Annotated in this window: 110 protein-coding genes, 1 tRNA gene and 1 pseudogene (2 of these 112 only partly in view); 52 read left to right on the top strand and 60 right to left on the bottom strand. The window is 62.5% G+C overall.

Features of this window, described 5'->3' with window-relative positions; genetic code table 11:
• Window positions 1-176: the 5' portion of a DUF4339 domain-containing protein gene (locus AC1RM7_RS14405; protein ID WP_024920173.1), read on the bottom strand. It extends 703 nt beyond the left edge of the window; only the first 176 of its 879 coding nucleotides appear in the window; its start codon is at window positions 174-176; its stop codon lies off the left edge, out of view.
• Window positions 177-430: 254 nt separating this feature from the next.
• On the opposite strand from AC1RM7_RS14405, the gene AC1RM7_RS14400 reads away from it, so the two are divergent.
• The 8 genes from AC1RM7_RS14400 (at window position 431) to AC1RM7_RS14365 (ending at window position 10,265) form a co-directional block, all read left to right on the top strand.
• Window positions 431-769 carry a P-II family nitrogen regulator gene (locus tag AC1RM7_RS14400; RefSeq protein ID WP_006023282.1) on the top strand — a complete coding sequence of 113 codons (339 nt, stop codon included), beginning with the start codon at window positions 431-433 and terminating at the stop codon, window positions 767-769.
• Between the two features lie 169 nt (window positions 770-938).
• The gene (locus AC1RM7_RS14395) at window positions 939-2,249 is read left to right on the top strand and encodes an ammonium transporter (protein ID WP_024920172.1); all 1,311 of its coding nucleotides are present in this window, start codon (window positions 939-941) and stop codon (window positions 2,247-2,249) included.
• Window positions 2,250-2,577: 328 nt separating this feature from the next.
• Window positions 2,578-2,916, top strand: coding sequence for a P-II family nitrogen regulator (locus tag AC1RM7_RS14390; protein ID WP_002713927.1), 339 nt, complete (start codon window positions 2,578-2,580; stop codon window positions 2,914-2,916).
• A gap of 37 nt (window positions 2,917-2,953) precedes the next feature.
• Window positions 2,954-4,396: an ammonium transporter gene (locus tag AC1RM7_RS14385; protein WP_024920171.1), complete on the top strand. Its 1,443-nt coding sequence runs from the start codon at window positions 2,954-2,956 to the stop codon at window positions 4,394-4,396.
• A 284-nt stretch (window positions 4,397-4,680) separates the two neighbouring features.
• Window positions 4,681-5,913 (top strand): aminotransferase class I/II-fold pyridoxal phosphate-dependent enzyme, encoded by a 1,233-nt coding sequence (locus AC1RM7_RS14380; RefSeq protein ID WP_024927795.1) that lies wholly within the window; start codon window positions 4,681-4,683, stop codon window positions 5,911-5,913.
• Between the two features lie 4 nt (window positions 5,914-5,917).
• Window positions 5,918-8,371: a DNA translocase FtsK gene (locus AC1RM7_RS14375; protein WP_024921032.1), complete on the top strand. Its 2,454-nt coding sequence runs from the start codon at window positions 5,918-5,920 to the stop codon at window positions 8,369-8,371.
• A gap of 85 nt (window positions 8,372-8,456) precedes the next feature.
• Entirely contained in the window at window positions 8,457-9,305 is an 849-nt protein-coding gene (locus tag AC1RM7_RS14370; protein ID WP_024921033.1) for an outer membrane lipoprotein carrier protein LolA, read from the top strand.
• Between the two features lie 144 nt (window positions 9,306-9,449).
• Window positions 9,450-10,265, top strand: a complete 816-nt coding sequence (locus AC1RM7_RS14365) for an exodeoxyribonuclease III (RefSeq protein WP_024921034.1) — start codon at window positions 9,450-9,452, stop codon at window positions 10,263-10,265.
• A 22-nt stretch (window positions 10,266-10,287) separates the two neighbouring features.
• On the opposite strand, the gene AC1RM7_RS14360 is transcribed toward AC1RM7_RS14365, so the two are convergent.
• Both AC1RM7_RS14360 and AC1RM7_RS14355 read right to left on the bottom strand, forming a co-directional pair.
• The gene (locus AC1RM7_RS14360; protein ID WP_006023289.1) at window positions 10,288-10,728 is read right to left on the bottom strand and encodes a Crp/Fnr family transcriptional regulator; all 441 of its coding nucleotides are present in this window, start codon (window positions 10,726-10,728) and stop codon (window positions 10,288-10,290) included.
• Window positions 10,729-10,761: 33 nt separating this feature from the next.
• The gene (locus AC1RM7_RS14355; RefSeq protein WP_006023290.1) at window positions 10,762-11,448 is read right to left on the bottom strand and encodes a response regulator transcription factor; all 687 of its coding nucleotides are present in this window, start codon (window positions 11,446-11,448) and stop codon (window positions 10,762-10,764) included.
• Between the two features lie 130 nt (window positions 11,449-11,578).
• Between AC1RM7_RS14355 and AC1RM7_RS14350 the strand changes: the two genes are divergently transcribed.
• Complete coding sequence (locus tag AC1RM7_RS14350) at window positions 11,579-12,196, top strand: L,D-transpeptidase family protein (protein ID WP_024921035.1); 618 nt, start codon at window positions 11,579-11,581, stop codon at window positions 12,194-12,196.
• A gap of 65 nt (window positions 12,197-12,261) precedes the next feature.
• On the opposite strand, the gene AC1RM7_RS14345 is transcribed toward AC1RM7_RS14350, so the two are convergent.
• Window positions 12,262-12,951, bottom strand: a complete 690-nt coding sequence (locus AC1RM7_RS14345) for a YggS family pyridoxal phosphate-dependent enzyme (RefSeq protein WP_024921036.1) — start codon at window positions 12,949-12,951, stop codon at window positions 12,262-12,264.
• 106 nt (window positions 12,952-13,057) lie between these two features.
• Between AC1RM7_RS14345 and AC1RM7_RS14340 the strand changes: the two genes are divergently transcribed.
• The 4 genes from AC1RM7_RS14340 to holA all read left to right on the top strand — a co-directional run bounded on the left by AC1RM7_RS14340 (window position 13,058) and on the right by holA (window position 19,076).
• The gene (locus tag AC1RM7_RS14340; protein ID WP_006023293.1) at window positions 13,058-14,749 is read left to right on the top strand and encodes a sensor domain-containing diguanylate cyclase; all 1,692 of its coding nucleotides are present in this window, start codon (window positions 13,058-13,060) and stop codon (window positions 14,747-14,749) included.
• A 102-nt stretch (window positions 14,750-14,851) separates the two neighbouring features.
• The gene (leuS, locus tag AC1RM7_RS14335) at window positions 14,852-17,482 is read left to right on the top strand and encodes a leucine--tRNA ligase (RefSeq protein WP_024921037.1); all 2,631 of its coding nucleotides are present in this window, start codon (window positions 14,852-14,854) and stop codon (window positions 17,480-17,482) included.
• Window positions 17,469-18,023, top strand: coding sequence for an LPS assembly lipoprotein LptE (locus AC1RM7_RS14330; RefSeq protein ID WP_024921038.1), 555 nt, complete (start codon window positions 17,469-17,471; stop codon window positions 18,021-18,023). Before leuS ends, AC1RM7_RS14330 begins: the two co-directional genes overlap by 14 nt.
• 24 nt (window positions 18,024-18,047) lie before the next feature.
• Entirely contained in the window at window positions 18,048-19,076 is a 1,029-nt protein-coding gene (holA, locus tag AC1RM7_RS14325) for a DNA polymerase III subunit delta (RefSeq protein WP_024921039.1), read from the top strand.
• 148 nt (window positions 19,077-19,224) lie between these two features.
• Here holA and AC1RM7_RS14320 read toward each other — a convergent pair whose 3' ends face one another.
• From AC1RM7_RS14320 to hemJ, 8 genes are all read right to left on the bottom strand, one after another.
• Window positions 19,225-20,112, bottom strand: coding sequence for a ParB/RepB/Spo0J family partition protein (locus tag AC1RM7_RS14320; protein WP_006023297.1), 888 nt, complete (start codon window positions 20,110-20,112; stop codon window positions 19,225-19,227).
• A gap of 92 nt (window positions 20,113-20,204) precedes the next feature.
• Complete coding sequence (locus AC1RM7_RS14315; RefSeq protein ID WP_006023298.1) at window positions 20,205-21,062, bottom strand: ParA family protein; 858 nt, start codon at window positions 21,060-21,062, stop codon at window positions 20,205-20,207.
• A gap of 36 nt (window positions 21,063-21,098) precedes the next feature.
• Window positions 21,099-21,755, bottom strand: coding sequence for a 16S rRNA (guanine(527)-N(7))-methyltransferase RsmG (rsmG, locus tag AC1RM7_RS14310; protein ID WP_024921040.1), 657 nt, complete (start codon window positions 21,753-21,755; stop codon window positions 21,099-21,101).
• Between the two features lie 8 nt (window positions 21,756-21,763).
• Entirely contained in the window at window positions 21,764-23,632 is a 1,869-nt protein-coding gene (gene mnmG, locus AC1RM7_RS14305) for a tRNA uridine-5-carboxymethylaminomethyl(34) synthesis enzyme MnmG (protein WP_034460584.1), read from the bottom strand.
• Window positions 23,633-23,775: 143 nt separating this feature from the next.
• Window positions 23,776-25,110: a tRNA uridine-5-carboxymethylaminomethyl(34) synthesis GTPase MnmE gene (gene mnmE / locus AC1RM7_RS14300; protein ID WP_024921042.1), complete on the bottom strand. Its 1,335-nt coding sequence runs from the start codon at window positions 25,108-25,110 to the stop codon at window positions 23,776-23,778.
• Window positions 25,111-25,241: 131 nt separating this feature from the next.
• Window positions 25,242-25,949 (bottom strand): GNAT family N-acetyltransferase, encoded by a 708-nt coding sequence (locus tag AC1RM7_RS14295; protein WP_024921043.1) that lies wholly within the window; start codon window positions 25,947-25,949, stop codon window positions 25,242-25,244.
• A gap of 168 nt (window positions 25,950-26,117) precedes the next feature.
• Window positions 26,118-27,383: a transcription termination factor Rho gene (gene rho, locus AC1RM7_RS14290; protein WP_006023303.1), complete on the bottom strand. Its 1,266-nt coding sequence runs from the start codon at window positions 27,381-27,383 to the stop codon at window positions 26,118-26,120.
• 276 nt (window positions 27,384-27,659) lie between these two features.
• The gene (gene hemJ / locus AC1RM7_RS14285) at window positions 27,660-28,082 is read right to left on the bottom strand and encodes a protoporphyrinogen oxidase HemJ (RefSeq protein WP_024921044.1); all 423 of its coding nucleotides are present in this window, start codon (window positions 28,080-28,082) and stop codon (window positions 27,660-27,662) included.
• A gap of 522 nt (window positions 28,083-28,604) precedes the next feature.
• Here hemJ and AC1RM7_RS14280 point away from each other — a divergent pair.
• The 4 genes from AC1RM7_RS14280 to dnaQ are packed head-to-tail and all read left to right on the top strand — an operon-like array spanning window position 28,605 to window position 31,392.
• A complete protein-coding gene (locus tag AC1RM7_RS14280; protein ID WP_006023305.1) occupies window positions 28,605-29,447 on the top strand; it encodes a pyruvate, water dikinase regulatory protein in 843 nt (280 codons plus the stop codon).
• A complete protein-coding gene (locus AC1RM7_RS14275; protein WP_006023306.1) occupies window positions 29,444-30,052 on the top strand; it encodes a Maf family protein in 609 nt (202 codons plus the stop codon). The genes AC1RM7_RS14280 and AC1RM7_RS14275 overlap by 4 nt, the downstream gene beginning before the upstream one ends.
• 14 nt (window positions 30,053-30,066) lie before the next feature.
• Window positions 30,067-30,666 carry a dephospho-CoA kinase gene (gene coaE / locus AC1RM7_RS14270; protein ID WP_024921045.1) on the top strand — a complete coding sequence of 200 codons (600 nt, stop codon included), beginning with the start codon at window positions 30,067-30,069 and terminating at the stop codon, window positions 30,664-30,666.
• Between the two features lie 30 nt (window positions 30,667-30,696).
• On the top strand, window positions 30,697-31,392 hold the full coding sequence (gene dnaQ, locus AC1RM7_RS14265; protein ID WP_024921046.1) for a DNA polymerase III subunit epsilon: 696 nt from the start codon (window positions 30,697-30,699) through the stop codon (window positions 31,390-31,392).
• 45 nt (window positions 31,393-31,437) lie between these two features.
• On the opposite strand, the gene secB is transcribed toward dnaQ, so the two are convergent.
• Window positions 31,438-31,923, bottom strand: coding sequence for a protein-export chaperone SecB (gene secB / locus AC1RM7_RS14260; protein WP_024921047.1), 486 nt, complete (start codon window positions 31,921-31,923; stop codon window positions 31,438-31,440).
• 399 nt (window positions 31,924-32,322) lie between these two features.
• Between secB and AC1RM7_RS14255 the strand changes: the two genes are divergently transcribed.
• The 3 genes from AC1RM7_RS14255 to AC1RM7_RS14245 are packed head-to-tail and all read left to right on the top strand — an operon-like array spanning window position 32,323 to window position 35,304.
• Window positions 32,323-33,021 (top strand): Tim44/TimA family putative adaptor protein, encoded by a 699-nt coding sequence (locus AC1RM7_RS14255; RefSeq protein ID WP_006023310.1) that lies wholly within the window; start codon window positions 32,323-32,325, stop codon window positions 33,019-33,021.
• On the top strand, window positions 32,999-34,723 hold the full coding sequence (gene mltA / locus AC1RM7_RS14250; protein WP_024921048.1) for a murein transglycosylase A: 1,725 nt from the start codon (window positions 32,999-33,001) through the stop codon (window positions 34,721-34,723). The genes AC1RM7_RS14255 and mltA overlap by 23 nt, the downstream gene beginning before the upstream one ends.
• The gene (locus AC1RM7_RS14245) at window positions 34,720-35,304 is read left to right on the top strand and encodes a Smr/MutS family protein (protein WP_024921049.1); all 585 of its coding nucleotides are present in this window, start codon (window positions 34,720-34,722) and stop codon (window positions 35,302-35,304) included. Before mltA ends, AC1RM7_RS14245 begins: the two co-directional genes overlap by 4 nt.
• A gap of 5 nt (window positions 35,305-35,309) precedes the next feature.
• Here AC1RM7_RS14245 and hslU read toward each other — a convergent pair whose 3' ends face one another.
• Genes hslU through hslV form a run of 3 tightly spaced genes read right to left on the bottom strand, consistent with a single transcriptional unit; the run spans window position 35,310 to window position 37,818 of the window.
• Window positions 35,310-36,611 (bottom strand): ATP-dependent protease ATPase subunit HslU, encoded by a 1,302-nt coding sequence (hslU, locus tag AC1RM7_RS14240; protein WP_006023313.1) that lies wholly within the window; start codon window positions 36,609-36,611, stop codon window positions 35,310-35,312.
• 47 nt (window positions 36,612-36,658) lie between these two features.
• Window positions 36,659-37,270 carry a DUF2585 domain-containing protein gene (locus AC1RM7_RS14235; RefSeq protein WP_024921050.1) on the bottom strand — a complete coding sequence of 204 codons (612 nt, stop codon included), beginning with the start codon at window positions 37,268-37,270 and terminating at the stop codon, window positions 36,659-36,661.
• Complete coding sequence (gene hslV, locus AC1RM7_RS14230; RefSeq protein WP_024921051.1) at window positions 37,267-37,818, bottom strand: ATP-dependent protease subunit HslV; 552 nt, start codon at window positions 37,816-37,818, stop codon at window positions 37,267-37,269. Before hslV ends, AC1RM7_RS14235 begins: the two co-directional genes overlap by 4 nt.
• A 182-nt stretch (window positions 37,819-38,000) precedes the next feature.
• Between hslV and hisB the strand changes: the two genes are divergently transcribed.
• From hisB to coaA, 7 genes are all read left to right on the top strand, one after another.
• Entirely contained in the window at window positions 38,001-38,594 is a 594-nt protein-coding gene (hisB, locus tag AC1RM7_RS14225; RefSeq protein WP_006023316.1) for an imidazoleglycerol-phosphate dehydratase HisB, read from the top strand.
• Window positions 38,595-38,700: 106 nt separating this feature from the next.
• Window positions 38,701-39,189 carry a DUF2628 domain-containing protein gene (locus AC1RM7_RS14220; RefSeq protein ID WP_006023317.1) on the top strand — a complete coding sequence of 163 codons (489 nt, stop codon included), beginning with the start codon at window positions 38,701-38,703 and terminating at the stop codon, window positions 39,187-39,189.
• Window positions 39,186-39,836, top strand: a complete 651-nt coding sequence (hisH, locus tag AC1RM7_RS14215) for an imidazole glycerol phosphate synthase subunit HisH (protein ID WP_006023318.1) — start codon at window positions 39,186-39,188, stop codon at window positions 39,834-39,836. Before AC1RM7_RS14220 ends, hisH begins: the two co-directional genes overlap by 4 nt.
• Window positions 39,833-40,573, top strand: coding sequence for a 1-(5-phosphoribosyl)-5-[(5-phosphoribosylamino)methylideneamino]imidazole-4-carboxamide isomerase (gene hisA, locus AC1RM7_RS14210; RefSeq protein ID WP_024921052.1), 741 nt, complete (start codon window positions 39,833-39,835; stop codon window positions 40,571-40,573). The genes hisH and hisA overlap by 4 nt, the downstream gene beginning before the upstream one ends.
• Window positions 40,574-40,586: 13 nt before the next feature.
• Entirely contained in the window at window positions 40,587-41,351 is a 765-nt protein-coding gene (gene hisF, locus AC1RM7_RS14205) for an imidazole glycerol phosphate synthase subunit HisF (protein WP_006023320.1), read from the top strand.
• Window positions 41,352-41,450: 99 nt separating this feature from the next.
• Window positions 41,451-41,774, top strand: coding sequence for a phosphoribosyl-ATP diphosphatase (locus tag AC1RM7_RS14200; protein ID WP_024921053.1), 324 nt, complete (start codon window positions 41,451-41,453; stop codon window positions 41,772-41,774).
• A 54-nt stretch (window positions 41,775-41,828) separates the two neighbouring features.
• Complete coding sequence (coaA, locus tag AC1RM7_RS14195) at window positions 41,829-42,785, top strand: type I pantothenate kinase (RefSeq protein WP_006023322.1); 957 nt, start codon at window positions 41,829-41,831, stop codon at window positions 42,783-42,785.
• A gap of 101 nt (window positions 42,786-42,886) precedes the next feature.
• Here coaA and olsB read toward each other — a convergent pair whose 3' ends face one another.
• The 9 genes and pseudogenes from olsB to rsmI form a co-directional block, all read right to left on the bottom strand.
• Window positions 42,887-43,915, bottom strand: coding sequence for a l-ornithine N(alpha)-acyltransferase (olsB, locus tag AC1RM7_RS14190; RefSeq protein ID WP_006023323.1), 1,029 nt, complete (start codon window positions 43,913-43,915; stop codon window positions 42,887-42,889).
• 110 nt (window positions 43,916-44,025) lie between these two features.
• Window positions 44,026-46,281, bottom strand: a complete 2,256-nt coding sequence (locus AC1RM7_RS14185) for an ATP-binding protein (protein ID WP_492837574.1) — start codon at window positions 46,279-46,281, stop codon at window positions 44,026-44,028.
• 134 nt (window positions 46,282-46,415) lie between these two features.
• Complete coding sequence (locus tag AC1RM7_RS14180; protein ID WP_024921055.1) at window positions 46,416-46,880, bottom strand: hypothetical protein; 465 nt, start codon at window positions 46,878-46,880, stop codon at window positions 46,416-46,418.
• A gap of 113 nt (window positions 46,881-46,993) precedes the next feature.
• Window positions 46,994-48,585, bottom strand: a pseudogene (locus AC1RM7_RS14175) (YifB family Mg chelatase-like AAA ATPase).
• A gap of 128 nt (window positions 48,586-48,713) precedes the next feature.
• Window positions 48,714-49,694, bottom strand: a complete 981-nt coding sequence (locus tag AC1RM7_RS14170) for an MBL fold metallo-hydrolase (protein ID WP_024921057.1) — start codon at window positions 49,692-49,694, stop codon at window positions 48,714-48,716.
• Window positions 49,695-49,847: 153 nt separating this feature from the next.
• Window positions 49,848-50,681 carry a hypothetical protein gene (locus AC1RM7_RS14165; protein ID WP_492837577.1) on the bottom strand — a complete coding sequence of 278 codons (834 nt, stop codon included), beginning with the start codon at window positions 50,679-50,681 and terminating at the stop codon, window positions 49,848-49,850.
• Window positions 50,682-50,791: 110 nt separating this feature from the next.
• Entirely contained in the window at window positions 50,792-51,733 is a 942-nt protein-coding gene (gene gshB / locus AC1RM7_RS14160) for a glutathione synthase (RefSeq protein ID WP_024921059.1), read from the bottom strand.
• A gap of 87 nt (window positions 51,734-51,820) precedes the next feature.
• Complete coding sequence (locus AC1RM7_RS14155; RefSeq protein ID WP_034460626.1) at window positions 51,821-52,282, bottom strand: YraN family protein; 462 nt, start codon at window positions 52,280-52,282, stop codon at window positions 51,821-51,823.
• A complete protein-coding gene (rsmI, locus tag AC1RM7_RS14150; RefSeq protein WP_024921061.1) occupies window positions 52,269-53,207 on the bottom strand; it encodes a 16S rRNA (cytidine(1402)-2'-O)-methyltransferase in 939 nt (312 codons plus the stop codon). The genes AC1RM7_RS14155 and rsmI overlap by 14 nt, the downstream gene beginning before the upstream one ends.
• A 172-nt stretch (window positions 53,208-53,379) precedes the next feature.
• Between rsmI and AC1RM7_RS14145 the strand changes: the two genes are divergently transcribed.
• Window positions 53,380-54,582 carry a penicillin-binding protein activator gene (locus AC1RM7_RS14145; protein ID WP_024921062.1) on the top strand — a complete coding sequence of 401 codons (1,203 nt, stop codon included), beginning with the start codon at window positions 53,380-53,382 and terminating at the stop codon, window positions 54,580-54,582.
• Between the two features lie 150 nt (window positions 54,583-54,732).
• On the opposite strand, the gene hemW is transcribed toward AC1RM7_RS14145, so the two are convergent.
• The 3 genes from hemW to rph are packed head-to-tail and all read right to left on the bottom strand — an operon-like array spanning window position 54,733 to window position 57,282.
• The gene (hemW, locus tag AC1RM7_RS14140; protein WP_024921063.1) at window positions 54,733-55,890 is read right to left on the bottom strand and encodes a radical SAM family heme chaperone HemW; all 1,158 of its coding nucleotides are present in this window, start codon (window positions 55,888-55,890) and stop codon (window positions 54,733-54,735) included.
• Window positions 55,887-56,522, bottom strand: coding sequence for an RdgB/HAM1 family non-canonical purine NTP pyrophosphatase (rdgB, locus tag AC1RM7_RS14135; RefSeq protein ID WP_024921064.1), 636 nt, complete (start codon window positions 56,520-56,522; stop codon window positions 55,887-55,889). The genes hemW and rdgB overlap by 4 nt, the downstream gene beginning before the upstream one ends.
• A 43-nt stretch (window positions 56,523-56,565) precedes the next feature.
• Window positions 56,566-57,282: a ribonuclease PH gene (gene rph / locus AC1RM7_RS14130; protein WP_006023335.1), complete on the bottom strand. Its 717-nt coding sequence runs from the start codon at window positions 57,280-57,282 to the stop codon at window positions 56,566-56,568.
• Window positions 57,283-57,442: 160 nt separating this feature from the next.
• On the opposite strand from rph, the gene hrcA reads away from it, so the two are divergent.
• Both hrcA and grpE read left to right on the top strand, forming a co-directional pair.
• Complete coding sequence (hrcA, locus tag AC1RM7_RS14125) at window positions 57,443-58,534, top strand: heat-inducible transcriptional repressor HrcA (protein ID WP_006023336.1); 1,092 nt, start codon at window positions 57,443-57,445, stop codon at window positions 58,532-58,534.
• A 90-nt stretch (window positions 58,535-58,624) separates the two neighbouring features.
• A complete protein-coding gene (gene grpE, locus AC1RM7_RS14120; protein WP_006023337.1) occupies window positions 58,625-59,218 on the top strand; it encodes a nucleotide exchange factor GrpE in 594 nt (197 codons plus the stop codon).
• 6 nt (window positions 59,219-59,224) lie between these two features.
• Here grpE and AC1RM7_RS14115 read toward each other — a convergent pair whose 3' ends face one another.
• The gene (locus AC1RM7_RS14115; RefSeq protein WP_024921065.1) at window positions 59,225-60,157 is read right to left on the bottom strand and encodes a hypothetical protein; all 933 of its coding nucleotides are present in this window, start codon (window positions 60,155-60,157) and stop codon (window positions 59,225-59,227) included.
• Between the two features lie 343 nt (window positions 60,158-60,500).
• Between AC1RM7_RS14115 and dnaK the strand changes: the two genes are divergently transcribed.
• The 6 genes from dnaK to AC1RM7_RS14085 all read left to right on the top strand — a co-directional run bounded on the left by dnaK (window position 60,501) and on the right by AC1RM7_RS14085 (window position 66,137).
• Window positions 60,501-62,402 carry a molecular chaperone DnaK gene (dnaK, locus tag AC1RM7_RS14110; RefSeq protein ID WP_024921066.1) on the top strand — a complete coding sequence of 634 codons (1,902 nt, stop codon included), beginning with the start codon at window positions 60,501-60,503 and terminating at the stop codon, window positions 62,400-62,402.
• Window positions 62,403-62,492: 90 nt separating this feature from the next.
• Window positions 62,493-63,629 carry a molecular chaperone DnaJ gene (gene dnaJ, locus AC1RM7_RS14105; protein WP_024921067.1) on the top strand — a complete coding sequence of 379 codons (1,137 nt, stop codon included), beginning with the start codon at window positions 62,493-62,495 and terminating at the stop codon, window positions 63,627-63,629.
• A gap of 100 nt (window positions 63,630-63,729) precedes the next feature.
• Entirely contained in the window at window positions 63,730-64,329 is a 600-nt protein-coding gene (locus tag AC1RM7_RS14100; protein ID WP_006023341.1) for a class I SAM-dependent methyltransferase, read from the top strand.
• A gap of 190 nt (window positions 64,330-64,519) precedes the next feature.
• On the top strand, window positions 64,520-65,101 hold the full coding sequence (locus AC1RM7_RS14095) for an NADPH-dependent FMN reductase (RefSeq protein ID WP_024921068.1): 582 nt from the start codon (window positions 64,520-64,522) through the stop codon (window positions 65,099-65,101).
• Window positions 65,102-65,107: 6 nt separating this feature from the next.
• Entirely contained in the window at window positions 65,108-65,815 is a 708-nt protein-coding gene (pyrF, locus tag AC1RM7_RS14090; RefSeq protein ID WP_024921069.1) for an orotidine-5'-phosphate decarboxylase, read from the top strand.
• A gap of 16 nt (window positions 65,816-65,831) precedes the next feature.
• A complete protein-coding gene (locus tag AC1RM7_RS14085) occupies window positions 65,832-66,137 on the top strand; it encodes a DUF1330 domain-containing protein (protein ID WP_024921070.1) in 306 nt (101 codons plus the stop codon).
• A gap of 154 nt (window positions 66,138-66,291) precedes the next feature.
• Here AC1RM7_RS14085 and AC1RM7_RS14080 read toward each other — a convergent pair whose 3' ends face one another.
• Window positions 66,292-67,284, bottom strand: coding sequence for a hypothetical protein (locus tag AC1RM7_RS14080; protein ID WP_492837584.1), 993 nt, complete (start codon window positions 67,282-67,284; stop codon window positions 66,292-66,294).
• 186 nt (window positions 67,285-67,470) lie between these two features.
• Here AC1RM7_RS14080 and dapB point away from each other — a divergent pair, with 186 nt between their 5' ends.
• Together dapB and AC1RM7_RS14070 are read left to right on the top strand one after the other, a co-directional pair.
• Complete coding sequence (gene dapB / locus AC1RM7_RS14075; protein ID WP_006023346.1) at window positions 67,471-68,286, top strand: 4-hydroxy-tetrahydrodipicolinate reductase; 816 nt, start codon at window positions 67,471-67,473, stop codon at window positions 68,284-68,286.
• 28 nt (window positions 68,287-68,314) lie between these two features.
• Window positions 68,315-68,938 carry a 2,3-bisphosphoglycerate-dependent phosphoglycerate mutase gene (locus AC1RM7_RS14070; protein WP_006023347.1) on the top strand — a complete coding sequence of 208 codons (624 nt, stop codon included), beginning with the start codon at window positions 68,315-68,317 and terminating at the stop codon, window positions 68,936-68,938.
• 179 nt (window positions 68,939-69,117) lie between these two features.
• On the opposite strand, the gene AC1RM7_RS14065 is transcribed toward AC1RM7_RS14070, so the two are convergent.
• Complete coding sequence (locus AC1RM7_RS14065; protein WP_006023348.1) at window positions 69,118-70,026, bottom strand: methylated-DNA--[protein]-cysteine S-methyltransferase; 909 nt, start codon at window positions 70,024-70,026, stop codon at window positions 69,118-69,120.
• Window positions 70,027-70,121: 95 nt separating this feature from the next.
• Complete coding sequence (locus AC1RM7_RS14060) at window positions 70,122-70,646, bottom strand: DUF2244 domain-containing protein (RefSeq protein ID WP_024921072.1); 525 nt, start codon at window positions 70,644-70,646, stop codon at window positions 70,122-70,124.
• Between the two features lie 22 nt (window positions 70,647-70,668).
• On the opposite strand from AC1RM7_RS14060, the gene nth reads away from it, so the two are divergent.
• Window positions 70,669-71,436: an endonuclease III gene (gene nth / locus AC1RM7_RS14055; RefSeq protein ID WP_492837587.1), complete on the top strand. Its 768-nt coding sequence runs from the start codon at window positions 70,669-70,671 to the stop codon at window positions 71,434-71,436.
• Between the two features lie 129 nt (window positions 71,437-71,565).
• Here nth and AC1RM7_RS14050 read toward each other — a convergent pair whose 3' ends face one another.
• Together AC1RM7_RS14050 and AC1RM7_RS14045 are read right to left on the bottom strand one after the other, a co-directional pair.
• On the bottom strand, window positions 71,566-72,318 hold the full coding sequence (locus tag AC1RM7_RS14050) for a sulfate transporter family protein (protein WP_024921074.1): 753 nt from the start codon (window positions 72,316-72,318) through the stop codon (window positions 71,566-71,568).
• 257 nt (window positions 72,319-72,575) lie between these two features.
• Window positions 72,576-73,460: a YiiX/YebB-like N1pC/P60 family cysteine hydrolase gene (locus tag AC1RM7_RS14045; RefSeq protein ID WP_024921075.1), complete on the bottom strand. Its 885-nt coding sequence runs from the start codon at window positions 73,458-73,460 to the stop codon at window positions 72,576-72,578.
• 352 nt (window positions 73,461-73,812) lie between these two features.
• Between AC1RM7_RS14045 and AC1RM7_RS14040 the strand changes: the two genes are divergently transcribed.
• Complete coding sequence (locus tag AC1RM7_RS14040; RefSeq protein WP_024921076.1) at window positions 73,813-75,255, top strand: flavin monoamine oxidase family protein; 1,443 nt, start codon at window positions 73,813-73,815, stop codon at window positions 75,253-75,255.
• 8 nt (window positions 75,256-75,263) lie between these two features.
• Here AC1RM7_RS14040 and pheT read toward each other — a convergent pair whose 3' ends face one another.
• From pheT to rpmI, 4 genes are all read right to left on the bottom strand, one after another.
• A complete protein-coding gene (pheT, locus tag AC1RM7_RS14035) occupies window positions 75,264-77,696 on the bottom strand; it encodes a phenylalanine--tRNA ligase subunit beta (RefSeq protein WP_024921077.1) in 2,433 nt (810 codons plus the stop codon).
• Window positions 77,693-78,775 (bottom strand): phenylalanine--tRNA ligase subunit alpha, encoded by a 1,083-nt coding sequence (pheS, locus tag AC1RM7_RS14030; protein WP_024921078.1) that lies wholly within the window; start codon window positions 78,773-78,775, stop codon window positions 77,693-77,695. The genes pheT and pheS overlap by 4 nt, the downstream gene beginning before the upstream one ends.
• Before the next feature lie 121 nt (window positions 78,776-78,896).
• Window positions 78,897-79,256 (bottom strand): 50S ribosomal protein L20, encoded by a 360-nt coding sequence (gene rplT, locus AC1RM7_RS14025; RefSeq protein WP_006023357.1) that lies wholly within the window; start codon window positions 79,254-79,256, stop codon window positions 78,897-78,899.
• Between the two features lie 66 nt (window positions 79,257-79,322).
• The gene (rpmI, locus tag AC1RM7_RS14020) at window positions 79,323-79,523 is read right to left on the bottom strand and encodes a 50S ribosomal protein L35 (RefSeq protein ID WP_002713838.1); all 201 of its coding nucleotides are present in this window, start codon (window positions 79,521-79,523) and stop codon (window positions 79,323-79,325) included.
• Between the two features lie 277 nt (window positions 79,524-79,800).
• Here rpmI and AC1RM7_RS14015 point away from each other — a divergent pair, with 277 nt between their 5' ends.
• The 3 genes from AC1RM7_RS14015 (at window position 79,801) to AC1RM7_RS14005 (ending at window position 80,707) form a co-directional block, all read left to right on the top strand.
• Window positions 79,801-80,166 (top strand): hypothetical protein, encoded by a 366-nt coding sequence (locus AC1RM7_RS14015; protein WP_152544185.1) that lies wholly within the window; start codon window positions 79,801-79,803, stop codon window positions 80,164-80,166.
• Between the two features lie 119 nt (window positions 80,167-80,285).
• A complete protein-coding gene (locus AC1RM7_RS14010) occupies window positions 80,286-80,489 on the top strand; it encodes a hypothetical protein (RefSeq protein WP_492837588.1) in 204 nt (67 codons plus the stop codon).
• Window positions 80,486-80,707, top strand: a complete 222-nt coding sequence (locus AC1RM7_RS14005; RefSeq protein ID WP_492837590.1) for a hypothetical protein — start codon at window positions 80,486-80,488, stop codon at window positions 80,705-80,707. The genes AC1RM7_RS14010 and AC1RM7_RS14005 overlap by 4 nt, the downstream gene beginning before the upstream one ends.
• Before the next feature lie 76 nt (window positions 80,708-80,783).
• Here the strand turns inward: AC1RM7_RS14005 and AC1RM7_RS14000 are convergent, their stop codons facing one another.
• The 4 genes from AC1RM7_RS14000 to trxA form a co-directional block, all read right to left on the bottom strand.
• Window positions 80,784-81,197 (bottom strand): DoxX family protein, encoded by a 414-nt coding sequence (locus AC1RM7_RS14000; protein WP_024921080.1) that lies wholly within the window; start codon window positions 81,195-81,197, stop codon window positions 80,784-80,786.
• A 97-nt stretch (window positions 81,198-81,294) separates the two neighbouring features.
• A complete protein-coding gene (locus tag AC1RM7_RS13995) occupies window positions 81,295-81,510 on the bottom strand; it encodes a hypothetical protein (protein WP_024921081.1) in 216 nt (71 codons plus the stop codon).
• A gap of 69 nt (window positions 81,511-81,579) precedes the next feature.
• On the bottom strand, window positions 81,580-82,254 hold the full coding sequence (locus AC1RM7_RS13990; RefSeq protein ID WP_024921082.1) for an LON peptidase substrate-binding domain-containing protein: 675 nt from the start codon (window positions 82,252-82,254) through the stop codon (window positions 81,580-81,582).
• Window positions 82,255-82,296: 42 nt separating this feature from the next.
• Window positions 82,297-83,217: a thioredoxin gene (gene trxA / locus AC1RM7_RS13985; RefSeq protein ID WP_024921083.1), complete on the bottom strand. Its 921-nt coding sequence runs from the start codon at window positions 83,215-83,217 to the stop codon at window positions 82,297-82,299.
• 351 nt (window positions 83,218-83,568) lie between these two features.
• On the opposite strand from trxA, the gene AC1RM7_RS13980 reads away from it, so the two are divergent.
• From AC1RM7_RS13980 to AC1RM7_RS13965, 4 genes are all read left to right on the top strand, one after another.
• A tRNA-Gly gene (locus tag AC1RM7_RS13980) sits at window positions 83,569-83,643 on the top strand.
• A gap of 204 nt (window positions 83,644-83,847) precedes the next feature.
• Window positions 83,848-84,618, top strand: coding sequence for a hypothetical protein (locus AC1RM7_RS13975; RefSeq protein ID WP_006023365.1), 771 nt, complete (start codon window positions 83,848-83,850; stop codon window positions 84,616-84,618).
• An 18-nt stretch (window positions 84,619-84,636) separates the two neighbouring features.
• Complete coding sequence (locus AC1RM7_RS13970; protein ID WP_006023366.1) at window positions 84,637-85,602, top strand: hypothetical protein; 966 nt, start codon at window positions 84,637-84,639, stop codon at window positions 85,600-85,602.
• 46 nt (window positions 85,603-85,648) lie between these two features.
• A complete protein-coding gene (locus AC1RM7_RS13965; protein WP_006023367.1) occupies window positions 85,649-86,704 on the top strand; it encodes an alpha/beta hydrolase in 1,056 nt (351 codons plus the stop codon).
• A 70-nt stretch (window positions 86,705-86,774) separates the two neighbouring features.
• Here the strand turns inward: AC1RM7_RS13965 and panE are convergent, their stop codons facing one another.
• From panE to AC1RM7_RS13950, 3 genes are all read right to left on the bottom strand, one after another.
• A complete protein-coding gene (gene panE, locus AC1RM7_RS13960; protein WP_006023368.1) occupies window positions 86,775-87,704 on the bottom strand; it encodes a 2-dehydropantoate 2-reductase in 930 nt (309 codons plus the stop codon).
• 159 nt (window positions 87,705-87,863) lie between these two features.
• Entirely contained in the window at window positions 87,864-88,601 is a 738-nt protein-coding gene (locus AC1RM7_RS13955) for an SDR family oxidoreductase (protein WP_006023369.1), read from the bottom strand.
• A gap of 71 nt (window positions 88,602-88,672) precedes the next feature.
• Window positions 88,673-89,884 carry an ABC transporter substrate-binding protein gene (locus AC1RM7_RS13950; protein ID WP_006023370.1) on the bottom strand — a complete coding sequence of 404 codons (1,212 nt, stop codon included), beginning with the start codon at window positions 89,882-89,884 and terminating at the stop codon, window positions 88,673-88,675.
• Window positions 89,885-90,112: 228 nt separating this feature from the next.
• Here AC1RM7_RS13950 and AC1RM7_RS13945 point away from each other — a divergent pair, with 228 nt between their 5' ends.
• Entirely contained in the window at window positions 90,113-90,610 is a 498-nt protein-coding gene (locus tag AC1RM7_RS13945; protein ID WP_006023371.1) for a winged helix-turn-helix transcriptional regulator, read from the top strand.
• A gap of 7 nt (window positions 90,611-90,617) precedes the next feature.
• On the opposite strand, the gene AC1RM7_RS13940 is transcribed toward AC1RM7_RS13945, so the two are convergent.
• Entirely contained in the window at window positions 90,618-91,217 is a 600-nt protein-coding gene (locus tag AC1RM7_RS13940) for a DUF2239 family protein (protein WP_024921084.1), read from the bottom strand.
• Between the two features lie 144 nt (window positions 91,218-91,361).
• On the opposite strand from AC1RM7_RS13940, the gene AC1RM7_RS13935 reads away from it, so the two are divergent.
• Complete coding sequence (locus AC1RM7_RS13935) at window positions 91,362-92,027, top strand: glutathione S-transferase family protein (RefSeq protein ID WP_006023373.1); 666 nt, start codon at window positions 91,362-91,364, stop codon at window positions 92,025-92,027.
• Between the two features lie 113 nt (window positions 92,028-92,140).
• Here AC1RM7_RS13935 and AC1RM7_RS13930 read toward each other — a convergent pair whose 3' ends face one another.
• The 3 genes from AC1RM7_RS13930 to ggt all read right to left on the bottom strand — a co-directional run bounded on the left by AC1RM7_RS13930 (window position 92,141) and on the right by ggt (window position 96,225).
• Complete coding sequence (locus tag AC1RM7_RS13930; protein WP_024921085.1) at window positions 92,141-93,043, bottom strand: amidohydrolase family protein; 903 nt, start codon at window positions 93,041-93,043, stop codon at window positions 92,141-92,143.
• Window positions 93,036-94,334, bottom strand: a complete 1,299-nt coding sequence (locus AC1RM7_RS13925; protein WP_024921086.1) for an MFS transporter — start codon at window positions 94,332-94,334, stop codon at window positions 93,036-93,038. Before AC1RM7_RS13925 ends, AC1RM7_RS13930 begins: the two co-directional genes overlap by 8 nt.
• 145 nt (window positions 94,335-94,479) lie before the next feature.
• Window positions 94,480-96,225 (bottom strand): gamma-glutamyltransferase, encoded by a 1,746-nt coding sequence (ggt, locus tag AC1RM7_RS13920; protein ID WP_024921087.1) that lies wholly within the window; start codon window positions 96,223-96,225, stop codon window positions 94,480-94,482.
• Between the two features lie 147 nt (window positions 96,226-96,372).
• On the opposite strand from ggt, the gene AC1RM7_RS13915 reads away from it, so the two are divergent.
• The gene (locus AC1RM7_RS13915) at window positions 96,373-97,788 is read left to right on the top strand and encodes an MFS transporter (RefSeq protein WP_024921088.1); all 1,416 of its coding nucleotides are present in this window, start codon (window positions 96,373-96,375) and stop codon (window positions 97,786-97,788) included.
• Here the strand turns inward: AC1RM7_RS13915 and purH are convergent.
• From purH to AC1RM7_RS13900, 3 genes are all read right to left on the bottom strand, one after another.
• A complete protein-coding gene (purH, locus tag AC1RM7_RS13910; protein WP_006023378.1) occupies window positions 97,785-99,377 on the bottom strand; it encodes a bifunctional phosphoribosylaminoimidazolecarboxamide formyltransferase/IMP cyclohydrolase in 1,593 nt (530 codons plus the stop codon). The genes AC1RM7_RS13915 and purH overlap by 4 nt on opposite strands.
• 151 nt (window positions 99,378-99,528) lie before the next feature.
• The gene (locus AC1RM7_RS13905) at window positions 99,529-101,283 is read right to left on the bottom strand and encodes a heparinase II/III family protein (protein ID WP_024921089.1); all 1,755 of its coding nucleotides are present in this window, start codon (window positions 101,281-101,283) and stop codon (window positions 99,529-99,531) included.
• A 266-nt stretch (window positions 101,284-101,549) separates the two neighbouring features.
• On the bottom strand, window positions 101,550-102,899 hold the full coding sequence (locus tag AC1RM7_RS13900; protein ID WP_024921090.1) for an RsmB/NOP family class I SAM-dependent RNA methyltransferase: 1,350 nt from the start codon (window positions 102,897-102,899) through the stop codon (window positions 101,550-101,552).
• Between the two features lie 252 nt (window positions 102,900-103,151).
• Here AC1RM7_RS13900 and AC1RM7_RS13895 point away from each other — a divergent pair, with 252 nt between their 5' ends.
• Window positions 103,152-103,376, top strand: a complete 225-nt coding sequence (locus tag AC1RM7_RS13895) for a DUF1674 domain-containing protein (RefSeq protein WP_024927741.1) — start codon at window positions 103,152-103,154, stop codon at window positions 103,374-103,376.
• 71 nt (window positions 103,377-103,447) lie between these two features.
• Window positions 103,448-104,044, top strand: a complete 597-nt coding sequence (locus AC1RM7_RS13890; protein WP_152544186.1) for a thermonuclease family protein — start codon at window positions 103,448-103,450, stop codon at window positions 104,042-104,044.
• 182 nt (window positions 104,045-104,226) lie between these two features.
• Here the strand turns inward: AC1RM7_RS13890 and AC1RM7_RS13885 are convergent, their stop codons facing one another.
• The 8 genes from AC1RM7_RS13885 to tsaD all read right to left on the bottom strand — a co-directional run.
• Window positions 104,227-104,739 (bottom strand): L,D-transpeptidase, encoded by a 513-nt coding sequence (locus AC1RM7_RS13885; RefSeq protein ID WP_006023383.1) that lies wholly within the window; start codon window positions 104,737-104,739, stop codon window positions 104,227-104,229.
• 238 nt (window positions 104,740-104,977) lie between these two features.
• Window positions 104,978-106,096: a Kelch repeat-containing protein gene (locus AC1RM7_RS13880; RefSeq protein ID WP_024921092.1), complete on the bottom strand. Its 1,119-nt coding sequence runs from the start codon at window positions 106,094-106,096 to the stop codon at window positions 104,978-104,980.
• 21 nt (window positions 106,097-106,117) lie between these two features.
• Window positions 106,118-106,513 carry a Kazal-type serine protease inhibitor family protein gene (locus AC1RM7_RS13875; protein ID WP_024921093.1) on the bottom strand — a complete coding sequence of 132 codons (396 nt, stop codon included), beginning with the start codon at window positions 106,511-106,513 and terminating at the stop codon, window positions 106,118-106,120.
• A 26-nt stretch (window positions 106,514-106,539) separates the two neighbouring features.
• Window positions 106,540-108,492, bottom strand: coding sequence for an acetate--CoA ligase (acs, locus tag AC1RM7_RS13870; RefSeq protein ID WP_024921094.1), 1,953 nt, complete (start codon window positions 108,490-108,492; stop codon window positions 106,540-106,542).
• A gap of 167 nt (window positions 108,493-108,659) precedes the next feature.
• Window positions 108,660-109,361, bottom strand: a complete 702-nt coding sequence (locus AC1RM7_RS13865; protein ID WP_051472526.1) for a class I SAM-dependent methyltransferase — start codon at window positions 109,359-109,361, stop codon at window positions 108,660-108,662.
• Window positions 109,328-109,741, bottom strand: coding sequence for an EVE domain-containing protein (locus AC1RM7_RS13860; protein ID WP_024921096.1), 414 nt, complete (start codon window positions 109,739-109,741; stop codon window positions 109,328-109,330). The genes AC1RM7_RS13865 and AC1RM7_RS13860 overlap by 34 nt, the downstream gene beginning before the upstream one ends.
• Before the next feature lie 11 nt (window positions 109,742-109,752).
• Window positions 109,753-110,733, bottom strand: coding sequence for an NAD(P)H-dependent glycerol-3-phosphate dehydrogenase (locus AC1RM7_RS13855; protein WP_024921097.1), 981 nt, complete (start codon window positions 110,731-110,733; stop codon window positions 109,753-109,755).
• Between the two features lies 1 nt (window position 110,734).
• Window positions 110,735-111,528, bottom strand: partial view of a tRNA (adenosine(37)-N6)-threonylcarbamoyltransferase complex transferase subunit TsaD gene (gene tsaD / locus AC1RM7_RS13850; RefSeq protein ID WP_034460594.1) — the 3' portion only. 289 nt of this gene lie beyond the right edge of the window; 794 of the gene's 1,083 nt are visible here — the last part of the coding sequence; the start codon falls outside the window, past its right edge; it ends in the stop codon at window positions 110,735-110,737.

Genomic DNA, 111,528 nt, shown 5'->3' with positions numbered 1-111,528 from the left:
CCGCCCGAAAGCAGCCCGGGAATATCGCCGGCGTATTTCCAGTCCTGCATACCGTCGGCCCAGACATAGGTGTCAGCCCTGACACTCCCCCGCGCGATCAGATCGCGAAATTCGTCTTCGGAATACGGGCCTTCCTGCTTATCTCCGGCGGCAACAAACCAAGATCGGCCCGGCATGGCATGTCCTTTGTTCTTGGGAAAATGAGGTGCCGGACCAGCCGCGAGAAAATCCTGCGGCATCAGATGAATGGCAGTCGGTCTCAGCCCCCGAGATTGCGAATGCTACAAACGGACCGCGCTTTGCCGCAACGGTTTTCAATCGGCCCTGCATATTTTTCTGCCCCGTTGCCCAAAAAGGTGGCGGATTGATACGGGCCCGAGTAAAGACTCGTGGCGCTGCCGCGCTGAACTTTAAGGGATGAAGAGCTGCCATGAAGCTTATCACCGCCATCATCAAACCCTTCAAGCTTGAAGAGGTCCGTCTGGCCCTGACCGCCATCGGCGTGCACGGCATGACCGTGACCGAGGTGAAAGGCTTCGGCCGCCAGAAGGGGCACACCGAAATCTACCGGGGCGCCGAATACATCGTGAATTTCCTGCCCAAGCTGCGCATCGAGATCGCGGTCGGGGCCGACCTTGCCGACAAGGCGGTGCAGGCGATCACCGCCGGTGCACGCACCGGACAGATCGGCGACGGCAAGGTTTTTGTCACGCCGATCGAAAACGCCGTCCGCATCCGCACCGGCGAGACCGACAACGACGCCCTTTAGTTTTAGTTTTCCAGAGTCTGCATCACCAAGCGACTGCAGCGGCGCGTGCAAGACGCCGCAAGGTCTTCCTAGTGTCCTGATCCGAAGTTCGCTTCATTTTTCGGCGCGCACCATGTGCTGCAGAAATGATGCGGACTTGCGAACCACCACACGAGCCGGGGGGATTACCATGTTGAGATTGCCGCGTGCGGTCGCACAGTTTGCGACCGCGGTTTCTGCTGTGAGCATCGCTGTCACGTCTGCGACGCCAGCCCTTGCTGAAACGGCCAGGATCGATGCCGCCGATACCGCGTGGATGATCACGGCGACCGCGCTCGTCCTGATGATGACGATCCCGGGTCTCGCGCTGTTCTATGCCGGCATGGTGCGCAAGAAGAACGTGCTGGCGACCATGGCGCAAAGCCTGATCGCCGTGGCGCTGATTTCCATTCTCTGGGTGATCTACGGTTACAGTCTGGTGTTTGTCGGCGACGGCGCATGGCTCGGCACGCTGGAGCGCTTTCTGCTGGCCGGCATGACGATGGACGGCGTGAGCAGTGCAGCGAAGACCATTCCCGAAGCGCTGTTCGTCATCTACCAGATGACCTTTGCGGTCATCACCGTCGCGCTGGTGGCGGGATCGGTCGCGGACCGCCTGCGCTTCTCATCCTACGTCCTGTTTTGCATCGGCTGGTTTACGGTCGTGTACATTCCGCTCGCACACTGGGTGTGGGGCGGCGGCTTTCTCGCGCAGGCCGGCGTTCTCGATTTCGCCGGCGGCCTTGTCGTTCATCTCAGCGCCGGCACCGCGGGCTTGGTCGCAGCCGTTGTGATGGGACGACGCCGCGGCTACGGCACCGAGAACCTTGCGCCCTACGATCTTTCGCTGGCGGTGATCGGCACCGGCCTGTTGTGGGTCGGCTGGTTCGGCTTCAACGGCGGCTCCGCCTTGCAGGCCAACTCGCGCGCCGTGATGGCGATCCTCGCGACGCATCTGGCCGCCTGCGCCGGCGCACTGACATGGACCGCGATCGAATGGCTGACGCGGCGCAAGCCCTCGGTGCTCGGCATGATCTCCGGCGCCGTGGCCGGACTCGGCACCATTACGCCCGCCTCGGGCTTCGTGGAGCCCTGGCATGGCATCGTGATCGGCGTGGTGGCCGGCGCGGTCTGCTTCTGGGCCTGCACCAACCTCAAGCACCGCTTCAACTATGACGACACGCTCGACGTGTTCGGCATTCACGGCATCGGCGGATTGCTGGGAACGCTGATGACCGGCGTGTTCGCCACCGCCGCCATCGGCGGGAGCGCCGGGCTGATCGAGGGCAATCCCAGGCTGCTGCTGATCCAGGCCTATGGCGTGGCGGCGGTGTTCGTCTGGACCGGCGCGATGACGTTCGTGCTGCTGAAGGTCGTCGACATGCTGGCCGGTCTGCGGGTTCCGCACGAGCACGAGGTGGAAGGCCTCGACATCACCCAGCACGGCGAAGCACTCCAATAAATCGCCCCATTTGGATTTGGCCTCGGCTGTCGGGGCTTAGATACCTTTTGCTTGTCTGATGGGCACGAATGTGTCGGCGGTCTGGTGTGCCTATGTTTTTGGCACCCCTGTCGCTCTTTTAGGCGCGACAAAATAGCCCAATTTCTCCGCACCCCCTCTAAAGCCAAAAACCCTTGGATTCATAAATCGTTAGGGAATTTGGCGGTGTTGGCACGGCATTTGATTCTATGGGACCCGGCTGGTGCCCGTGGAGTGATCTTTCTTCGCGCGGTGACCCTCAGTCGAGAACGCCCGGTCCGTACGACCGGGCCCAAGCGGGGAAGTATCCATGAAAATTGTTATGGCCATCATCAAGCCATTCAAGCTGGAAGAGGTCCGCGATGCCCTGACCGCCATCGGCGTTCACGGTCTCACGGTGACGGAAGTCAAGGGGTATGGCCGTCAGAAAGGCCACACGGAAATCTACCGCGGCGCTGAATACGCCGTCAGTTTCCTGCCCAAGATCAAGATCGAGGTCGCTGTCGCCTCATCCCAAGTCGACAAGACCATCGAAGCGATCACCGGCGCTGCAAAGACCGGCCAGATCGGCGACGGCAAAATCTTCGTCATCAATCTCGACCATGCGGTTCGCATCCGCACGGGCGAGGCCGATGACGCGGCGCTCTGATTTCGCGCAAACCTCATCTTATCAGGAGTACAAACAAATGACGTTCAAGCGTCCCACCAGCGCGGGATTGGCAGCTCTCGCCGTCGGCCTCTTCGCTACGACAGCCGCCTACGCCGCGCCAACCATCAACAAGGGCGATAATGCCTGGATGATGACCGCAACAGTTCTCGTGCTGTTGATGACCATCCCGGGCCTCGCGCTGTTCTACGGCGGCCTCGTCCGCTCCAAGAACATGCTGTCCGTGCTGATGCAGGTTTTCTACACCGTCTGCATCGTCTGCGTAATCTGGGCCCTCTACGGCTACAGCCTCGCATTCACCGGCGGTTCGGATTTCATCGGCGGCTTCTCCAAAGCCTTCATGGCCGGCATCACCACTGACTCGATGGCGGCGACGTTCTCGGTCGATGCCAACATCTCGGAAATGATCTATTTCTGCTTCCAGATGACCTTCGCCGCGATCACGCCGGCCCTCATCGTCGGCGCCTTTGCCGAGCGCATGAAGTTCGCAGCGATCGCGCTGTTCATCCCGCTCTGGGTGACGCTGATCTACTTCCCGATGGCCCACATGGTTTGGTACTGGGCCGGACCGGACGCGATCAGCGATGCAGCCAAGGCACTGGCCGCCGCGGCTGACGGCGCTGCAAAGACTGCAGCACAGGCGAAACTCGACGAGGTGATGGCTGACGGCGGCTTCCTGTTCAAGAAGGGCGCCCTCGACTTCGCAGGCGGCACGGTGGTGCACATCAACGCCGGCATCGCAGGTCTCGTCGGCGCTCTCCTGATCGGCAAGCGCACCGGCTACGGCAAGGAGCTGATGGCTCCGCACTCGCTGACCATGACCATGATCGGCGCTTCGCTGCTCTGGGTGGGCTGGTTCGGCTTCAACGCCGGATCGAACCTCGAAGCTTCGGGCGGCGCTGCTCTCGCGATGACCAACTCCTTCCTGGCAACCGCCGCTGCGGCGCTGTCCTGGATGTTCGCGGAGTGGATGATCAAGGGCCATCCGTCAGTGCTCGGCGCGTTGTCGGGTGCGGTCGCGGGTCTGGTTGCCGTCACTCCGGCTTGCGGCTTCGCAGGTCCGATGGGCGCGATCGTGCTCGGTCTCGTCGTCGGCGTCGTCTGCCTGTTCTTCTGTACAGTTGTGAAGAACGCGCTCGGCTATGACGACTCGCTCGACGTGTTCGGCGTCCACTGCATCGGCGGCATCGTCGGCGCTCTCGGCACCGGCATTCTGGTCAACCCGGCCCTCGGCGGCACCGGCGTCATGGACTACGTCACCGGCAAGGTCGGCGACTACGACATGGTCGCTCAGATGATCTCGCAGAGCTGGGGCGTGGGCACCACGCTGCTGTTCTCGGGCATCGGTTCGGCGATCATCTACAAGGTCGTTGACGTGATCGTCGGCCTGCGCGTTCCGGTCGAGCAGGAGCGCGAAGGTCTGGATCTCACCGACCACACCGAGCGCGCCTACAACATGTAAGCGAGCTCAGGAACAACGGTTGGGGCACAAACCCGGCAATGCCCCGTCCGTCGGAGGGCCCCAGCGCAAGCTGGGGCCCTTACTTTTTGTGCCGCTGCGTCCTGAAAAGGAGGCCGGTTTCGGGGGTAAGATCAGTGCCCGGAAAGGGCGGCAAACTAAGCCCGCGCCGCGATGGTTAATCGCGTCTTAACCTCGCCGCACCTATGGTGACGTGATCAAGTCCTGCGTGGCCCCCTGACCGACCCGCAGGATCGACGGACCTTAATAGTGCTGGCGTTTTTCGAATGGCCATGACCGCTTCTTCCCGCTCGGCTTCCGCCGCCGGCGCCCAAGACGGCGAGCGCTCGCCGTTTGCCCGGCTGACCGAGCTGCTGAGCCCTTACACGCCAGGCAAGCCATTGATAAATATGTCAATTGGAGAGCCGCAGCATCCGGTACCGGGCTTTGTCGGACCGGTTCTGGCCAGCCATATCAACGACTTCGGCCGCTACCCGATTGCCAAGGGCATCGAGCCGTTCCGCAAGACCGCCGCCGCCTGGGTTTCCCGGCGATTCGCCCTGGCCAAGGCCATCGATCCCGAAACCGAAATTCTGGTGCTCAACGGCAGCCGCGAGGGGCTGTTTTTCGCAGCGATCGCCGCCGCGCGCTATGTCAGCCCCCGCAAGGGCACGCCCGCGATCCTGATGCCCAATCCGTTCTATCCCGCCTATGCGGCCGGTGCGCGGGCCGCCGGGTGCGAAGCGGTGTTTATGCCGACCACGCGCGAGAACGGCTTTCTGCCCAATCTCGATTCCCTGAGCGCCGAAACCCTCGACCGCACCGTCGCCTTCTACCTGGCATCGCCTGCGAACCCGCAGGGCTCGGTGCCATCGCGCGCCTACTTCGACCGCGTGAAGCAACTCGCCGACCGTCACGGTTTCATCGTGCTCAGCGACGAATGCTATTCCGAAATCTACACCGGCGAAGCGCCGGGCAGCATGCTCGCCTCCGCCGGAAACGACTTCGCCAACGTGGTTGCGTTCCAGTCGCTGTCCAAGCGATCGAACCTGCCTGGCCTGCGCGTCGGCTTCGTTGCCGGCGACAGGAATTTTCTCGCGCGCTTCCATGAGCTGCGCAACGTCGCGGCGCCTCAGGTGCCGGTCCCGTTGCAGCATGTCGCCGTCGCCGCCTATGGCGACGAGACTCATGTCGATGCGAACCGCAGGCTCTACCGGATCAAGTTCGATCTCGCGGACCAGATTCTCGGCAACCGCTTCGGTTACCGGCGGCCCGCGGGCGGCTTCTGCATCTGGCTCGATGTCTCGGCGCATGGCGGCGACGAAGCGGCGACGGTGAAGCTTTTCAAGGAAGGCGGCGTGCGCGTCATTCCGGGAAGCTATCTGGCGAGGCCGCAGGCCGATGGCAGCAATCCAGGCAACGGATATATCCGCGTCGCCCTGGTGCAGCAGGACAGTGAAACAACGGCTGAGGCGTTGCACCGGATGGTCGACGTCCTGAACGAAGCTCGGGGCTCGTAAAACAATGCCAGCGATCGAACGCGTCATTCCCATCGTCGGCCAGATCTCCGATCCATTGCGCGAGATGCTGGCGCGGCGCCTGCGCGAACTCGCCGGGCTCGGCGTCATCGCGCTCTCGTGTGTTGTTGCCGCGGCTCTGATGACGTGGTCGGTGCAGGACCCCAGCCTCAGCCACGCGACCTCAGGTCCGATCCGCAATCTGATGGGCCGTCCGGGCGCGATCGGCGCCGACATGCTGATGCAGATTCTCGGCCTCGGCGCGATCATGCTGATCCTGCCGGTGGCGATCTGGGGCTGGCGGCTGGTGACACACCGTCATTTCGACCGCGAAGCCTTGCGCATCGCCTGCTGGATTCTGTGCGCCGTGATCGCGGCTGGATTTGCAAGCTGCCTGCCGCGCAGCGGCGCATGGCCGCTGCCGACCGGACTTGGCGGCGTTGTCGGCGACGCGCTGGTCCGTTTCCCGGCGGTGGTGTTCGGTCCGCCCGGCCTGATCTACCGCATCGTGCTCGGCGTCCTTCTGTTTGCCGCGATGATCGGAAGTTTCGTCTTCGCATGCGGCGCGGGCGCGCAGGAGAAGATCGTCGAACGCACCCGGCCGCCGATGATCGAGGATGAAGAGGATTTCGAGGAGGACGATCGCCGTTCGATCTCGCTCGGCTGGATCGTTCATACCGCCATGAGCGCAAAAACACGCGTGGTTCGGGCGCTTTCTGCTTTCTTCGCGATGCTGGTCGGACGCACGGAATCGCGCCGCTCAGCATCGTTCGAGCGTATGGAGCCGAACCTCGGCGGCGGACGGCGCGCTCCCTCGCTGGTGCCGCAAGACGAATACGAAGAGAACGAGGAAGAAGAAGAGGAAGAAGAGGAAGACGAGGAGCCCGCGCCGCGTGCCCGCAAGCGCGCAGAGCCGAAGTCGTCCGGCCGCAAGGGTGTCTTCGTTCTGCCGCCGGTTTCCGTTCTCGCCGCTCCGAAAGCATCGGACCGCCTCACGTTGAGCAAGGACGAACTGGAAGAAAACTCGCGCTCGCTCGAAGGCGTGCTGCAGGATTTCGGCGTGCGCGGCGAAATCGTAAAAGCCAGTCCCGGACCGGTCGTGACGCTTTACGAACTCGAGCCCGCACCCGGCATCAAGTCGTCACGTGTGATCGGCCTTGCCGACGATATCGCGCGCTCCATGAGCGCGATCTCCGCGCGTGTCGCGGTCGTCTCCGGGCGCAACGCCATCGGCATCGAGCTGCCCAACGTCAAGCGGGAGACAGTTTATCTGCGTGAACTTCTCACCGCGAAGGAAGCAACCGGGAGCACCGCGAAGCTGCCGCTGTGCCTCGGCAAGACCATCGGCGGCGAGCCTGTGATCGTGGATCTGGCGCGCATGCCGCATCTCCTGATCGCCGGCACCACCGGTTCGGGCAAGTCAGTCGGCATCAACACCATGATCCTGTCGCTGCTCTATCGCCTGCGCCCGGACCAGTGCCGCCTGATCATGGTCGATCCGAAGATGCTCGAACTGTCGGTCTATGACGGCATTCCGCATCTGCTGACGCCGGTGGTGACCGATCCGAAGAAGGCTGTCGTCGCGCTGAAATGGGCGGTGCGCGAGATGGAGCAGCGCTACAAGAACATGGCGAAGCTCGGCGTGCGCAACATCGATGGCTACAACACGCGCGTCGCCGAGGCGAAGGCCAAGGGCGAGGAACTGACTCGCACCGTGCAGACCGGCTTTGACAAGGAAACCGGCAAGGCGATCTACGAGGAAGAGAAGCTCGAGCTCGAACCGCTGCCCTATATCGTCATCATTGTCGACGAAATGGCCGACCTGATGATGGTCGCGGGCAAGGACATCGAAGGCGCAGTACAACGCCTTGCGCAGATGGCGCGCGCTGCGGGTCTCCATGTCATTCTCGCGACGCAACGCCCGTCGGTGGACGTCATCACCGGCACCATCAAGGCGAACTTTCCGACGCGTATTTCCTTCCAGGTCACCTCGAAGATCGACAGCCGCGTGCTGCTCGGCGAAATGGGCGCGGAACAACTGCTCGGCCAGGGCGACATGCTCTACATGGCAGGTGGCGGCCGCATCAGCCGCGTGCACGGCCCGTTCGTGTCGGACGAGGAAGTCGAGAAGATCGTCCGTCATCTCAAGTCGCAGGGTCAGCCTGAATACCTCGAGGCGGTCACCGCGGAAGAGGAAACCGACGAGGACGGCAACGCCGTATTCGACGGCACGAGCATGGGCGCCAACGGCGGCGAAGGCGACCTGTTCTCGCAGGCGGTTGCGATCGTCAAACGCGATCGCAAGGCCTCGACCAGCTACATCCAGCGCCGCCTGCAGATCGGCTACAACCGCGCCGCCACCCTGATGGAGCGGATGGAGCTGGAAGGCATCGTCGGGCAGGCCAATCACGCCGGAAAACGCGAGATTCTGGTGGCCGAGGAAGACGAACGATTTGGCTAAATCCCTGCTATTCGCAGCCGCGAAATCGCCATAGCTTCGGGATAGCCCCGGCGGACAGATCACAAGGCATCCACAGGACGGACCGTTGAGAAAATTCCATCGCAATCAGCCGTTCTGCGGGCCCCGACGCTCCACACATCCTGTTTCGGTGGCGAAAGTGCCCATGAAAGTGCCTATGGCAGCGTTGGCGGCAACGATCGCGGCATCCCTCATGATGCCATCGGCATTGGCCCAGGCTGTTCCTGTTCCAAAGCCCGCACCGAAAGCCCGCATCGGCGATACCCCCGCACCGCAGGTGCAGGCACCCGCCACGTCGGCACCACCGACGCCGATCATTCCGGATCTGCGCAGCCTGTTCGGCGGCGGGACGCCGAGCCAGAATTTCGACGCCAATCAAAAGGCGCTGGCCGGCAAGGTCAGCACTTACCTCTCGTCGTTGCAGAACGTCTCAGGCAATTTCGTGCAGGTCGGTCCGGACGGCAAACGCACGACCGGCGATTTCTATATCCAGAAGCCCGGCAAGATCCGTTTCGAGTATGACGATCCCTCGCCGATCGCGCTGGTGGCCGACGGCACATCGGTGGTCGTGCTGGATCGCAGGCTCGCGACCCAGGACGTCTATCCGTTGTCGCAGACGCCGTTGCGCTACCTGTTGTCCGACCGCATCGATCTGCTGCGCGACACCAATGTCGTGGGCATCTCCTCGGACAACATGTTCATCAGCGTCACCATCGAGGAAAAGCAGGCGCTGGTCGGGACCAGCCGGCTGATGCTGATGATCGGCGCCAAGGACAATCAGCTCAAGCAATGGACCGTCACCGATCCGCAGGGATACGACACCACCGTCGCGGTCTACAATCTCGACACCACCAAGAAGCTCGATCCCTCGATGTTCAAGATCGACTTCACCAACTATCAGAACTCGAACAACTAGGTCGTTGCCGTCTCCCTGAGGTGCGAGCCTCGAAGGGCGACAGCGCCCCTTCAATCGTATCCCGTCATACTTCGAGGCGCGCAAGAAGAGCGCGCACCTCAGGATGACGTTTCCTCGTCGCGCGTCCTGTGCTTTACGTTTCCCATGCGCTTCACCCTGACAACCTGGAACATCAATTCGGTGCGGCTGCGCATCGATCTGGTCGCGAAATTCATCAAGTCGGTGCGGCCCGATGTGCTGTGTCTCCAGGAAACCAAATGCATCGATGACGCATTCCCGCTGAAGCGTTTCAAGCGGCTCGGCTATGAGCACGTCGCGCTCAACGGCCAGAAGGGTTATCACGGCGTCGCCATCGTCTCGAAAATTCCGTTCGAATCGAGCGACGTGCGCACGTTCTGCGGCAAGGTCGATTCGCGGCATATCTCGGTGGCGTTCGGGCCGAAGGCGCAGATCGCCGACCCGCTGGTCGTGCATAATTTCTATGTGCCTGCCGGCGGCGATATTCCCGATCCCGCGCTCAATCCGAAGTTCGAGCACAAGCTCTCGTTCCTCGACGAGATGCGCGACTGCGAGCCGCTGCATCCGAACCCCGCCGACCGGCATATTCTCGTCGGCGATCTCAACGTCGCGCCGCACGAGCATGACGTCTGGTCTCACAAACAGCTTTTGAAGATCGTGTCGCATACGCCGATCGAATGCGAGAAGCTGCTCGGCATACAGGCGCAGGGCAACTGGATTGACGTCGCGCGGCAGCGAATTCCGCTATCCGAGAAAGTCTATTCCTGGTGGAGCTACCGCTCCGCGGACTGGAGCGCGGCGAACAAGGGCCGCCGCCTCGACCACATCTGGGTCTCACAGGCGCTCGGCGACAGCGTTCGTGATTTCAAAATCACCAGGGACGCGCGCGGCTGGGAGCGCCCGTCAGACCATGTGCCGGTCACGGCGGTGCTTGATGTGTGATTTGGGATAGGACGCGATAAAACTATCGCAGCGTCTCGGTCACCCGGACCATTGCCCCTGCCGCCGCGTTGGTGCGCGCGGCGAAATCATCGCGCAGACGTCTTGCCGCTTCGGGATGACTTTCGAGCACACGCTGGAACAGGCTGCGCGAAATGCGCAGCACCGACGACGGTTCCAGAGCCGTCGCCGTCGCCGGCCGCGCCATCGGAACCACCAGCGCGAGTTCGCCGATCAGAACGTTCTGGCCCGCAATGGCTTCATGACCATCGTCCGAAGCCACGCGAAACGCGCCATGCCGAACAATGAAACCGGAATCCGCAGGATCGCCCTGTTCGAACAGCCGCTCACCGAATCCGTAGTCGCGCTGCTCGGCGCCGATCGCAAGCACCTGCAACGCCGCCGCGCCCAACAAATTCAGTGTCGGGACGCGCGAAAACAGGGCGATGTCGTCTTCAATAGCCATAGGGCGCCGAGATGGATCGGCGATTGATTCGCCTCATGGCACCAGCTTATAGCCGCCAGACTCAGTCACAAGAATTTCGGGATTCGCGGCGTCCTTCTCCACCTTCTGGCGCAGGCGATAGATATGCGTTTCCAGCGTGTGGGTGGTCACCCCGGAATTATAACCCCAGACTTCCTGAAGCAGGGTCTCGCGCGACACCGGCATCTGCCCGGCGCGGTAAAGGAAACGGAGGATCGCGGTTTCCTTCTCGGTGAGCCGGACCTTCTTGGCATTGGCGCCGGTCAGCATCTTCGAGCCCGGGCGGAAGCTGTACGGACCCACCGAAAACACCGCGTCTTCACTGGCTTCATGCTGGCGCAGCTGCGCACGGATGCGGGCCAGCAGCACGGCGAATCGGAAAGGCTTCGCGACATAGTCGTTCGCGCCCGATTCGAGCCCGAGAACCGTGTCCGAATCGGTGTCGTGGCCGGTCAGCATGATGATCGGCGACTTGAAGCCGCCCTTGCGCAGGCTGCGGACCACCTCGCGGCCGTCGGTGTCGGGCAGGCCGACATCCATCAGCACGAGGTCGGGAGAATTGCTTTTCGCCGCCAGCGCGCCCTTTGCGCCGGTATCGACGGCGGATGCCTCGAACTCCTCGTGAAGCGACAACTGCTCCACCAGGGCATCGCGCAGATCGGTGTCGTCGTCCACGATCAGGATCTTGCGGGCGTTGGCCATTGCATCCAGTCCTTTAAAATTCGGCTTGTATATAGAGGGTCCGGAGAACGATCTCGAAGAACCTCGGCGAAATAGAGCATTTGCAGGCGAAAGCGCAAGCCGGAGTTGTACGCAGTCACGGGAACCAATTATGGGAAATCTAGGCTTTCCAAGGGCTTATCGAACACCGTTGCGTGATCGGCCGCTTTCCGCTGTCAGGGTTCATGCTGCCGCCGGCCGGCCGAACCAGGGTTGGCTGGTGGCGGGCACCCATATCCTACCGGTCGCGCTTGGACGCGGCGGAATCAAGGCCAACAAGTTCGAAGGCGATGGCGGAACACCCCGCGGCATATTCCGGCCGGTGCGGCTGTGGTGGCGCGCCGACAGGCACCCCCGGCCGCGAACCTATCTTCCGGTCCGGGCGATCGGCCCTGCGGACGCCTGGTCGGAAAATCCCGCCGACCGGCATTACAATCGCGCGGTCAAACGCGCGCCCGGCGAGGACGGCGACCGGCTGGCGCGGGAGGATCATCTCTATGATTTCATCATCGAGATCGACCACAACACCCGGCCGCGCATCGCAAGGCGGGGCAGCGCGGTTTTCCTGCATCTAGCCCGCGAAAAATTCTCGCCAACCGCCGGCTGCGTCGGGCTGACACGCAATGGGATGCTGCGCTTGCTGGAACGGATCGGACCGCAGACGAAGATCGTGATCGGTGACATTGCAAGCTACGCGTCATTGCGAGCGAAGCGAAGCAATCCACTGTAGCAAAAAGCTGGATTGCTTCCTCGCTGGCGCTCCTCGCCATGACGATGGAGTTCTTCGTGCAGAAACTACCGCTTTCCGAAGATCGCGGAGCCGACACGCACATGGGTTGCGCCGAGCTGAATCGCGGTGGCGAAATCCGCGCTCATCCCCATCGATAATAATTTCAGTCCGTTGCGCGCTGCGATCTTGGCGGTCAGCGCGAAGTGCGCCGCAGGCGGATCCTCGACCGGAGGGATGCACATCAGTCCGGAAATTTGCAGACCGTAGACGTCGCGGCAGCTCGCAATGAATGCATCGGCATCCGCCGGGGCGATCCCCGCTTTCTGCGGCTCCTCGCCGGTGTTGAGCTGAACGAACAGTTGCGGATGACGGCCTTGCTTAACGATTTCCTTCGATAGCGCCTCACAGAGACTGGCGCGGTCCACCGAATGAATGGCGTCAAACAGCGCGACGGCCTCCTTGGCCTTGTTCGATTGCAGCGGCCCGATCAGGTGAAGCGCAAGCCCGGAATGCTCGGCCATTAGCGGCGGCCACTTGGCTTTCGCTTCCTGCACGCGGTTCTCACCGAACACACGCTGACCGGCGCGGATCACCGGCGCAATGGCGTCGCCATCGAATGTCTTCGACACCGCAACCAGCGTCACCGAGGAGCGATCACGGCGCGCGTCTTTGCATGCGCGCGAAATCTCGCGCTCCACGCCGGCGAGACCGCTTGGTGAATCAGATGTTACCGGCGGCATATTATCCACAGCCATCGATGTAACCTTGCCTTCAAATTAAGGATCATTCGAATTTTAGCGAATTCAAAAAAGGGTCCTTGAACCCTTTTTTGTAGTGTTGGCGTGGGGCAAGGGAATACTGATGTCAATCGCCAGCTTCGGCCGCAACACGTCAAAACTCAAGGCGCTATTCGGGATTCGTGCCCGTCTTGTGCTTTTGGCGTTGATTCTGGTCGTGCCTTTGATGCTCGACCGCGTCCGCCTGCTGGAAGACTCGCGCTCCAGGCAGATGATGCAGGCCGCAAACGAACTCTCCGAGCTCGCAAAACATACCGCCGATGCGCAGCGCGAAATCATATCGACGGTGCAGGCCGTTGTGAAATCCTCCGCCTATATCTATGCCGCCGGTTCCCAGCAGGGCCGCGGGTGCGCGGTGATGCGCGCCAGCATGCGGGTCGATCTGCCGTGGATCAGAAACCTTTCGATCATTGGCCCGGAAGGCAAGATCGACTGCTCGACAAAGCAAAGCATCGTCGGCTTTGATCTCAGCGACCGCGATTATGTCCTCAAGGCGCGCGAGCTTCACGATTTCGTTCTCAGCGACTTCATCCCGAGCCGCATTACCAGCCTGCCGACGATGATTGCGGCGTATCCGGTTTCGGCGGTGGACGGCCGGCAGGAATCGGTGGTCATCGCTGCGATCGATCTGAAATGGATGTCGCAGCTGCTGGTGAATCGCGGCGGACGTTCGGGCGTATCGGTCGTCCTTGTCGACGGCGCGGGAACGATCCTGGCGTCCCCACCCGAAAGCATGAATCTGATCGGGCAGAAGCTCAAGGACACCTCGCTGCTGGAAGCGGTCACGCTGCGTGAAATCAATCTCGATCGCGAATATGGATCGATCTCCTTCGAATCGGCCGATGGTGAGAAGAAGGCCGTATCGTTCGCGCGGGTTACCGGCACAAAGGCCCGCATGATTGTCAGCGTCAATCAGTCCCTGATGCTGAGCGACATCAACCGTGACATCCGGACTGCATACATCCAGCTTGCAATCGTGGTTCTCGCGACGCTGCTCGGTGCCTGGTTCGCCGGCGAGCGCCTCATCATCCGGCCGCTCCGCGCGATGACAGAAACCGCCAATCGTTTTGGCCGCGGCGAATTTTCGGCGAGGGCATCGAATGCCTCGCTGCCAAGAGAGTTCATTCCGCTCGCCAGGGCGTTCGATACCATGGCGTCACAACTCTCCGAGCGTGAGCGCGAAATGGCCGCCGCCAACGACCGGCTCACCGTCATCGCATCGCTCGATCTGGTGTCCGGGCTGGCCAACCGCCGGGGCTTCCAGAGCCGGCTCGAATTCGAGTGGATGAAGGCACTGCAATCCGACACCCGGCTTTCGCTGCTGATGATCGACGTCGATCATTTCAAGCTTTTCAACGACACCTACGGCCATCCCGAAGGCGACGCCTGCCTCAGCCGCGTCGGCGAGGCGCTGTCGACAATCGCGGATGCCTATGCCGGCTTCGCAGCCCGTTATGGCGGCGAGGAATTCTGTTTGTTGCTGCCGAACAGCAGTGCGGCCCGCTCGCTGCAGGTGGCCGAAAAAGTTCGCACAACAATCGAAGAACTGACGATTCCGCACGTCACCAGCGATTTCAAGCACGTCACCGTCAGCGTGGGCATCGCGACGGTCACGCCGGGCAGCGCCCAGCCGCAAGACGATCTGATCGAGGCCGCGGACGCGGCGCTGTATGCGGCCAAACGCCGGGGGCGGAACACGGTGGTCGAACACGGCCTGATCCTGCCTGCCGATCGGCCGGTTTCCCTGGCCGGCTAAGGGCCGCGCAGGCCATATTTGCGCCTAAAGCGTTGACCCCTCGCGGTCTTTTGTGGCTAGTCTGCCGCCTCCTGAATCCCCCTTTGGCAGACGACCCATCCGATGAGCACCGAACGCTATAACGCCCGCGAATCCGAGCCACGCTGGCAAAAGCTCTGGGACGAGCGGGCGATTTTCGCCACGCGCAACGACGATCCCCGGCCGAAATATTACGTGCTCGAGATGTTCCCCTATCCGTCGGGGCGCATCCACATGGGTCACGTCCGCAATTACACCATGGGCGACGTGGTCGCGCGCTACATGCGCGCCAAGGGCCACAATGTGCTGCATCCGATGGGCTGGGACGCCTTCGGCCTGCCGGCCGAAAATGCCGCGATCGAGCGCAAGGTGGCGCCGAAGGCATGGACCTACGAGAACATCGCCGCGATGAAGAAGCAGCTCCAGACCATGGGGCTGTCGCTCGACTGGTCGCGCGAATTCGCGACCTGCGATCCGAGCTACTACAAACATCAGCAGAAGATGTTTCTGGATTTCATGAAGGCTGGGCTCGCCGAGCGCGAAAAGCGCAAGATCAACTGGGACCCGGTCGACATGACCGTGCTCGCCAACGAGCAGGTGATCGACGGCCGCGGCTGGCGCTCCGGCGCCGTCGTCGAACAGCGCGAAATGAATCAGTGGGTCTTCAAGATTACGAAGTACTCGCAGGATCTGCTTGACGCGCTCGACACGCTCGATCGCTGGCCCGACAAGGTGCGGCTGATGCAGCGCAACTGGATCGGCCGCTCCGAAGGCCTGCTGATCCGTTTCGCGCTCGACCCGGCGACCGCCCCCGGCGGCGAGAACGAACTCAAGGTTTTCACGACGCGTCCCGATACGCTGTTCGGCGCCAAGTTCATGGCGATTGCGCCGGATCATCCGCTCGCGCAGGCGGCAGCGGCGAAAAACCCGAAGCTCGCCGAATTCATTGCCGAGACCAAACGTCAGGGCACCGCGCAGGAAATCATCGACACCGCCGAGAAGCAGGGCTTCGACACCGGCATCAAGGCCGTGCATCCGTTCGATCCGGACTGGAAGCTGCCGGTCTATGTCGCCAACTTCGTGCTGATGGAATACGGCACCGGGGCGATCTTCGGCTGCCCCGCGCACGATCAGCGCGATCTCGATTTCGTCAACAAATACGGTCTCGGAAATACGCCGGTGGTCTGTCCGCCGGACGTCGATCCGAAATCATTCGTCATTACGGACACCGCCTATGACGGCGAAGGCCGCATGATCAACTCGCGTTTCCTTGATGGCATGACCATCGAGGAGGCGAAGGAAGAGGTCGCCAGGCGCCTCGAGAGCGCAACGCGCGGCAATACGCCGGTCGCCGAGCGGCAGGTGAACTTCCGCCTGCGCGACTGGGGGATTTCGCGCCAGCGCTACTGGGGCTGTCCGATCCCCGTGATCCATTGCCCGACGTGCGATGTGGTGCCGGTGCCGGACAAGGATTTGCCGGTCGTGCTGCCGGAGGATGTGACCTTCGACAAGCCGGGCAATGCCCTCGATCATCATCCGACCTGGAAGCACGTCACCTGCCCGCAATGCGGCGGCAAGGCGACACGCGAAACCGATACGATGGATACGTTCGTCGATTCGTCGTGGTACTTCGCGCGCTTCACCGATCCGTGGAACGAGAACGCGCCGACGACACGCAATGTCGTCGATCGCATGATGCCGGTCGACCAGTATATCGGCGGCGTCGAGCATGCGATCCTGCATCTGCTGTACAGCCGCTTCTTCGTCCGCGCGATGAAGGCAACAGGGCACATCGGCATGGACGAGCCGTTCGCCGGCATGTTCACGCAAGGCATGGTGGTGCACGAAACCTACAAGAAGCAGGACGGCACCTTTGCCTCGCCGGCCGAGATCAGCATCGAGACCGTCGGCGACAAGCGCATCGCGACACTGCTGACGACGAAAGAGCCGATCGAGATCGGCCCGATCGAAAAGATGTCGAAGTCGAAGCGCAACACCGTCGACCCCGACGACATCATCGGCACCTACGGCGCCGACACCGCCCGCTGGTTCATGCTGTCCGACTCGCCGCCCGACCGCGACGTGATCTGGAGCGAGGAAGGCGTGCAGGGCGCCGGCCGTTTCGTCCAGCGCATCTGGCGGCTGGTAAATACCGCCGCTCCGCTTCTGCCGAAGCCGGGGACGGCCATCCCGGAAAACAACGACGGCGCGATGGCGCTCCGGCGCATCGCGCACCGCACCCTTGCGGATGTCTCCACCGCGATCGAACGGCTGCGGTTCAACACCGCGATCGCAAAGCTCTATACCTTCGTCGGCGCGCTGGGCGACGTCGTCGACGGGCCGGCGAAATCCCTGCAGACCGACCCCGCCGTCGCAGCGGCGGCGCGGGAGGCATTCGACATCCTGGTCCGGCTGATCTCCCCGATGATGCCGCATCTGGCCGAGCAATGCTGGCAGGCTCTGGGGCATCAGGAACTGGTTTCGGAGGCAAATTGGCCTGAAACCGAAGCCAAATTGCTGGTCGATGACACAATTACGCTCCCGGTGCAGGTTAATGGCAAGAAACGCGCGGATGTCACGGTCGCCCGAAATGCTTCAAATGGGGAAATTGAGGCTGCCGTTTTGGTACTCGATGCAGTAAAATCGGCACTGGACGGGAAATCTCCCCGAAAAGTCATTATCGTTCCGCAGAGGATCGTGAATGTCGTGGTTTGATAAGCGCATCGCTGTCCGGCTCATCGCCGTGGCTGCCCTTGCGGCCCTGACGGCCGGGTGCTTCCAGCCGATGTACGGCGAGCGGAGCGCGACCGGCGGATCGGCCCTGCGCGAGAAGCTGCAAGGCGTCGAGGTTCCCCCGCTCAACCTGCCGAACGGTTCACGCGAGGCGCGGCTTGGTGTCGAGATCCGCAACAATCTGATGTTCAGCATGTACGGCAGCGCCGTCGGCGGACCGCCCACCCACCGTCTGGTGATGCGGCTCACCACATCCCGCCTGTCGATCATCGTCGATCCCACCACCGCCCGGCCCGACATCGAAAACTATGGCATCGATGCGACCTATGAGCTGAAGGACAACGCCACCGACAAGACGGTCTTGACCGGTACGACCTTCTCGCGCGTGTCCTATGACATTCCGGGACAGGCACAACGCTTCGCCCGATCGCGCGGACTGCGTGACGCCGAAGACCGCGCTGCAAAGGTCATCGCCGACAATATCAGCCAACGTCTCGCATCGTTCTTCATCGCCGGCACCTGATCGACACTCAGCCCTGAGATAATTGTGGTCGCGCTTCGCGGGAAAGAAATCGACGCGTTTCTGGCCCGGCCCGATCCATCGCGGCCGATCATCCTGCTCTATGGTCCCGACGCTGGCCTCGTGCGCGAGCGCGCCGACGCCTTGATGGCATCGGCCGTCGACGATCCGAACGATCCTTTTTCCCTGGTCAGGATGGACGGCGACGAACTCGCCGCCGAGCCGTCACGGCTGGTTGACGAAGCCATGACTGTGCCGCTGTTCGGCGGCCGCCGCGCGATCCGGATTCGCGCCGGCTCGCGCAGCTTCGCAAGCGGCATCGATACGCTGGCCGAGATGCAGCCGAAGGATTGCCGCATCGTCATCGAGGCCGGCGAACTGCGCCCGGATGCGCCGCTGCGGAAAGCCTGCGAGAAGGCCAAGACCGCCGTGGCCATCGCCTGCTACGCCGACACCGAGCGCGATCTTGCGAAGCTGATCGACGACGAACTGCGGCTGTCGAATCTGAAGATTGCGCCAGACGCGCGCGCAGCGCTGACGTCACTGCTCGGCGGCGACCGGCAGGCGTCACGCAACGAGATTCGGAAAGTCGCGCTTTACGCCCATGGTCAGCGCGAGGTCACACTCGATGACGTGGTCGCCATCGTGACCGACGCATCTGGCCTGGCGCTCGATCCGATCGTCGACAATGCCTTTGCGGGACGTGCCGCCGATGTCGAAACGGCCTTCGCCAAAGCGATGGCCGCAGGCACCTATCCGGGCTTGATTATCATGTCGGCGCAGCGCCACGCAGCGCTGCTGCACAAGGCGCGTCTGTCGATCGAAGAGGGCCGCGGCGAACTTGAAGCACTCGACAGCGGATTTCCGCGGCTGCACTTTTCGCGCAAGACGCTGGTCGAAACGGCGCTGCGGAACACCACCTCCGAGCGTATGGCCCGGGTCATGGCGCAACTGGCCGACGCGGCGTTCGACATGCGCAAGCAGTCTTCGCTGGCGGAAGTCATTGCACAGCGTGCGCTGCTTGCAATTGCCGTGAATACGCGGCGGCGAGGGTAGGCGTTACTCGGTTGTCATCACCGGGCCTGTCCGGTGATCCCGATTACCAAGGCACTCTGCTCAATTGGTCGAGATGGCCGGGACAAAGGGGCGTTCACGCCCGTCTTCGACGGGCTATGCCCGGCCATGACATCTTTTGCCGAAGCAGTTACTTGCCTGCTTCCAGCCGCCGCAAAATCTCGTCGAGCTGATCGAGATCGGTGTACTTGATCTGCACCGTGCCGCCAGGATTGCGGTGATCGACGCTGACCTTCAGGCCGAGCACATCGCTGACCCGCTTTTCGAGCGCGATGGTGTCGGGATCTTTGACCTTGGCAGAACCGCCACCGCGCGCCTTCTGGGCGCCGCGCTCCGGCACGCCTTCTTCATGCGCCAGCGCTTCGGTCTGACGCACGTTCAGACCTTCCTCGACAATTCGCTTTGCCGCGGCTGCGGCATCCGGCACGCCGATCAGCGCGCGCGCGTGACCCGCCGACAGTTTGCCTTCGGCGATGTAGGCCTGAACCTGATCGGGCAGCTTGGTCAGGCGCATCATGTTCGCGACATGGCTGCGGCTCTTGCCGACGATCTTGGCGATGTCTTCCTGGCTGCGTTTGAACTCCGCGGCGAGCGCGTGATAGCCCTGCGCTTCTTCCATCGCGTTCAGGTCGGAGCGCTGCACATTCTCGATGATCGCGATTTCGAGCGCGTCGCTGTCGTTCACTTCGACAGTGACGATCGGCACATCGTGCAAACCGGCGCGCTGCGACGCGCGCCAGCGCCGCTCGCCGGCGATGATCTCGAAACGATCCTGCGCGCCCTTCACCGGCCGCACCACGATCGGTTGAATTACGCCATGCTGCTTGATCGACGCCGACAGTTCATTGAGTTCTTCGTCGGAAAAAGTCCGGCGCGGATTGCGCGGGTTGGCTTTCAGAAATTCGATCGGAACGCGTCGCGGCGTGCGGGCGGGACGGTCGACATGCGCCGCCTCGCCGCCAACATCTCCGATCAGACTTGCAAGACCGCGACCCAGTCGCGAACGCTCCTCGGCCATTGCCGCTTCCCTCGCACTCAACTCACGCACTCCTGCTTCACAGACTTTTCGGTGCGGCGATCTTCATCGCCGCCAGCATTCACGTCGCAGGATCAGTGCGTGCGCAACTCGCGCTCGCGCTGAATGACTTCAGTCGCGAGTTTCAGATACGCTTCGCTGCCGACGCACTTGAGATCGTAGACCAGAACCGGCTTGCCGTAGGACGGCGCTTCGGAAATGCGCACGTTGCGCGGGATCATGGTGTCGTAAACTTTCTTGCCCATGAACTGGCGCACATCGGCGACGACCTGGTTCGACAGGTTGTTGCGCGAGTCGAACATCGTCAGCACGATGCCGTGAATCGACAGCGTCGGGTTGAGCGTCGAGCGCACCTGCTCCACCGTCTGCAGCAACTGCGACAGACCTTCGAGCGCGAAGAACTCACACTGCAGCGGAACGAGAATGGCATGCGACGCCGCCATGGCGTTGACGGTGATGAGGTTGAGCGACGGCGGGCAATCGACCAGCACGTAGGTGTAGTCGGTGTCCGGCGCGACATTGACGTTGAGATCGGCGATGGCGTCGCGCAGACGAAACGCACGGTCGCGCGTGGTGCCGAGTTCGAGTTCAAGACCCGAGAGATCCATGGTCGAAGCCGCGATGTGCAGGCGAGGCACCGCGGTCGGAATGATCGCCTCGCGCAGCTTGGCCTCGCCGACCAGCACGTCATAGGTCGAGCAGCTGCGGTTGCGGCGATCGATGCCGAGACCGGTCGACGCGTTGCCCTGCGGATCGAGATCGACGATCAGCACCCGCTCGCCGATGGCAGCCAGCGCAGTCCCGAGATTGATCGCGGTCGTGGTCTTGCCGACGCCGCCCTTCTGATTGGCCAGCGCCAGGATCCGGGGATGACCCCGCTCGCCCGTCGCCGCGCCGTTTTCGTCCTCAAAAATTCCGCCGATGCCAACCATGTGCCTGGCCGCCTTGTACCTGTTACTGCCGGACGATTATCGCCGCTCGATCTTGTTGAGCTCGACGATCCAGCCGTGTCCGCCTGTGCGGCTGGGATGCAAAATGGGCTCGATATTCCAGTATTTAGTAGCTTCCGTCAATTCAGACTCTACATCTTGTCCCTTTAGAAAGAGTGCCTTCGCACCTCGTTGCACCAAAGGTTCTGCATAGCCCAGCAACATATGTAGTGGAGCGACCGCGCGCGCTGTGACGCAATCTATCGGCGCCTTTGAGCTATCCACATAATCCCCGATGTCGGCGAGGATAACCGAGCCGGCCGCCCCGGTGACCCGCAGCGCTTCGCGCAGAAACGCCGCCTTCTTGGCGATTCGTTCGACAAGCTGGACGGACGCGCCTTCATGCTCCGCCATCGCGCAGGCCAGAACCACCCCGGGAAAACCACCACCGCTGCCGAAGTCCAGCCAACGTCTTGCCGACGGCGCGAGATCCAGAAGCTGGAGCGAGTCGGCAATGTGCCTGATCCAAAGCTGCGGAAGCGTGGAGGGCGCGACGAGATTGGTCTTGGCCTGCCACGCCACCAGCAAATCGACATAGCGATCGAGCCGTGCCTCTGTTTCACGTGAAACAGGCGTGAGCGCCAATGCCGCCGCCTTGTCCGAAGCTGGGATGGAAATGGGGGCCGCTTTGGCCATGGGATGCCTCAGGCCGACGCGACGGCAGACCGGCGTGCCTCACGGCGGAGATAGGCCGCGAGAATTGCCAGCGCTGCCGGAGTCATGGCCTCGATCCGGCCCGCCTGCCCGATGGTCCGGGGCCGAACCTTCTCCAACTTCTGCCGGGCTTCATTCGAAAGGCCCGGAACGGCACCATAATCGACATCGGTCAGCACCAGACCTTCGTCGCGGCGGAAGGCCTGCACGTCGGCGGCCTGGCGAGCCAGATAGACGTCGTACTTGGCATCGATCTCCAGATGGACGGCGATCTTCGGGTCGATCCCGTTAAGCTGCGGCCAGATCGATACGACGCTGGCCCACTCGACCTCCGGATAGGCCAGCAGCTCGAATGCTGTCCGGCGCTGGCCATCGTGGTTCAGCATCAGACCGTGCTTTGCGGCCTCGTTCGGCGTTACTGAGAGGGATTTCGCCAATGATTTCGCGGTGTTAAGTTCGGCGATCTTGGCAGCGTGACGCCCTGCCCGTTCGCTGCCGACGCATCCCAGGGCAATGCCACGATCGGTCAGGCGCTGATCGGCATTGTCGGCCCGGAGGGTCAGACGGTACTCGGCTCGGGAGGTGAACATCCGGTACGGTTCGGTGATCCCGCGCGAGGTCAGGTCGTCGATCATCACGCCGAGATAACCGTCGGCGCGGTCGAACACGACCGGTTCAGCGCCACCGGCCAGCAAGGCAGCATTCAATCCGGCCACGAGACCCTGCGCACCGGCTTCTTCATAGCCGGTGGTGCCGTTGATCTGTCCGGCCAGGAAAAGACCCGGCACGCGCTTGGTCTGGAGGGTCGGATCGAGTTCGCGCGGATCGACATGGTCGTATTCGATGGCATAGCCCGGCCGGACCATTTTCACATGCTCGAGGCCCGGAATGGTCGCCAGAATTGCCTGCTGGACCTCTTCCGGCAGCGAGGTCGAGATGCCGTTGGGATAAACCGTGGTGTCGTCCAGCCCTTCCGGCTCCAGGAAGATCTGATGTCCGTCGCGGTCGCCAAACCGGACGATCTTGTCCTCAATTGACGGGCAATAGCGCGGGCCGGAACTTTTGATCTGGCCGGAGTACATTGGCGAGCGATGGACATTGGCCCGGATGATCTCGTGGGTCGCATTGGTGGTCCGGGTGATCCCGCATTCGATCTGCGGGGTCGTAATCCGGTCCGTCAGCACCGAAAACGGCTCGATCGGATCGTCTCCGGGCTGCATTTCCACCGCCGACCAGTTGATCGTCGATCCGTCAAGCCGCGGCGGCGTCCCTGTCTTGAGACGGCCCAGGATAAATCCGGCTCGCTCAAAGGATTTGGATAGACCCATCGCCGGCGCTTCCCCAACCCGGCCTGCGGGCCAGTTCTTCTCACCGAGATGAATCAGCCCCCGCAGGAAGGTCCCGGTGGTCACGACCACAGCGCCAACGGCAAATTCCCGCCCATCGCCAAGACGAATCCCGCAGATTCGGCCCTCGGACAGCAAAAGCTCGTCGGCTTCGCCCTCAATCACGGTCAGGTTGGGCGTGCCCCGGATTTCCGCCTGCATCGCCGCCGCATAAAGCTTACGGTCGATCTGGGCACGGGGACCACGCACGGCCGGTCCCTTCCGGCGATTCAGAACCCGGAACTGGATGCCACCCTGATCGGCCATCCGGCCCATCAGGCCATCCAGAGCATCGATTTCCCGGACCAGATGGCCCTTTCCAAGGCCTCCGATGGCAGGATTGCAGGACATCGCGCCGATGGTTGCAAACTGATGGGTCACAAGCGCCGTTTTGGCACCCGCGCGCGCGGACGCCGCCGCGGCTTCACAGCCGGCGTGGCCTCCTCCGATCACAATGACGTCGAATGTCTGCATGGTCAGACTTCTATCGCGTTGGTGCGAAAGCTGAAAGCCGGAAATCGATCTGACGTGTTTCACGTGAAACAATGAAAGGTTCCGCCGCCTGTTTCACGTGAAACAGGTCCAGTGGCCGACCGGAACCTCAGTCGGCCAGTGGCCTACTTGCCAATACAGAACTCGCGGAAGATCACATCGAGGATGTCCTCGACATCCACCCGTCCGGTCAAACGGCCCAACGAATGAATCGCGATTCGGAGCTCCTCCGCCAGAAGCTCGTCGCCCTTTCCGGCCGAGCGCCCTGCCCGGTCCAGTGCCGCCACAGTCTCGCGCAGCAATGTCCGGTGCCGGGCGCGGCTGACCAGCGCCATTTCGCCCGCCCCGAAGTAATCCTGGGCATAGGCCACCAGCGCCGCGATCAACTCCGGGACGCCGTCGCCCTGCGCGGCGGAAATATCGAACTGCGCCCCAGCCCCGCCCTCGCCCTTCGCCGCAACCAGATCGACCTTGTTGCGGACGAGCCAGACCGGCGCGTGGTCGCCTTCGTTCTGCGGCGACGGCGTGGCCTTGTCGTTGGCATCGACAAGCCACAGCACCAGGTCGGATGTGCGGGCGCGATCGCGCGCGCGGCGGACGCCCTCCTGCTCAACCGGATCATGGGTGTCGCGCACACCTGCGGTGTCGATCAGCGTCACCGGATAGCCGTCGAGATCGAGATGGACTTCGATCACATCGCGCGTGGTGCCGGCATTCGGCGAAACAATCGCAGCTTCGCGCCGCGCAAGACGATTGAGCAGCGTCGACTTGCCGGCGTTGGGCGGACCGGCGATCGCAACCGTCAGACCTTCGCGCAGGCGTTCACTTTGTGCCGATGAACAAAGGGTTTCTTCGATTTCAGATTTGAGCGCTGCGATCCTGTGCAGCGCCGGCGCGACAAGCTCTGCCGACACATCGCCCTCGTCCGAGAAATCGATCCCCGCTTCGATCAGCGCCGACGCTTCAATGATCTGCTGCCGCCAGGTCTCGGCGCGCACGCCAAGCAAGCCCTTCAGATGCCGCAACGCCTGACGGCGCTGACGATCGGTGTCGGCGTGGATCAGATCGTCGAGACCTTCGGCTTCGGTCAGATCGAGCTTGCCGTTCTCGAACGCGCGGCGCGTGAACTCGCCCGGATCCGCGGGACGCAAGCCGTCGATAGATCCAAGCGCATCGAACATGGCCGCAATGACGGCGCGTCCACCATGGACATGAAATTCTGCGACGTCTTCGCCGGTCGCGCTGCCCGGACCTGGAAACCAGAGCACCACCGATTCGTCGATCGCGCTGCCGTCGAGGTCTCGCAAAGTCGCAAGATGCGCCACGCGGGGTGTCGGCAGTTTCCGGCACAGCCGCTCAACCGCTGCCCTCGCCTGCGGGCCAGACACGCGGATGATGGCAATCGCCGAGGGGGCACGGCCGGACGACAGGGCGAAGATGGTCTGGTCAGCGGAATGCATGCCTATTTGTCGGACACCCGTCCGGCAGGCAACGAAAAATCCCCGAAGGTCGTGAATCTATAATTGCTGCGGCGCAATATGTTGCAGCGTCTACCGCAATAATTTTCCTTATTGCGATGCACAATCAAATTTCACCCGCGCGCTGCGATCATCGTCTCCGACAGCGACACTCGCTGCCCCCCGTCCCGGTCGAAATTCTCCGGCACCAGCCACCTCTCGTAAGCGCCTTTCAATGCTGGCCACTCGCTGTCGAGAATTGAAAACCAAGCCGTGTCCCGGTTGTGGCCTTTGACCACCAGATGATTGCGGAAAATTCCCTCGAAGCGAAATCCGAGCCGCAGCGCGGCGCGGCGCGATGGCGCGTTGAGCGAATTGCACTTCCATTCGTAACGCCGGTAGCCGAGCTCATCGAACACATAGCGCATCAAAAGATACATCGCCTCGGTAGTGGCGGGCGTCCGTTTGAGTGTGTCGGCATAATGGATGCTGCCGATCTCAACGACGCCATTGGCGGGATCTGGCCGCATGAACGCGCAAACGCCACCGGCGCGTCCCGACGCGCGGTCAATGATGGCGCTGTAAATGTAATCCTTGCTGTTCGCAGCTTCGGTCAGCCAGGTCAGAATGCCGGCGTCATCCGCAAAGGGACCGATGAACAGATACACCCACGATGCTTCGTCGGTGTCTCTGAATGCAGCGAGCAGATCGTCACCGTGACGCGCAACATCGAGCGGTTCGATGCGGCAGGTGCGGCCATCGATCGTGACCGGTTGCGGCGACGCACGGCGCGTCCAGCCGGGCAGAGCAGCGCCGAGCGGAAGACTGGGATTTAACGACAAGACACAACCTCCCTTGCTGCCGCAGCTTGTCCCGATGCGAGCAGCGCAATCATCCTGACTTGGTAGGCCGAAAATGCAAATGCCCGGCGCATCGATACGAAGACATGCTTCGCACTGACGGGCCGGGCATCGCACAACAAGCTGACCGCTGCTGGCGGTCAGAAGTTCTTAGGTGTTCATCGAGTCGAAGAACTCTGAGTTGTTCTTGGTGTTGCGGAGCTTGTCGAGCAGGAAGTCGATCGCGTCCATGGTGCCCATCGGATTGAGAATGCGGCGCAGGACGTACATCTTCTTGAGCAACTGCGGATCGGTGATGAGCTCTTCCTTGCGCGTACCGGAGCGCGAGATGTCGATCGCCGGGAAGGTGCGCTTGTCCGAAACCTTGCGGTCGAGAATGAGTTCGGAGTTGCCGGTGCCCTTGAACTCTTCGAAAATCACTTCATCCATGCGGCTGCCGGTATCGACCAGTGCGGTCGCGATGATGGTGAGCGAACCGCCTTCCTCGATGTTACGTGCGGCACCGAAGAAACGCTTCGGGCGCTGCAACGCATTGGCATCGACGCCGCCGGTCAGCACCTTGCCGGAGCTTGGTACGACGGTGTTATACGCACGTCCTAGACGCGTGATCGAGTCGAGCAGAATGACCACGTCGCGGCCGTGTTCAACCAGACGCTTGGCCTTCTCGATCACCATCTCGGCGACCTGAACGTGACGCACCGCCGGCTCGTCGAAGGTCGAGGACACAACTTCACCCTTCACCGAACGCTGCATGTCGGTGACTTCTTCCGGACGTTCGTCGATCAGAAGAACGATCAGATAGCACTCGGGATGATTGGCCGTGATCGAATGCGCGATGTTCTGCATCAGCACCGTCTTGCCGGTGCGGGGCGGTGCGACGATCAGCGCGCGCTGGCCCTTGCCGATCGGAGCGACGATGTCGATGACGCGGGCCGAAAGATCCTTGCGTGTCGGATCATCGAGTTCAAGACGGAAACGCTCGTCCGGAAACAGCGGCGTCAGGTTATCGAAGTTGACCTTGTGCTTGGACTTCTCGGGGTCCTCGAAGTTCAGCGTGTTGACCTTGAGCAGCGCGAAGTAGCGTTCGCCTTCCTTTGGGCTGCGGATATGGCCTTCAATGGTGTCACCGGTGCGCAATCCGAAGCGGCGGATCTGCGATGGCGAGACATAAATATCATCGGGGCCGGGCAGGTAATTGGCGTCCCATGAGCGCAAGAATCCAAAACCGTCGGAGAGAACTTCGACGACGCCTTCACCGATGATGTCGGTTTCCTGGATCGCAAGCTGCTTGAGAATGGCGAACATCAGCTCCTGCTTGCGCATGGTGCTGGCATTTTCGACCCCAAGCTCTTCGGCGAACGAGACAAGCTCCGCCGGAGTTTTGGTTTTGAGGTCCTGTAGTTTGATTTCCCGCATTGGGGTTGTCCTGTGGAGCATGTGGAGAAAAAGAGAGGGGAGGGGAGCGGAAGGTTCAGCCTGCTGACGACATACGGACTAAAAACGCGATCAGAAGTCCGCAGGTCTTGAGCGAGGAAGGTGCCGGGAGGCTTCGAACCTGATGTGGCGGCCGGTCCAACAATGAGACCGGGACTCAACCACATCCGCCTGCGTTCGGTGGGATGACAAGAATATAGAAAATCGTCCGGGTCTTCGCAAGCAGGTCGTTGCCGCTTCACTTGGCAACGCGTTGTCCTAAAACGGTTTGACGATCACCAGAATGACAATTCCGATCATCAGGACAGTCGGTACTTCATTGATAATACGGTAGAATTTCTGACTTCGGGTATTCCGGTCACTGGCGAAATCCCGCACCCTGGCTGCGAAAAATCCATGAACGCCCGACAGAATCAGCACCAGCAGGAATTTTGCGTGAAACCAGCCTGAAACATACCAGCCACCCTGCCAGACCAGCCATAAACCGGCCAGCCAGGTCACGATCATCGCCGGCTCGATGATCGCCCGCAGCAACCGCCGCTCCATCACCTTGAATGTCTCGGACTGCTTCGACCCAATTTCAGCTTCACAGTGATAAACAAACAGACGCGGCAGATAGAGCATGCCTGCCATCCATGAAATCACGGCGATCACATGCAGCGCCTTGATCCATTCGTACATCGCGTCTTCTTCTCTGCTGAGCTTATTGTTGCCACGAAACCGGTCTTTCCAGTTTCGATAGGCAGGAACCAATTTCTGCCCGGTGGGTTGAGCAGCATCGGTAGATGACGCGAGAAGGGGTCTGTCCGCAAGCACCACTTCCTTAAAGAATCCTTTTAGATTCTTAAGTTTGAGTCAGTGTAGCCGTGATTAGCGCTCGCGCATTTCTCTCCAGTGTTTATCCAGTGTTCGTCCACAAGCCGCCGGTTTGTACCCGGTGCTGGTCTCTATGAGAGCCGTGGAAAATACGCCGATGGTTTCAAGCATTTGCCTGCTGTTGGCCCGCCATTATCCCAAGACAAATCCACACAACCCCGCTACCATCGAAGTGAAGGTTAGATTTCATCCCGAAATCAGCGCTGTGAATGAATAGGCGAGTTATCCCGGCTGGTGCCGACGGGTGCCTGAGCGAGGCCAATATGCCCACAGGGATTCACAGCGATTCACAGCCGCCGGATTGAGCGGAAACGGGTTCGACACGCCATGGCGCCTACCACCGGCAGTTATTTTCACCTCCACATGATTTCCGATTCGACCGGTGAAACGCTGATCACCGTCGCGCGTGCGGTGGCTGCGCAGTACTCCAACGTCTCGCCGGTGGAGCATGTCTATCCCCTGGTTCGCAGTCAGAAGCAGCTCGATCGTGTTCTCGCGGAAATCGAGGAAGCGCCGGGAATTGTACTGTTCACGTTGCTGGAAAAGGATCTGGTCGAGCGGCTTGAAGCCAAATGCCAGGAAATCAATATTCCGAGCCTGTCGATCATCGGTCCGGTGATGCAGTTGTTTCAGGCCTATCTCGGCACCGAAACCTCGCGCCGCGTCGGCGCGCAGCACACCCTCAACGCCGAGTATTTCAAGCGGATCGACGCGCTGAACTACACGATGATGCATGACGACGGCCAGCACGTCGAAGGGCTGGAGGAGGCCGATGTGGTTCTCGTCGGCGTCTCCCGCACATCGAAGACCCCGACCTCGATCTACCTTGCCAACCGCGGCGTTCGCACCGCCAACGTTCCGCTGGTGCCGGGAATTCCAATCCCGCATCAGCTTGAAACGCTGAAGAATCCGCTTGTGGTCAGCCTTCATGCGACGCCGGAGCGACTGATACAGGTGCGGCAAAATCGCCTGCTCGGCATCGGCAAGACTGGTGACGATACCTATATCGATCGTCAGGCCGTGACCGAGGAAGTTGCGTTTGCCCGGAAACTCAGCGCGAAGTTCGACTGGGCGCTTCTCGATGTGACACGGCGCTCCATCGAGGAAACCGCCGCGGCTATCATGAAGCTCTTTGCCGATCGCCAGCGTCAGAAGGCATCGCAAACGTGACTGTCTGGCGTGAACGGCAACCGTTGATTCTGGCGTCGCAAAGTGCTGTGCGAAAAAGCCTGCTTGCGAATGCAGGTATCGCCGTTGAGACCATCCCGGCTGACATTGACGAACGTGCCATCCAGGATGAATCAGGTCTGAAAAATCCGGGTGAGATCGCGGCGCTCCTTGCCGGCGAGAAGGCAAAGTTTATTTCTCTCAGGCATCCGGGCCGGTATGTGGTCGGGGCGGATCAGACGCTGGCGCTGGGCGAACGGCTTTTCAGCAAGCCCGCAAATCGCGCCGCGGCTTCGGCGCAGATCGCAACGCTTTCCGGGCAGACCCACGAATTGCACAGTGCGGTCAGCGTGACAAAGGACGGTGCGCCGCTGTTTTCCCATGTCAGTGTGGCGCGCATGACGATGCGGGCCCTGACTGAGCGCGAGATCGCCGCTTATATCGATGAGGCTGGCGACGCGATCACCGCAAGTGTCGGCGCCTATCAGTTGGAACGCACCGGTGTGCACCTGTTCGAGCGCATCGAGGGCGACCATTTTACCATTCTGGGATTGCCGCTGCTGCCGCTGCTTGGTTTTCTGCGCAGCCGCAACCTGCTGGCTGTTTGATGAAAGAAGTGACGATGCTGCTGCTGGGTCTGACCGGTTCGATCGGGATGGGGAAATCGACCACCGCGAAGCTGTTCGAGGAGGCTGGGGTGCCGGTCTATGACGCCGACGCCACGGTCCATAAGGTCTATGAGGGTGAGGCTGCGCCGGCGGTGGAAGCGGCGTTTCCGGGCAGCACGGTGAACGGCAAGGTGGACCGGCAAAAGCTGTCGGCCATGGTCGTGAACAACGCCGATGCCATGAAAAAGCTTGAGGCCATTGTGCATCCCATGCTGCGCAGTCATCAGCTCAGGTTCCTCAGCGATGCGGAAAAGTCCGGCGCGCCGGTGGCGGTGCTCGATGTGCCGTTGCTGTATGAGACCGGCGGTGAGAACCGCGTCGATGCGGTGGTGGTTGTCACCACCGCGCCGGAGATCCAGCGCGAACGTATCCTGGCGCGGGACAACATGACCCCCGAGAAGCTCGATGCCATTCTGTCGCGCCAGCTTCCCGATGCCGAAAAGCGCAAACGGGCGGATTTTGTCGTGGACACATCCCATGGCCTGGACCCGGTGCGGCAGCAGATCGGTGAAATTCTCCGCGAAGTCGTTAAAATGCCAAGACGGCGAAGCTGATTCGCTAAACCAACCGGCATTCTCACATTCATGCGCGAAATTGTTCTCGATACCGAAACCACAGGCCTCGATCCGCTGCGCGGTGATCGGCTGGTCGAGATCGGCTGTGTCGAGATGATCAACCGCATGCCCACGGGGCAGACGTTCCACGTCTACCTCAATCCCGAGCGCGACATGCCGCAGGAAGCCTTCGCGGTGCATGGGCTGTCGAGCGAGTTTCTCGCCGACAAGCCTTTGTTCGCGGCGGTGGCTGATGATTTCCTGACATTCATCGGGGACGCGCCGCTGGTCATTCACAATGCGTCGTTCGATATCGGCTTTATCAACGCGGAACTGACCAAGGTTTCGCGGGCGGCGATCCCGCGCGACCGTCTGGTCGACACGCTGACGCTGGCGCGCCGCAAACATCCCGGTGTGTCGAACCGGCTCGACGATCTGTGTTCGCGCTACGCCATCGACAATTCCCGCCGCACCAAGCACGGCGCGCTGCTCGACGCGGAACTGCTGGCGGAGGTCTATATCGATCTGATTGGCGCGCGGCAGTCGCAGCTTATTCTGTCGGAAACGCGTCAGTCGTTCAGCACGGGACAGACGGATGCACCACGCCGGCAGCGCGAAGTTCCGCTTGCGCCGCGCATCACCGAAGCGGATGTCGCCGCACACACAGCCTTCGTCGCGACGCTGGGCGGCACGCCGGTCTGGAACGAATTTTCCAAGGAAAACTGAAGCGGCGCGAAGGTGCGCCGCTGAGCCCTAAGCCCGGTTCAAGGCTTAGCTCGGCTTGACCTGCTGCTGCTGTTCGGCCTGACGCGCCATGTTCTGGCGGTAGAGGCCGACGAAATCCACCGGGTCGAGCATCAGCGGCGGGAAGCCACCCGAGCGCACCGACGTCGCGATGATTTCCCGGGCGAACGGGAACAGCAGCCGCGGGCACTCGATCATGATGAACGGGTGCATGCTGTCCTGCGGGACGTTCTGAATGCGGAACACGCCGGCATAGATCAGTTCAAAGGCGAACAGCACAAGATTGTCGGTCTCGGCCTTGCCCTCGATGGAGAGCGAGACTTCAAAGTCATGCTCGGCAACCGCGTTCGCGGTGACATTGATCTGAATGTTGATGGTGGGCTGCTTCTCCTGGGCCGCCAGCGAAGCCGGAGAGTTCGGATTCTCGAACGAGAAGTCCTTGATGTATTGCGCCAGGACGTTGAACTGGGGCGGGGCCGCGTTCTCGAGAGGTGCACCGTTGCCGTTGGTCATGAGTAGATCTCTCCGAGAAGGTGGAAGCGGAATCGCCCGAGGAGCGATCCGGTCCGGGAACTGCCTGCGAAAAAGGCCCTGGCGGCGGAAACGTCCGCTTCGGGAATGGGACAGGCCTTTGTTGGGGCGAGTGGCTATCATAGCCTTGCCTCATTCGACAAGGACGATAGGCCTCATTCTGTTGCGTTTCGGCTGGCTCTGACCGCTGGATCGGGTAGAATTAAGCGAAACAGGCGCCGTGAATGCCCCAAACCCTGTCTTTTGGGCGCTTCAAAGCGCGGCATATGGCGGTGTTGGCTGGACCGGGTTTCGTGCCTACATGTGACAGGTAAATTCGTTGGTGCCCCATCCGGGTTGTTTTTCGGGTTGCGTGAAGCACCGATCAGAAAGTGAAGCGACGTGGATATTTACACTATCATTTTTCTGGCTCTGGCCGTCTTCATCTTCCTGCGGCTGCGCAACGTATTGGGACAGCGCACCGGTGACGAACGTCCGCCGTTCGACCTGCCGGCGCGGGGCAATGCGCGCATGTCCGACAATGTCGTGCCGCTGCCCGGCAAAACCATCGATCAGGCGCCGCTGGCGCCATCGGCCGAACCTGCGGTCGCGGTTGACCGGTGGAAGGGAATTGCCGAATCCGGATCAGCGCTTGCGCGCGGTCTCGATCAGATCGCGGTTTCAGACCCGTCATTCGATGCGCAGCATTTCATCAGCGGCGCCAAGAGCGCGTATGAGATGATCGTGCTCGCGTTCGCCAATGGCGATCGGCGCACGCTGAAGGATCTGCTGTCGTCCGAGGTCTATGAAGGATTCGAGGCGGCGATCAAGGAACGCGAGCAGCGCGGCGAAAAGGTCGAGACCCGGTTCGCGTCGATCGACAAGGCCGAGATCGTCAACGCGGAAACGCGCGATCGGTCCGCCCAGATCACCGTCCGGTTTGTGTCCCAGATGATTTCGGTCACGCGCGACAAGGCCGGCACCGTCGTCGATGGCAATGCGGAAAAGCTCACCGATGTCACAGATGTCTGGACATTCGCCCGTGACATCGCGTCGCGCGATCCGAACTGGAAGCTGGTTGGGACGGAAAGCGGACAGTAACGACGTTGCTGCGCCCGGTGCACGAGCCGGGCGTTTTGGCGCGTGGCTGAAAGCGGGAGCGGCCGGACTTTGTGTCGCCGCCTTTGTTCTCGCGGACGCCCAGGCGAGAGCGAGCCGCCATACCTCCCACGAACATCGTGAACATCAAAGGCGCGGACCGGTTGTCTGGCCGCTGGAATTTCCCGGCGCTCAGTACGCGCCGCTGAAATGGAGCGAGGTCGCCGGTTGGGCCGACGACGATCCGCTCCCCGCCTTCAAGACGTTTCGTGCAAGCTGCAAGCCGATTGCAGCGCAGAAGGCTCCGCTCGCAGAGAGCAAGGCGCTCGGCACGTCGCTGCGCGATTCCTGCATCGCCGCCAGAGCCGAGGATATTTCGGACAGCGCCAAGGCGCGCGAATTCTTCGAGAAGAATTTCACGCCGTTGCTGATTTCGCGGATCGGTGAGGACGCCGGCTTTGTCACCGGCTATTACGAGCCGATCGTGGACGGCTCGCGGGTCCAGACCGATGTGTACAACGTGCCGGTCTATCGGCGGCCGTCGAACCTGTTCGTGCGCGGATACTCGCAGGCCAATTCCAGCATGCCGAACAAGGGTCAGGTGTTCCGCAAGATCGGGCGGCGCAAGCTGGTGCCTTATTACGACCGCGCCGAGATTGAAGACGGTGCGATCGCAGGACGCGGGCTCGAAGTTGTGTGGCTGAAGAGCCAGACCGATTTGCTGTTCATCCAGATTCAAGGCTCGGCACGAATCAAGCTTGAGGATGGCTCGGTCGTGCGCATCAACTATGATGCACATAACGGCTTTCCCTATATGCCCGTCGGCCGCATCCTGATCGAACGCAACATCATTCCCAAAGATCAGATGTCGATGCAGAAGATCAGGGAATACATGGAGCAGAGCCCGGACGCCGCGAAAGAACTGCGCCGGCAGAATCGCTCCTATGTGTTCTTTCGCGAAGTGAAGCTCGGGGCGGATGACGAGGCGGTCGGCGCGCAGGGCGTGCCGCTGACGGCGGGGCGTTCGATCGCGGTCGACAAGTCGCTGCACGTTTATGGCACGCCATTCTTTATCGAAGGCAACCTGCCCATTGAGTCAGACACATCGAACACGCCGTTCCGCCGGTTGATGATCGCGCAGGACACCGGCTCGGCGATCATCGGTCCGGCGCGCGCGGACATATACTTCGGTGCCGGCGCCGATGCAGGCCGCGTCGCCGGCCGCCTGAAGAATCCCGCCCGCTTCGTCATGCTGCTGCCGAACAGTCTCGATCCGGTTGCGCGCGGCAAGACCATGCCGCTGCCGGAAGACCGGCCGTCGGCGACCATTGCCAAACTTTTTCCCCAGACCGAGCCTGAGAAGCAGCCGGTGAAGGAGACACCGAAGGAAGCTGCTAAAGACGCGCCTAAGGAAACAGTCAAGGAAGCTGCGAAAGAGCAGCCCAAAACTGAATCAAAGACCGAAGCAACGACTGAGCCGAAGGCTGTGCCCAAGGATCCGCCAGTCGATACGAACAAGACTGCTGCACCCAAAGAGCAGCCAGCCGCTCCAACTCCCCCTGCCGCAACAGCCGCGCCCGTCGCTCAGGCGGTGCCGTTGCCCGAAGCGCGTCCCAAGGCTGCGCCTGAAGCAACACCGGCAACCGTGAAATCCGATACGCCGCGCCGCTCAAAGCATCACCGGCGCACTCGTTATCGCCAATGAAACGTCCGCGTAATCTCGATCCACCGCCTGTGTCCCGACGAAAGCGCGCGCTCAGCCGCGAAGAGGTCGAACTGTGGGAAAGCGTGGCGAAACAGGCGAAGCCGCTGCGCAAGAGGCCGCGTTCGCTGAAGGCTTCCGCAGAAGCGCTGGACGAATCCCCGGTCGCTCCGAAGCTGGCACCGGCACCGAAATCGCCAGCGATGCATCGAAAGATTCCGGCCGCTCCGCCAACGCCGCCGCCGCTTGCGCCGCTCGGGCGGCGTGAGCGCTCCCAGCTCTCACGCGGCCGGAAGGAGATCGACGCGCGGCTTGATCTGCACGGCATGACGCAGACCAAAGCGCACCGCGTGCTGTTGAGCTTCCTGCATCACGCGCACGAGAATGGCATGGCCTTCGTTCTCATCATCACCGGCAAGGGCCGCACGGTGGGACCGGAGTCGGAGCGCGGCGTGCTCCGCCGTCAGGTCCCGCACTGGCTGGGGCTGCCGGAATTCCGCAGCTTCGTGATCGGCTTTGAGGAAGCTCACATCGGCCACGGCGGCGAGGGCGCGCTTTATGTGCGCGTCCGCCGGGCGCGGTAGGCCGATTACAGGATGAACCGGCTGAGATCGGTGTTCTTGGCCAGATCGCCGATATGCTTTTTCACATAATCGGCGTTGATCGTGATGGTCTGACCGGTCATGTCCGGAGCGTGGAAAGATGTCTCGTCGAGCACGCGCTCCATCACTGTCTGCAAACGCCGCGCACCGATGTTCTCGATGGTTGAGTTCACCGCGACGGCGATATCGGCAAGCGCGTCGATCGCATCGTCGGTGATGTCGAGGGTCACGCCTTCGGTCTGCATCAGCGCGACATACTGTTTGAGCAGCGACGCTTCGGGCTCGGTGAGAATACGGCGCATGTCGTCCCGGGTCAGTGCCTGCAGCTCGACGCGGATCGGCAGACGGCCCTGCAACTCCGGCAGCAGATCCGACGGCTTGGCGATGTGGAACGCGCCCGACGCAATGAACAGGATATGATCGGTCTTCACCGCGCCGTGCTTGGTGGACACGGTGGTGCCTTCGATCAGCGGAAGCAGGTCGCGCTGCACGCCTTCGCGGGAGACGTCGCCGGCGCGTACGCCATCGCGGACGCAGATCTTGTCTATCTCGTCGAGGAACACGATGCCGTTGTTCTCGACGGCCTGAATGGATTCCTGCACCACCTGTTCGTTGTCGAGCAGCTTGTCGCTTTCCTCGTTGACAAGAATTTCGTGTGAATCCGCGACGCTGAGCCGGCGCGTTTTGGTACGGCCGCCCATCTTGCCGAAGATATCGCCGATCGAGATCGCGCCGACCTGCGCGCCCGGCATGCCCGGAATCTCGAACATCGGCGAGCCGCCGGACGACTGGGTTTCGATTTCGATTTCCTTGTCGTTCAGTTCGCCTGCGCGCAATTTCCTGCGGAAGGAATCGCGCGTAGCGGCACTGGCGTTGGCGCCGACCAGTGCATCGAGCACACGTTCCTCGGCGGCCTGCTGCGCACGCGCCTGCACATCTTTACGCTTGCGTTCGCGAGTCTGCATGATCGCGACCTCGACGAGGTCGCGCACGATCTGCTCAACATCGCGGCCGACATAACCGACTTCGGTGAACTTCGTGGCCTCAACCTTGATGAACGGCGCATTGGCCAGCCGGGCGAGCCGCCGCGCGATCTCGGTCTTGCCGACACCGGTCGGCCCGATCATCAGGATGTTCTTGGGCAATACTTCCTCGCGCAGCGTTCCGGTGAGCTGCTGCCGCCGCCAACGGTTACGCAGCGCGATGGAAACCGCGCGCTTGGCGTCGCCCTGTCCGACAATGAAGCGGTCGAGTTCGGAAACGATTTCGCGGGGGGAGAAGTCTGTCATGGCTCTTAGCTATTGTTGAAGAAGAGGTATCGCAAGCAGCGGCAGGTCTAGATAATCGGCGGCCCGCTCTGCCATTGCCGTATCGCATCGAACGGATGGATCAGCATGATAATGTTCAGCGTCAGGTTGTCGCGGATGTGCAGGCCGACCGCGATCTCGAACACAATGGCGATCAGCACCGTTGCGATCACCGGCAGTTTCCGCGCGGCAATGAAGCCCGCAATCATTGCCAGCGTGTCGGACACCGAATTGACGATGCTGTCGCCGTAATAATCCAGCGAGATGGTGCCGGCGCGATAGCGCTCGATGATGATCGGCGAATTTTCCAGAAGCTCCCAGCCACCCTCGATCAGCATCGCAATCAAAAGGCGCGCGATCCAGGACACGCGCGGCAGCAGCAGCCATGTCAGGCCATAGAACAGGAAGCCGTGAATGATATGGGAGAATGTGTACCAGTCGGTGATGTGTTGCGAATTCTCCGAGCTCAGCACCGCGCCGTGCCACAACTTGACATAACCACAGGTGCAGATCGGCACGCGGCCCATGCCGTAGAGGATTGCCGCCTGCAGCAGAAGCAGCCCCGCCGCGATAACGAATCCCTGGCGCGGCGACAGTCCCGACCTTGCGGGCGAAGCCGCCTGGTCTGCCGCGGTGCTCATGCGCTCAGCGTTTCAAGGGTAACGTTGCGGTTGGTATAGACGCAGATGTCGGCCGCGATATCCAGCGAGCGGCGCACAATCGTCTCGGCGTCCTTGTCGGAATCGGCCAGCGCGCGTGCCGCGGCCAGCGCGTAGTTGCCGCCGGAGCCGATCGCCATCACGCCGTGTTCCGGCTCCAGCACGTCGCCAGTGCCGGTCAGCACCAGCGAGACGTCCTTGTCGGCGACGATCATCATGGCCTCGAGGCGGCGCAGATAGCGGTCGGTGCGCCAGTCCTTCGCCAGTTCGACCGCCGCACGGGTGAGCTGGCCGGGATACTGCTCCAGCTTGGCCTCGAGCCGCTCGAACAGCGTGAAGGCGTCCGCAGTGGCCCCGGCGAAGCCGCCGATGACATCCCCCTTGCCGAGCTTTCGGACCTTCTTGGCGTTGGATTTGATGACGGTCTGGCCGATGGAAACCTGCCCATCGCCGCCAATGACCACCTTGCCGCCCTTGCGGACTGTGAGAATCGTCGTGCCGTGCCAGATTTCGGGCTGTGATGCTTGCATAGAAACCTCGTTGACGGCCTGATCTAGGCACTGGCGCCGCCGGTTGCAATCGACCTGCCGGGGCGGCGAATTCCGGTCACCATATATGAAAACTCAGACAAAAATCGCGTCATCCCGCAGTAGCGAAGGCGTCATGTGCCTGTTAAAAGGGCGCGACTTCCGGCTTCTGGAGAGCACTTTTCATGCGCACGGCCACCATCAAGCGCAAGACCAAAGAAACCGACATCATGGTGTCGGTCAATCTGGACGGGACCGGCATTTCCAATGTCGCGACCGGTATCGGATTCTTCGACCACATGCTGGATCTGCTGGCGCGGCATTCGCGCATCGACATCACCGTTCAGGCCGACGGCGATCTCCATATCGATTACCATCACACCACGGAAGATGTCGGCATTGCGCTCGGGCAGGCTGTGAAGCAGGCGCTCGGCGACATGAAGGGCATCACCCGTTACGCCAGCATCCACATGCCGATGGACGAAACGCTGTCGCGCGTCGTGATCGACATTTCGGGGCGGCCGGTGCTGGTGTTCAAGGCCGAGTTCCCGCGCGACAAGATTGGCGAGTTCGACACCGAGCTGGTGCGCGAGTGGTTCAATGCCTTTGCGATCAACGCCGGCATAACGCTGCATGTCGAGACGCTGTACGGCGAGAACAACCATCATATCGCCGAGTCGTGCTTCAAGGGCCTGGCGCGCGCTTTGCGGGCGGCGGTCGCGATCGATCCGCGCGCCGCAGGCGAAATTCCCTCGACCAAGGGCACGCTCGGCGGCTGATTTGACCTGAAGCGCATGCCGGTCATGCGCTGGACTTCACTTTTGGACCTGCAAGTGACGCACGATCTTTGCCGGATCGTGCCGAACGAGGTTCCGGAGAACGATCATGGCGGTTTACACGGTTCACGCTCCGGCGAGCTACGGCGTCGATGTCCGCACGGCGCCGGAAAAGCTCGTGTTCGTGCGCGACGGGTTTTATGTCTGGGCTTTCGTCGCTGCGATCTTCTGGCTGATCTGGCACCGGCTGTGGCTGGCGCTGCTCGGCTACATCGCGCTGATGATCGTGGCTGAAATCGCAATGTCGGCTGCCGGCGTCGGGTCGGGCGCGCGTTTGCTGGTGATGGCTGTCATCGCATTGCTGGTCGGGCTTGAGGCCGGATCGCTGCGCCGCTGGAAGCTGTCGCGCGGCAAATGGCGTCAGCTCGATGTGGTCACCGCGGATTCGGAAGAAGCCGCCGAGCGGCGGTTCTTTGAACGCTGGAATGCAAGAACTGCGCGCAGCAGCCCGTCGTCACCGCCCCCACTGCCGCGCGCGTCGATTTCGCAGCCGCAAGGCATCATTGGTCTGTTTCCTGAATCCGGAGCGCCGCGTTGAGCGTTGCCATCATCGATTACGGCTCTGGCAATCTGCACTCGGCGGCGAAGGCTTTCGAGCGCGCGTCGCGCGCCATGGAACAGCCGCAGAAGATCGTCGTGACGCGCGATCCCGAAACCGTGTTTCGCGCGGATCGGATTGTCCTGCCGGGGGTCGGCGCGTTCGCGGATTGCCGCAAGGGCCTCGATGCGCTCGACGGCATGGTCGATGCGATGACGGAAGCGGTGCGCGACAAGGCGCGGCCGTTCTTCGGCATCTGCGTCGGCATGCAGTTGATGGCGACCCAGGGCAAGGAGTACGTCACCACGCCGGGGTTCGACTGGATTTCGGGTGATGTCGTGAAGATCACGCCGCGTGAGGAAGACCTGAAGATTCCGCACATGGGCTGGAACACGCTCGATCTGGTGCGCGAACATCCGGTGCTGGAGCGGCTTCCCCTCGGCGACAAGGGCCGCCACGCCTACTTCGTGCATTCCTATCATCTGAACGCGGCGAATGAAGCCGATGTCGTCGCGCGCGCTGACTATGGCGGGCCGGTGACGGCGATCGTCGCCAGGGACACTGCGATCGGCACGCAATTTCACCCCGAGAAGAGCCAGCGCTTCGGTCTCGCCCTGATCTCCAATTTTCTGAAGTGGAAGCCGTGATTCTTTTTCCCGCGATCGATCTCAAGAACGGTGAGTGCGTGCGCCTCGAGCAGGGCGACATGGCGCGCGCGACCGTGTTCAACCTCGATCCCGCCGCGCAGGCGAAAACCTTCGAGACGCAGGGTTTCGAATATCTTCACGTTGTCGATCTCGACGGCGCGTTCGCCGGCAAGCCGATCAATGCGCAGGCCGTTGAGGCGATGCTGAAGGTTGTGAAATTCCCGGTGCAGCTCGGCGGCGGAATCCGCGATCTTGCGACTATCGAGACGTGGCTCGCCAAGGGTATTCGCCGGGTCATTATCGGCACCGCCGCGGTGCGCGATCCTGCGCTGGTGAAAGAAGCCGCGAAGAAATTCCCGGGCCAGGTGGCCGTGGGTCTCGATGCGCGCGACGGCAAGGTCGCGGTTGAGGGCTGGGCGGAAACGTCCACCGTCACTGCGCTCGACATCGCGCAGCGGTTCGAGGATGCCGGTGTCGCGGCGATCATCTTCACTGATATTGCGCGCGACGGCCTGCTCAAGGGGCTTAATCTCGACGCGACGATTGCGCTGGCCGAGGCGATTTCAATTCCGGTGATTGCGTCGGGCGGCTTTGCGTCCATTGCGGACGTGAAGGCGCTGCTCGAGCCTCGCGCCAGAAAGCTGGAAGGCGCGATCTCGGGCCGTGCGCTGTACGACGGCCGTCTCGATCCGGCTGAGGCATTGACGCTGATCCGCAACGCGCGGGCGGCGGCTTAAGGGCAGGGCAACGATGTTCAAGGTTCGCGTGATCCCATGCCTCGATGTGAAGGACGGCCGCGTCGTCAAGGGCGTCAATTTCGTCGATCTGCGCGACGCGGGTGATCCGGTCGAGGCCGCGATTGCCTATGACGCGGCAGGCGCTGATGAGCTTTGCTTCCTCGACATCACCGCGACTCACGAGAACCGCGGCACCATTCTCGACGTGGTGCGGCGAACCGCGGAAGCCTGCTTCATGCCGCTGACCGTCGGCGGCGGTGTGCGCACCGTGGACGACATCCGCACGCTTCTGACCTATGGCGCCGACAAGGTGTCGATCAATTCGGCCGCGGTCGCCCGGCGCGAATTCGTCAAGGAAGCCGCGGAGAAATTTGGCGACCAGTGCATTGTTGTCGCCATCGACGCCAAACGCACCGGCTCGGACCGCTGGGAGATTTTCACCCATGGCGGCCGCAAGTCGACCGGGATCGACGCCATCGAATACGCGCAGGAAGTGGTCTCGCTGGGCGCGGGAGAAATCCTGCTGACCTCGATGGACCGCGACGGCACCCGCCAGGGTTTCGATATCAATCTGACCCGCGCCATCGCCGACAGCGTCAAGGTTCCGGTGATCGCCTCCGGCGGCGTGGGCAATCTCGATCATCTGGTCGCGGGCATCCGCGAGGGACACGCCACCGCGGTGCTGGCCGCTTCGATTTTCCATTTCGGCGAGTTCACCATCCGCCAGGCCAAGGACCATATGGTCCGCGCGGGTTTGCCGATGCGGCTTGACCCGTGAGCCTCGGTTGAGGAAGGCTGTCTGCCGTATGCCAAATACCTGAATCTGATCAACTCTTTGCGCTCCCTACCGGGGTACGGAAGTGATAGAAGGCGCTTTATGAGCCGTTTTACGATCCATGATCTGGCAGCCACCATCGATGCCCGCGCGGCGTCGGGGGGAGATACGTCCTATACCCGCAAGCTGCTGGACAAGGGCCCCGATCATTGCGCCAAGAAGCTGGGCGAGGAGGCGGTGGAAACCGTGATCGCCGCCATTGAAAACAATCGCGATCATCTGATCGCCGAGAGCGCCGATCTCGTCTTCCATCTTCTGGTGCTGCTGAAATCGCGGGGCATCAGTTTCTCGGATGTCGAAGATGCGCTGGCGCAACGGACGCTGATGTCGGGCCTCGAAGAGAAAGCTGCGCGCAAGCGCGATTAGTTCAATTCCGGCCCCCGCGGGGACACGCGGATTCCGGACAGGAGGGAATGGCTCATGGATGTGAGAGCCGACCAGGTTCAGTACAATCCCTACCGCGTTTTCTCGCGCGCGCAGTGGGCCGCCCTGCGCGACGACATGCCCATGACGCTGACCGCCGAGGAAATCGCGCGGATGCATTCGATGCATGATCGCCTCGACATCAAGGAAGTCGAGGAAATCTATCTGCCGTTGTCGCGGCTGCTGTCGTTCTATGTCGCGGCTGCGCAGCGCCTGTTCGTTGCGCAGCGTCACTTCCTCGGCATCGAGGACCGCAAGATGCCCTACATCATCGGCGTCGCCGGGTCGGTGGCGGTGGGCAAATCCACCACGGCACGCGTGCTGCAGGCGTTGCTCGCGCGCTGGTCACCGCGGCCCAAGGTCGATCTCGTCACCACCGACGGGTTTCTGTTTCCGAACGAGATTCTGGAACGCGAAGGCTTGATGCAGAAGAAGGGCTTTCCCGAAAGCTACGATCTTCCTGCGCTGCTCAGTTTCCTGTCCGACATCAAGGCCGGTCGCCGGCCGGTCCGCGCGCCGGTCTACTCGCATCTCACCTACGATATCATTCCCAACGAGGGAGTCGAAATCGACCGGCCCGACATTCTGATCGTGGAAGGCGTCAACGTGCTGCAAACCGGACGCCTGCCGCGCGACGGCAAGGCTGTGCCCTATGTGTCGGATTTCTTCGACTTCTCGGTCTATATCGATGCGGAGGAGCCGATCCTGCGCGAATGGTATGTCGAGCGCTTTCTCACATTGCGCGACACGGCGTTCCGCGATCCACGGTCCTATTTCAATCGCTATGCGAAGCTGTCGGACAAGGAAGCGACCGACAGGGCGCTTGAACTCTGGACCACCATCAACCTGGTTAATCTGGAAGAGAACATCCTGCCGACCCGGCCGCGTGCGACGCTGATCCTGAAGAAGGGCAGCGACCATATCATCGAGGACGTTCAGTTACGGCGGCTGTAGGCAGAGTTTTCTTCGTCATTGCGAGGAGCGGAGCGACGAAGCAATCCAGCTTCTCCCAAGAGTGGATTGCTTCGCTGCGCTCGCAATGACAGTCAGGTGGATCATGCCGCGTGACGCGTCGCGTCGGCGCCGAAGTGATCGAGATAACGGCCGGAGATGGCCGACACCGGCATGACAACCAGTACATCCGTGGTGCCAAACTGGTGGTCGATCACCGCGCCGTCGCCAACGAAGGCGCCGACCCGAAGATAGCCTTTGATCAGCGGCGGCAGCATGCGCAGCGCCGCCTTGGTATCGATGTTCTCTTTCGCGATGCGATTCATTTCCACCCGGCGCGAGGGATGCGCGCTGGCGCGCCAGCCTTCCGGCGCCGCCGCGAAGTGGTGCAGGAACGACAGCGGCAACGCGAGCCGGTCCGGATCGGTGCCCTCGAAGCTGGCGCAGCCGATCATCACATCGAGATTGTGCCGGCGCACGTAACTCCACACGCCGTGCCACAAAAGCTCAACGGTTCGCTTGGTGCGATAGGGCGGCAGCACGCAGGAGCGGCCGAGCTCGAGAAACTTCAAGCCCGCCTGGCGCTGCATCAGGCCGGAAATGTCGAACTCATCGTTGGTGTAAAAGCCGCCATGCTTTTCGGCGACGTCCTGGCGCAGCAGGCGATAGGTGCCGACCACGGGCTGCTTGCCGCTCATGGTCGGCTTGGCGGCGTGATCCACCACCAGCAGGTGATCGCAGATCTTGTCGAACGCATCCTTGTCGCGCTGCGCCAGCATGGTGGCGGCGTCGGCGATGGCGGAGCCGTTCTTGTAGAAAACCTTGTAGCGCAGCTTCTGCGCCCGCTTCACGTCGCTTTTGGTCTGCGCAAGACGGACTTCCAGCGCGCCGATCTTGCCGAGACGCGCAGGTTGCATCATCTCCGGCACGGCCTCGCCGCGCAGGCTTGAATGCATAAGGTTTGGCATCAGCCAGGTGGCAGCCGTCGTCGCGGCCGACTTCGCATGAGCAGGCCGGAGCATTTGAACCAGCGGATTTTGGCGAAACGCTTCAAGCGGGCTTCGAACGGCCTGCCGCTCAAATGTTCTGGAATTTGCATCCGGCTTCGTCAGCGCCGGTTTATTGCCGCTCATGGCTTCCTCGCGGCTGCGCGCATTGATTCGCCAAGCGCAGCCCTGAGGCACCAATAATCATGGTCGTGATACGGATTTATGACATCGCGCCGCGCGCGGCGCGATGCAAATCAGGCAACAATCGCGCGCGATGCAGGAATGGCCGCTAACGCATCCATCAGCTTCTCGCGATCGAGCGGCTTGACCAGAAAACCGTCCATGCCCGCCTCGAAGCAGGCGTAGCGATCATCAACCAGGGTGTTCGCCGTCAGCGCGAGAATCTTCGTGCGCCGCGGGCTGCGTTCCGCCTCAAGCGCGCGAATCCGTTTTGTCGCCGCGATGCCGTCCAGCTTCGGCATCTGGATATCCATCAGCACCACGTCATAGGGCGTGCCCGCACCGTCGGCGGCGATCCACGATTCGAGAGCCTGCTCGCCATCGGTGGTGATGACCGTGCGGTGGCCCATGCGCGTCAGCAAGGACCGGATCAGGAGTGCGTTGATCTCGTTGTCTTCCGCGACGAGGATCGAGAGTGCACGCGGCGCGACTGTCTGCGGAGAGACGATGCTCGATGGCTCAATCGCAGGCTCGTTGTCACCGGGCAGTTCCGGCACCAGCGCTGCACCGGACGCCGAGAGCCGCGCGGCCAATGACGTCGCGCGCAGCGGTTTCACCAGATAGCCGGTGAACAACGCCATGATGCCGGTCGGCATGTCGCGCCGCGCCGAGGGCGTAAACATCGCGATCCGATGTGTTGCGTGATGTGAGGCTGCTGCTGCGAAATCCTGCAACCGGGTGTCGCTGCCGGTGCAATCGGCCAGGACCGCGTACCACGACCGCTCCGGCAGCAATGCACGCGCGATGTCGGCGTCCGCGACCGTGCAGGTCTGCGCACCCCAGCGTCCCAGCCGCCGCGCGATCAGAGAGGCTTCGATGGTCTGTGGCGCGACCAGCATGACGGACTTGCCGGTCAGATCGGGCGCAAGGAAGGGCGAAGCGGAGCTGTCGCCGGGTTCCGCCACAGCAAGCGGGATCGAGAACGCGAATGTTGCACCGGCGCCTTCGGCGCTTTCCAGCGTAATCCGCCCGCCCATGCGCCGGACGATGCGCTCGCTGATGCTGAGTCCCAGACCTGTGCCGCCATAATTGCGCGCCGTGCCTTCGGAGGCCTGCTCGAACTCGCGGAAAATTCTTTGCTGCGCTTCCGGCGCGATGCCGATGCCGGTGTCGCGCACGAGAAAGGAGACTTCACCCGGCCAGATGCCGGGCTCGACGATCAGGGCGACACCGCCAACCGAAGTGAACTTGATGGCGTTGCCGGCGAGATTGAGCAGCACCTGCCGCAACCGCGCGGCGTCGCCGATGACTTCCGTGGGCAGCCGTTCATCGACATAGGATGCGATCTCGAGCTTGCGGGCCTGCGCGCGTGGCGCGAGCAGCTCGGTGATTTCCTCGATCATCGCTGCCAACGTAAACGGCCGATACTCGAGGTCGATCTTGCCCGCTTCGATCTTGGAGAAGTCGAGCAGTTCGTCGATCAGCGCCATTAAGGCATCGCCGGATGTTTTCACGGCCTTTGCGTAGGTCGCCTGTTCCGGGGTCAATGCTGTGTCGAGCAGCAGGTTGCTCATGCCGATGATGCCGTTCAGCGGCGTGCGGATCTCGTGCGACGCCATGGCGAGGAATTTCGATTTCGCCCGGTTGGCGGAGTTGGCGAGATCGCGCGCTTCGGCCAGCGCGCGTTCGGTCTCGGCGCGGTCCGTCACGTCGCGGCCGACGCATTGCAGGTCGGCGGGCTGATAGGCATCGCTGCGCACAAGGCCCTCGCGCCATGCGATCCAGCGCGGACCCATCGCGCTGTCGATCTTCTGGTCGTGAACGCGTGTGCCACTCGGCTCGATTGCGATAGCGCCCTGTTCCAGCACGGGCAATGCAAAGCGAGTCCCGATCAGGGCTTCGCGCGATTTGCGCGCGAGCGCGCAGTAGGCGTCATTGACCGACGTGATCAGGCCGTCGCTGTCGCGCAGAACGATCAGGTCGCTCTGGGATTCGAACAGGCTGCGGGCATGTTCCTCGGCGCCCTTCAATTCCCAGTTGCGGTCAGCCAGTGCTTCGTTATGCAGCTCGATCTTGCGCATCTTCTTGCGCAGCCAGCGCATCCGCATGCTGAGTGTCGCAAGCGCCAGACAGGCCAGCGCGAACAGGAAGCTCGCGCCAAGGGCGAAGCTGTGCGGATCGTAGGTCTCGCTGCGGCTTCCCGTGATGAACCCGTAGGCGCCGCCGAAGGCCGCGGAGAAAATCATCACGGAACGGATCGTGAGGGTGATCCAGGGATGCCGTCGGCTAAAACGGCGAAGCCGGGATCGGATGCGCAAGGCTCGCAGCATTGGTGTCCGCTCCGCGGTTGAGATCGTGCGTAAGGAAAGTCCGCGCAAGAATGTGTTGGGGATGTTTCGAAGAGTTTGAAGCGCGCGCGGATCGCCGGCGGCGATCCAAACGTGGCTAACGAGACGTTAACGCCTCACATCGACCGCTCGGCCATGCGCACGCGCCCTCCGGCGCCGACAACAAGTGCCGCAGCCTCCCGCGTGCTGAAGGCGCGCGACTGTACGAAGACGCGATAATCCGCGCCGGGCTCCCGCGACAGATAGATCACCGGGTCCGCATGGGTGGCGTGGTCGGCGATGCTGACGAATGTCGTCTCGCGCGTCACCATGCAACTGTCGGCTTCGGCGGTCCGCGCCCCGTCGATCACGGTGAAATCGGCGATATCCGGGTTGTCGACGATCTGAACCCGCACGGTGGCGACTTCCGGATCATCGGTGAAGCTGACGTGAAGCGGATTTTGCCATGGCGCGGTTGCGATCTGCATCGATGCGCGGCCAAGCGCGATGCAGGGACTTGCGCTCGGGATCAGTTCACCGCCGGCGACCACGCCGGCCAGCAAGAGCGGAATGGTCGAGGCCAGGATCTTGACACGCAACATGGGACGCCACTCACAACACTGTTTACCGCCAAAGCCGCCACGACAGGGCGGCTTATGGTTCTTGAAGTGTAAAGAGAGATCGTTACTGAAGGGTTTGCGGGCGCGGATATGAGCTACGCCGCGCGGCGTAAATCTTCAGCCAGTGCGCGGTAGGACAGAGCCTCGGCGAGATGAAGCCGCCCGATGGTGTCCGCGCCGTCGAGGTCGGCGAGAGTGCGCGCCACCCGCAGCACGCGGTGATAGCCGCGCGCCGACAGGCGCATGGTTTCGGCGGCGTCGCGCAGCAGTTTCTGCCCCTGCGGATCGGGCTGCGCGATCTCTTCCAGCACGGCAGCCGGCGCTTCCGCGTTGGTGCGGATGTGCGGCAGGCCCAAGGCCCCATAGCGGGCGATCTGAACGGCGCGGGCCGCCGCGACGCGCGCGGCAACCTCAGCGGAGCCTTCCGCCGGTGCGGGCAGGATCAGGTCGGAGGCGGTGACGGCCGGCACTTCGATTCGCAGATCGATGCGGTCCATCAGCGGACCGGAAATGCGGCCCTGATAATCCGCCGTGCAGCGGTCGATGCGGCCGCGCTTGCAGGAATAGCCGGGTTCATAGGCGTGTCCGCAGCGGCACGGATTCATCGCCGCCACCAGCATGAACCGCGCCGGATAGGTCACGCGATGATTTGCACGGGAGACCGCGACCTCGCCGTTCTCCAGCGGCTGGCGCAGCGAATCCAGCACGCGTGCATCGAACTCGGGAAGCTCGTCCAGGAACAGCACGCCATGATGCGCAAGCGAGATCTCGCCAGGCCGGGCGCGCATGCCGCCGCCGGTCAGCGCGGCCATGCTTGCGGAGTGATGCGGCGCGCGGAACGGCCGCCGCGCCGTCAATGCGCCGCCTTCGATTTCGCCCGCGACAGATGCGATCATCGAAATCTCGAGCAGTTCGGACGGCGACAGCGGTGGCAGGATCGAGGGCAGCCGCGCCGCCAGCATGGACTTGCCTGCACCAGGCGAGCCGATCATCAGAATATTAGGGACTAATAACCGAACTCTCCACGGTTATTAGTCCATCATGTAAGGAGGTGATGTCCACCGGCGGCGGCGATCTCCAGCGCACGCTTGGCGCTTTCCTGGCCCTTGATGTCGCGCAGGTCGAGCAGCGTGGTCTGGCGCTCGGTGATCTTCGGCTGCGGCCGCGACAGGACCTGTGTGCCCTTGAAGTGATTGGCGATCTGAATCAGCGATGCCGCCGCGACGATCTGAATCTCGGGGCTGGCCCATGCTGCTTCCGCGCCGCAGGCCGCGGGGCAGATCAGTCCCTCGTCGCGCGCGTTCGCTCCGATCGCAGCGGGAAGCACGCCCGCGACAGGCGCGATCGAGCCGTCGAGCCCGAGTTCGCCGAGCACCGTAAATCCATTCAGCGCATCGGGCGGGATCGCGCCGATCGCGGCCATCAGCCCGAGTGCAATGGGAAGGTCGTAATGACTGCCTTCCTTGGGCAGGTCGGCGGGCGCGAGATTGACGGTGATTCGCCGGGCGGGGAGGGCGAGGCCCGAGGCGATCAGGGCGGAGCGCACCCGTTCGCGGGCTTCCGACACCGCCTTGTCCGGCAGGCCGACGATGGCGAAGGCGGGCAGTCCGGGCGCGACCTGGACCTGCACGTCCACCGCGCGGGCTTCGATGCCTTCAAACGCCACCGTGGAAACGCGCTGAACCATTGCTCCCTCGCCCCCGCCACAACCCTAGCAGGAACTTTCTGAAGCGCAAGAACATTTAGGGAACATGCTGCCGGTCGTGGCCGGAATGGCTAGCGCAGCGAGCCGGAGACCCGCTGCCGCCAAAACCCTCAGAGATTCATGATCATCGGTTCGGGGATGTAGCGGAAGCCATCGCCTGCTTTCACAACATGGCCGTAGCCCGGCCAGGGGAAATGATAGGACATCACGGCCGTCTTGTTGGCCGCGATCGTGTCCAGCAGCCTCACCCGCGTTGCCGCCGCCATCTTCGGATCGGAGTCATAGGCGAATTCCATCTTCGGCCGCTCCAGCAGCAGCACCTGATGGTGGGTGAGATCACCGAGGAATGCGAACGACTTTCCACCCGACTGGATCATGAACATATGGTGGCCGAAGGTGTGGCCGGGCGCGGCGATTGCCGTGACGCCGGGCAGGAATTCCTGCTCGTCCTTGAAGAACACGATGCGGTCGCGCACCGGCATCAGGTTCTTGCGCGCGTGAGCGATGAAGTCCTTGAGCGGTCCGTCCAGTTTTTTCTCGTCGGTCCAGAACTCGAGATCGGCCTGGCTGATGTAGACCTGCGCGTTCGGAAACAGCGGCTTGCCGCCTTCATCGACGATACCGCCGATATGGTCGACATGCGCATGGGAGCAAACGATCGCATCGATATCTTCCGGCTTGAGGCCGGCTTCGGTGATGCTCTTCTGCAAACGCCCGGTGGTCGGTCCAAAAAGTTTCGACGTGCCCATGCCGGTGTCGAACAGGACAATGCGTTCGCCGAAATTCACGATCGGCGCGTTCTGTTCGAGAATGACATTGCTGGGGCTGAGGAAATTATCGCTCAGCATCTTCTGCACGTCTTCCTTCGGGACGCCGAGGAATGTGCCGGATGGATCGCCGAGCGGCAGCGGCCCGTCGGACACCACCGTAACTTCGGCCTCGCCGAGTTTGAAGCGATGAAAGTAGGGAGCCTGCGTGCCGAGCTTTGGCGCGCGCGCCATGGCAGCGCCGCTCATCATTGTCGCGCCAAGACTTGCGCCGAGTCCGGCACCGAGAGCGAGGAGAGATCGTCGCGAAACATCGAGCGTCATGCATTCCTCCGTTGAATTTTGTTGTTGGCCACGTGTCGTCGCAACTGCGATTATGAGCCCCGTTTTCGGGCGCTGGCAAGGACGGCCATGCACAAGCGCGCAGGCGCGGCGTTACGCGGAAGTCATGCCGGCTTCAAATCGGGATGTTGAAAATCAGGCGGGCTGACTGGCGCCGTGGGCGCTGCTGTTCGGAACCAGCGTCGCATCCCTGTCGTCGATCTTCGGCGTAATACGAAGACCGAACACATGCGGAAAACGCATGATGTCGACATTGAAGTCCGCAGTGGTCACCGGTGTTGCGGCGGCCGCGGATTTCGGAGCGTAAAGCCGGCCCCAGATGTCGACACCGGCGAATTGCGGCAGCTGGGTGAGGCGCAGGTTGCCGATGGTGCCGTCGAATCTCAAGAGATGGCGAGCGCGGTCGTTCATCATCAGGACCCAGCCGTCGATGGCGTGACCGGCGTCATTGGTGATGGGGCAGGCGATGATCATCGCGTCCGGCGCGGTGCGGAACAGGTGATCGTAGATCTCGGTCTGATGGTTGATCAGCTCGGAATAGACCACAAGAATCACCGCGCCGTCGGCGACCTTGATCGGCAGGATCAGGCGCTGCCAGAGCTGGCCGGTTTGCGACCAGGTCGCGGTAAAGCGAACGAAGGCCGGTGTGAGGCGCTTGGCCACCTGACGATAGACGTCGGCGAATTCCCGCTTGAGGGGGTTGATCTGCTGCGACAGCAGGCTGCCTGGCAGGCTTTCGCTGGCGTTAGCCTGAACCGACTCGCCCACGTACATGTAGACAAAGTCGTCGTTGATGGTGAGCAGGTGAATGGAATTGGAGCGCAACTGATAGGAACATTCCTCGGTCAGTCGCTGCAAGCTTAAATCATTGGTATCGTTGAGAGTTTTCCACTTGACCCACAGGAATTCCATCGCGGCGGTGGTCAGCTCGCGCGGAATCGAGGTGCCGTTGAAGACTTCAATTGCCATTGGTCAGCCCGTTTCGGTGCACGCATACCGCGTATCCGGCATTGGCACACTCCCCCCACCGCCAGATTGGCAGAAGGTGGTCAGCAATTGATTAAGCTGTCATCGGGTTGTTACGCGCGTTTGGCGGCGATGACGTCCCAGATCCTGGCCGCGACGTCGGGGCCGCCGAGCCGGGCGATGGCCCGGATGCCGGTCGGCGAGGTTACGTTGATTTCCGTCAGGTGGCCGTCGATCACATCGATGCCGACGAACAGGAGGCCGCGCTCGCGCAGCGCGGGCTTCAGCCGTTCGCAGATTTCGCGCTCGCGCGGCGACAGATCGGTCGCGGCCGCTGCGCCGCCGCGCACCATGTTGGAGCGCAGATCGTCTGCGGCCGGCACGCGGTTCACGGCGCCGGCGAATTCGCCGTCGACAAGGATGATGCGCTTGTCGCCATGCTTCACTTCGGGAAGGAAGCGCTGGATCACCCACGGCTCGCGGAACGTCACCGAGAACATGTCGTAGAGCGAACCAAAGTTCATGTCGTTCGGCGTGATGCGAAACACCGCAGCGCCGCCATGGCCGTACAGCGGCTTCATCACCACGTCGCCCTGCTCGGCCCGGAAGGCGTTGATCTCGTCCTTGTCGCGCGAAATCAGCGTCGGCGGCATCAGGTCCGCGAATTCCATCACGAAGATTTTTTCCGGCGCGTTGCGCACGCTGGCCGGGTTGTTCACCACCAGCGTTTTGGGATGAATGCGCTCAAGGAAATGCGTGGTGGTGATGTAGGCGAGATCAAACGGCGGGTCCTGCCGCAGCAGGATCACATCGAAGGATTCGAGATCGACGCGCTTCGTATCGCCTAGAGTGAAATGATCGCCGTCCTGATCGCGCACGGTCAGGGGCTGAACGCTGGCGACCAGTTGCTCACCTTTCAGGGACAGCTTTTCGGGTGTGTAATAGGATAGCGCATGGCCGCGCTTCTGTGCTTCGAGCAGCAGCGCGAATGTGGAGTCGCCGCGAATGTTGATCCGCGCGATGGGGTCCATCTGGACGGCGACTTTCAGCTTCATGATTTAAACCCGGCCATTGTTCGTTGCGGCGGCAATCTGTGCGATTTCAGCTTCCGTTGCCAGAGGTTTTGCACGCAACCCTGCTGTTCAGATGCCGGCATCGAAGGCCGCCATCAGATGCTTTGGCAGGTGTTTCGGGGCGATTAAAACGACGTCGAACCGCATGTCGAAATTGGTGTGCTCGGAATGCGTCATCAGCCAGGCTTGCGCGGCTGCGACAATGCGCTGCTGCTGCTGCGGAGTGACGGAATAGGCCGCGTCGTCCAGCGAAGCGCGGGCCTTGACCTCGACAAAGGCCAGCAGGCTGCCTCGTCGTGCGACGATATCGATCTCGCCATACGGCGTCCGGAAGCGCCGGGCCAGAATGCGATAGCCCTTGGCGATCAGGTAAACGCAGGCTTTGCTTTCGGCGGAAATTCCGGTCTGAAACGCCGCGACCCGCGCGGGCGAGGGAGGCTTTGCTGCGCGGTCCTCGGGCGCTGAATTCGTTGGCGCGATGGTGCCACGCGTCTTGAGCGTTCGCGGCGGCGGATCGCTATCCCGCGTCATCGCCATCCCTTGAGAGCTCGAGGGCACGGGCATAGATTTCCCGGCGCGGCCGCCCGGACACTTCAACCGCATGAGCCACGGCGTCCTTGACGCTGCCGCGCGCCAGCGATGTCCGCAGCAGGTCGTCGAGCGCGTCGTCGCTCATTGCTCCTGCATCGGCGGCGGGCGGACCCACCACCAGCACGAATTCTCCCCGTGTCTCGAGAGTGTCGGCAATCGCCGCGAGTTCGGAAAGGCGCGCGCGGCGCACTTCCTCATGCAGCTTGGTCATTTCGCGGCAGATCGCGGCTTCGCGCTCGCCCATGACGCCAGCAAGATCTTGCAGAGAATCCTGCACCCGTGCGCCGCTCTCGAACATCACCAATGTTGCGTCGATGCGCGCAAGCTCGGCGAGGCGGGTGCGGCGTGCATTTTGTTTCGACGGCAGGAAGCCCTCGAAGAAAAACCGGTCGGTCGGGAGCGCCGCTACCGACAGCGCTGTCAGCACCGACGACGGGCCGGGCAGCGCGATCACCGGAAAGCCCGCTGCGCTGACCTCGCGCACAAGCTTGAATCCCGGATCGGAAATCAACGGCGTTCCGGCATCGGACACCAGTGCGATGGACGATCCGCGCGCCAGCGCGTCCAGGATCTTCGGCCTTGCCTGCTCGGCATTGTGCTCGTGATATTGCTTGAGCGTCGCATTAATGGAGAAACGCTCCATCAGCCGCCGCGTGATTCGTGTGTCCTCGCACGCGATGATGTCCACGCCGGCGAGTGTCTCCAGCGCGCGCAGTGTGATGTCGCCGAGATTACCGATGGGCGTCGCGACCAGATACAGGCCGGGTGCGGCCTTGGGCGCATGCACAAGTTGCCCTGCCACCGCGAAACTGCGGGCGGAGCTGTCGGAATCAGGGGATGAGGCGGGGGATGGTTTGGTGCGCATTGGGACAATCTAGCGCCGAAGCGCCGTCTCGTCTTGTTCGCACCTGCAATAGCTGTTCATGTCCGGTTGTGCTGGATTGTGCAAAAAGCCTTTGATCCGGCTGGCCTATAGCCGACAATATGCCTGAATCCTCTTCCAGACGTGTCTGAGGATCCGATACCCGGAAGTTATGATGGTTGCGCCGTTCACCCCAAAGCCTCCCCGCACTGGCGCGACCCGCCGCAGGGCCGTCGGCCTGATTCTGGGGGCGCCGCTCATCGCCGGATGCGCCGGAAGTGGCATGCAGTCTCCGTTCTCCGGCGGCGAGCAGCCGGCCGGTCCACCCCAGCAACCGGCGGCGGTGGGCAGCGGCCAGGTCAAGGTCGGGCTGTTGCTTCCGTTGTCGGCGTCCGGCAATGCCGCCGTCGCCGCGCAGTCGATGCGCAATGCCGCGGAACTGGCGCTCGCAGAATTTCAGAACCCGAACATCCAGCTTCTGATCAAGGACGACAACGGCACTCCGCAGGGCGCACAGCAAGGTGCCCAGCAGGCCGTCGACGAGGGCGCCGAAATTATTCTGGGGCCTTTGTTCGCTCAGTCGGTTCCGGCCGCTGCACAGGCTGCGCGCAATCGCGGCATCTCGATGATCGCGTTCTCGACCGACTCGAGCGTTGCCGGACGCGGCGTCTATCTTCTGAGCTTTCTGCCTGAGTCGGACGTCAATCGCATCGTTGAATATGCGGTGGGGACCGGTAAGCGATCGTTCGCAGCGTTCCTGCCGGAGAATGCTTACGGCAATGTGGTCGAAGCCGCCTTCAAGCAGGCAGTCCCGCGCCGCAGTGGCCGCATTGCCGCGTTTGAAAAATACGGCGCGGACCGCTCGCAAATCGGCGCGACCGCGACAACGATTTCCGAGGCGCTCAAGAATGCGGACACCTTGCTGCTTGCCGACGATGGTGACGCCTTGCCCATGGCGGCCGATGCACTTGTCGCGGCCGGTGTGAATCTCCAGCGCCTGCAATTGCTCGGCACCGGTCTGTGGGACAATCCCCGGGTGTTCGCAAATGCCAATCTGCGCGGCGGGCTTTACGCGGCGCCTGACCCGGCCGGCTTCCGCAGCTTTTCCCAGCGCTACCGTGCGAAATACAGCGGCGATCCGGTCCGCACCGCAACCCTCGCCTATGACGGCGTAGCGCTGGTTGCTGCGCTCGCCCGCACACAGGGCGGCCAGCGGTTTTCGCCGGAGGTCCTGACCAATCCTTCGGGCTTTGCGGGCATCGACGGGTTGTTTCGGTTTCGCAGCGACGGCACCAATGAGCGCGGCCTTGCCGTGATGCGTGTCGGCCCGAGCGGTGGACAGATCGTTGTCGGATCGCCGAAGAGTTTCGGCGCGTAAATTTTTCCCCCACCCCGGCGCTTCGCGCCGACCCTCCCCACAAGGGGGAGGGAGAAGAAAGTTTCTTCACATGCGGCGAGGTTCATCCCTCCTCTCGATGGGGAGGGTGGCTGACCGAAGGTCAGTCGGGTGGGGTGTTTTTCCAAGCGATTACGCGGCGAGATCCGCGACCACGGCGTCCAGCACCGGAAATCCCTGCATCGTCACCCGCACGCGTCCGTCGGGATCGACGGTGATCGCGCCTTCGTCGCGCAGGATTTCGATACGCCTCGGATCGAGCGCGCGGCCTGATAGCGCGCGATAGCGCACCGGATCGATGCCTTCCGCCAGGCGCAGCCCCATCAGGAGATATTCGTCGGCGCGCTCCTCGCTGTTGAGAAGTTCGTCGCTGGTGACGCCGTGGCCCTGCGCTTCGACACGCATCAGCCACGTTTCCGGACGCTTCTCTGTCGCGATGGCGTGACGGATTCCGTCGATATCGAGACGGCCATGCGCGCCCGGGCCGATGCCGGCATATTCCTGGCCGCGCCAGTAGACGAGGTTGTGCTTGCACTCTGCGCCCGGCCGCGCGTGATTTGAAATCTCGTAGGACGGCAGACCAAGTTTGGCGCAAACATCCTGCGTCACGTCATAGAGCGCGCGCGCCACGGCCTCGTCGGGAATCTTGAGCTTGCCGGCGGCATGCAGACCGAAGAATGGCGTCTCCGGCTCGATGGTGAGCTGATACAGCGACAGATGCTCGGCGGCTTCCGCTACCGCGAGCTTCAGTTCGTCTTCCCACATCTGCGGCGTCTGGTCGGGCCGCGCGTAAATCAGATCGAACGAGTAGCGGTCGAATACCGAGCGCGCGATGGCCACCGCGTCGAGCGCCTCGCGCGCGGTGTGCAGGCGTCCCAGCGCTTTGAGTGAGGCATCGTCCAGCGCCTGCACGCCGAGGGAGACGCGATTGACGCCGGCGTCGCGGTAGCCGCGAAAGCGCGTGGCCTCGACGCTGGTCGGATTGGCTTCCAGCGTCACCTCGACATCGCCGGCGACGCGCCAGTGCCGCGCGATGGCGTTGAGGATCGCGCCGACCGTCTGCGGCTGCATCAGCGACGGCGTGCCGCCGCCGAGGAAGATCGAGGTAACCTCACGGCCCGGCGTGCGCGCAGCGGTGGTCTCGATCTCGCGCTCGAAGGCGCGCGCGAAACGAAACTCGTCGATCGGCGCATGACGCACATGGCTGTTGAAGTCGCAGTAGGGACACTTCGACAGGCAGAACGGCCAGTGGACGTAGACACCGAAGGCCTCTTTCGCGCCGGTGCTCATGTGAGGCACATCTCCGCGAGTTTCACAAAGGCCTTGGCGCGGTGGGAAAGTCCCATTCCGTGCGGCGGCAGACCGTGCTTCTCGATGCTGGTCATCTCGCCGAAGGTGCGGCTGTGGCCGTCCGGCAGAAACGCCGGATCGTAGCCGAAGCCGGCGGTGCCGCGCGGCGGCCAGACCAGCGTACCGTCGACGCGCGCTTCCACGTCTTCGAGGTGTCCGTCGGGCCATGCCACACACAGCGCGGAGACGAAATGCGCCTTGCGCTGTGCGGGCTCCTTCGCGCCGCGCTCCTGCAACAGTCGTTCGATCTGCGACATCGCGGCGAGAAAATTTTTGTCCTCTCCGGCCCAGCGCGCCGAATAGATTCCGGGCTGGCCATCGAGCGCATCCACTGCGAGGCCCGAGTCGTCGGCGAAGGCCGGAAGTTTCGTTGCCTGTGCCGCGGCCACGGCCTTGATGCGGGCATTGGCCTGAAACGTCGTGCCGGTCTCAATCGGCTCGGCGAGACCGAGTTCTGCCGCCGACACCGCCTCCACGCCGTAGGGCGCAAGCAGTTCGCGCATCTCGGCAAGCTTGCCGGGATTGTGGGTCGCGATCACAAGGCGGCCGGTGATTCGGCGATGATCACTCATGCGCAATGGTTATCCGTGACGGGTGCGAGCGGAAGCGGGAAAATTACGCCACCGCCATTTTTTGCAGGTCGACCAGCCGGGCGATGCCCTTCTTGGCCAATGCCATCAGGTTGAGGAACTCCTCCTGCGAGAACGGCGTCTTTTCGGCGGTGCCCTGGACTTCGATGATGCGGCCGTCGCCGGTCATGACGAAGTTCGCGTCGGTCTCGGCCTCGGAGTCTTCGGCGTAATCAAGGTCGAGCACCGGCGTGCCGTTATAGATGCCGCAGGAAATCGCGGCGACGTTGTCGCGCAGCACGTTGTCGTTCTTGAGCATGTTGCGCGCCTTCATCCATTGCAGGCAATCCGCCAGCGCGACCCATGCGCCGGTAATCGACGCGGTGCGTGTGCCGCCGTCAGCCTGAATGACGTCGCAGTCCACGGTGATCTGGCGTTCGCCCAGCGCAACAAGGTCGACGGTGGTGCGCAGCGATCGGCCGATCAGGCGCTGGATCTCGACGGTGCGGCCGCTTTGCTTTCCGGCAGCGGATTCACGGCGCATGCGCTCATGGGTGGCACGCGGCAGCATGCCGTATTCGGCGGTGACCCATCCGCGGCCCTGTCCCTTGAGCCAGGGCGGCAGGCGATCTTCCAGCGTGGCGGTGACCAGCACATGGGTGTCGCCGAATTTTACCATGCAGGAACCTTCGGCGTATTTGACCACGCCGCGTTCCAGCGTGACGGGGCGCAGTTCGTCGGGCGCGCGACGGCTCGGCCGCATGAAAAACCTCCTGATATTCCGGAAAATCCTGATTTGGCGCTGCTTTTAGGGGGTTGGGACCGCAGCGGCAAGGGAAGATAAGGATGTTCGCAGAATGCGGCTTGTCATCGTCCCGCGGCATGGACAATTGTAACAGGAACAACCAGTTTGGAGCCCGATTTTGGCCCACCATGACCCGATAGGCCATCTGATCACGCCGAACGCCGGACTGGCGCAGCTCAACGAGCGGTCGCGGGATATCTTCCGCCAGATCGTCGAGAGCTATCTGGCCACTGGCGAGCCGGTGGGTTCACGCAACATCTCGCGCCTTATCACGATGCCGCTGTCTCCGGCCTCGGTGCGCAACGTGATGTCGGATCTCGAGCAGTTGGGACTGATCTACGCGCCGCACACCTCCGCGGGCCGGCTGCCGACCGAACTCGGCCTCCGCTTTTTCGTCGATGCGCTGATGCAGGTCGGGGATCTGACCGAGCCGGAGCGGCAGTCGATCGAAAGCCAGCTTAAATCCGTCGGCGGAGCAACGTCAGTCGAAGCCGCGCTGAGCGAAGCGCTGACACGGCTGTCGGGTCTGACCCGCGCAGCCGCCGTGGTCCTTACGCAGAAGTCGAATGTGCGGCTCAAGCATATCGAATTCGTGCGGCTGGAACCGACGCAGGCGCTGGTCGTGCTGGTGGCCGAAGACGGCCAGGTCGAAAATCGCGTGCTGACGCTGCAGCCGGGCGTGCCGTCGTCGGCGCTGACCGAAGCCTCGAATTTTCTCAACGCCAGGATTCGCGGGCGCACATTGGCGGAGGCGCGCAGCGAACTCGAAGCCGCGCTGACGGCGGGACGCAGCGAACTCGATCAACTCACGCAGAAGGTGATCGCGGCGGGTATCGCGAGCTGGTCCGGCGGCGCCAGCGATGAGCGGCAACTGATCGTTCGCGGTCACGCCAATCTGCTGGAAGATCTTCACGCGATGGAGGATCTCGAGCGGGTGCGGCTGCTGTTCGACGACCTTGAAGCCAAGAAAGGCGTGATCGATCTGCTTGGCCGCGCGGAACGCGCCGACGGAGTGCGCATTTTCATCGGCTCCGAGAACAAGCTGTTCTCACTGTCCGGTTCCTCGACCATCATCGCGCCCTATCGCGATGGCGCGGGTCATATCGTCGGCGTGCTCGGCGTCATCGGCCCGACCCGGCTGAACTATGCGCGGGTCATCCCGACAGTCGATTACGCCGCCCGGATCGTCAGCCAGCTGATCGGCAAATAGTGCGTTTGCGCTTGATTTTCCGCCTCTAAAGCACGATATGCGGGCTAACAATCCCACATGACGACGACGATTTGCTGAAAAGGGTAAGCAATGGCCAATTCCAATGGGCAAAAGGAACCGCAGGACGCGTCGGCGCCGGAACCGGCGAACGACAAGGAGCCCGTGGTCTCAAAGCCGTACGTGATGCCCGACGATCCCGAGGAGGGTTCGGTCGAAGCGCTCACCAAGGAGGTGGCCGAGGCCAAGGACCGGATGCTGCGCACGCTCGCGGAGATGGAAAATCTGCGCAAGCGGACCCAGCGTGAAGTCGCCGACGCGCGGACCTATGGCATCACGGCTTTCGCGCGCGACGTGCTCGACATCGCCGACAATCTGCAGCGGGCGCTGGATGCCGTGCCGATGGAAGCCCGCGAAGCCGCCGATCCCGGCCTCAAGGCGCTGATCGAGGGCGTCGAGCTGACCGAGAAGTCGCTGCACAAGGCGCTCGAGAAAAACGGCGTGCAGAAGCTTGAACCGCTCGGTGAGAAGTTCAATCCGAACTTCCATCAGGCGATGTATGAGGTGCCGGATTCCTCGGTGCCGGCGGGCACTGTCGTGCAGGTCGTGCAGGGCGGGTACACCATCGGCGAACGCGTGCTGCGTCCGGCGCTGGTCGCTGTCTCCAAGGGCGGCGCGAAGAACTAGCGTCTGCTAACGCGGATCGATGCCGTCCCGGACTGCGCGGAATCGCGGGAACGCTTTCGGCCATTCCTCACGGGTCGCGCTTGCGATAATCCGCAGCGATGATCCGCCGCCGAATCTCAGCCACTGCACCACGGTCACCGGCGTGTCGTTCTTGCCTGCCACGGCTTCGATCCGTGTTTCGAATCCGGGTGTGCCTTCGATCCGCATCGGCTCGTTCGAGATGATGCGCGCATTGCGAATGCCGGGAATCGCGGCTGCGGCCTGTTGGGCAAAGCGCCCGCGATCTTCCGGCGAGGACGGACCAGACGCCGTCAGGCCGATCACCATGTAGGGCGCACCATCGAGGGTGGTGTCCTCGGTGCCGTCGGTCAGCAGGATCGAGGAGCGCGGCGCCAGGGTTCGAACGGTTTTGAAATCGCTGAGCTCGCCGATCTTGAACGGCATCAGGCTGAGCTGTTCCTCGGTCGGCACTTCGTTGCGCAGCGTCGCAGAGGCGAACATCTTGCGCATGGCCTCATCTGAGAGAGGCTTGGCGGCATCCTCGCGGGCCTGCGCGATGATGTAGCCGGTGAATTTCTCCCCGGAGATGATGACCGAGTACATCTTGATCGTGGTCGCGCCATCCTTGCCGGTATCGGACGTGATGAACGCCTTGCCGGCCGCGGTTTCGAAAGCCTCCGGCTTCGATCCTGTGGTTGTGGGCTTGCCCTCCTTCACAGCGGATTCGACTGCGGCGAACGCTGCGGGAGGTATCTCGGCGACGCCGACCTTGACCTTCTGATCCGCGGATTCGAACCCCAGAAAATCCTTGGCCACGGTGAGCCCTTCGGCGGGCACCAGCCCGACGCGTGCCCCCGATGGGAACACCGGATCGGCGGCCAGGGCCGGAGATGCGACAGCGATAAAGACAACGGCGAGAAGGCGGACGATTGTTTTCATGAAGCCTGACTGATGTCGTATTGAGGCCGTTCGATGGTTGGGAACGGCGGGGTGGTCTCGTTTTCGAGGCCCTGACTGTTTCCGCGCCGGGCCAACAGATCAAGGCCCGAATCGTTGCAAATTGACGCATTCGCCGTTGCTTCCCGTGCCCGGAGGGCGGGTCTGTGGCGGGCGCAAAAATTCATTTTCCCGGCTGTTTACAAGGGCCGGTCCTTGCGGCCCCATGCCCCCCTCCTATATGAGGCGGAGCGTCGCGACGTCGCGAACATTTGATATTGGGGGTTTGGATTGGTGCGCCGTCAGGGCCCAGCCAACCTGCCGCAAAAAGAAGGACTAGAGGACCATGGGAAAGGTCATTGGGATCGATCTCGGCACCACGAATTCGTGCGTTGCCGTGATGGACGGCAAATCGCCGAAAGTTATCGAGAATGCCGAGGGCATGCGGACGACACCGTCCATCGTTGCCTTCACTGACGACGGCGAACGCCTCGTCGGCCAGCCCGCCAAGCGCCAGGCTGTTACCAATCCGGAAAACACCATCTTCGCAGTCAAGCGCCTCATCGGCCGCCGCTACGACGATCCGACGGTCGAAAAGGACAAGAAGCTTGTCCCCTACAAGATCGTAAAGGCTTCCAACGGCGACGCCTGGGTCGAGGCCGACGGCCAGACCTACTCGCCCTCGCAGGTCTCCGCTTTCATTCTTCAGAAGATGAAAGAGACCGCGGAAGCTCATCTCGGCCAGAAGGTCGATCAGGCGGTCATCACCGTTCCGGCCTATTTCAACGACGCCCAGCGTCAGGCCACCAAGGACGCCGGCAAGATCGCCGGCCTTGAAGTGCTGCGCATCATCAACGAGCCGACGGCGGCAGCGCTCGCCTACGGTCTCGACAAGACGAAGAACGGCACCATTGCGGTTTACGACCTCGGCGGCGGCACCTTCGACGTGTCGATCCTCGAGATCGGCGATGGCGTGTTCGAAGTGAAGTCCACCAACGGCGACACGTTCCTCGGCGGTGAAGACTTCGACATGCGCCTCGTCGGCTATCTGGCGGACGAATTCCAGAAGGAGCAGGGCATCAACCTGCGCAACGACAAGCTCGCGTTGCAGCGCCTGAAGGAAGCCGCTGAAAAGGCCAAGATCGAACTGTCGTCGACGACACAGACCGAAATCAACCTGCCGTTCATCACGGCGGACGCTTCCGGTCCGAAGCATCTGACCATGAAGCTCACCCGCGCGAAGTTCGAAGCGCTGGTGGACGATCTGATCCAGAAGACCATCGAGCCGTGCCGCAAGGCGCTGAAGGATGCCGGTCTTTCGGCAGCCGAGATCAACGAAGTCGTTCTGGTCGGCGGCATGACGCGCATGCCGAAGGTGCAGGAAGTCGTGAAGCAGTTGTTCGGCAAGGAGCCGCACAAGGGCGTCAACCCGGATGAAGTCGTTGCCATCGGCGCCGCGATTCAGGCGGGCGTGCTTCAGGGCGACGTCAAGGACGTGCTGCTGCTCGACGTCACGCCGCTCTCGCTCGGCATCGAAACGCTGGGTGGTGTGTTCACGCGTATCATCGAGCGCAACACCACGATCCCGACCAAGAAGAGCCAGGTGTTCTCGACCGCCGAGGACAACCAGGGAGCGGTCACCATTCGCGTGTTCCAGGGTGAACGCGAGATGGCTGCCGACAACAAGATGCTCGGTCAGTTCGACCTGATGGGCATTCCTCCGGCGCCGCGCGGCATGCCGCAGATCGAGGTCACGTTCGACATCGACGCCAACGGCATCGTCAATGTGTCGGCGAAGGACAAGGCGACCAACAAGGAACAGCAGATTCGCATTCAGGCGTCCGGTGGACTGTCGGAAAGCGACATCGAAAAGATGGTCAAGGACGCCGAGGCCAATGCGGCCGAGGACAAGAAGCGCCGCGAGGCGGTCGACGCCAAGAACCATGCCGACGCGCTGGTGCATTCCACCGAGAAGGCGCTGGCCGAGCATGGTACGAAGGTCGGCGAGCCCGAGCGCAAGGCCATCGAAGACGCGCTGGCGGATCTGAAGGAAGCCCTGAAGGGCGACGATGCAGAAGCCATCAAGACGAAGACCAATACCCTCGCTCAGGCTTCGATGAAGCTCGGCGAGGCAATGTACACGCAGCAGGCCGAGGCGGACGCCGCCAAGGATGCTGCGAAGGACGATGTCGTTGACGCCGAGTTTACCGAAGTCGATGACGATAAGACCAACAAGAAGTCCGCGTAACTGTACACGACCGGCCTCCCCTTCAAGGGGAGGCCTTTCGTGGTGAACCGAACCACTCACACATCCAGACTCGCATGACACAGATCAGCCATGTCTAAGGCCTGCTATTATGAGACACTGGAAGTCGAACGTTCTGTCGACGAAGCCGGCCTGAAGTCGGCCTTCCGCAAGCTCGCGATGAAATGGCACCCGGACAAGAATCCGGGCGACCCGTCCTGCGAGCACAAGTTCAAGGAAATCTCCGAGGCCTACGAGATCCTCAAGGACGGCAACAAGCGTGCCGCCTATGATCGCTATGGCCATGCCGCGTTCGAGCAGGGCAATGGCAACGGCCATGCGCACGGCTTCGGCGCGGGCTTTGCGTCTTCTTTCTCCGATATTTTCGAAGACCTGTTCGGCATGGCCGGACAGCGCGGCGGCCGTGGCGGCCGCGAGCGCGGGGCGGACCTGCGCTACAACATGGAAATTACGCTGGAGGAGGCATTCTCCGGCAAGACCGCGCAGATCAACATTCCCGTCGCGGTGACCTGCGAGACATGCTCCGGCACCGGCGCCAAGGCCGGCACCAAGCCGAAGACCTGTTCGATGTGCGGCGGCGCCGGCCGCGTTCGCCAGGCGCAAGGCTTCTTCACGCTGGAGCGCACCTGTCCGGGCTGTCAGGGCCGCGGTCAGATGATCGAGACGCCGTGCGCGTCCTGTTCGGGACAGGGCCGCGTTCAGAAGGAGCGCACGCTGTCGGTCAACATCCCGCAGGGAGTCGAGGACGGCACCCGTATCCGTCTCGCTGGCGAAGGCGAGGCGGGCGTGCAGGGCGGTCCTGCGGGCGATCTCTACATCTTCCTGTCGCTGGCGGCGCACAAGTTCTTCCAGCGCGACGGCGCCGATCTGCATTGCCGCGTTCCGGTGTCGATGGTGACCGCCGCGATGGGCGGCGAGTTCGACGTGCCGACCATCGACAAGGGCAAGACCAAGGTGAAGGTGCCGTCAGGCACCCAGTCCGGCCGCCGCTTCCGCGTCGCCGGCAAAGGCATGCCTGTGCTGCGTTCCCGGCAGACGGGCGACCTGTACGTTCAGGTCGTGGTCGAAACGCCGCAAAATCTGACTAAAAAGCAGAAAGAACTGCTGGCGGAGTTCGAAAAGCTGTCGTCAGGCGACACGCAGCCGGAAGCGGCTGGTTTCTTTAAGATGGTCAAGGACTTCTTCGGAACCCGCGCTAATTCGCCATAGGGCCCCGCGCGACGCGCCCGCTTCTTTTTGCTTGCGTCGATACCCCATTGTGAAGGAAATTTGACGCCTCGCCCCGCCCTGGGGCTCCGTTGGAAGTATCATGGCTCCCCAATCCACTGCGCGCGCGTTGAAAAAGCCGCTTCGTCTCGATGACGAAGTCCGTTTTCTCCGCTCATGGATTGAAAAGCCGCTGCACATGGGTGCGGTGATGCCTTCCAGCAAGGCGCTGGCGCGCACGATGGCGCGTTACGTCGATCCGCATTCCACCGGTCCCGTCATTGAGCTCGGCCCCGGCACCGGTGCGATCACCGACGCGCTGATCGCGCATGGCGTGGCTGAGAAACGCCTCGTGCTGGTTGAGTTCGATCCGGGTTTCTGCGCGCTGCTGCGTGAACGCTATCCGCAGGCGACGGTCATTCAGGGCGATGCCTACAACCTCGACCAGACGTTGGCGGACTGGAAAGAGCCTGCGGCCGCGATGGCTTCGGGCCTGCCACTGGTCACCAAGCCGATGCTGGTCCGCCTCAAGCTGATGCGCGATGCCTTCCAGAAGATGGAGCCGGGCGCGCCCTTCATTCAGTTCACCTACTCGGTGGCTCCGCCGATCCCGAAATCGCTGCCGGGAATTCACACCCAGGCTTCCGAGCGGGTCTGGATGAACCTGCCTCCCGCGCGGGTCTGGGTCTACCGCAAGGGATGATATCCCGACGAGCACGATGTGCTCCCTCTCCCCTGTGGGGAGAGGGTTGGGGTGAGGGGCTCTCAATCTATCGATGGATTCTACGCCCTCACCCGCCGCGCTTCGCGCGTCGACCTCTCCCCACGGGAGAGGTGAAAGTAGACGCTGAACCGGCTTTCCCTTCGTCAGAAAACGCTCTAGGTCTGACGCCATGGCCGCACTGAAAATCCTCGTCATTCCAGGCTCGCTGCGCACCGGCTCGTTCAACGCCCGGCTTGCCGCCGTGGCGGTCAAGGAACTGGCGCTGCTCGATGTCGATGTCACGCTGATCTCGCTCGCTGACTATCCGCTGCCGATCTATGACGGCGACCTTGAAGCGAAATCCGGCGTGCCCGCCAACGCCGTCGATCTCAAGCGCATGATTGGCGCACATCACGGCGTCCTTATCGTCAGCCCGGAATATAATTCGTCGGTGCCGCCGCTTTTGAAGAATGCCATCGACTGGGTGACGCGGGTGCGCGACCGTAACGAGACGTTCGGTCAGGTGTTTCGCGAGCGCGCTTTTGCGATCAGTGCGGCGTCCGACGGAAAATTCGGCGGGCTTCGTGTGCTGATGGCGCTGCGCCAGATTCTGGCGCTGGGCTGCGGCGCGACGGTGGTCCCGAAGCAGATGGGACTGTCGTTTGCCGATCAGGCCTTCGACGACATGGACCGCCTGAAGGATCCGGCCGACGCCGAATTGCTGCGCGGAACCCTGCGCCAGTTGATCGATACCGCCCAGCAGATGATGTGAGACCGCATGAAGCCAGCACATGTTGACACCCGCGACCGGCTGATTGTTGCGCTCGATCTCTCCAGCGTCGAGGCGGCGGAAGCGCTGATCGCGCGACTTGGCGATAGCGTGACCTTCTACAAGGTCGGCTACCAGCTTGGTTACGCCGGCGGGCTGGCGCTGGTGCCGAAACTCGCGGAGCGTGGCAAGAAGGTTTTCGTCGATCTGAAACTGCACGACATCGGCAACACGGTAGCCAAGGGCATCGAGAGCATTGCCAAGTTAGGGGCGACCTTCGCCACGGTGCATGCCTATCCGCAGACCATGCAGGCGGCGGTCGAGGCGCGCGGATCGTCGCTGAAGATTCTCGCGGTTACGGTGCTGACCTCTTACGACGAGGACGATCTGCACGCGGCGGGCTATCGGCTCGGTGTATCGGATCTGGTGGAAGCGCGCGCGCTGCAGGCACAGACTCTCGGCGTCGATGGCCTTGTGTGTTCAGGCGAAGAGGCTGCCACCGTGCGCGGCATTGTCGGTCCGCAGATGGCGCTGGTGACGCCGGGCATTCGCCCCGCAGGCAGCGCGGTGGGCGATCAGAAACGTATCATGACCCCTGCCCGCGCGATCGCTGCCGGTGCGGATTATCTTGTGGTGGGCCGGCCGGTGGTGGAAGCCGCCGATCCGAAGGCGGCGGCGGAAGCGATCGTTTCCGAAATCGCGCAGGCGGGCGGCTAATAAAAAGGAGACAGCAATGGCCAAGGGTTACTGGATTGCGCGGATCGATGTACATGATCTCGATGCCTATCGGCGCGATTATGTCGCGCACAATGGCGCGGTGTTCAAGAAATACGGCGCAAAGTTTCTGGTGCGCGGCGGCACCCATGAAGCCCATGAAGGTCCGGCACGGTCGCGCAATGTTGTGCTCGAATTCAAGGATTATGCGACCGCGCTCGCCTGCTATCACTCGCCGGAATACGCCGCTCTCGTGAAAGCGCGCGCCCCGCATTCCGAGGGCGAGATCGTGATTATCGAAGGCTACGACGGCGAACAGCCGTAAGCTCCACGAGATAAAAACCGAACCGTCATCCTGAGGTACTCGCACTTGCGAGCCTCGAAGGATGACAAGGTAATGCGCCGTCTCCGTTCGAGGCCTCCGCTTCGCTACGGCACCTCAGGATGACGGCGAGAGTCGCGATGACCGTTGACTGCTGCTACTTCCCCATCCCGTTTTCAGGGACGATCAGCGGAATGAATCCGAACACGTTGCTGCTGTCGGGATCGACCACCACGCGCACGGCGTGGACCAGGGTGTCGCCGTAAACCATCAGCTTGTTGACGCCGGGGATCGGCTTGCCCTTGCTGTTGCGCAGCGGCGCGATTGAAAAATAATGTTCGTCGCCGTGAATCAGCAGCACCGGCTTGCCGAAGCTTTTCGCGCCGGCCTCGATGGCGTCGAGCGTATTGATAAAGCCGGACTGGCGCGGCATCGCGCCATTGGGAAAGCGCGACTCGTCGAACTCCGCCTGCACGAAGATCACAACGGCCTTGGCGTTATCGGCGCTTGCCTTGGCGAAGCTCGCATTGATCCAGGCGACATTGGCCTTGTCGCGGGCGAAGAACTCCGGCGCCGCATCGGGGTCCTGCGCCTCGAAGCCGTTGTTCGAGCCGGGCACATGCGCGGTGAAAAACATCACGCCGTTTTTGGCGAACCGGGTGTTCTCCACATAGGTTGAGAATTCCGGCATCAGCAACGCCTGGCTTTCCACATCGAGCGGCGTCTTGCCGAGCGATTTTCCGGGCGTTGCGAAAAACATCTCGCGCAGTTTCGCCAGACGCTCGCGCGGATTGTAGCCGCCAGCAGCCTTGCGATGGCAGTCGAGCCACTCGTTGTCGCCGATGGTGTAAACCAGCGCGCCCTCGAAGGTCTGGATCTGGTCGTAGGATTTTTTCAGGACCTCGTCGCTGCACGGAATCCCGCCGGATTTGATGTCGCCCATATGCAAGGTGAAGGCCGGCTTCAGCGCGTTGACCGCGGCGATCAGCCGGTCAAACTTCGTATAGTCCTCCGGCAGGTTGTAGGGCATGTCGCCGAGCGCCACGAACGAGAACGCGTTGTCGCCGCCGATGTGCTCGGCGGCGGCCGCGGGCATCAACGCGGCGCCGATCATGAGCGTCAGCGCGGAGAGGGCGGGCAGGAAGCGCATGGTGATCGTCCTTCGGGTGGTCTCTGGAATAGGCCGCGCGCGTGACCTTTGCATGACCTCTGCAGGCCGTCGCGCGGTGCTGGCTACAAACCACCTAGTCGCGCGGGCCGGAGTGCGGTTGCCGCCGTGGCTTGGCGCCGCTATACCGCCAAAAGCAAGTTTTGAAACGGGTTTTGAGGGCTGGAAATGGCCGATATGCGCCTGATCGTTGCTGGAGCCGGTGGCCGGATGGGGCGGGCCCTGATCCGCGCCATTGCCGAAACCCCGGGAGCTACGCTGGCCGGGGCACTGGAGGCGCCGGGCTCCGAACTGCTCGGTCAGGATTCCGGCGTACTGGCGGGGCTTGCCCCCAACGGGATCGAATTGTCCGGCGACCTCTGGACCCTGTCGAAGAACGCCGACGGAATCCTCGATTTCACCGTGCCGGCCGCGACCATCGCCAATGTCGCCATCGCGGCCCAGCGCGGCATTGTCCATGTCATCGGCACCACCGGCCTGTCGGCGTCGGACAACGCAGTCATCAAGAGCGTGACCTCGCAGGCGATCGTCGTTCAGTCCGGCAATATGAGCCTCGGGGTCAATCTGCTGGCGGCGCTGGTCAAGCAGGTGGCGAAGTCGCTCGACGAGGATTTCGACATCGAGATTCTTGAAATGCACCACAGGCAGAAGATCGATGCCCCGTCGGGCACCGCCTATCTGCTCGGTCAGGCGGCCGCCGATGGCCGCGGCGTCAATCTCGATCAGCGGTCGGTGCGCGCGCGTGATGGTCATACCGGCGCGCGTATTCCGGGCGACATCGGATTTGCGACCCTGCGCGGCGGCACCGCCACGGGTGATCACACGGTGATTTTCGCCGGGCCTTACGAACGCATCGAACTTGCGCACAAGTCGGAGGATCGCATGATCTTCGCACGCGGCGCGCTGAAGGCGGCGATGTGGGCGCAGGGCAAGAAGCCCGGCTTCTACACCATGGCCGATGTGCTCGGCATCGGCACATCTTGAATTCATCAGCGAAATCGGAATCGAAAGAATGAGCGAACGTCTTCTCGTGCTTGTGCGTCATGGCCAGAGCGAATGGAACCTGAAGAATCTTTTCACCGGCTGGAAAGATCCAGGTCTCACCGAGCTTGGCGTCAAGGAAGCCATCGGCGCCGGCCGCAAGCTGAAAGAGCAGGGACTGACCTTCGATGTCGCCTTCACCTCGGTGCTGACGCGCGCGCAGACCACGCTCGATCTTGCGCTGAAGGAAATGGGCCAGACCGGGATTCCGATCACGCGCAATCTTGCGCTGAACGAACGCGACTACGGCGACCTGTCGGGTCTCAACAAGGACGACGCCCGCGCCAAGTGGGGCGAGGAGCAGGTGCTGATCTGGCGGCGGTCTTACGACGTGCCGCCTCCGGGCGGCGAGAGCCTGAAGGACACGCTGGCGCGCACGCTGCCTTACTATGTGCAGGAGATTCTGCCCTGCGTGCTGCGCGGCCAGCGTACGCTGGTCGCGGCGCACGGCAACTCGCTGCGGGCGCTGATCATGGTGCTGGAAAAGCTGACGCCGGACCAGATTCTCAAGCGCGAGCTCGGCACCGGCGCGCCGGTCGTCTATCGCCTCAACCCGGATTCGACCGTGGCGTCGGTGAAGGATCTGGCGGGGTAAGGCCGTCGTCATTGCTGAATGTGTGTCCCGGGCGCAGCGCAGCACTCTTGTGATGCGCTGCTGAACCGGGACCGTTGCAAGTGCTGAGTCTGTTACGGTCCCGGCTCTGCGGAGCAGCGCAAGGGCGCTGCACCGCGTCCGGGACAAGAACCCTTTTCCCACCAAGGGAGGGGGAATAATTACAGGCCCGCCGCCTGTCCGCTTTCCCAGCCGAGCATCGCGCGCTTGCGCGTGATGCCCCAGTGATAGCCGGTGAGCGCGCCGCTCTTGCCGATCACCCGGTGGCACGGCACCACGAACGAGATCGGATTCCGGCCGACGGCTGCGCCGACCGCGCGCGACGCCTTCGGTGAGGAAATCTTGCACGCGACATCCGAATAGGTGGTGGCGCGGCCCATCGGAATCTTCAGCAGCGTCTCCCAGACCCGGACCTCGAAGTCGGTACCGATCAGCACCACGCGCAGCGGCTGGTCTTCGCGCCATTGCGAGGAATCGAAAATCCGTTTCGCCAAAGGCGCGGTCTCGGCGAACGATTCGATGTAGGTCGCCAGCGGCCAGCGCCGCTGCATATCGGCCAGCGCCGGCATTTCCTCGCCTTCGTCGGCGAACGCCAGACCTGCAAGCCCGCGCTCGCTGGCGATAATCACCGCCATGCCGAACGGCGAGGGATGGAAGCCGTAGCGCAGCGTCATGCCTTCGCCGCCCTTTTTCCACTCGCCCGGCGACATCGCTTCGTGGGTCACGAACAGATCATGCAGCCGTCCCGGACCGGACAGACCGGAGTCATACGCGGCATCGAGCACACTGGCGGAATCGCGCAGCAGCCGCTTGGCGTGGTCGAGCGTCAGCGCCTGCATGAAGTCCTTCGGCGTCAGTCCCGCCCAGCGCCGGAACAGATGATGCAGTTCATCGGGTGTCAGATGCGCGGCGTCGGCCATCGCCTCGATGGTCGGCTGGGTGCGCCACTGCTCGGAGATGAATCCGATGGCGCGGCGCACCGAATCGTAGTCGCGCAGTGCCGCGCCCTGCTTGGACGGCTTTGCGAGTTTAAGATCGGTGAGCATGGATTTCATTGCGGTGTTCATCATGGCGGCATCCGTTATGCGGTGTCCATCATGATGCGGATCTAGGCTGTTCGTGGTGGTGAAACCACCCGATTCCTGCCGGCGGTTCGGGCGAGCGATCAGGTGACCGGATTGAGCGTGGGCCCGCGTTTGGCGGCCTGGAGCGCCGTCGTTAAAGCTTTGGCGAAGCTGGCTTTTTCATCCGGGCCGAGAAAGCTTCCGATCGAGAGCCGCCGTCCGCGCGAGACGAGGTAGAGCTTCTCGATGCCGAATTCGGCGTGCGATTTCTGCTCGAGCTGGACCCACAGCGGATTGAGCGTCCATTCGACAACATGCCCGCGATGGCTGATGCGCCGGACGCGGATTTCATACGGCGTGACGACAATGTCTTCGATGGCGTCGGCGCGGCGGAAGTTCAGCTTGAACGCCCAATAGATGATCAGCGCGTCGAGCCCGAAGAAGGCGAACACCGGCCACGCGCCCATCATCAGGAACATGATGCCGGCCGCGAAACTGACGGCGATGACAAATCCCATCAGCACCAGAAAGCCGTGGCGGCTGAGCGAACGATGGGGTGTCAGCCGCGCGCTGAATAGCGGTGCGTCCGCGATCTGCTCAGGATCAAAATCGTTGCGCTCATCCATGGCGCCTCACTATACCGGGAACATGGCAAAAAAGGCGATCACGTCCCGTTCAAAATCCAAGGCAGGTCCGGCCGGACGGGTGTCAAAGGCTACCAAGCCGAAACTCAAGCCAGGCAAGCTTAAGCCAACAAAGTTTAAGCCAACAAATTTTAAGCCCTGGACCGAGGCCGAGGTGGTCGAAGCCTTTACCCGCTTCCGCAACGCCAACCCCGAACCAAAGGGCGAGCTCGAACACCTCAATCCTTATACGCTGCTGGTGGCGGTGGCGCTGTCGGCGCAGGCGACCGACGTTGGCGTCAACAAGGCGACGCGGCATCTGTTCCCGGTGGCCGCCACGCCGGAGAAAATGGTGGTGCTCGGCGAGGAGAGGCTGCGCGACTACATCAAGACCATCGGCCTCTATCGCACCAAGGCGAAGAATGTCATTGCCCTCTCGGAACAGTTGATCGCGCTGCACGGCAGTCAGGTGCCGCGCGATCGCGCCGCGCTGGAAGCGCTGCCGGGGGTCGGACGCAAGACCGCCAACGTCGTGCTCAACATCGCGTTCGGCGAGCCGACCATCGCCGTCGACACCCATCTGTTTCGCGTCGGCAACCGCACGGGATTGGCGCCCGGCAAGACGCCGCTCGAAGTTGAGTTGGGATTGCTCGAGATCGTGCCGCCGCAGTTCGCACGCCACGCCCATCACTGGCTGATCCTGCACGGCCGCTACACCTGCGTCGCACGCAAGCCGCGCTGCGAGGTGTGCATCATCAACGATCTGTGCCGATGGCCGGAGAAGACTGTTTGATCTTTTTCACCTCTCCCCGCACGCGGGGAGAGGTCGGACCGTGAAACGGTCCGGGTGAGGGGCATCTCATCGGATCAGCCCCTCACCCCGACCCTCTCCCCGTAAGAACGGGGCGAGGGAGAAGGGGGTTCACACGCTCGGCACGCGCGTTGGCCGCACCGGTTCGAGCAGCTCGGGCCGGGGGCCGGACAGCCGCTTGTGCATGTGGACCATGAAGGCCATGCCGAACAGCGGCGTCGCCAGATTCACGATCGGGATCGAGACGAAGGCGGCAATGAACAGTCCGGCCGTGAAGACGGTCGCGCCGTTCTGCTTGCGCAGCAGCTTGGCTTCCTCCGGTGTGCGGAAGCGCATCGCGGCGAGTTCGAAATACTCGCGGCCGAGCAGCCACGCTGTGGCAATGAAGAACACAATGAAGCCGGCACCCGCGAGCAGCACGAACGGCAGCGCGATCAGGTAGACCAGCACGGTCAGCAGCGCGGTCTTCGAGCCTTCTGTGATGGCGAGGCCGATCGGCAGCGCCTTGCCCGGCTTTTCCGCCGGATAGTGTTCGCGCTCGACAATGTCGGCGACGTCGTCGACGAACACGCTGGCGACCAGCGAGGTGATCGCGGGCATCAGGAACACAGCGCCGACCACAACGCCGAGGCCGGTGGCGATCGAGACAATCCATGTGAGAATACTGATGAGGGTATGATAATCGGAGCCGACCATGGTCTCGGCCCATAGTCCGCCCGATCCTGCGAGCCAGCTCAGCAGCCGTTGCAGCGCCGCCGCAGCGACGACAATCAGCACCAGCGCCAGACCGACCGACTTCCACAGGATGGAACGCATCGGCGGCGACAGGATCTGGGACAACGCCTTGAGCGCGGCGTCGAGCATGGGCAACCCTCCGAAAGAACCCCAAGAAAACCAGACCCAGTTAGATACGGCAAATGGGTTCGGCAAGTGGCGGGATCGGCAGGCGGCGTTCTCACGCGGAAATTTTTTAGTTAAGCTGTCATTCCGGACAGCCGCATCGCGGCTGATCCGGAATCCAGAAGGGGTCATCGGAAATAATTTAGGGATTCCGGGCTCGCTCGCGAATGCTCGCGCCCCGGAATGACGACTAGCCAGAGCGCTCGAGATCGGATTCCGGCTCAGGCCGCGAGTTCGCGCGCCGGTTCGCGTTTCGGCGAATCCTGCTCAAACGGCGCAACAGGCGCGAGCGGTGCTTCTGACGTCTCGAAGACTCCCTCTGGAAAGGGATCGGTTTCGTCCGCCACCTCCGGGGACGGCTTGGTCGTGTCGGCCCAGTGCAGCGCCGTGTAGTCGAATCCGCGGACAATGGTCGGCTTGACGATCTCGAAATAGGGCGAGATGTCGAAGTCGCGTGGCATGTAGAGCGAGGAATCGCGAATGTGCAGGATTTCGCGGCGCGCCTGGCGGCTCGCGGCCTGCGTGATCTTCGGCAGGATCGGATAGCGCACCGCGCCGAAAGCCTGCGCGATCAGCGCCGAGCAGATGATCTTGGTCGGATCGCCCGAACCCAGCGAGATCATGCGCCGCCGCCAGCGCTGCGGGATCGGCAGCGGGATCAGGTAGCGCATCAGATCCAGAATATTCTTGGTGTCGTAGCCGAAGCCGACGCGATTGATCGCGTAGCGGCAGACCGTGGTGCGATCCTCATAGGACAGACCGACGGGACGGCAGAGGCGGGTATGATAGGGATAGTATTTCGAGAGCGGCGCGGTGGTGACGCCTTCGCCGATATTTGCCTCGATCAGCACATGCGGTTCGCCATCGGGCTCGTTCGCGCCATCGATCGGACCGACATACAGCGCGGCGTGGGACCATGTCGACTGGGTGAGATACTTGATGATGCCGGAGACGCGATTGTTTCCCTCGACCAGCAGCACGTCGCCAGCCTCGATCAGGCCGCGGAGCCGCTCCGGATCGCTTGGCGTGAAAGGCTCATAGCCCGGAACCTCTTTCTGGAGGTAACCGGCAATGATCTTGCCGACAGTATCGAGTACGAAGCCCATGGTGTTCTTCCCCCCGAGCGGCGCATTCGGGCCGCTTTCTTGTTGGCTTATTGTTGTCGAAAGCAATTTCAATTTAGTTCATGCGTCAAGCCTGCCACTCATCAAACATTCACCATGACCGTTGCCGCAAGGCCTCCAATGCGGCAAGTTCTGGTGTCTCGAATCCGAAGTTCGCTGAATTGCGCGGCACGGCCGGAGCGAGCCTCAGATTCGAAGGACACCAGCAAATATATGATTCCAGTATGGTTTCGGCTCGCAAGTCCGCATAAGAAGCTGCAGCGCACGTGGTGCGGGCTTGTGAACCACCACGCTGGGATGTTCTCGCTTTTGGTCGAATTCCGGAAACCATGACATGACAATTACCCGGCGCAATATTCTGGCCGGTTCTGCGGCGTTCGCAGCGCTCTCACCCTTCGGAGCCCGCGCGATCGCGGCTCCCCTGCCGCGCGATGCTGACATTGTCGTGATCGGCGCCGGTGCCGCCGGCATTGCCGCCGCGCGCCGGATTTCTGCAACAGGCCGCAAGGTGGTTGTGATCGAAGCCGCGCCCAACATCGGCGGGCGCTGCGTCACCGATGCAACGGCCTTCGATGTGCCGTTCGACCGGGGCGCGCGCTGGCTCTACAACGCCGAGACCAGTCCGGCCGCAAAACTGGCGCGTGGTGTCGGCATGGACATGCTGCCCGCGCCGCGCGGCCAGCGCATCCGGATCGGCCGGCGCAACGCGCGCGCCGGTGAGAGCGAAGATTTTCTCGCCACGCTGGTCCGCGCCAATCGCGCCATGGGCGATGCCGTGCGCGGCAAGGCCGATATGCCCGCCGCCGCGGGGCTGCCGAGGGATCTCGGTGTATGGGCGGGCACCACGGATTTCCTGCTCGGCGCCGCCGCCACCGGTAAGGATCTGAAAGATTTGTCCGCGCTTGATCTTGTCGCCATGTCGCAGCGCGACGGACCGTCGACATGCCGCCAGGGATTGGGCGCGCTGATCGCCAAACTCGGCGAAGGCCTTCCCGTTGTGCTCTCGACGCCGGTGACGCGTATTGCGTGGAGCGGGCGTGATGCGCAGGTCGAGACATCTGCGGGCACGATCACCGCCAGAGCCGTCATCATGACGGCGTCGACCAACGCGCTGCTGTCGGGAAAGATCAAGTTCGCGCCCGACCTGCCGAAGCGCCAGCAGGATGCGGCGTCCAAGCTCACGCTTGGCAGCTACGATCACATTGCGCTGGAGTTGCCGGGCAATCCGCTTGGGCTGTCGCGCGACGATATCGTGATCGAGCAAAGCACCGACCGCTCGACCGGATTCCTGCTCGCCAACCTTGGCGGCTCGTCGCTGTGTCAGGTCGATGTCGCCGGTTCATTCGGCGCTGAACTGTCGGCGCGCGGCGAGGCGGCGATGGTGGCATTCGCGGCGGAATGGCTGACAAAATTATTTGGCGCGGACGTCAAGAACATTGCGAAGCGCACCACGGCGACACGCTGGAACGACATGCCGTACATTTATGGAGCGATGTCGGCGGCCTCGCCCGGCGGCCAGCCGGCACGGAAGGTTTTGATGGAGCCGCTGGGCAGTCTGTTTTTCGCCGGCGAAGCCGCGCACGAAACCCAGTGGGGCACGGTTGGCGGCGCATGGGACTCCGGCGAGCGCGCCGCGGACGCGGCCCTGCGCAAGATCGGTGTGCTGAAAGATGCGCCGGTCGCGGAGAAATCCGGCAAAAAACCGAAACGCGCGCAATCGCGCGCAACGGCGGAGCCACCCGCGCCGGGCGGTCGCAACCTGAACTGGCCGCGCTGAGGGGGACCTTAGCCGCGCAGCGTGCCGCCGGTCTTCTTGGTCACGTCCGCGACGATCTTGGAGGCGACCGCGTCGATCTCCTGATCGGTCAGGGTCTTCTCGCGTGGTTGCAGCGTAACCGCGATGGCGATGGATTTCTTGCCGTCGTCGATGCCCTTGCCTTCATAGACGTCGAACACGGTGACGCCTGTGATCAGCTTTTTGTCGACAGCCTGCGCGGTGCGCACGATATCGCCAGCCTTGACGCTGCGGTCGACGATGAACGCGAAGTCGCGTGACACCGGCTGGAACGGCGACAGTTCCAGCAGCGGCTTGGCGCGAGTCGGCTTCGCCTTCGCATCGGGAATGCGCTCGAGAATGACTTCGAATGCCACGACCGGGCCGTCGGCCTTCAGGGCTTCCAGCGCGCGCGGATGCAACTCGCCGAAGTAGCCGAGCACATTCTGCGGCCCGATCTGGATCGCGCCGGAACGGCCGGGATGCAGCCATGCCGGAAAATTCTTCGATTCCTTTGCGGAGACGATCTGAAGTCCCTGCATCGGTGCGCCTGCGGCCGCGAGGACCGCGAGCGCATCGGCCTTGGCATCCAGCGCATCGACGGTGAAACTCCCCGACCAATGACGGCCGATGCCCTTTGACGAGGCCAGCGCGCGGCGCACACCGCTTGCCGCCATGAACTGATCTTCGGGCTTGTCGCCCTTGAATATCTGACCGACCTCGAACAGCGCCACATCGGGAAAGCCGCGATCAACATTGGCCTGCGCGGCAGCGACAAGTCCTGCGATCAGCGAAGGGCGCATGTCGGAGAGGTCCGATGCAATCGGGTTGGCCAGCGTGAGTTCGGGCTGACCGCCGCCGAACAATTCGGCCTGCGTCCTGGAGACGAACGACCATGTCACGGCCTCAAGCATACCGCGCGCGGCCAGCGCGCGTTTGGCGCGGCGGGTGCGAAGCTGAAGCTGGGTCAGCACCGGCTTGCGCGGCGCGTCACCGCGCTCGAACGGCGTCAGCGGCACGCTGTCCACGCCGACAATGCGCACGATCTCTTCCACGATGTCGGCCTTGCCGTGCACGTCGCTGCGCCACGACGGCACCGCGACCTTCACCACGGGACCGGTGCCTGCGACCATGAATCCGAGATGGCCCAGAATCAGTTTCATTTCCGGGAACGGCACCTCGATGCCGGCCAGACGCTTCACCTCGTTGAGCGGGAATTCGATGATGCGATCGTCGCCATGGGTCGCGCCTGCGACAACGATCTCCGACGGCGTGCCGCCGCACAGGTCCATCACAAGTTTCGTCGCCATCTCAAGCCCCGGCACCATGAAGGCCGGATCGACGCCGCGCTCGAAACGATAGCGCGCGTCGGAATTGATGCCGAGCTTGCGGCCGGTCTGCGCGATGTTGATTTCGTTCCACAGCGCGGACTCGATCAGCACATCGGTGGTGGTCTCGTCGCAGCCGGAGGCTTCACCGCCCATGATGCCGGCCAGCGACTCGACACCGTGCTCATCGGCGATCACGCACATGGTGTCGTCGAGGGTGTAGGTCTTGCCGTCGAGCGCCAGAATGGTTTCGCTGTTTTTGGCGTGGCGCACGGTGAGGTTGCCCGTCACCTTCCTGGCGTCGAACACATGCAGTGGCCGCGCGCGATCGAAGGTCATGAAATTGGTGATATCGACCAGCGCATTGATCGGACGCAGGCCGATGGAGGTCAGGCGCTTTTGCAGCCATTCCGGCGACGGGCCGTTCCTGACGCCGCGCACCAGACGCAACGCGAATCCCGGACACAGCTTCTCGTCCTCGATTTTCACCTGTACGGGGCAGGGGAATTCACCCTTGATCTGCTTCGGGGCGTTGTCCTTGAACTTGCCCATGTCGGCGGCGGCGAGATCGCGCGCGATGCCGTGCACGCCGGTGCAGTCCTGACGGTTGGGCGTCAGGTTGATTTCGATCACCGGATCGCCGAGGCCGGCCCATTCCGCGTAAGGCTTGCCGACCGGCGCGTCCGCCGGAAGTTCGATGATGCCGTCGTGATCCTCGGAGAGTTCAAGTTCGGCGGCCGAGCACAGCATGCCGTGGCTCTCGACGCCGCGAATATTGCCCACGCTTAGCGTGATGTTTTTGCCGGGGATGTAGGTGCCGGGCGGTGAGAACACGCTGATGAGGCCGGCGCGCGCGTTCGGCGCGCCGCAGACCACCTGCAGCGGCTTTTCGCCTTTCGCGATCTGGCCATAGTCCACCATGCAGACGCGCAGGCGATCGGCGTTCGGATGCTGCTCGGCGGAGATCACCTTGGCGATGACGAACGGCGCCAGCGCCTTGGCCTTGTCCTCAATGTGCTCGACCTCAAGCCCGATCATGGTGAGCTTGTCGGCAATTTTCTCGAGCGGCTCGTCGGTATCGAGATGTTCTTTCAGCCAGGAGAGGGTGAATTTCATGACGACAACCCTCCCGCCAGCGTCGGGACATCCAGCGGCTTGAAGCCGTAGTGATTGATCCAGCGCGTATCGCTCTCAAACATCTGGCGCAGGTCGTTGATGCCATATTTCAGCATCGCGATGCGATCGATGCCCATGCCCCAGGCAAAGCCCTGATAGACGTCGGGATCGATGCCGCAGGCACGCAGCACATTCGGATGCACCATGCCGCAGCCGAGAATCTCCAGCCAGTCCTCGCCTTCGCCGAACCGGATTTCGCCCTTGTCGCGGCGGCACTGGATATCGACTTCCAGCGACGGCTCGGTGAACGGGAAGAACGACGGGCGGAATTTCATGTTGACGTTATCGACCTCGAAGAACGCCTTGCAGAATTCCGCGAGAATCCATTTCAGGTGGCCGAGATGCGAGCCCTTGTCGATGACGAGGCCCTCGACCTGATGGAATTGCGGCGTGTGGGTCGCGTCACTGTCGATGCGATAGGTGCGGCCCGGGCAGATCACGCGGATCGGCGGCTTCTGTGAGAGCATGGTGCGCACCTGTACCGGCGACGTGTGCGTGCGCAGCAGCGGGCGCGAACCGTCTTCCTTGCGGTTGAAGAAGAACGTGTCGTGCATTTCCCGCGCCGGATGGCCTTCAGGGAAGTTCAGCTTGGTGAAATTGTAGTCGTCGGTCTCGATGTCCGGACCTTCGGCAATCGAGAAACCCATGTCGGCGAAGATCGCGGTGAGCTCATCCATCACCTGGGAGAGCGGATGGATGCGGCCCTGCTCGGCGGGCGTCTCGCGCGTGGGCAGCGTGACGTCGATGGTTTCCGATGCCAGCCGCGCGTCGAGCGCGGCGTTCTTCAGAATATCGCGGCGCGCGGTGAGCGCTTCGGTCACCCTGTCCTTGGCGAGATTGATCTTTGCGCCTTCGGTCTTGCGCTCGTCCGGCGACATCTTGCCGAGGGTCGCAAGCAGGGCGGAGATCGAACCCTTCTTGCCGAGCGCGCCGACGCGCACGGCCTCCAGCGCAGCTTCATCAGAAGCGGCGGCGATGGCGCCGAGAATTTCGGTTTCGAGTTTGGCGAGGTCGGACATTGCAAGCCCCAGCGGAACGGTTTCGGTTGAGCCATCCGGCGGGGGATCATGTCACCCAGCCGAACGCAGCGGAGCGTTGTTACGCTCCGGTCGTGTCGGCCTCGTGCAAGAGGGGCAAAGCTTACGCCGCGAGAGCGGCTTTGGCCTTTTCAGCAATCGCCTGGAACGCCGCCGGCTCGTGGATCGCGAGATCCGACAGCACCTTGCGGTCCACAACGACGCCCGACTTGGCGAGGCCGTTGATAAACACGCTGTAGGTCATGCCGAACGGGCGCACGGCCGCGTTGAGGCGCTGGATCCAGAGCGCGCGGAACGTGCGCTTCTTCAGCTTGCGGGCGCGGAAGGCGTACTGTCCCGCCTTGTCCACGGCGGCCTTGGCGGCGCGGATGGTGTTCTTGCGGCGGCCGGAAAAACCCTTGGCGGCCTTGTAGACTTTCTTGTGCTTGGCGTGAGCTGTGACGCCGCGTTTAACGCGAGACATGATGCATGTCCTTCATCTGGAAAAGTGAAAACAGGCGGCCGCGCGAAGGCGGCCCGGTGAACCGCTTTAGGCGTTCGGCAAGAAGTACTTCTTGACGTTGTCGCCGTCGGTCTTGAACAGAATCCGCGTGCCACGGAGCTGGCGAATCTGCTTCTTGGTCCGCTTGATCATGCCGTGGCGCTTGCCTGCATGGGCGGACACCACTTTTCCGGTCCCGGTTACTTTGAAGCGCTTTTTGGCGCCCGACTTGGTCTTCAGCTTGGGCATTTTGCTCTCCTGTTGCCGCAACAAAAAACCGCCCCGAAAGGCGATCTGGCGGCTGAAATGCTCGTTAGAGCGTTGAAAATGCTCAACTTAGTCCCGTGTGGACAAAGTCGGCACTGGCGTCGCCACGGCAGCCCTTGATCAGCCGGGCGACGAAGGTTGGGCTTATGGCAGAGGATTGCCGGATTGGCAACGATTAACGGCGCCTCTTGAACGAAGGCAGCCCTTTCAGCGACTATTTCCCACCACCTCAGCGCCCCCTCAGATGGAAGGCCAGTCCATGACTTTCAGCGGTTTGAAGCGGTCGGTTCCTTTCGCCCTCGCTGCCGCGGCCTTCCTGGCCGGATCGGCCGCCCAAGCCGCCTCATTCGACGGTCCCTGGACTGTCATCATTGTTACCCAAGCCGGCAACTGCGATGCCGCCTACAGCTTTCCGCTCCAAATCAGCGGCGGCCGGATCGTTTCGACCGGCGGCGCCACCATCAACGGGCGCATCAGCGGTGGTGGCGGGGTCAATGTGGCGATTTCCAGTGGCGCCTCCTCCGGCCGGGCCAGCGGGCGGCTGGCAGGCTATTCCGGGTCGGGCCGCTGGAGCGGCATTCTGAATGGCGCCAGGTGCAGCGGGCGCTGGGAGGCGCATCGCTGATAACCTATTATAATACCTAAATAAACCGATTACATCCGGCGATGCTGCATCGCGCTAGAAGTCTTGCCACATTGTGACTATATCCCTCTCAGCATCCACCCAACGCAAGGGATACACAGATGGCCGTGCGCGCCAAGACGATTGCTTTGTCCTTGAATCCAGCCGCCCGGCTGTTCGCCCTGGCTGCCTTCGCGGCGGCGCTCCTCACGGCGGCTATCGTGCTCGCCACCTCGGCCAAGGCTGGCTCCTCGTTCGACGGGTCGTGGAAGGTCACCATCATCACCCAGTCCGGCAATGCGATCCGGCCTACAGCTATCCCGTGAGGGTCGAGGGTGGCCGTGTCAGCTATTCGGGTGACGGCAGCTTCGACATTTCCGGTCATGTCGGCGATGCCGGCGCGGTCAATGTCACCATCGCGCGCGGCGATCAGAAGGCCAGCGGCAGCGGCAAGCTTTCGGCCAATTCCGGCTCCGGCCAGTGGAGCGGCAAATCCTCGAGCATGACGTGTTCGGGCCGCTGGGAAGCCACCCGCGCTTCGTAATTCTTTCGACTATATTTGCTGACGCGAAAAAGCGCCGCTCTTTGCGGCGCTTTTTTATTGGCGTGGTCGCAGCAAGCTACGCGCCTTTGTATTTCGATTGCCGCGACAGGATGGCGGCGAGCATCAATCCGCCGATCAGGCTGATATGCTCGACCGCGACATAGAATTCGAATTTCGCGGCCTCGCCTTTCAGATTCCAGAAGTCGTGGGCAATCGGAATTGTCAGCAACGTGAAAATGGCCAGCGCGCCGGCGCCCGACCAGGCACGGCGATTGGCGATGATCAGCAGAGAGCCGCCGAGCTGGGTGAAGATCACCAGGCAGTTGATCAGCATCGGTGGCTTCAGGCCGTACTGCGCCATCTCCGCGACGCCGCCCGGGAAATCGATCAGCTTGGAGAGGCCGCTGCCCCAGAACGGAAATGTCAGAACAATGCGTGCGAGCATCGCGAAATAGGGCCAGTCGAGAATGCGGGCGATCAATGTCGGCATTGGATTTTCCCGAAACCATGAATGAAAAACGGCCCGTCAGTATCCCGGCGGATTGTCGGCATCAATCCGTTGCGGGTTGAAAAAAGCGATCAGCTTATCAAGCCGGGTTGGCGATCCTCATCAACTCGTCGAGGAATTCGCTCCGGCGCTGTTTCGGCAAGGGCTTGTCTGACAGCGTGAAGCCAAGAAACGCCCAGTAGAGAATTTGCGCCCGCGCCCGCGCCACCTCCGGCGAACATCCCGCCGCTGTTAGGAGGCTTTCGATATAGGACAGCCGGCGCTGGCCAATGCCTACGCCACACGCGGGCGTCACTTCGGATGGATGCTGCTGAGCGGCGTGGTCGCGCTCGGGATCGCGGGCTACTAGGGCGCGCTCGAGCCGTTACTGCAACGGCGGATCGCCGGTCGTCTGCTTTTTGGCGAGATCCATTTCGGTCACGGCAATCAGGATCTCGGCGCGGGTCTTGAGGTCCGGCGCCTCGAGCAGCGCCTGCTTCTCCGCAGGCCCATAGGGCGACATCATCGCCAGCGCGTTGACGAGCGCCTCATTGGGCGCGCTTTCGATGCCTTCCCAATCGACCTTGAGCTGGTTGGCTTTCAGAAACAGCGTAAGCGCCTGAAGCAGCGCCTGGCGGTCGACACTTTCTTCGCCCTTGCGCGCCACGAAATCGTCGATGAACGCGGCAAAATCAACGCGGCATTGGCGATAGGGCGTGAGAACCGTCTTCTCTTCCAGCACCGTGAAGCGCGCGATACCGGTCAGTTCGAGAATGTAGCGCCCGTCACCGGACTCGGCGAGCTGCGTGATGCGTCCAACGCAGCCGACCTTGAACAGCGTGGGCCGTTCGCTGCTCTGCGAATGGGTCACGTCAGGCTGGATCATTCCGATCAGGCGGTGCCCGTCGCGAAATGCGTCGTCCACCATCTGAAGATAACGCGGCTCGAAAATATTGAGCGGCATCTGGCCGCGTGGCAGCAGCAACGCTCCGGGCAGCGGAAACACCGGAATGACTTTCGGCAGATCGGCGGGCCCACGGTATTCGGCGTTGATCGGCATCCGCTTCCCTCACATCAGTCGTACGGAAATCCGTAGAATGCCTCAGGAGAAAAGGATCGTTGAAAGACGCTTGCGGCCTTCCACGGTCGCGTCGTCGTTCGGTCCCCATGCTTCGAAGAATTGTACCAGCTTCTTGCGCGCGCCGTCGTCGTCCCATTTGCGGTCGCGCTTGACGATCTCCATCAGATGGCCCGCGGCCTCGGTGCGCTTGCCGCCGGCGTTGAGTGCGACGGCGAGATCGAACCGCGCCTGATGATCGAGCGGATTGGCGGCGACCTTCTGTTCGAGTTCCGTCACCGGACCGACAGCCTTGGCCTGTTCGGCGAGATCGAGCATGGTCTGCACCGCGGAGATCGCGGCATCGTTGCGCTTGGACTCCGGCACCAAGGCCAGCGTCTGCTTGGCCTGTTCCAGGGCGCCGGTTGCGACGTAACATCGCGCCAGACCGGCAAGCGCGGTGAGATTGGTGGCGTCGACGCCGAGCACTTCGGCGTAAATCGAGGCGGCGGTGGCTGCATCGCCGGCCGCCATTGCGGCCTCGGCCTCGTTGAGGATTTCAGCGATGTCGCCTTCCGGCGAAGGCATGCCCTTGGTCAGCTTGTCGATGAACGCCGTGACCTGACTTTCAGGCACCGCGCCCATGAAGCCGTCGGCGGGCTGGCCGTTGACGAAGGCAATGACGGCGGGGATCGACTGGATGCCCATCTGTCCCGGAATCGCCGGATGCTCGTCGATGTTCATCTTGACCAGCTTGACCTTGCCTTTGGCGGCACGGACGGCCTTTTCGAGGCTTGGGGTCAATTGCTTGCAGGGGCCGCACCACGGCGCCCAGAAGTCGATCAGAACCGGCTGGCGCTTCGATTCCTCTATGACGTCCTTCACGAAGGTCTGGGTCGTGGTGTCCTTGATGAGGTCGGGAGGCGTCATCGCCGCCGGTCCGCTGCCTTGCTCGACTATGGTCACGTGATCCTCGTCTGCCGCCTGTCGTATGGAAGAGAGCCGCTTCTAGCACGATCGGGGCATTTTCCGGCAGCTTCGATCCGCCGCAGTGAAAATGGCCGATATGCAAGATGGCGCGAATTCCCGCGCGGCCCGGGTGGCCGTCAGGGCAGGAACGGCGCAAACCCACAGATGGAGGTCTTTTGGCCGATTTTCAATTGGGTGAGAGACCGCAAAGGCCCATGAAAAACATCGATTTGGCCCAAAATTGCCGGAACCGGGCATGCGGAATAAAGGATTAGCCCTGTTGCATTGCATGGCGGCATTTGGCATAGCTTTGCCCGGCGGCGCGCTTTGCGCCCCGCCAATTCTGATGCGGGTGTAGCTCAGGGGTAGAGCACGACCTTGCCAAGGTCGGGGTCGAGGGTTCGAATCCCTTCGCCCGCTCCAGAAATTCTCGATTGAGAATCTTGGCCGACAGCTACGACAGGATCGTTGCCGTCGAATGACAAGCCGCCGCAAGGCGGCTTTGTCGTTTGTGGCGCTGTACCCAGCCTCAACCGGTCACACCCGATACGAAAAGACTGGCTTATCGCGATAGTTGTAGCGATGTACCTTTCGCGCTAGCCTCCCGAAAGCTCTATGGGGGCGCAAATGTCCGAGGTTCCGAGCGAGACCAAGAAGCCGGGCAAATTTGCCAGCATTCAAAATGGCATTGCATCGATGGCGGGCATTCTCGGCGCCACCGGAGCCGTAGGCGGCGCTTGCATCTATCTTCTGAGCCCTCGCATCGACAAGTACATCGAGGATGTTGTCCGCAACAGCAAGGCGGGCGCGATCGTCGTGCAGAGCACAGCGCCGACGCCGGTCACGCTTCTGCCGGACAACAAACCGGCGCCCGACAACAAACAAGCCGCGGACAGCAAACAAGTCGACGACCTGAGACATCAGGTCGAAACCCTGACCAAGGCGGTCAACGAGATTCGCGCGCGCGCCAGCTTCAATGCGCCTTACGGCTATTCTTTCCGTTTCAAGGGCGCGGAGATTATTGCTCAGCAGCGGCCCCTCAGCCGACTCTATTTTTATGCGACCCGCGATGACGAAGTGAAGGTGACGGTCTACCTAGCGACGCAAAAGTTTCCGGTCACCATGAAAGTCGATGGTGTCGCAGTGAGGCCGACCATCCGCGATTCGAAAGATTCACTTCGTGTCACTGATTTTCTGATTCACACCTCGCTCGAGGAAGTCATGCCTGTCGGGAATGGCGACGCCAAGGAAGCGGGCGGCCGTCCGGCCCCGGAAGATCCACGGCCCCAGAACGTGCATTACATCGAATTCGTGCCGGGCGACGTGACCTACAATTTCGGCAAGAACGACGATTACGACGTGTCGGGCATCGTACTGGTGTCAAAGAAGAATATTTGAAATTCAGGGCCAGTGCCGATGCACGATCGGGCGTTGACGACATGGATGCTTCGCGGACTCGTTGCGGGCGTACTTTATTATTCGACGGCCTTTCAGGCGCAGTCCGGCGAACTGAAATGGCAGCCGATTGATCAATACACCGCCGCTCTGAGGAATGCCGTCTTCAAAACGTCTTCGGGCGCGGAGATCAAATTCACCGCAGTGCGCTTTCATCTCGGGTACACGAGGTTGAAGCTTGCGGGAACGTCAGAGACGGTCGCGGCGGGACGGGATGTCAAAGACGGCATTGCCAAGTTCGTTGTGAACGGCGAACAGCGGGCGGAGTTGTTGAGCTACAGCCTTGAAGGCGTGCTGGGGCACAGCAAGGACAAACCGCTCTTTGTCGCACCCGCGGGCTGGGCCGCGGGTCAGCGCCGTCCCGACCAGATCGGTTTGCTTCGTATCAACGGCAGGCAGCTTTACCCCTTGGTCAACAAGCCGACATTCAGCGCGATTTTCTGCCTGCATGATAGCGAGCACTACAAGGGCTATGACGCAGTGGTCCCCGTGCTTTTCACGTCGAACGACATCACGAGTCTGAATGCGCGGGCTGGAAAGTGCCGCGACGCAGTTCAGGTTGGCCCGCGAATTATTGAAGAAGGCGGCAAGCGCGGAATCTCGGAAAGCGAACTCAAGACCGAGCGCTATCAGCGCGTGGTATTTTTTGTCGACGACCCCAACCGCAACGACTGGCCCGCCAAGTCCCGCGAGTCAGCGCGGAACGGATACGTTCTGCTGACCCACAACAAGGTTCATCTGTACGACTTGCAGGCGCTGCTGCTGGACAAGGAAATTTATGCCGGAGGCAGTCCGCACTGGGCCGTTAATCTGGCGGGCGACGATCAGGCGGGCCTGATTATCAATAACGGAAATGAGCCAGATATGTTCGACAACACTCTCGCGACTGTTGGATCTGCCCTCATTATCGAACGCAGACCGGACTAACCATCATAACCAAGAAAAGTGCCGCGTTGTCGGCGGGAGGACTTATATGGTCAGCAAGTTTTCGTGGGCTGCTTTGGCGTGTCTCGCCACGGTGGCAATCTTTGCCAGCGTGAAAGCGCAGGCAAAAGACGTCAGGCTCGAGACGTCGGACACCATGATTCCGACCGGCGATGCCGGCATCCAGTTGTTCGTGCGCAACAAGCATCCGGCGGGCCAGAAGAAATTCGCACCCGAGAAAATTCTGCTTTACGTCCACGGCGCGACCTATCCGTCCGAGACCGCGTTCGATCTGCCGATCGAAGGCAAGTCGATGATGGATCTGATCGCGGCGCGCGGCTACGACGTCTATCTGGTGGATATCCGCGGTTATGGCCGCTCGTCGCGGCCGCCGGAAATGAGCCAGCCGCCCGGCGACAACAAGCCCATCGTCCAGACGCGCGTGGCCGCGAAGGATTTCGGCACGGCGGTGGATTACATTCTCAAGAAGCGCGGCGTCTCCAAGATCAATGTGATGGGCTGGTCGTGGGGCACATCGACGGTCGGTCTCTACACCAGTGAGAACAACGCCAAGGTCAACCGCCTCGTGCTCTACGCGCCACAGTGGATTCGCACCGAACCGCCGCCGGCGCAGTGGCCGAAGCTTGGCGCGTATCGTCTTGTCTCGAAGGAGTCGGCCAAGGAACGCTGGCTGAAGGACGTGCCGGACAACAAGAAGGCCGATCTCATTCCGCCCGGTGTGTTCGACGCGTGGGCCAATGCGACCTGGGCCACCGATCCGGATTCGGTGACGAAAAATCCCGGCATGCTGCGCGCGCCGAACGGTGTGGTGGAAGACACCCAGCTCTACTGGGGGGCCGGCAAGGCGCTGTTCGATCCCGGCAAGATCACGGTGCCGGTGATTGTGCTGCATGCCGAATGGGATGCGGATCTGCCGAGCTATCTCGCGCAGAACTACGTCAAGCAGCTCAAGAACGCGCCGTACTGGCGGCTGATCGAGATCAGCGAAGGCACCCACACGGTGATGATGGAAAAGAACCGGATGCAGTTCTTCCGCGAACTGATGAACTTCCTCGATGAGGAAAAGCCGCTTGCCTTGAAATGAGCAACGATAACAAGAAAAAAGGCCGGGTTTGACCCGGCCTTTTGCTTTGGTGATCCAAGGACGCTGGCGCTTATGCCAGTTGCGACTCGTACGCCTTCAGATGGGTGTAGACGATGCGCAGCAGCGGCACATTCAGTGCACCCTTCTTGTTTGTTTCGGCACGATGGATCAGGTCGCCGATGATCTGGTCGGCTTCGATACGCGCATTGCTGCGGATATCGCGCAGCATCGATGCCGTCATCTGCGATCCCGGTGCGAACAGCAGGCCGCCGGTGCGCTCCAGAAATTCAGCGCGCGGCGCATAACCTGCAGCGTCGGCCACCGAGGCGATCTCCGCGCGAAGGCCGCGGATGAACTGTTCGCCGCCCGGCGCAGCGGTGATGTGCCCGGTTGGCGCGCGCATCAGCGACGTCGCCCCGGCCAGCGTGGCGAGGAACACCCACTTCTCGTACATTTCCTGCGTGATGACATCGCTGGCCTTGGCGTCGAACATCGCGCCCTGCAATGTCGCCTCGATACGCTTGGCGCGATCGCCCTTGGGCTTGCCGCGATCGCCGAAGGACATCGCGTGCATTGGCGTAAGCTGATGGATGACGCCCTCCGCGTCGAGCATCGCCGCGACCTGGCATTGTCCGCCCATGACGCGGTCGATCCCGAATTTCGCATCCAGCACGTCGAGGTGCTTCATGCCGTTGAGGAACGGGATAATCGCGGTATCGGGGCCGACGGCGGCGGCGAAGGATGCAATCGCGCTGTCGAGGTCGTAAGCCTTGCAGCTCAGGATGATGACATCGAATGGCGTCGTGATCTTTTCCGCCAGAATGGTCGGCGGGTTCCTGAGCGTGACGTCGCCGACCGGGCTTTTGATGACGAGGCCGTTCTTGGCCAACAGCTCGGCACGCTTCGGGCGCACCAGAAACGTCACATCGCGGCCTGCCTGCAAAAGTCTGCCGCCGAAATATCCGCCTGTCGCGCCGGCGCCGATAACGAGTATGCGCATAATCAGATCCACTTCGTTTGAGTGTTGGGTAGGTCCCGAAAAATGGAAACAGGTTTTCGGGTTGGCTCAGGCCCAATGGATAAGCGCGCGAACCTTGCTCAAATGACAGCGCCGGCGCAAGCAGGGCTCACGCCGGCGTGATGCTCGGCAGCTATGCGCTTACCATTTCTCACCGAACGGGCGGATCTCGAGTTCGAATGTCCAGGCACTGCGCGGTTGCTGGTAGAGCAGCCAGTAGGATTCCGCGACCGACGACGGCGGCATCAACAGATCGGGATCGTCCAGTGCGCCGGGGCCATGGGCTTCGATACGCCGCTGACGGACCCATTCGGTATTCACGCCGGAATCGATGATGAGGTGAGCGACGTGGATGTTCTGCGGACCGAGTTCGCGCGCGGTCGCTTGCGCCACGGCGCGCAGGCCGAATTTGGCGCTGGCAAAGGCCGCATAGCCGGATCCGCCGCGAAGGCTGGCGGTTGCGCCGGTGAAGAAGATGTTGCCCTTGCCGCGCGGCAGCATGACCCGCGCAGCTTCGCGCCCGGCCAGGAAGCCGGAGTAGCAGGCCATTTCCCACACCTTGCGGAAGACGCGTTCGGTGGTGTCGAGAATTGGAAAATTGACGTTGGCGCCGATGTTGAAGATGCAGACTTCAAGCGGCGCATGCTTGTCGGCGTCGGTAATGAATGAGACGATCTCCTCTTCCTTGCGCGCATCGAGCGAGCGGGCGTGGATCTCTCCGCCTGCGGCCTCGATTTCCTTCACCAGCGGTGCAAGCTTGTCGCCGTTACGGCGGCCGGCGAATACCGTGAAGCCTTCAGAGGCAAACTTCTTCGCAATCTCGGCGCCGATATAGTCGCCGGCGCCGATGACCGCCACGGTCGCATTTCTCTTGGCCAAGGTCCGTCTCCTGTTAACAGAGGGTTTGCTGTTGTCGCGGCGCGGCAGGCTCTGCCGCGCCGTTCAGATTATCACTTCGCGTCGTCGTTGATCAGGCCGCCGACCAGATCCCACGCCTTGCCGTTCCAGCGCTGAAGATTGAGCTGGGTGTACATCTTGTTGTTGGTTGCGCTGGTGTTGACGACGATTCCGGGCAGCGACATCGGCAGTGCAAGCCCCTTGATGTTGCGGGTCTGCTTGAGGATGTTCTCGCGCGACAGATCATTGCCGCACTGCTTGAGCACTGCTTCCAGAATGACGCCCTGGTGCAGGCCGGTGAAGTAGTTGCTGTCGGCCAGATCCGCGCCCGGCATGTTCTTTTCCATGAACGCGCGGTACATCTGGACGCCCTTGTCGCTGGCCCATTTCGGATCGTCCGGATCCTTGCGATAGGTTGCGGTCATCACGCCGGTCGAGATATCGAGGCCTGCGGGCGCAAGGACCGCGGCGATCGAACTCGAGATCAGGTTGGTGATGAACAGCGGCTTCCAGCCGGATTCGTGAGTCTTGCGGATCGCCTGCGCCGCGAATTTCGGTGTGCCTGCGAACAGCATCACGGTCGCGCCGGTGCTCTTCAGCGACACGATCTGAGAATCGATGGTGGGCTGGCTGACTTCATAGCTCGAGGTCACGACCTTGCTGTCGAAAGCCTCTTTCAGTTCGGATTTGAAGCCCGCGATGAAGTCCTTACCCAAATCGTCGTTCTGGTAAAGGATGGCGATCTTGGCGTTAGGCATTTCCTTGGCGAGATAACGCGCATAGGCCCGCGACTCGGTGTCGTAGCTCGGCAGCCCTGTGGTGATCATCGGGTATTCGTTGTAGTCCGTGAAACGCGTCGCGCCGGTGACGATGAAGGCCTGCGGAATTTTCTTTGCGGCGAGATACTTCGCGATGGCCAGATTGCTCGGCGTTCCGAGAGTCGAGAACATGAAGGCGACTTCGTCGGATTCCACCAGCTTGCGGGTGTGCTCGACAGCTTTCGGCGGGCTGTAGGAATCGTCCATCGCGATCAGATTGATCTTGCGCCCGTTCACGCCGCCCTGTTCGTTGAGGACGTTGACATAGGCGATCAGCGCCTTTCCGACCGCGCCCAGCGCCGAGGCCGGGCCGCTGAAGGGAAAGACTGCTCCGACCTTGATCTCGGTTGCCGTCACCCCTGGCGCGTCGGCTGCTGCGACCGGAGCGGACAGCCCGGCAAGCAACAGGGCCGCCACGGTGGCCTTGAGTGCAGATCTCCTCAGCATCGCTTCGTCTCCCTTTGGTCTGATTTTTCGCTGGTTGAAGCGCTGGGCCGGTTCTGATCCGGACCTCTCTCGCTTCGACCAATAGGGTTCTGATATAGAACTGTCAATGAGAAGTGAGCTGGTGCAATGTGCTGCGATGCACAAACACCGGGCTTCAAATCCATCCACGATGGAGGTATAGTAAATATCAAATCAGAATGGACGGCTGATTCATCGCGGAGATGCGATATGAAGTGGGAATCCCTTGAAGACGAGGCCTGTTCGGTGGCACGCACGGTGTCCGTCATCGGCGATCGCTGGACGCTGCTGATTTTGCGCGATTGCTTCCGCCGCATCCGGCGGTTCGATGAATTTCAGTCGCGGCTCGGCATCACGCGGCACCTGCTGGCCGAGCGTCTCAAGAAACTCGTACGCCAGGGCGTGCTTCGCCGTGTGGCCTATCAGGAGCGTCCGAAGCGCTACGAGTACATCCTGACCCAGAAGGGGTTGGACCTGCATCCGATCATGATGTCGATCGTTCACTGGGGCGACGTTCACATGGCGGATGAGCGCGGCCGACCGGTGCTTCACCAGCACAAGACTTGCGGCCACACCTTCGATCCGGTGATGACCTGCTCGGTCTGCAACGAGCCGCTGTCCGCCAAGGAAGTGCATGTGCATCCGGGACCCGGCGCAGACCCGTCGAAGCTCGCACTGCCTTCGATCGAACAGCAGACTCTCGATTGAGAGTTTGTTACGCAGCGCCGAATGCAACTGCGGCAAGCCGTTTGACGTGATCGCGCACGTCGGCGGGCCATCTGGACACCGCAGTCTCGAAGCGTTTCTGTTCGCCTGCATAGAGTGCGCGTAACGCCTCTTCGTAATGCGGCTGATCGCCGGCCATCGCCGTCATGAAACGATGCAACGATTCCTGTCCCTCGCGTGCGCGATCCTTCGCCGCGTTGGCGCGCCGTGCTTCCTCGACAAGTTTGCGAATCGCGACCGAAGCGCCGCCCGGCTGGAGCGAGAGCCACTCCCAGTGCCGCGGCAGCAAGGTGACCTCGCGCGCGACCACGCCGAGTTTGGGCCGGCCCGGTCCGCGCGGCGCAGTTTCCGCTGTCGTCTCATCGGCCTGAACCGGCATCCGGCGTGCAACCCGCTTCTGCACGTCGGCCAGCGATCCGCGCAAATCGATTTCGGCGGGCCGGCTGGTTGCCGCGTCGAAAATCATGAACTGGGCGCCGCCGTTCTTTTCGAGCGCCTGCTTGGTCTTTGTTGCGACAAGGTGAGGGTCGCCCAGACCCAGGCATCTGCTGCCCTCGAAGGCGATCATAACGGCGGGAAGTGGGGGCATGGGTCATCCTTGAATGTCATCGGCGGCGAGTATTTACCCGGGTAAAAATGCCCTGTCAATATAATCCGGGTAAAATTCTGTCTCGACTTTCTCAGGACAGGCTGTCACCACTGATGCCCCGCAACGAACCATGACCGGCGCCTCATGCTCACAGTTCATCATCTGAATAATTCACGCTCGCAGCGTGTGCTCTGGCTGCTGGAGGAGCTGGGCGTGCCTTACGAGATCGTGCGCTATCAGCGCCAGCCGTCGATGCTCGCGCCGAAGGAGCTGCGGGCGGTTCATCCGCTCGGAAAGTCGCCGGTCATCACCGACAACGGCAACACCATCGCGGAGTCCGGTGCGATCGTCGAATACATCATCGACACCTATGGCAATGGCCGTCTGATCCCGCCGCCGAAAACGCCGGAGCGGCTGCGCTACACCTACTGGCTGCACTACGCCGAAGGCTCGGCCATGCCGCTGCTGCTTCAGAAGCTGCTGTTCACGCTGGCCCCGAAGCGCGCGCCGGCGCTGATGCGGCCGCTGCTGATGCCGGTGTTCGGCAAGATGCTCAACACGCTGGTCAATCCGCAGCTCAAGCAGCACATCGCGTTCTGGGAAGGCGAACTTGGCAAGAGCGAATGGTTCGCGGGCAACGAGTTCACCGCCGCCGATATCCAGATGAGCTTTCCGCTCGAAGCCGCGTCGGCGCGCGCCGGTCTCGATGAAAGCTCGCCGAAGGCGTGGGCCTGGCTGCAACGTATTCACGCGCGCCCGGCCTATCAGCGCGCGCTGGAAAAAGGCGGGCCGTATCAGGTCGGACGGTAAGACGGGGATATTTTTCGTCATTGCGAGGAGCGAAAGCGACGAAGCAATCCAGCTTGGCGTCGCCAGGATGGATTGCTTCGCTTCGTTGGCAATGACGCTATTGTACTTAGGCGCTAGGGCACTGGCGGAAATCCGAACAGCCGCTGCGGATTATCGACCAGAATGCGGTTGCTCAGCGTGCTGTCCGGCACCCAGTCGGCCAGCAGATCAAGCAGATCCGATACGCCCATCATGACGCCCCAGTTGGCGACATGCGGCCAGTCCGATCCCCAGACGCAGCGATCGGGCGCGGCCGCGACAAGATTGTGCGCGAAGGGAATCGTGTCGCGATAGGGCGGGCCTTCGACGGTGTTGCGATAAGCACCGGACAGCCGCACCCAGGCGCCATCACGCACCAGCGACATCAGCGTCTTGAATCCTTCGTTCTCGATTCCGCTTGTGGTTGGAAAGTGCCCCATGTGATCGATCAGGAATGGCACCGGCAGCTTTGACAGCCGCGATGCAAGCTCCGGCAACTGCCGGGCATCGACAAGGAATTGCAGGTGCCAGCCCATCTCGCGGCACAATGATGCGTAGCTCTCGACCTGCTCGAAGCCGATACCGCCGCCATACAGCACATTGATGCGCAGGCCGACGACACCTGCTTCTTTCAGCGCCGCGCGTTCCTTCTCAGGACAATCCAGCGGGATCACCGCGATGCCACGCAGACGCTGGCGATGCGCGCGCAGCGTATCTGCCATCAGGCGGTTGTCCGTGCCGTGCACACTGACTTGCGTCAGCACGCCGTAGGTCATGCCGGTGGCATCCAGCATGGCGATGTAATCGCGCGCAGTCGCCTCCGGCGGCGTGTAGCTGCGCCCCGGCATGAACGGATAATCCGGCGGCAGGCCGATCACATGGGCGTGGGTATCGACTGCCCCGCGCGGGACCTTGAAGCGTGTCGGCCCGCTTTGATGAGGCTGAGGCCCCGGACAAGCCGGGGCCTCTTTTGCTGACGAGTTGATAGGATCAGGCATCGGCGTGAAGTATCCGGCCGCGGGTTTCCGGCAGCGCGAATGCCGCGAGGAAGAACAGGCCATAGGCCAGCACCGCGAAGATGCAGATGGCGTTGCCGAGCGATGTCGATGTCGAGAGCCAGCCCACAAGGAACGGAAACAGCGCCCCAATGCCGCGTCCGAAATTGTAGCAAAAGCCTTGTCCCGAGCCGCGCAACCGTGTCGGGAACAACTCCGTCAGGAACGCGCCCATGCCGGAGAAGTAGCCCGAGGCGAAGAAGCCGAGCGGGAAGCCCAGCAGCCACAACACTTCATTGGTCAGCGGCAATTGCGTGTAGGCGAGAACGACGATCATCGCGCCAAGCGAAAATGTCAGGAACAGGTTGCGCCGTCCGATCCGGTCGGCGAGCCACGCCCCGACAAGGTAGCCGACGAACGAGCCGATAATCAGCGCCGCGAGATAGCCGGTGGAACTGACGATCGAGAGCTTGCGTTCGGTGGTGAGGAAGCGCGGCACCCAGAAGGTGATGGCGTAGTAGCCGCCCTGACAGCCGGTTGCCGCGAGCGAGGCAAGGATCGTGGTCTTCGCAATGGAGCCCGAGAAAATTTCCCAAAGTGCCGGACTGTCGCCGGAGACTTTCTGCTTCGCCAATGTTTCGGCGGCGACCTTCGGCTCTTCCACATAACGGCGCAGGAAAAACACCAGAATTGCCGGCAATGCGCCGATCGCGAACATCCAGCGCCAGGCAACGTCCGCCGGCAGATAAGAGAACAGCAGCGCCTGCGACAGCACGGCAAGGCCCCAGCCGACGGCCCATCCGGACTGCACCGATCCCACAGCGCGGCCACGATACTGCGGGCGAATGACTTCGCCCATCAGCACGGCGCCCGCAGCCCATTCGCCGCCGAAGCCGAGGCCGAGCAGCGCACGAGCCACCAGAAGTTGATCGAAGTTCTGCACGAAGGCGCAGACCAGCGAGAAGAAGGAGAACCAGATGATGGTGATCTGCAGCGTCTTCACGCGGCCGATGCGGTCGCAGAGGTAGCCTGCGAGCCAGCCGCCGATGGCCGAGGCCAGCAGCGTGACGGTGCCGGCGAGACCGGCGGTGCCCGGATCGACCTTCCACATCGTGATGATGGTGCCGATGACGAGCGGATAGATCATGAAATCCATGCCGTCGAGCGACCAGCCTGCGAAGCAGGCCCAGAAGGTCCGCCGCTCCGGCTTGTTCATGTCGCGGTAGAAGGCAAGAAGGCTGGTATCTTCGATCGGCGCGACTTCAATCGCGCCCGACGGTTGAACGTTCGTCATGGATGCTCCCCATATCCGCGGCCATGTTTGCCGCCCCGCGCTCGCCGCATTGCGCGAAGCTTCAAGCTCTTTGTTGTGCGGCAAATTCTACGCGGATCATCTTACCTGTCATCAGGCAAATGAAGGAACGCACGCCTGAATGAATCTAGTAACCAGCGGCTTCCGCGCCGCGGGTGCGGGGATCGGGCGCGCCGAGCAGCCCATCGGGCGTGACGGCAATGGAATTGGCCGAGGTTTGGCCGAGTGGTGCGATCACCCGGTGGCCGCGCTCACGCAGCGCAGCAAGCGTCGTCTCGGAAAATCCCTGCTCGACCCGGACCTCGTCCGGCAGCCATTGATGATGCAGCCGTGGCGCCGACACTGCGGCGGCGACATTCATGTCGAAGTCGATCGTATTGATGAGCACCTGAAGCACTGCCGAGATGATCCGGCTGCCGCCGGGCGAACCCGTCACCAGCACCGGTTTGCCGTCTTTCAGCACGATGGTCGGTGTCATCGATGACAGCGGCCGCTTGCCGGGGCCGGGCAGGTTGGCCTCGAAACCGACGAGCCCGTAAGCATTCGACGCGCCGGGCGCTGCGGTAAAGTCGTCGAGTTCGTTGTTGAGCAGGACGCCGGTGCCGTCCGCGACGAGGCCGACGCCGTAGCTGAAGTTCAGCGTGTAGGTGTTGCTGACGGCATTGCCGTCCTTGTCGACCACCGAATAGTGGGTGGTGTTGCTGCCCTCGCGCGGCGCGGCCGCCGTTGCTTCGCCCCAGGGCGTCGCCTTCGCAAGGTCGATGGTGGCGCGCTGCCTGGCGGCGTAATCTTTCCCGATCAACTGGAACGTGGGCGCATTGACGAAAGCAGGATCGCCGAGATAGCGCGCGCGGTCGGCGTAGGCGCGTTTCATCGCTTCAATGGAGACATGCAGCGCATCGATCGAACCCGCTCCCATCTCGCGCAGCTTGTAACCCTCCAGAATGTTCAGCGTTTCGATCAGCACCGTTCCGCCGGACGACGGCAGCGGCATCGAGACAATGTCGAAGCCGCGATAGGTGCCGCGCATCGGCGTGCGGACGATCGGCCGATACGCCTTGAGATCGTCGCGCGTGATGATGCCGCCCGCGGCCTGAATTCCGGCAGCCAGCTTTTCGGCAACCGGTCCGTCGTAGAAACCGCTCACACCATGTGCGGCAATCGCCTCCAGCGTGACCGCAAGATCGCTTTGCGTCAGACGGTCGCCCGGTTGCAGCGATGTGCCGTCGGGACGCGAGAAGATCTTTATGCTCGAGGGCCATCTTGCCATCCGCCGATGCCAGTCCGGCAGCGTGTCGGCGGTGTCGTCCGCGAGCACGAAGCCATCGCGTGCCAGTGCAATCGCAGGCGCGACCAGGTCTGCCAGTTTGAATTTTCCGGAGCCGTACTTTTCCAGCGCCAGCGCGAGTCCTGCAACGGTGCCGGGCACGCCGATGCCGAGCGCCTGATCGCGCGATTTCTTGATATCGGGTTTGCCGTCGTCGCCCAGAAACATGTCACGCGTGGCGGCGGCCGGTGCGCTTTCGCGATAATCGATGGCGACATCCTCGTTGCTGCTCGCCAGATGAATCATCATGAAGCCGCCGCCGCCGATATTGCCTGCGCGCGGATAGGTGACCGCCATGGCGAACCCGGTGGCGACAGCGGCATCGACAGCATTGCCGCCGCGCGCCAGAACATCGCGGCCGATCTGAGCGGCGATTTTCTCCTGTGCGACAACCATGCCGTTTTTCGCGGCAACCGGGCGAACGGCTTCGAGCGCGGGCGCTGTGTAATATCCGTGTCGGGAATCCTGTGCGACGGTGGGCGCAATCAGCAGGCAGATCGCGCCTATTGAGAAGACGAGCGCGCGGCACGTGGTAAACAGGCTCATGGGCTTCTCCGGCAAACCGCGTCTCGACGAAGCGAACTTCGGATTCAGGACACTGGGTAAAAACGCGATGGCAATTGAACCGCTGCACTATATGGTTTTGCGGCGACGACGGACAATGTCCACGTTGATTCGGCAGGAAATTCGATAATGGCTCAAGCTCTTCCGGCGCATAACAGTCACGCAAACGTGTCGCCGCAGACTTATCCGCCGCGTTCGGCGGTTTTCGGCTGGATTTTGTTCGACTGGGCCGCGCAGCCTTATTTCACCCTGATCACCACGTTCGTATTCGCGCCGTATTTTGCCTCGCGCGTTGCCTCCGATCCGGTCGCAGGACAATCGAGCTGGGGTTATGCCACCGCGGCGGCTGGTCTCGTCATTGCCTTGCTGTCGCCCGTGCTCGGCGCGATCGCCGATGCCGGCGGCCGCCGCAAGCCGTGGATCGCGGCGTTCGGCACGCTTCTCGTGATCGGTTCGTCGCTGATGTGGATCGGCAAACCCGGAGATCCGTCGATCATCGTCCCGCTATTGATCGCTTACGGGATCGCGACCATCGGCGTCGAATTCGCAACGGTGTTCAACAACGCGATGATGCCGACACTCGTGCCGCCGGAACGCATCGGGCGACTGTCAGGCACCGGATGGGCCACCGGCTATGTCGGCGGAATTCTCAGTTTGATCCTCGTGCTCGGCTTCATGGCTGCAAATCCGGCCACGGGCAAAACGCTGTTCGGTCTCACGCCGATCTTCGGTCTCGATCCCGCGACGTTTCAGGGCGACCGGCTCACCGGGCCGCTGACCGCGGTCTGGTTCGTGATCTTCGTGCTGCCGATGTTTCTGTTCACGCCCGATCACGCGGCGAAGACACCGGCCCGCGGCGCGGTGCGCGAAGGTTTGCGCGAACTGCGTGAGACGCTGGTGCGATTGCCGAAAACACCGTCCATGCTCGCGTTTCTGATCGCGAACATGATCTATATGGACGGTCTCGTGTCGCTGTTCGCGTTCGGCGGTATTTACGCCGCGGGCACTTTCGGCTGGAACACGATTCAGATTGGTACCTTCGGCATTCTGCTGGCGATCTCCGGCACCATCGGTGCGTGGCTCGGCGGCCGGCTCGATGACAGGCTCGGACCGAAAGCGGTCGTCGCGGGCAGCCTGGTCATTCTTCTCGGAGCCGTCGCGGCAATTCTTCTGATCGACCGCGATGCGATCTTCTTTATTCCGGTGACGCCGCCGGTGCCGAACGGACCGCTTTTTGCCGCTCCCGCGGAGAAAGCCTATCTCGCGCTCGGGTTTCTGATCGGTCTTGCCGCGGGCCCGATGCAGGCGGCGTCGCGCACCATGCTGATCCGGCTCGCGCCGAAAGAGCGCATCACGCAATGCTTCGGACTGTTTGCCCTGACGGGAAAAGTCACGTCGTTCTTTGGGCCGTTGCTGATCGGGATCGTCACCGATGTCGCAGACAGCCAGAAGGCCGGAATGGCCATTCTGGTGCTGTTTTTCGCAGGCGGCCTTGCCCTGCTGATGCGGGTGAGGGCCCAGTCGGTTCGGGCGCTTCCGGTTTAGTGCTTGAAGTGCCGCGTGCCGGTGAAGACCATGGCGATGCCATGGGCATCGGCCGCTTCGATCACTTCATTGTCGCGCATCGAGCCGCCCGGCTGGACCACGGCGGTTGCGCCGGCTTCGATAGCCACCAGCAAGCCGTCGGCGAACGGGAAGAATGCGTCGGACGCCACCACCGAACCCTTGGTCATCGGCGCAGCCAATCCCAATTCCTTTGCGGCGTCTTCGGCCTTGCGGGCCGCAATGCGCGCCGAATCCACCCGGCTCATCTGCCCCGCGCCGATGCCGACGGTGGCGAGGTCCTTCGCGTAAATAATCGTGTTCGACTTGACGTGCTTGGCGACGCGAAACGCGAAGCGCAGATCGTTCAGCTCCGCGCCGGTCGGCGCGCGCTTGGTGACGGTCTTGAAAGTCATGTCGTCGACCACTGCGTTATCGCGGGTTTGCACCAGAAGACCGCCTGCGACAGTCTTGGTGGTCAATCCTGCTGCGCGCGGATCGGGCAGGCCGCCGGCCAGCAGCAGGCGCAGGTTCTTGCGCTTGCCGATGATGGCGATGGCCTCTTCGGTTGCGTCCGGTGCGATGATGACTTCGGTGAAGATGCCGGCCACTGCATTGGCGGCATCCGCATCGAGCGTGCGGTTGAATGCGATGATGCCGCCGTAGGCCGAGGTCGAGTCGCAGGCCAGCGCCTTGCGATAGGCTTCGGCGAGGTCCTTGCCCTCGGCGACGCCGCACGGATTGGCGTGCTTGACGATGACGCAGGCGGCGGTGCGCTTCGCATCGAACTCCGCGATGGCCTCATAGGCCGCATCGGTGTCATTGATATTGTTGTAGGACAGCTCCTTGCCTTGAAGCTGGCGCGCGGTGGCGACGCCGAAGCGGCGGTCGGGAGTCTTGTAGAACGATGCCTGCTGATGCGGGTTCTCGCCATAGCGCAGCGCCTGGATCAGTTTGCCGCCGAAGGCGCGGAAATCCGGCGCATCGATCCTGAGCTGACCGGCAAACCAGTTCGAGATCGCAGCATCGTAAGCGGCCGTTCGTGCGTAAGCTTTCTGCGCAAGCTTTTTGCGCAGGGTGAGCGTGGTCGCGCCCTTGTTGGCGTTGAGTTCATCCAGCACGGCCTGATAGTCGGATGCCTCAACGACGACGGCGACGTCGTGATGATTCTTCGCCGCGGCGCGGATCATCGCCGGACCGCCGATGTCGATGTTCTCGATGCAATCGTCCTCGGAGGCGCCTTTGTCCACTGTCGCCTCGAACGGATAGAGGTTGACCACCAGAAGATCGATCGGCGCGATGCCATGATCCTTCATGCTGCGGGCGTGATCGGCATTGTCCCGGATCGCGAGCAATCCGCCGTGGACGTTCGGATGCAGCGTCTTGACCCGCCCATCCATCATTTCGGGGAAACCGGTCAGGTCCGACACGTCCCGCACCTTGAGGCCGGCATCGGCAATGGCCTTGGCGGTGCCTCCGGTGGAGACGAGCTCGATGCCGTGACCGGCGAGCGCGCGCGCGAATTCGATCAGGCCGGATTTGTCGGAAACGGAGAGAAGTGCGCGCGCAACGCGGCGCGGGTGGTCAGCCATAAGGTGCGTCCTGGTTCGGATAGGTGTTGCCCGCCGGGTAGCATGGTTTGCTGTCGGGCAAAACCTCCAATCCACGCACTTTTCGCAGCAAATATGCCGCTTTTACCCGCTGTTCCGGCGCCGCTGAGACGACGCGGCAGGGTGGCCGATCCTACAGCGGCAATTCCGGCTCGCGCCTGGCGTCGCGGCGGGCATTGGTCACCGCTGCCGAGGCGGAAGAGCGGGTGAAACTCCAGCGGACGCTCGGCGAGTCCTTCCGGTTCTGGCGGATCACGATCTGGGCGGTGCGGCGCGGCCCGTCGGAGCCCGCCAGGAAGACGCTGTCCTCCAGATCGACCTTGTCGTTGACCGCCTCGAAGGTCCACACGTCGCGGTTGGGCAGCACCAGCATCACGCCGCGGGCATCGGAAAGGCGGCTGGCCTTCACCGCCGGATGCAGATGAAACCGCAGCACGTAATCGTCGGGCTTGTTGCGTGTCGATGCGCCGGAGGCGTTCAGCAAGGTGTCTTCGCCTTCGAGCCGGCTGCCGTCGTTGGACAGTGTCAGGCTGCGCTGATGCACCACGCCGAATTGACGCGCGTAAGCATCATGGGTCGCGGTCAGTTGAATACTGTCGTTCGCCGCCTCGCGGAACACACCGACATTGGATGGCCCGCTGACGATCGGCGCGCCCTGCAGCATCCGCTTCATCGCAGGCAACTCGATGAACTGGCACGACGAGGTCTCGTGGCAGATCAGGGTCGAATGCGCAGCGGTTGAACGCGCGAAGGCGCGCCAGTTGTCGCGGCCGGTGGCGGGGATGCCGCAATTGACAACGATGCGTCCCGTGCCGGATGACAGTTCGAACGACAGGCAGCCGGCATGAGCATCGCGGCTCACGGCCGGCGGCGGCGGCGCGCCGGTGTCCATGATGACAGCGGTGTTGCCGGCATCGAGGCGCTGGAAGCCCGAATGCGGCATGTTCGACATCGGAATGCCGTGGGTGTCGTCATAGGCCAGCAATGTCGCGAGCAGGCCGGACGGCGCGCTGCTCATGCCGTTGAACAGCGCGAAACTGCCGTCGCCATGGCGGAAGAAGCGCAGCATCGGCATCATGCGGTCGATGGCGTTCAGCAGCGCCGGCGGCGGCGCGATGTTGCGGGCAGCAAAGGTCTGACGCAGCGGCAAGAGATCGGGCAGCAGTTCGATCAGCGCGCCGGGATTACGCGAAATGTGTCCGCCGTCGGGAAGCAGTTGCCGTTGCAACTCTTCCGACAGTTTGCGCGACGAGGTTCGGATGTGCTTGGCCTGATTGGCGAGACACAGCGATGCATAACACAATGCAATCAGCACCTGCAGACGCGGCACGCCGTCCGGAATATCGACCATCGTGTAGCGCAGATAGCGGATCTCGCGTGTGAGGCTGCGCAGGAAGCGGCGATAGAATTTTCCGTCGGCGTCGTTCAGCACCAGCGGCGCCTGCGACAGCAGCGAGATCACCCGCCGCGCCAGCACGTCGGCGCGCCAGCCTACGCCGCGCTTGCGGATCGGCTTTGAAATCCAGTCGTCGATCAGGGCGCGCGCATTGGCGCGGGTGATGGCGGAGTCCGCGGCGCGCAGATGGCGCAGCCAGCCGAACCCGAGCAGGTTGGCTTCCCAGTCTTCCGACGGCGGATCGAGTTCGAAAATCGATCGGCCGTGCGACGTGACGATCTTTCCTGCGAAGACGAAACGCCCGGCATAGATTTCGGAAGCGCGGGTGGCGTCGACGGTGCGAAGATCATTCGGCGCGATCAGCAGCCGGTCGGTGCGGCCCGGCCAGAAGCGCGACAGCGCGACAGACTTGCCGCTGGCGCGTGCGAGTACGTTCCGCGCCGCGCGGCCCAGCAAAAGAGACGAGATGCGTCGTCGGTAAGCGACCGCCACGTGCGCCCTTGTCCTGAATCACGCCGGTGGCCTGACGAAAGCCGCCGCCGAACGTGACCGTTCCCCACAAAACGGAGCATTCCTCCCCCGAAACTCACGCCGGCGACGAGCACGCCATACCGTGAGGGAATCTCCGCGACTCTTTGTAGTCCGGAAATGCCTGTAAGGCACCCCCGACGCAACCCCGGGATGCCCCATTGACCGCTGGCATGTGGATCAAGAGCGCGTTTGGCGGCTTGCGAATCGGATGCGGCCCGGGATTCGAATCAGGACTTGATGAGACGGGCTGCGTAGAAGCCGTCGAGACCGCCGAGCCGCGAATCGGCATGGGCGAGATGCGAGGGCAGGGTGCGGATGTCGCCGTCCGCGGTGAGAATTTCGTCCAGTCCCGCCACTTCATCCCGCCCGACCGGCGCACGGCGCAGGCCCGATTCGGCCGCGAGGACGCTTGCGACGGCCTGCTCGCCTTCCTCGGGCTCGAGCGAACAGGTGCAATAGACCAGAGTTCCACCAGGCTTCAGCAGTGTGGCCGCCTTTTGCAGCATGCGCTTCTGCACGGCGGCGAGCGCGCCGATGTCGGCTTCCTGTTTCAGCCACGCGACGTCGGGATGCCGCCGGATGGTCCCGGTTGCGGCGCAGGGCGCATCGATCAGCACGCCGTCGAACAGTTCGCCTGCCGGCGGCTGCCATTCGAGCGCATCCGCCACCGCGGTACCCGCTTCCAGCGAAAGCCGCGACAGATTCTCGCGCAGGCGCGCGATGCGATTGGGCGAGCGGTCGACCGCCGTGACCTGCGCACCGGCATGGACCAGTTGCGCGGTCTTGCCGCCGGGCGCCGCGCACAGATCGGCGATGGTCTTGTCTTTAACATCACCGAACAGACGGGCCGGTATCGCGGCGGCCGCATCCTGCACCCACCACTGGCCTTCGTTGAAACCGGGAAGCATGGTAACCGACCCGTGCAGCAGCGTGCGCACGGTGCCGGTGGGGAGTGTCTCGCCATGCAGCCGCGTCGCCCAGCCGCCGGGATCGGACTTGACTGTGAGATCCAGCGCGGGCTCGACGCTGATGGCGGCAGCCATCGCGCGCGTTGCTTCTTCGCCATAGGCCGCGATCCAGCGCGCGACCAGCCACGGCGGCAGATCGAGCATCTGCGATTTGACTTCGTCGATCAGCGGCTGGCCCTCACGCGCACAGCGCCGCAACACCGCGTTGACGAGGCCGGCATATTTCGCAGCACGCCGGTCCGCCTGCACGAGCCGCACCGACAGGTCGACGGCGGCATGATCGGGAACATCCATCCACAGGATTTGCGCCGCGCCGATCAGCAATGCGCTCTGCGCACGCGGCGCGTCGCTCGGAATGCCGCGATCCAGCAGTCGTGACAGGATGTGGCCGAGCGTGCCGAGCCGCCGCAGAATCGTTGCAACCAGCCGGCGCATCAGCGCGCGATCGCGATCCGCCAGCGTCTTCAGTCCGGGATGCGCGCCGGGACCGTCGAGCTGATCGTCAAGCATGCGGTGCTTGTGCAGCACGCCGTCGAGAATATCGGCAGCAATCCTGCGCGCTGCGAGGCCGGGCACCTCGGTGGGCGGGACAAATCTCGAAGGCTTCATGTGTGAAAAAACATTCGCTGGCAGGGAGGAACGCGACAATCGCCGCACCGGATGTATCGTCGTGGCATCGGAATATGCCAAATGTAAGAATTGGTCTGTCTCTGAATCGTCTTGTCTGAAACATCTTGGGAAATGTGAGCCGGCTCACGGACAGGCGGCTTGGCGGCGTCAGACTGCATCGGCCGCAGGGTCTTGATCGAACGCGCTGTCGGTCTAGATTGATTTCGGCTCTGACCACCGGGAGTGTCAGCCATGACCCATGATCAAACTCGTTCCGAACCTGTCGTTGGCAACACGGTCGCCCCGCGTAAACCGCTGTCCCCACAGGCGCAGCGGGCGCTCGCGGAAGCGGAGGAGCGGCGAACCAGGGCCGCGCAGGACAATAGCTCTCGCGCGAAAGAGGTTCAGGGCCCCAAGGGGCTGGAGCCGACCCGATACGGGGACTGGGAACACAAAGGGCTTTGTTCGGATTTCTAGTCCTACGCATCAACACGGATGCGCCGGTTCCGCTCTTGCGGCTAGGGTCCTTTTGATCCTATTCTAGGCATATGTTCCTAGATCGGTCATTTCATCGGGCATCCCGGCATCCGTTCCACGGTTCACCGCCCTGGCTGCTTGGCCTGATCTTTGTCGCCGGCATCGCAACTGGAACCGTGGTTCCGCCCAGGGATCATTTGCCACGGGCGCGCTCGTCCATCGCGTCCGCGAATCCCTCAGTATCAAGCCCGGCCCAACAGTCCGCACCTCAGACATGGAGCCGTGACGGCAATCCCGGTGTGCGTCATTCCGTCGAGGTGGTGCGCGTGGTCGACGGCGACACATTCGAGGCGCGAGTCCATCTGTGGCCGGGGCTGGAGATGACGACGCGCGTGCGGCTTCGCGGCATCGATGCGCCTGAAATGAAAGGCGCGTGCGCCGAGGAATTACGGATGGCGGAAGCCTCCGGTGAGGCGCTGCGTGCGCTGCTCGCCGATGGCGATGTTGCGATCTTCAATATCGGTCCCGACAAATACAACGGCCGTGTCGTCGCCGACGCCGCGACGCGGCGAACGCCGAGCGTCTCAGCGGCACTGCTCGCATCGGGTCATGCGCGCCAGTACCAGGGCGGCAAGCGCGGCGGCTGGTGTTGGCTATCCGCCAGATAAGAGCCGGCGTGGGTAAGAGTTTCCAGTTGTCATTGCGAGGAGCGTAGCGACGAAGCAATCCAGCTTCTCTCTCGGGAGTGGATTGCTTTGCTTCGCTCGCAATGACGGTCGGAGACGTCGCCGGCCAATAAAAAAAAGCCGCGTCATGACGCGGCTTTTTTCAAATCGGAATGTTTTGACGATCAGCGCGAGGTGACCACCACCGGCGTGCCGACCTCGACGCGCTCGAACAGGTCGCTGATGTCCTGGTTGTACATCCGCACGCAGCCGTAAGAGACATAGCCGCCGACAGAGTTCGGACGGTTGGTGCCGTGGATCGCATATTCGCCGCCGGCCAGCGTCATAGCGGCGACGCCCATCGGATTGGACGGTGAGCCGCCGGGAATGACATCCGGAATGCTCGGATTGTCGCGCTTGACGTCCGCAGGCGGCGACCATGCAGGCTGACGATATTTTCCATCGATGCGGGTGGCCCCGGCCCATTGCTTGCCGGCCTTGCCGACGCCGACAGGGTAGCGCAGCGCCTGGCCCTCGCCGAGAATGAGGTAGAGTTTACGTTCGTTGGTCTTCACCACGATGGTTCCCGGCGCATAGCCGTTGGGGGAAGCCACAACCGACGGCGCGGCGCTGGCCACGGTTCCTGACAGGCCGATAGCCATGGTGACGGTGAAAGCCACCGCGAGTTGACGCAACATTCCAACCTCCAAAATGCTTCCGAACGGTGCAGGCATCCGGGCAGGACCGCGGAACCCTTTTCGATGCGCCAGCCTGGGGCAAAGGCTTCAACAGGCGGTTTCCACGAGCCCCACGGGCGGACCGAACGCGACCTTAAGAAGAAAATTCCGGCGGCAAAGTAAATGCCCAGGAAACAACACCTGCGCCTAAAGGCACCGGGGATGGTGACATTTTTGTGAGCGCAGATTTCGCCCGTGATCAGCCGAGGGTGAAAGCTTCGTGCACCGCAGACTGCACCGCGCCGCCGGTGACGGCGCCGCCGCCCGCGACATAAATCCAGTCGCCGATGGTCACAGCGCCCACGGCATGACGCGGTGTCGGCATCGGCGCATGGCTTTGCCACTTGTCCGTGGCGGGATCGTAGCTTTCCATCTGGCCGAACACCTTGCCCTGCGTGATCTGGCCTTTGGAGATGAGACCGGCTTCACCGCCCATGGCGAACAGCCGGTCGCGGTACACCACAAGCCCGTGGCCGGAGCGCGTGGTCGGCAATGGCGCGCGCGTCTCCCAGGTATCGCGGTCGGGCACATACACATGATGCAGCCCGGTGTTGTATTCGAACGTATTGAAGCGGCCGCCGATGACGTGAATGATTCCATTGTACGCGACACAGCCGACATGGTCGCGTGCGCCGGGCAGCGCTTTCAGCGTCATCCATTTGTCGGTCTTCGGATCGTAGACTTCGTGCCATCCGACGCTTGCGCGTTCCATGGTCGGTTCCGACGCGCCGCCGATCAGGTGAACGCGGCCGTTCAACACAACGGCAGCGCCTGCACCGCGCGGACGCGGCAGCGGCGCGATCTTGTCCCAGCGATTGGCTGCGACGTCATAGGCGTAGGCGTTGTGATCGGGATTGCGATTCTGTTCGATGAAGCCGCCGAGCGCGTAGACGCGTCCGGCATCCGCCGCGACTGCCACGTGGTTGGCGCCGCGCGGCAACGGCGCGCCATCGAACCAGACATCCTTGGCCGGATCATAGATGTGATGATAGGTGCGATCGACGCGGCCTTCACCGTAGCCGCCGACGATATGCGCACGTCCCGCCCATTCGGTGGCCCACGCCATCTCGCTGCGGGGCAGCGGCAGTGCCGCGCGGGTCACCCAGCGGCCCGGCAGGCCCTGCGGCGCAAGGCTTTCCGTCACGCGCTGCGCCTGTTCGTCCGGCGAGATGTGATGCGGAGCGTTGGTGCGAAGGCCGGTGAAAGGCTCGGATGACGGCGGAGCCTGCGGCAGCGGCGTATGCTGATGCTGGGCTTGCGCTGCGGTTGCGGCGAGTGCGAATGACGCAGTGCTTGTGAGGAAAGTCCTGCGATCCATGCCGGTGTCTCCCGGGCCTGATTATTGCTGTTTTCCGCTCTTCGGCGTCTTCGATTTCGGCTTTACCGCCTTTGGCTCATTTTCCTTCGGCGGCTTCGGGCATGCGCCGGTGTGGTCGAGCTGCACCTTGGCCTTCTGGCGCTCGCAGTCGTTTGCGTAGGTCTTGCCGTTGCAACCGCAAACCGGCCGGTGGATCTGCATGCAGAAAGCCGGCGCCTTGTCGCATGTGCCCGGCGCATCGGCGGCCTTGCATTGCCCGCCTTCCCTTTGGCACCAGAGCGCCGAATTGCAGGTGATGTTCGCCGCGCCGCCGCAGGCTTCGCCGAGATTTGCCGCCTCGGATGTGCCGCATCTGATCGTCACGCAAAGCATGACGATCAGGATCGCCGTAATCAGACGAGCGAGGCGCGTTCGCATGAATCCCCCAGCGGCAGACCCCAGCGTCAGGCGCTGGCCTTCTTATTCTGCCGGTTATGCACCAGATCGTCCACCACGGCGGGATCGGCCAGCGTCGAAGTGTCGCCGAGGGCGCCGGCTTCGTCTTCCGCGATCTTGCGCAGGATGCGGCGCATGATCTTGCCCGAACGCGTTTTCGGCAGGCCCGGGGCAAACTGGATCAGATCGGGCGAGGCGATCGGACCGATGTCCTTGCGCACCCACGCGACCAGTTCCTTGCGCAGCGCCTCGGTCGGCTCAACGCCCTTCATCAGCGTCACATAGGCGTAGATGCCCTGACCCTTGATGTCGTGCGGATAGCCGACCACGGCGGCTTCCGACACCGCATCGTGCGCGACCAGCGAGCTTTCGACTTCCGCGGTGCCCATGCGGTGACCCGACACGTTGATGACGTCATCGACCCGGCCGGTGATCCAGTAGTAGCCGTCGGCATCGCGGCGGCAGCCGTCACCGGTGAAGTACTTGTTCTTGTAGGTCGAGAAGTAGGTCTGCTCGAAACGCGCATGATCGCCGTAGACCGTGCGCATCTGGCCGGGCCAGGACTTGGCAATGCAGAGGTTGCCCTGCGCCTCGCCTTCGAGAACCTTGCCGTCGGCATCGACGATTTCCGGCACCACGCCGAAGAACGGCTTTGTCGCCGAGCCCGGCTTCTGGGCGATCGCGCCGGGCAGCGGCGTAATGAGAATGCCGCCGGTCTCGGTCTGCCACCAGGTATCGACAATCGGGCAACGGCCATCGCCGACCACGCGGTGATACCACTCCCACGCTTCAGGATTGATCGGCTCGCCGACCGAACCGAGCAGGCGCAAGCTGGCGCGCGAGGTCTTCTTCACCGGATCGTCGCCGGATTGCATCAGGGCGCGGATCGCGGTCGGCGCGGTGTAGAAGATATTGACCTTGTGCTTGTCGATCACATTCCAGAACCGGGAATTGTCCGGATAGTTCGGCACGCCTTCGAACATCAGCGTGGTGGCGCCGTTGGCGAGCGGTCCGTACAGAATGTAGCTGTGGCCGGTGACCCAGCCCACGTCCGCCGTGCACCAGTAGATGTCGCCCTCGTGATAGTCGAACACGTACTGATGCGTCATCGAGGCGAAGGTGAGATAGCCGCCGGTGGTGTGCAGCACGCCCTTGGGCTGACCCGTCGAGCCCGAGGTGTAGAGAATGAACAGGGGATCTTCCGCGTTCATCGGCTCAACCGGACAATCGGTATCGACCATCGCCGCGGCTTCGTGATGCCAGACGTCGCGCACCGGATCCATGTCGATCTTGCCGCCGGTACGCTTCACCACAACGACCCAGTCGACGCCGCCGACCTTGGCGATGGCCGCGTCGAGGTTGGCCTTGAGCGGCACCTTCTTGCCGCCGCGCAGGCCTTCGTCGGCCGTGATGACGACGTTGGATCTGCAGTCCTTGATGCGCTGCGCCAGCGAGTCGGGCGAAAAGCCGCCGAACACCACCGAGTGGATCGCGCCGATCCGCGCGCAGGCCAGCATCGCGTAGGCCGCTTCCGGAATCATCGGCAGGTAGATGGTGACGCGATCGCCCTTCTTGACGTTCCGCAGCCGCAGGATGTTGGCCATCTTGCAGACTTCGTCGTGCAGCTCGCGATAGGTGATCTTCTTCGATTCCGACGGATCGTCGCCTTCCCAGATGATCGCGACCTGGTCGCCGCGCGTCTCGAGATGACGATCGATACAGTTATAGGCCGCGTTCAGGACGCCGTCCTCGAACCACTTGATCGAGATGTTGCCCGGCGCGAACGAGACGTTCTCGACCTTGGTGAAAGGCTCGATCCAGTCGAGCCGGCGGGAGGCTTCGTCGGCCCAGAAGCCGTTGGGGTCCTTGACCGAACGCGCGTACATCTCGCGGTACTTGGCATCGTCGATAAAGGCGCGCTTCGCCCATTCGGCGGATACGTCGTAAATTTTATCGGACATGGCTTCCTCATTTCCTCCACGCAGGCCGTCCGCGTCGCAACATGCGCGCAGCTTCTTCTTGTTTTGTTATTATGCGCCTGTGCATACATCAGCGACAAGCTGCGGCAACTAGGACTTTTGTCGGACCTCGGATTTCCCAAAGCATATGAAGGGGATGACACCAGATTTCAGGCCGGCTGCAGCAGGCTCCATACCGCAGTTTGCTTGATTTCGGCGTCCTCCAGATCGCGGGTCACCGGGACGCTGTAGTCCGCGATGCGGCGCAATTTGTCGCGGGGCAGGTAGCTGCGGCCGGGATCGCCGATCAGCACGGTTGCGCCGCGCGCAACGTGGCCGAAAAGGAAATCGAACGCGCGCTGCGCGGTGTCGCGTTCGTAGAAAATATCGCCGGCCAGCACGACATCCCAACGGCCGCCGTGCGGCTCCGCCAGCAGATCATCCTGGCATGTCGATAGCGCGACGCCGTTTTCCGCGGCGTTCAGCGCCGCGGCTGCACAGGCGAATGCATCGATGTCGGCGACGGTCACCGAGGCTGCGCCGGCCTTCATCGCGGCGATGCCCACAAGGCCCGATCCGCTGGCGAGGTCGAGCACGGTCTTGCCGCGCACCAGATCCGCGTTGTCGAGGATATGACGAGCGAGCGCCTGACCGCCGGCCCATGCAAAGGCCCAGAACGGCGGCGGCAATCCGGCCTCGCCGATTTCCTCTTCGGTCTTGTGCCAGAGCGGCACGGCCTCGTCGGCCAGCAGCAGCGAAATCTCCGGCGTCAGCGGCACCGCGCGCAGCCGTGTGTTGGCGCGGATGAACGCGTCCTTGTCGGCGATGACGGGCGCGTTCACACTCCGCCCATCTTGCAGATCAGCTTCCATTCGTCGGGCTTCACGCTCTGCACCGACAGCCGCGAGTATTTCACCAGATCCATCTCGGCGAGCTTCTTGTCGGCCTTGATGGCTTCCAGCGTCACGGCTTTTTTCAGCGGCTTGTCGGCCTTGATATCGACACAGACGAACTTGGCGGTCTTGTCGGTCGGATCGGGATAGTGCTCGCGAATGACCTCCACGATGCCGACGATCTCCTTTCCCTCATTGGAGTGATAGTAAAACGCGAGATCGCCCTTCTTCATTTTCATGAGATTGGCTTTTGCGGTGTGGTTGCGCACGCCGGTCCAGGCTTCGCCTTTGGCGCCTTTCGCGACCTGCTGATCCCACGACCATGTGGATGGTTCGGACTTTACGAGCCAGTACGCCATCGCCGTTTCCTTTATCCCTCGGCCCTGAACGGCCGTGTCAGCAGCATCTCGATCGCTTCATCGATGGTCAGGGCGCCGCCGAGAACCGCCGCCACCGCGCTGGCCACCGGCATTTCAATATTCTTTTCGCTGGCGAGTTCAATCAAGACGGGCGCGGTGAATTCGCCTTCGACAAGCTTGCCGCGCGGCGGCGTCTCGCCGCGTCCGAGCGCAATGCCGTAGGAAAAGTTGCGCGATTGAGAGCTGGAACAGGACAGCAGCAGGTCTCCGAGCCCCGACAATCCGGCGATCGTCTCGGGCCTGGCGCCGCAGGCAACGCCGAGCCGCATCAGTTCCGCGAAACCGCGGGTGGTCAGCGCCGCCAGCGCCGATGCGCCGAGCTGTTTGCCGGCCACGATCCCGGCGGCAATCGCCAGCACGTTCTTGGCCGCGCCGCCGATCTCGACACCGCGCACATCCGTCGAATGATAGGGGCGGAATGTCGCCGATCCGAGCGCCTGAACCAGCGCTTTCGCAAGCTGCTCGTCGCCAGTTGCGAGCGTGACGGCCGTCGGCAGTCCGCGCGCGACATCGACGTCGAAACTCGGCCCCGACAGAATGGCGGGAACGGCGCGCGGCGCAACCTCCGCGACGATCTGCGTCATGAACCGATGTGTGCCGCGCTCGATTCCCTTGGCGCAGACGATCACCGGCGTATTCGATGCAAGATGCGGCGCGAGCGCGGTCGCCGCCTGCCGCAGGCTTTGTGCCGGCGTGACCAGCAGCACCGCGCCGGCTTTCGCGGCCTCGGCGAGATCGCTGGTGACGGCGATCGTCTTCGCAAGCTGAATGCCGGGCAGCTTCGGATTCTCACGTGTTTGCGAGATTGTCACGGCGACGGCGCTGTCGCGGGCGTAGAGAACGACATCGCGTCCGGCCCGGGCCGCGGCGTTCGCGAGTGCTGTGCCCCACGCGCCGGCGCCGACAATCGAAATGCTTTGATGTGCGATCATGTCAGTGTCGTGCACGCGTGTTGGCGAACTTTGCCGGCGTCGATGCGGTTTCATCGAGCCGCCAGCGTGCGCGGGGCGCAGTCTCCATCGCGTCCACCATCCGAAGCGCAAGACGCTCTGCGCCTGCCCATGCGATCATCGCGCCGTTGTCGGTGCAGAGCGCCGGCGGCGGAATGATCAGCATCGTCTGGGCGCGGGCGGCGATGTCATGCAGCGCATTGCGGATCGCGAGATTCGAGGCGACGCCGCCGGCCGCGACCAGCGCACGGGGCGGGCCGAATTTTTCCTGAAACAGACGTAGCCCGACACTGATCCGGTCCGCGGTGAGATCGAGCACAGCGGCCTGAAATCCGGCGCACAGATCCGCGACGTCCTGCGGCTCGAGCGGCATCAGGCGCGTGGCCTCATTGCGCACCGCGGTTTTCAAACCGGACAGCGAGAAATTTGCGTCGGGCCGTCCCACCATCGGGCGGGGAAACACGAAGCGATCGGGATTGCCGTGAGCAGCCGCGCGTTCGACCTGCGGTCCGCCGGGATAGGGCAGGTCGAGCATCTTCGCGACCTTGTCGAAAGCTTCGCCCATCGCGTCGTCGACCGTGGTGCCGAGCCGGACATATTTTCCGACGCCGAGCACCGCGACGATCTGGGTGTGGCCGCCCGACGCCAGAAACAGGCAATAGGGAAATGTCAGCGGCACCGTGAGGCGCGGCGTCAGCGCATGCGCTTCGAGATGATTGACCGCGATCAGCGGCGTGTTGTGAACCAGCGAGATCGCCTTTGCCGTGGTGAGCCCGA

This window comes from Afipia sp. GW822-FHT03D08, assembly GCF_058801645.1.
The sequence above is the reverse complement of the archived record's forward strand: the minus strand, read 5'-3'. Positions and strand labels throughout refer to the sequence as shown.

Coding starts and splice junctions, on each gene's coding strand:
- mnmG (WP_034460584.1), bottom strand. CDS start 23,632: ATGCAGACATTCGACGTCATTGTGATCGGAGGAGGCCACGCCGGCTGT.
- AC1RM7_RS13895 (WP_024927741.1), top strand. CDS start 103,152: ATGACCCATGATCAAACTCGTTCCGAACCTGTCGTTGGCAACACGGTC.
- AC1RM7_RS14045 (WP_024921075.1), bottom strand. CDS start 73,460: ATGGGCTTCGTACTCGATACTGTCGGCAAGATCATTGCCGGTTACCTC.
- AC1RM7_RS14280 (WP_006023305.1), top strand. CDS start 28,605: ATGGCGCCTACCACCGGCAGTTATTTTCACCTCCACATGATTTCCGAT.
- pyrF (WP_024921069.1), top strand. CDS start 65,108: ATGAAGCCAGCACATGTTGACACCCGCGACCGGCTGATTGTTGCGCTC.
- AC1RM7_RS14050 (WP_024921074.1), bottom strand. CDS start 72,318: ATGCTCGACGCCGCGCTCAAGGCGTTGTCCCAGATCCTGTCGCCGCCG.
- rdgB (WP_024921064.1), bottom strand. CDS start 56,522: ATGAGTGATCATCGCCGAATCACCGGCCGCCTTGTGATCGCGACCCAC.
- olsB (WP_006023323.1), bottom strand. CDS start 43,915: ATGAGCGGCAATAAACCGGCGCTGACGAAGCCGGATGCAAATTCCAGA.
- pheT (WP_024921077.1), bottom strand. CDS start 77,696: ATGAAATTCACCCTCTCCTGGCTGAAAGAACATCTCGATACCGACGAG.
- AC1RM7_RS13970 (WP_006023366.1), top strand. CDS start 84,637: ATGCACGATCGGGCGTTGACGACATGGATGCTTCGCGGACTCGTTGCG.
- hisF (WP_006023320.1), top strand. CDS start 40,587: ATGTTCAAGGTTCGCGTGATCCCATGCCTCGATGTGAAGGACGGCCGC.
- AC1RM7_RS14100 (WP_006023341.1), top strand. CDS start 63,730: ATGGCTCCCCAATCCACTGCGCGCGCGTTGAAAAAGCCGCTTCGTCTC.
- AC1RM7_RS13930 (WP_024921085.1), bottom strand. CDS start 93,043: ATGCCTGATCCTATCAACTCGTCAGCAAAAGAGGCCCCGGCTTGTCCG.
- AC1RM7_RS14010 (WP_492837588.1), top strand. CDS start 80,286: ATGGCCGTGCGCGCCAAGACGATTGCTTTGTCCTTGAATCCAGCCGCC.
- AC1RM7_RS14170 (WP_024921057.1), bottom strand. CDS start 49,694: ATGACGCTCGATGTTTCGCGACGATCTCTCCTCGCTCTCGGTGCCGGA.
- hslV (WP_024921051.1), bottom strand. CDS start 37,818: ATGCAAGCATCACAGCCCGAAATCTGGCACGGCACGACGATTCTCACA.
- AC1RM7_RS13890 (WP_152544186.1), top strand. CDS start 103,448: ATGTTCCTAGATCGGTCATTTCATCGGGCATCCCGGCATCCGTTCCAC.
- AC1RM7_RS14375 (WP_024921032.1), top strand. CDS start 5,918: ATGCCAGCGATCGAACGCGTCATTCCCATCGTCGGCCAGATCTCCGAT.
- AC1RM7_RS14080 (WP_492837584.1), bottom strand. CDS start 67,284: ATGCGCTTCCTGCCCGCCCTCTCCGCGCTGACGCTCATGATCGGCGCC.
- AC1RM7_RS14060 (WP_024921072.1), bottom strand. CDS start 70,646: ATGGATGAGCGCAACGATTTTGATCCTGAGCAGATCGCGGACGCACCG.
- AC1RM7_RS14065 (WP_006023348.1), bottom strand. CDS start 70,026: ATGATGAACACCGCAATGAAATCCATGCTCACCGATCTTAAACTCGCA.
- AC1RM7_RS14330 (WP_024921038.1), top strand. CDS start 17,469: ATGTCGTGGTTTGATAAGCGCATCGCTGTCCGGCTCATCGCCGTGGCT.
- AC1RM7_RS14180 (WP_024921055.1), bottom strand. CDS start 46,880: ATGTTGCGTGTCAAGATCCTGGCCTCGACCATTCCGCTCTTGCTGGCC.
- rplT (WP_006023357.1), bottom strand. CDS start 79,256: ATGTCTCGCGTTAAACGCGGCGTCACAGCTCACGCCAAGCACAAGAAA.
- AC1RM7_RS14000 (WP_024921080.1), bottom strand. CDS start 81,197: ATGCCGACATTGATCGCCCGCATTCTCGACTGGCCCTATTTCGCGATG.
- AC1RM7_RS13885 (WP_006023383.1), bottom strand. CDS start 104,739: ATGTTGCGTCAACTCGCGGTGGCTTTCACCGTCACCATGGCTATCGGC.
- secB (WP_024921047.1), bottom strand. CDS start 31,923: ATGACCAACGGCAACGGTGCACCTCTCGAGAACGCGGCCCCGCCCCAG.
- AC1RM7_RS13925 (WP_024921086.1), bottom strand. CDS start 94,334: ATGACGAACGTTCAACCGTCGGGCGCGATTGAAGTCGCGCCGATCGAA.
- rsmG (WP_024921040.1), bottom strand. CDS start 21,755: ATGGCCAAAGCGGCCCCCATTTCCATCCCAGCTTCGGACAAGGCGGCG.
- panE (WP_006023368.1), bottom strand. CDS start 87,704: ATGCGCATACTCGTTATCGGCGCCGGCGCGACAGGCGGATATTTCGGC.
- AC1RM7_RS14245 (WP_024921049.1), top strand. CDS start 34,720: ATGAAACGTCCGCGTAATCTCGATCCACCGCCTGTGTCCCGACGAAAG.
- rpmI (WP_002713838.1), bottom strand. CDS start 79,523: ATGCCCAAGCTGAAGACCAAGTCGGGCGCCAAAAAGCGCTTCAAAGTA.
- AC1RM7_RS14380 (WP_024927795.1), top strand. CDS start 4,681: ATGGCCATGACCGCTTCTTCCCGCTCGGCTTCCGCCGCCGGCGCCCAA.
- grpE (WP_006023337.1), top strand. CDS start 58,625: ATGGCCAATTCCAATGGGCAAAAGGAACCGCAGGACGCGTCGGCGCCG.
- dapB (WP_006023346.1), top strand. CDS start 67,471: ATGGCCGATATGCGCCTGATCGTTGCTGGAGCCGGTGGCCGGATGGGG.
- rsmI (WP_024921061.1), bottom strand. CDS start 53,207: ATGCGCACCAAACCATCCCCCGCCTCATCCCCTGATTCCGACAGCTCC.
- nth (WP_492837587.1), top strand. CDS start 70,669: ATGGCAAAAAAGGCGATCACGTCCCGTTCAAAATCCAAGGCAGGTCCG.
- AC1RM7_RS14095 (WP_024921068.1), top strand. CDS start 64,520: ATGGCCGCACTGAAAATCCTCGTCATTCCAGGCTCGCTGCGCACCGGC.
- AC1RM7_RS14070 (WP_006023347.1), top strand. CDS start 68,315: ATGAGCGAACGTCTTCTCGTGCTTGTGCGTCATGGCCAGAGCGAATGG.
- AC1RM7_RS14345 (WP_024921036.1), bottom strand. CDS start 12,951: ATGGCTGTGGATAATATGCCGCCGGTAACATCTGATTCACCAAGCGGT.
- AC1RM7_RS14145 (WP_024921062.1), top strand. CDS start 53,380: ATGGTTGCGCCGTTCACCCCAAAGCCTCCCCGCACTGGCGCGACCCGC.
- AC1RM7_RS14360 (WP_006023289.1), bottom strand. CDS start 10,728: ATGGCTATTGAAGACGACATCGCCCTGTTTTCGCGCGTCCCGACACTG.
- AC1RM7_RS14350 (WP_024921035.1), top strand. CDS start 11,579: ATGGGAAATCTAGGCTTTCCAAGGGCTTATCGAACACCGTTGCGTGAT.
- AC1RM7_RS13855 (WP_024921097.1), bottom strand. CDS start 110,733: ATGATCGCACATCAAAGCATTTCGATTGTCGGCGCCGGCGCGTGGGGC.
- coaA (WP_006023322.1), top strand. CDS start 41,829: ATGGATGTGAGAGCCGACCAGGTTCAGTACAATCCCTACCGCGTTTTC.
- acs (WP_024921094.1), bottom strand. CDS start 108,492: ATGTCCGATAAAATTTACGACGTATCCGCCGAATGGGCGAAGCGCGCC.
- AC1RM7_RS13915 (WP_024921088.1), top strand. CDS start 96,373: ATGGCTCAAGCTCTTCCGGCGCATAACAGTCACGCAAACGTGTCGCCG.
- AC1RM7_RS14200 (WP_024921053.1), top strand. CDS start 41,451: ATGAGCCGTTTTACGATCCATGATCTGGCAGCCACCATCGATGCCCGC.
- AC1RM7_RS14115 (WP_024921065.1), bottom strand. CDS start 60,157: ATGAAAACAATCGTCCGCCTTCTCGCCGTTGTCTTTATCGCTGTCGCA.
- AC1RM7_RS13975 (WP_006023365.1), top strand. CDS start 83,848: ATGTCCGAGGTTCCGAGCGAGACCAAGAAGCCGGGCAAATTTGCCAGC.
- AC1RM7_RS13950 (WP_006023370.1), bottom strand. CDS start 89,884: ATGCTGAGGAGATCTGCACTCAAGGCCACCGTGGCGGCCCTGTTGCTT.
- AC1RM7_RS14235 (WP_024921050.1), bottom strand. CDS start 37,270: ATGAGCACCGCGGCAGACCAGGCGGCTTCGCCCGCAAGGTCGGGACTG.
- ggt (WP_024921087.1), bottom strand. CDS start 96,225: ATGAGCCTGTTTACCACGTGCCGCGCGCTCGTCTTCTCAATAGGCGCG.
- AC1RM7_RS13900 (WP_024921090.1), bottom strand. CDS start 102,899: ATGAAGCCTTCGAGATTTGTCCCGCCCACCGAGGTGCCCGGCCTCGCA.
- AC1RM7_RS14315 (WP_006023298.1), bottom strand. CDS start 21,062: ATGGTTGGCATCGGCGGAATTTTTGAGGACGAAAACGGCGCGGCGACG.
- coaE (WP_024921045.1), top strand. CDS start 30,067: ATGCTGCTGCTGGGTCTGACCGGTTCGATCGGGATGGGGAAATCGACC.
- AC1RM7_RS13875 (WP_024921093.1), bottom strand. CDS start 106,513: ATGCGAACGCGCCTCGCTCGTCTGATTACGGCGATCCTGATCGTCATG.
- AC1RM7_RS13935 (WP_006023373.1), top strand. CDS start 91,362: ATGCTCACAGTTCATCATCTGAATAATTCACGCTCGCAGCGTGTGCTC.
- purH (WP_006023378.1), bottom strand. CDS start 99,377: ATGGCTGACCACCCGCGCCGCGTTGCGCGCGCACTTCTCTCCGTTTCC.
- AC1RM7_RS13945 (WP_006023371.1), top strand. CDS start 90,113: ATGAAGTGGGAATCCCTTGAAGACGAGGCCTGTTCGGTGGCACGCACG.
- hemW (WP_024921063.1), bottom strand. CDS start 55,890: ATGAGCACCGGCGCGAAAGAGGCCTTCGGTGTCTACGTCCACTGGCCG.
- AC1RM7_RS14220 (WP_006023317.1), top strand. CDS start 38,701: ATGGCGGTTTACACGGTTCACGCTCCGGCGAGCTACGGCGTCGATGTC.
- dnaQ (WP_024921046.1), top strand. CDS start 30,697: ATGCGCGAAATTGTTCTCGATACCGAAACCACAGGCCTCGATCCGCTG.
- AC1RM7_RS14155 (WP_034460626.1), bottom strand. CDS start 52,282: ATGACGCGGGATAGCGATCCGCCGCCGCGAACGCTCAAGACGCGTGGC.
- hslU (WP_006023313.1), bottom strand. CDS start 36,611: ATGACAGACTTCTCCCCCCGCGAAATCGTTTCCGAACTCGACCGCTTC.
- AC1RM7_RS14355 (WP_006023290.1), bottom strand. CDS start 11,448: ATGGCCAACGCCCGCAAGATCCTGATCGTGGACGACGACACCGATCTG.
- AC1RM7_RS13860 (WP_024921096.1), bottom strand. CDS start 109,741: ATGGCGTACTGGCTCGTAAAGTCCGAACCATCCACATGGTCGTGGGAT.
- AC1RM7_RS14320 (WP_006023297.1), bottom strand. CDS start 20,112: ATGGCCGAGGAGCGTTCGCGACTGGGTCGCGGTCTTGCAAGTCTGATC.
- AC1RM7_RS13880 (WP_024921092.1), bottom strand. CDS start 106,096: ATGGATCGCAGGACTTTCCTCACAAGCACTGCGTCATTCGCACTCGCC.
- AC1RM7_RS14040 (WP_024921076.1), top strand. CDS start 73,813: ATGACAATTACCCGGCGCAATATTCTGGCCGGTTCTGCGGCGTTCGCA.
- AC1RM7_RS14400 (WP_006023282.1), top strand. CDS start 431: ATGAAGCTTATCACCGCCATCATCAAACCCTTCAAGCTTGAAGAGGTC.
- dnaK (WP_024921066.1), top strand. CDS start 60,501: ATGGGAAAGGTCATTGGGATCGATCTCGGCACCACGAATTCGTGCGTT.
- rph (WP_006023335.1), bottom strand. CDS start 57,282: ATGCGGCCGAGCCGTCGCGCGCCCGACGAACTGCGCCCCGTCACGCTG.
- hisB (WP_006023316.1), top strand. CDS start 38,001: ATGCGCACGGCCACCATCAAGCGCAAGACCAAAGAAACCGACATCATG.
- AC1RM7_RS14395 (WP_024920172.1), top strand. CDS start 939: ATGTTGAGATTGCCGCGTGCGGTCGCACAGTTTGCGACCGCGGTTTCT.
- AC1RM7_RS14185 (WP_492837574.1), bottom strand. CDS start 46,281: ATGCTGCGAGCCTTGCGCATCCGATCCCGGCTTCGCCGTTTTAGCCGA.
- AC1RM7_RS14365 (WP_024921034.1), top strand. CDS start 9,450: ATGCGCTTCACCCTGACAACCTGGAACATCAATTCGGTGCGGCTGCGC.
- AC1RM7_RS14165 (WP_492837577.1), bottom strand. CDS start 50,681: ATGGCAATTGAAGTCTTCAACGGCACCTCGATTCCGCGCGAGCTGACC.
- rho (WP_006023303.1), bottom strand. CDS start 27,383: ATGCGGGAAATCAAACTACAGGACCTCAAAACCAAAACTCCGGCGGAG.
- AC1RM7_RS13990 (WP_024921082.1), bottom strand. CDS start 82,254: ATGCCGATCAACGCCGAATACCGTGGGCCCGCCGATCTGCCGAAAGTC.
- AC1RM7_RS13965 (WP_006023367.1), top strand. CDS start 85,649: ATGGTCAGCAAGTTTTCGTGGGCTGCTTTGGCGTGTCTCGCCACGGTG.
- AC1RM7_RS13940 (WP_024921084.1), bottom strand. CDS start 91,217: ATGCCCCCACTTCCCGCCGTTATGATCGCCTTCGAGGGCAGCAGATGC.
- AC1RM7_RS14085 (WP_024921070.1), top strand. CDS start 65,832: ATGGCCAAGGGTTACTGGATTGCGCGGATCGATGTACATGATCTCGAT.
- dnaJ (WP_024921067.1), top strand. CDS start 62,493: ATGTCTAAGGCCTGCTATTATGAGACACTGGAAGTCGAACGTTCTGTC.
- hemJ (WP_024921044.1), bottom strand. CDS start 28,082: ATGTACGAATGGATCAAGGCGCTGCATGTGATCGCCGTGATTTCATGG.
- AC1RM7_RS14015 (WP_152544185.1), top strand. CDS start 79,801: ATGACTTTCAGCGGTTTGAAGCGGTCGGTTCCTTTCGCCCTCGCTGCC.
- AC1RM7_RS14390 (WP_002713927.1), top strand. CDS start 2,578: ATGAAAATTGTTATGGCCATCATCAAGCCATTCAAGCTGGAAGAGGTC.
- AC1RM7_RS14385 (WP_024920171.1), top strand. CDS start 2,954: ATGACGTTCAAGCGTCCCACCAGCGCGGGATTGGCAGCTCTCGCCGTC.
- AC1RM7_RS14340 (WP_006023293.1), top strand. CDS start 13,058: ATGTCAATCGCCAGCTTCGGCCGCAACACGTCAAAACTCAAGGCGCTA.
- mnmE (WP_024921042.1), bottom strand. CDS start 25,110: ATGCATTCCGCTGACCAGACCATCTTCGCCCTGTCGTCCGGCCGTGCC.
- pheS (WP_024921078.1), bottom strand. CDS start 78,775: ATGTCCGACCTCGCCAAACTCGAAACCGAAATTCTCGGCGCCATCGCC.
- gshB (WP_024921059.1), bottom strand. CDS start 51,733: ATGAAGCTGAAAGTCGCCGTCCAGATGGACCCCATCGCGCGGATCAAC.
- leuS (WP_024921037.1), top strand. CDS start 14,852: ATGAGCACCGAACGCTATAACGCCCGCGAATCCGAGCCACGCTGGCAA.
- AC1RM7_RS13865 (WP_051472526.1), bottom strand. CDS start 109,361: ATGGAAGCTGATCTGCAAGATGGGCGGAGTGTGAACGCGCCCGTCATC.